This is a genomic window from Arthrobacter sp. B10-11, assembly GCF_033142195.1.
Lineage (GTDB): Bacteria > Actinomycetota > Actinomycetes > Actinomycetales > Micrococcaceae > Arthrobacter > Arthrobacter oryzae_C.
Map to the genome: position 1 here is coordinate 513182 of NZ_JAWMTH010000003.1, position 115343 is coordinate 628524.

Genomic DNA, 115343 nt, shown 5'->3' on the forward strand with positions numbered 1-115343 from the left:
AACGCCGGCCACAGCGGCCCTCGCTGCGGCCGGCGTTCCCTTCGTGTTGCATCCCTACACCCACGACCCCTCTGCCGCCAGCTATGGCACGGAAGCGGCCGAGTTGTTGGGGGTGGATCCTGCGAGGGTCTTCAAAACGCTCATGGTTGATGTTGACGGCAGGCTCGCGGTGGGGATAGTCCCGGTCCACGGAAACCTCGACCTGAAAGCAATCGCCGCTGCGCTGGGTGCCAAGAAGGCTGCCATGGCTGATCCGGCTACGGCGCAGCGGAGGACCGGGTATGTCCTCGGCGGCATTTCACCGCTGGGGCAGCGCCACCCCTCCCCCACCGTGCTGGACGACAGCGCCTTGGGCCAGGAGAGCATCCTGGTCTCCGGCGGCAGGCGGGGCCTCGATATCGAACTGGCCCCGGCCCACCTGGTCCGGCTCACCGGCGCCATCACCGCCCGCATCGGGACCGGCCCGAAAGCTACTCCGGAGCGTTAGCCGCAGGGCCGGAGGCACCGTGTTTCCGTGAGCGTGCGCCCGGCTTGAACCGTGGCGCCAGCTGCCGCCGCAGCCAGGCGGTGACCAGGGCCTCCCAGCGCGCCGGGTCCACGTTCCACTCCTTGGTGTGCCGGGCCCCCTGGAAGGTCTCGAAGGTGACCACCTCCGGGTTCTTCTCGGCGATGCTGGCCGAAGGCCCGTACGGCACGTATTCGTCGTCCACGCTATGCAGGATCAGGGTGGGAGTCCTGAGTTCCACGGCCCGGGAGACCCAGTCCATTGACTTCAGGTCAACGGGCGCCGCCAGCCCCGTCAGGCGCCGTCCCACGGGGTGGCCCATCATCAGCTGCCCGTAACGTCCCACAGCGGACGGGATGCGGTTAAGTTGGGCATGGTGGGCCAGCACGTTGACCCAGTCAACGACCGGCGCGTCAAGGACCATCGCGCGGATCAGGTTATGGTGCCGTGAGAGGTCCGCCGTCTGCAGGCAGATCGCGCCGCCCATGGACCAGCCGAATAACACGACGTCCTTGGCGCCGTTGGCGACGGCGTAACTGATGGCTGCTTCGACGTCGCGCCATTCAGTGGAGCCGAGGCCGTAGCGTCCGTCCGGCGCCGAGGGTGCCAGGCCGTCATTGCGGTAGGAAATCACCAGGCTGGTCATTCCGAGTTCCCGTGCCGGCCGCAGGGCGCGGAGGCATTCCTGCCGGCTCGCGCCGCGGCCGTGAACCATGATGGCCCAGACGTCGGAGCGGCCCGGGCTGCGCACCAGCCATGCCGGCGCGACGCCGCCCTCCACTTCGATGTCAACGTCCTCGGCCGGCAGCCCGATGGACGCCGCGTCCGGATGGGTGGCGCCGCTCCAGTAGCCGCGGCGGGCCTTGGCGAGATCGCCCGAATAGACGGCTTCCACCTCGCGCAGGACAGTGCGTTCCGCGGGTGAGTACGAAATGATCCTGCCGATCCGGGCGTGCCCGCGGCCGCCGTCGAAGAACAGCCCGTACGTGCCTTCGACGGTGGCGTCGTCGGTGGCGGCCAGGATGACCTGGACGCCGTCCGCGGCACGGATCACGGCCAGCACTTCCTGGTCTTCATCCCGGACCCGCACCGGTGTGATGACCCGGCGGGCGAAGTAGAGGGCGAGGGCCGACGATCCGGCGCCCAGCAGGCCCGCGGCGGCTCCTCCGGCGATGACGCCGCCAACAGCCCATTTCGCGCTGGAGGACATGCCGGCGTCGGCGGCGCCCTGGACCCTGTCCAAGGCACGGTTAAGTTTCAATGTGGTGGCCGGGCGCAGGCCCGGAAGGGATGCCATGGATCCATTCTTACTGCTGCCGGCCTCCGGACATACTCGGGCACGCCGCCGGGCGCGCCACCGGCGCCGGAGCGGCGGCAGGAGGGTCACCTGAACGCTCCGGTGACCGGGCGAAACCGGCCCGGCTGAAATTCGTGCGGGACGGTCGGCCCGGGACTAGGCTGGGGGCATGAGCGATCCAATCGTCATTCTGACAGAAGAGCCGCTGGGTGCGGACGACCGCGTAAACATCGAACGCCTGGTGGACGGGGGTGACGCGCCCCTCGTGGTGCTGGTTCCGGCCAACACGGAACGGCACCTGCTGGTGGACTTCCTTGAAAACCTGTCCCTCCTCGAGGTCGCCAAGGCCTTCCGTGAGCTGACGTCCCACGCTCCGGATCCTGCCTCCGAGCGCGCTGCCGCAGCCGAAACGCTTGCGGTGTCGCTCAACGCGCTGGCCGGGATCGGCGGCGGAGTAACGGGCGAGGTGGTGGACGGCGGCGCCGTGCAGGGCCTGGTGGCCAAGGTCAAGGAACTCGGCGCCGGCCAGGCGGTGGTCATCACCCGCCCCCACGCCATTGCCGACACCTTCCATACCGACTGGGCCAACAAGGCACAGGACCAGCTGGGGCTTCCGGTGCTGCACTTGTACGCCGGCTCGGGATTTATCGGGGACTCCTAGGCGTTGACGAAGCTATGAACATCTTTAGCAACAAGCCAAAAGTCGCGCCCGTCCACGCCCCGGAGGACGGGCCTGCCGGGGAGGCTGCCACCCCGCGGGTTGAAAAAACCGACGAGCAGTGGCGCCAGGAACTGACGCCCGAGGAGTACCGGGTACTCCGGCAGGCGGGGACCGAGCGGCCATACCCGGCGAATACTGGGATACCCACGCGGCGGGCGTGTACAAGTGCCGCGCCTGCGGTGCAGAACTGTTCACCAGCAAGGAAAAGTTTGATTCCCACTGCGGCTGGCCGTCGTTCTGGGCGCCGCTTGCCGACGGCACAGTCCGTTATATCCATGACCGCACCATGGGCATGGACCGGGTCGAGGTCCGCTGCGGAAGCTGCGACTCCCACCTCGGCCACGTGTTTGAAGGCGAAGGCTATGGCACCCCCACGGACCAGCGCTTCTGCATCAACTCCGTCTCCTTGACGCTGGTTCCAGCGGACAAGGCCGAGTAGCCTCCTCCTCTTCCAGCCGGGACTATGCCCGGGGATCTGCAGCGCAGCCCCGCCCCCGCTACGGCTGGGGCGGGTCGGCCCATCCAGTTGCACAAGTCTTTCTTATGCTCAGGCCGATTTTGCATTAGGAGATCTGTTTGCTTGCTACGCTCACGGTAGAAGCTCCAAGCAACCAGAAAGGCGATCGCCGACGATGACAACGACCGCTCTCACCGCCCCCGCCCAGCTCACCGGGAACCACCCGGAGTGGCTGCGGCTCAAGGCTGCCGCCACGGCCATCCAGGCCCTCCAGGCCCAGGATGGCTCGGTCCCCGCCGCCAGTGACCACGAGGCCGCCGCCGCGCATGTGCGCGCCATCTGCGACGCCGTGGAAGCACTGGCGCCGTCGTTCCCGCACGATGCCCGGTACCTCGAACTGCTGGTCAACGACTTCGGGCGCTGGGCCGCCGGCGGCTTCGGCGTACCTGATTTCCTGGACTCCCTGCTCGCCTTCCAGCCGCAGCAGCACCGCATCAACGGGCTGCAGCACCTGGTGGTCTTCCCCATGTACACCCAGAACGGCAGCAGCAACCGGCTGGTGGAGGCCGTCCTGATCGAGGTCATCTGGCCGGAATTCATTGCCGGCCTCGAAGAGGGCGAGTACTCCAACAAGCTCTTCGTGCCCATCCGCTTCCTCGATTTCACCCCCGGTTACAACACCAACTCGGCCGTCCTGTTCCCGGAAACCGTCGCGGTCCGGGAGACGCCGACGTTCACATGGGGCGCCATCTTCGCCGACCGGGAAGCCGCCCGCTTCCGCCGGGTCCTCGGAGCCGCGGCCGGGATCACCGGCCTGGAGCTCCCCGCTGAGGCCGCGGAGTTCCTGGAAAACCAGGAACTCACGCAGGAAACGTTTGTGATGTGGGACCTGATCCATGACCGCACCCACATGCGCGGGGACCTGCCCTTCGACCCCTTCATGATCAAACAGCGCATGCCGTACTTCCTGTACTCACTGGAGGAACTCCGCTGCGACCTGACCGCCTTCCGTGAATCCGTGAAGATCGAAAAGGACGAAGAGGCCGACCCCCAGGCACGCCGGCATGCCAAGCTGGTCCAGTACGCGGTCATCTTCGACCGCATCTTCCGCTTCGCCATCACCGGCAGCCGCGTCCGCAACTACGACGGCCTCGGCGGCCAGCTGCTCTTTGCCTGGATGCACCAGCACCGGGTCCTGCACTGGACCGACAGCAAGCTCAGCATTGACTGGGACGAAGCTGCCGACGTCGTGGTTGAACTCGGGGCGCGGATCGAGGAGCTCTACTGGCGCTCGATCGACCGGCCCAAGGCAGCCCACTGGCTGGCCGCGTACCAGCTGATCTCCGGCACCGTGACGCCCAACCCCGCGTCCGTCTGGGCCAAGGGTCCGGACGCGCTGCCGCTCGCGGGACCGCCGCGCGGCCTGACCGACCAGGTGCTCGACGACGAATTCCCGCTGTCCATGTTCTACGAGGCCCTCGAAAAGAAGATGCGGCCCGTCATCGAGTCCACGGCCGGAATCACGGGCTCGTCGGACTGCGGTGAAGACGGCACCGCCGGCGGCACTGCGGCCGGCACGGTCCGCACTGCCCTGAACGCCGGATGAGTGCCGGGCGCCCACTGAACGTGGTGGTCGCGGGCGGCAGCGGCCCGTCCGGGATCGCCACGGCCCGCGCGCTGCGCGAAGCCGGCCACAGGGTTTTCACGGTCGGCTCGGACAGTTCCCGGATCGCCGCCGCCGCCGCGGAAGCGGGCGACGGCGTCACTCCGCTCGTCTGCGACCTCGCCAGCCTCGCCGGCGTCCGGGAGCTGCATGCCGATATTGCCGGCACAGCCGGAAAAGTCGACGGCGTCATCCACCTGGTGGGTGGCTGGCGCGGCGCCAAAGGCATCACCGACCAGAGCGACGAGGACTGGGACTTCCTGGAACGGGGCGCCGTCACCACCCTGAGGAACGTGACGCGGGTGTTCTACGACGACCTGGCGGCGTCGGACGCCGGCCGTTTCGCCATGGTGACCTCCACCGCAGCCGAAACCCCGACGGCGGCCGGCGCAAGTTACGTGGCGGTGAAGGCGGCCGCTGAGGCTTGGACCCTGGCCGTTGCCGAAGGCTTCAGCCGGGAGTCGCACAGCGCTGCGGTCATCTTCGTGGTGAAAGGCCTCGTGGATGCCGCCATGCGGGAGCGCTCCCCCGGCCGCGGCTTCCCCGGCTTCACCGACGTTGCGGACCTGGCGGCTGCCGCCGTCGGACTTTTCACCACCCCCGCCACGGAACTGAACGGCCGGCGGCTGCTTCTTACCCGTTAATCGCGGACATCCCTAGACTGAAAGCGTGACCAAAGCGATGACAACCACAGTTGAAACTGCCCCTGCCGCCACCGCGGCCCGGCTCCACGACCCCGCCGTCCGGGGCTTTGCCTCCGACAACTATTCAGGCGTCCACCCGGAGGTCCTGGCGGCGCTGGCAGCGGCCAACGAGGGCCACCAGGTGTCCTACGGCGAAGATGATTACACTGCCCGCCTGCATGTGCTCATGGAGGAGCACTTTGGCCCCGGCATCGAATGCTTCCCCGTGTTCAACGGGACCGGGGCCAACGTCCTTTCGCTGCAGTCCCTGCTCCCGCGCTGGGGCGCGGTGATCTGCGCATCGACCGCGCACATCAACATGGATGAGAACGGCGCCCCGGAGCGGATCGGCGGCATCAAGCTGCTCCAGGTCCCCACCGCCGACGGCAAGCTCACGCCCGAACTGATCGACAAGGAAGCCTGGGGCTGGGGCGACGAGCACCGTGCCCAGCCGCTGGCCGTGTCCATCACCCAGACCACCGAACTCGGCACGTGCTACACCCCGGCCGAGGTGCGCGCCATCGCCGACCACGTCCATGCCAAAGGCATGAAACTCCACATGGACGGCGCCCGGCTGGCCAACGCCGCCGCCCACCTTGACGTGCCGCTCCGGACATTTACGCGCGACGCCGGCGTAGACATCCTCTCTTTCGGCGGCACCAAGAACGGGCTGTTGTTCGGCGAGGTGGTGGTGGCCCTGAACCCCGACGCCGCCCACGGCCTGGTGTACCTCCGCAAGATGAACATGCAGCTCGCCTCCAAGATGAGGTTCATGTCCGCGCAGTTCATTGCCTTGCTCGAGGGCGACCTGTGGCTGCGCTCGGCCAGGCACGCCAACGCGATGGCTTCCCGGTTGCGCGAGGCCGTTGAAGGGATCGACGGCGTGGAGCCCACGCAGAAGACGGAATCCAACGGAGTGTTCGCCATCCTGCCCGAAGGTGTTGCGGACCGGCTGAGGGAATCCTTCCGCTTCTATGACTGGAACGAAGCCGCCCGGGAAGTCCGCTGGATGTGCTCCTTTGACACGAGCGAAGAGGACGTGGATTCGTTCGTTGCAGCCATCAAGCGGGAGCTGGCGGCACGGTGAGCGGGCGCACGGGGCGGCGAGCCTGCCGGAATCGGCGCCATCCTTTGCGTAACCTGCGAATGTGAACGCACTCGCCCAGGTTCCCGCGGAGTTCCTTGCCGCATTGGGATCCCTCCGAAAAGCACGGTGCCGCAGTGAGCTGCACCTGGACGAGATCCCCGCGCCCTCACGGCTGGCGCCCTTCGCGGTGGCCCTGGGCGCGGAGGTCATCGGCCCCGTCCCTGGACCGGCCCCCGCCGCCGTGCACGGACCCGTTTCCGCCGCGCTGGTCCGGGCCTCCGGAACTGTTGACGACGACGCCGAGGAACTCGCCACGGGCCGGTTCATCCTGCTCTACGACCCTGACGGCTCGGCGGTGTGGGATGGGGAGTTCCGGATCGTCACCTACATCCGCGCCCAGCTTGAGGCGGAAATGGGCAACGATGAAATGCTGGGATCGGTTGCGTGGACCTGGCTCGTAGAGGCGCTGGAGAACCATAAAGCGCCCTATCGCGCAGCGGGCGGAACGGCCACCAGGATCCTGTCCGAGAGCTTCGGCACCCTCGCTGACCGGCCGGGTTCAATCGACATCGAACTGCGTGCGTCCTGGACGCCCGTGGGGCCGGATATCCGGTCCCACCTGGAGGCATGGTCGGACATGGTCTGCACCTTCGCCGGACTCCCTCCGTTGCCGGAGGGCGTCTCCGCGCTCCCCCGCAGGCGGCGCAACTGACCATGGCTGGCCACGGCGGGGCGCGCTCCAGCGCGATGTCGGTAAACTGAAGGCATCATGACCCCTCAAAATCCGGAACACACCACAGCCGGCGTCCCGGCTGCTGACATCACTCCCCACATCACGGTGGAAGGCTTCGACAGCCTGGTCCCCGAGGTCATTGACCTTGACGCTCCCCGTGACGGAGTGCCGCTAGTCATTGAAACCCCCGCAGGACTGGAACGCTGCGCCGCCGCCATAGCCGCCGGGACAGGCCCCGCCGGCGTGGACGCGGAACGCGCTTCGGGTTTCCGCTACGGGCAACGGGCCTTCCTGGTCCAGATCCGGCGCGAGGGCTCAGGAACATGGCTCATCGACCCGGAACCCTTCGGGGACCTGCAGATCATCAACGACGCCCTGGAAGGCGTCGAATGGATCCTGCACGCGGCCAGCCAGGACCTTCCCTGCCTGTCCGAGCTTGGCATGTGGCCGCACAAACTATTCGACACCGAACTGGCCGCGCGGCTGGCCGGGCTGCCGCGGGTGGGGCTGGCCGCCGTCATCGAGCAGCTGCTCGGATTCGGCCTCGCGAAGGAACACTCCGCCGCCGACTGGTCCACCCGCCCGCTGCCTGAACCCTGGCTCCGGTATGCGGCCCTGGACGTCGAGGTCCTCACCGAACTGCGCGAGGAACTCATCGAACTGCTCCAGACCGACGGAAAGCTCGAGTACGCCGAGCAGGAATTCGCTGCCATCCTGGCAGCCGGGCTCGCCCCGCCCCGCGTGGACCCGTGGCGCAAGACCTCCGGACTGCACCAGATCCGGGACCGCCGCCAGCTCGCCGCCGTCCGGGAACTGTGGCTGGAACGCGATTCCCTGGCCCGGAAGCGCGACGTCGCCCCCGGCCGGCTCATCCCCGACTCGTCCCTGGTGGCAGCCGCCAAGGCCATGCCCTCCACCGTTCCGCAACTGCTGGGCACCAAGGGATTCCACGGCCGGGCCGCGCAGCGCGAAGCCCCGCGCTGGCTGCGCTGCATCGCGACCGCCCGGACCATGGAGGAACTCCCGCCGCTGCACCTGCCCACCAACGCGCCTCCGCCGCCGCGCGTATGGGCGGACCGGGACCCGGCCGCTGCCGAACGGCTCGCGACAGCCAGGCCCCTGCTCCAGGACAAAGCAGACGAACTGAACCTTCCGGTCGAAAACCTCCTCACCCCCGATTTCCTCCGCCGGGTGGCATGGCGTCCGCCCGCGGAGCTCAGCGAAGAAGCGATCGGCGAAGAACTCAGCGAACTCGGCGCCCGGCCGTGGCAGATCGAGCTGACGGCGCCACTGATCACCGCGGCGTTCCTCAATCCGCAGCCGTTGCCTCCCAAGGAGCCGAAGGAGCCCAGGGCAACAACAGAGACTTAGGCTTCCCGACCTTCGCTGCCAGCCGGATCGCCAAGCCTGGCCCGGAGGGCACTCCGTGGCGGACCACAACAGTCCGCCAGGGACCTTGCCAGCTAAGTTACTCACGAGTAACATTGAGATCAATGCCGCCCGGATTGCCGCTGCCACTGGCGCGCGTCCGGCACCAATGTCTCGATGAGGAGTATCACGTGAGCCAGCCCCGCCACAGCGGAGAACACAGCAGCGGAAAACCCAGCAGCGGACGGAACAGGACCGTCCGCGACGTCGTTTTTGTGGACGGTGTCCGCACCCCGTTCGGCCGCGCAGGCGAGAAGGGCATCTACGCCGGAACACGCGCCGATGACCTCGTGGTCAAGTGCATCCGCGAACTGATGCGCCGCAACCCCTCGCTCCCCGCGGACCGCATTGACGAGGTGGCTGTTGCCGCCACCACCCAGACCGGCGACCAGGGCCTCACCATCGGCCGCACTGCCGCCCTGCTGGCCGGGCTGCCCCGCACCGTCCCGGGCTTCGCCGTGGACCGCATGTGCGCCGGCGCCATGACCGCCGTGACCACCACCGCCAGCGGCATTGCCTTCGGGGCCTACGACGTGGTCATCGCCGGCGGAGTGGAACACATGGGCAACCACCCGATGGGCGAGGGCGCCGATCCCAATCCCCGGTTCATGTCCGAACGGCTGGTGGACCCCGCGGCACTGAACATGGGAAACACCGCCGAGAACCTGCACGACCGGTTCCCGTCCATCACCAAGGACCGCACCGACGCCTACGCCGTGGCGTCCCAGGACAAGCTGGCAGCAGCCTACGGGAAGGGCCAGATCCAGCCGGACCTGGTGCCGGTGGCCACCATGAAGCCGGGTCAGGGCTGGACGCTCAACACCGTTGACGAACCGCCCCGCCCCGGCACTTCCCTCGAGGACCTCGCTGCGCTCCGCACACCCTTCCGGCCCCATGGCCGGGTAACCGCCGGCAACGCCGCAGGGCTGAACGACGGAGCGACGGCGGCCCTTCTCGCTTCGTCGGAGGCCGCCGCGGAACTTGGGCTGCCGGTGAAGATGCGCCTGGTCAGCTACGCCTTTGCCGGCGTGGAGCCCGAGGTCATGGGCATCGGCCCGGTCCCCGCAACGGAAAAGGCGCTGAAGAACGCCGGACTCGGCATCGAGGACATCGGGCTGTTCGAAATCAATGAGGCCTTCGCCGTCCAGGTGTTGAGCTTCCTGGACCACTTCGGCATTTCCGACGACGATCCCCGCGTCAACCGGTACGGCGGCGCCATTGCAGTCGGGCATCCGCTGGCCTCGTCCGGCGTACGGCTGATGAACCAGCTGGCCCGTCAGTTCCAGGAAGACCCGTCAGTACGGTACGGCATGACCACCATGTGCATCGGCCTGGGCATGGGGGCCACGGTCATCTGGGAAAACCCGCATCACTCGGAATACACAGGCTACAGCGGCGCCGTGTTCCCAACGGACAACTCCTCCGCCGAAACTGACACTGCCAGCACCAAAACTGAAGGAGCCGCAGCATGAGCGCCGCAGATTTCCGCAAGCTTGCCGATCTCTTCCCCGACGAGACGGTCACGCATTCGTACGTCCAGGACATCGCGCTGCCCGGAGCCGCAGGCAAGCCGAGCCCGGGTACCTTCGCGCTGATCACCCTGGACAACGGCCTGGATCACTCCAAGCCCACCACCCTGGGTCCGAACACCCTGGTGGAGCTGGGCACAGTCCTTGAGGGGCTCAAGGAGCGTGCCGCCCGCGGCGAGATCGTGGGCGTCGGCGTGACGGGCAAGCCCTACTTCCTGGTGGCGGGCGCGGACCTTTCCGCCGTCAAGTCCCTCAACAACCGGGACCACGGCCTCTGGATGGCGCAGCTCGGCCACGACGTGTACGCCACCCTGGCCAACCTGGGAGTGCCCAGCTTCGCGTTCATCAACGGCGTGGCCCTGGGCGGCGGCTTGGAGATCGCCCTGCAGTCCACGTACCGCACGGTTTCCAGCGGGGCCGGTGCACTGGCGCTTCCCGAAGCCTTCATCGGCCTTGTGCCCGGCTGGGGCGGCGTGTACATCCTGCCGCGGCTGATCGGACCCGAGAACGCCGTCAAGGTGATGATCGAGAATCCGCTCAGCAACAACCGGACGCTTACGGGTCCGCAGGCCTTCGGCCTGGGAATTGCCGACGCCATGTTTGAACCGGCCGACTTCGTGGAACAGTCCCTCGCGTGGGCCGCAAGCGTCATCTCCGGCGAGACGGCCCCGGAACGCCGCAACGCCGTCGACCCGGCGGACCCGGCGGTGGCCGAACGCTGGGCAGAGGCCGTAGCCGCCGGGCGGGCCTTCGTGGAGGCCAGGACGTCAAATGCCTCCCCCGCCCCGGCCAAGGTCCTGGACATCATGGAGGCCAACCGGACCATGACCCAGCCGGAGTCCGCGGCGCTCGAGTGCGGGACGCTGGCCGGCCTCATGCAGACCGACGAGTTCCGCTCCACGGTGTACGCGTTCCTGGACCTCGTGCAGAAGCGCTCCAAGCGTCCGGCAGGCGCACCGGACCGCAAGCTGGCCCGGCCGGTCACCAAGGTCGGCGTGGTCGGCGCCGGCCTGATGGCCAGCCAGCTGGCCTTGTTGTTCGCCCGGCAGCTCAAGGTGCCGGTTGTGATGACAGACATCGACCAGGCCCGCGTGGACAAGGGCGTGGCCTACGTCCACGCCGAAGTGGACAAGATGCTGGCGAAGAAACGGATCAGCGCCGACGCCGCCAACCGGACCAAGGCGCTGGTGACCGGCTCGGTTTCCAAGGACGTGTTTGCTGACGCGGACTTCGTCATCGAAGCCGTGTTCGAGGAGCTGAACGTCAAGAAGCAGGTGTTCGCCGAGGTGGAGGCGATCGTCTCCCCCGAATGCATCCTGGCCACGAACACGTCCTCGCTGTCCGTGACTGCCATGGCTGAGGACCTGGCACACCCCGAACGCCTGGTGGGCTTCCACTTCTTTAACCCGGTGGCCGTGATGCCGCTGCTGGAAATTGTCCGGGCACCGAGGACCGACGACGCCGTGCTGGCCACCGCGTTCGAGCTCGCCAGGGGTTTGAAGAAGACTGCGGTCCTGGTCAAGGATGCGGCCGCCTTTGTGGTCAACCGCATCCTGCTGCGCCTGATGGGCGAAGTGACCGCCGCGTTCGATGAGGGAACTCCGGCCGACGTGGCGGACAACGCGCTGCGGCCCATGGGACTGCCCATGACGCCGTTCACGCTCGGCGCGATGGTGGGGCTGCCCGTGGCGCAGCATGTCCAGGAATCCCTGCACGCCGCGTTCGGGGACCGGTTCACCGTTTCGCAAAACCTGCAGAAGCTGATCGATAACGGCATCAAGTCCCTCTGGGCTGTGCAGAACGGGACGCCGGAGAAGGGCCCTGACGGCAAGCCGTTCATTCCGGCGGACACCCTGGCGCTGCTCTCCTTTGGTACATCACCGTCCACGGCCGAGGAGGTGCTGCGCCGCACGCAGGACGCGCTGGCTGAGGAGATCGGGCTCATGCTGGACGAGGGCGTGGTGGCCGGACCGGAGGACATCGACCTGTGCATGATCCTCGGCGCCGGCTGGCCGATGTTCCTGGGCGGCATCACGCCGTACCTGGACCGCGTGGGAGCCTCCGAACGGGTCAACGGCAAGAAGTTCCTGGCACCGGGAGTAGCCTCCGCGGTGGTTCCCGCCTAGGTGTACTGGGCCATCAGGTTGGTGACACCCGGGTGATGGGTGTGGTTCCGATGCCGGTGTGGATTCGTTCAGTGTTGTAGTGCTGGAGCCAGGGCGCAAGTGCGGCTTGGCGGTGGTTGCTGCTGGTGAAGATCTGCCGGTAGGCCCATTCGGTTTGCAGGGTCCGGTTGAAGCGTTCGGCTTTGCCGTTGGTCCAGGGGCAGTGGGGCTTGATGAAGCGCTGGACTGCTCCGAGGTCCGTAACGGCCTGATGGAAAGCAGCGGAGTTGCGGTAGGCGAAGGCGTTGTCGGTGATGACGCGTTCGATCCGGTGGATGCCGTGGCGGGCGAAGTAGCTTGCGGCGCGGGTCAGGAACCCGGCCGCGGTGGCACCCTTCTCGTCGGGGAGGACTTCGGCGTAGCCGATGCGGCTATGGTCATCGATCGCGACGTGGACGTAGTCGTAGCCGATCCGGCGTCCCTTGACCTGCTCCGAGCGGCCGTGGGCACGCCAGCCGCCGCCATCCGGGATGCGTCCGAGTTTCTTGACGTCCAGATGGACCAGTTCCCCCGGCTGTGCCCGTTCATACCGGTTGAGCGTTGTCCTGGCTGCGCGGATCGGCGTGCCGGTCAGCGGATCGCAGTCCGCCAGCCGGGGAACACCATGGCGGTGCAGGATCCGGGACACCGTCCGGGACGGAACGCCCGTGAGTGCAGCGATCCGAAGGGGTCCGAACCTCACGGACCGCCGGGCGTCCAGGACGGCTTGTTCACGTTCGGAACTCGTCCGGGCCGGGGACGACTTCGGCCGGCTTGAGCGGTCCTCCAGACCGGACGCCCCGTCGGTGCGGAAACGTCTGATCCACCGGTACGCGGTCTGCCGGGAAACGCCCAGCTCCGCAGCGATATGGGCGATCGGGCGGCCTGCGGCCACGCGGTCAACGATCAGGCGTCTTCCATGAACTGTCAGACGGGCATTAACGTGGGACACGAGGACCTCCGAGCGCAAAGTGTGTGAACTAGACAGCTCCACTTAGCCCGGAGGTCCTCCTCGTTTTCAAGCCCTACATGTCAACAACGTCCCGGCTCAGTACACCTAGGGCCACACCCGGCCGCACCCTGCACGGGCGCACCCTGCCCGGCCGGAAACCGGCGCCGCCGCCTGCACCGTCAACCGGTGCGCGCGGCGGCGCTTCCGTTTCCTGGACCAGGTAGCGGTCAGCCTTCCCGGAGCATGCCGTCCCGCAGCTCGAGCACGCGGTGGGCCCTGGCCCGGGCGTAGGTGAGATCGTGGGTGACCATGACGACGGCGGCGCCCCGCTCCGCTGCGGCACCCATGGCGTCGTCCAGGCGTTCCAGGCCGTGGCGGTCCAGCCCCACGGTGGGTTCGTCCAGGGCGATGAGCTGCGGTTCGCGTGCCAGGACCGTGGCGAGGGCCAGGAGCCGCTGCAGCGACGCCGGAAGCTCCTGCGGATGCGTGTCCACCCGGTCTCCGAGACCGACCGCGTCCAGGGCCGCCCCCGCCCTCACGGCCGGGTCGGTCCCGAACCTCCGGTCCAGGCCGAATAGCACTTCGCGCAGGGCGGTCCGCTCGAAAAGCTGGTCCCGGGGGTGCTGGAAGAGCAGGCCCACCCTCTCAGCAATGCGTCCGGTGGGAACGCCGGCGATGTCAGCGCCGTGAATCCGGACGGACCCGCGATCCGGGCGGAGCAGGCCGTTGAAATGCCGGAGCAGGGTGGACTTGCCTGCCCCGTTCGGGCCGGTCACGGCCACGACCTCTCCCGCCCGCACCGTGAGGCTGAGGTCGCCAAACACCGCCGGCCCCGTCCTGCCGCGTCCGGCCGGATACCCGAAGCTGATCCGCTCCAGCTCCAGGACTGTTTCCGCAGCGGCAACTCCCGCCCGGCGTTGAAGGCCGGGACCACCGCCCGTCCGGGCGGGAAGCACGACGCCGGTGCGCAGCAGCACGGGGCTGCCCGCCAGTTCGGCGGGGGTGCCCCGTGCGGTGACCGTTCCGCCGTCGAGCACCAGCCAGCGGGTGGCCGAGAGGGTCAGCTCATCGGCGGCCTGGCTCAGGATAATGACCGCGGTGCCGGAGTCCAGGAGACGGTCGACCAGCGCCCGGACCGACGCGGCGCCGGCGGCATCCAGCGAGCCAAGCGGCTCATCGAGCACCAGCAGGCCGGGTCGCGTTATGGCGGAACAGGCCACGGTCAGGCGCCGCAGTTCACCGCCGGAGAGGGTGGCGGGGTCGCGTTCCAGCAGGGCCGTCAGGCCCGCCGCCTCGGCCGCATGCGCCACCTCCGTCCGCATCAAGTGCCGTTCCATGCCCCGGTTCTCCAGGCCGAACGCCAGTTCCTCGGCCACCGTCGACGCCACAGTGGACAGGAGCGACGCCGCATCCTGGGGAACGAAGCCCACATGCTCCGACCAGAGGGCGGGATTGATCCGGGGGTCGTCCGGAGCGCCACGGAACACAAGGGGTGCGCTGCCCTCCGGCGGCGCCCCGCCGGACGCAGCGGGCAGGTGCAGGCTGCCCGTGAACCTGCCGCTGTGCCCGCCGAACGACCATCCGGCCAGCAGCCTGCCGAGGGTGGACTTACCACTGCCGGAACCACCGAGCACTGCGGTCAGCGTGCCTGGCGCCGCGGCCACGTCGACGTCTTGGAGGGCAGCGGTGTCCTCCCCGTGGTAGGTGAAGGCCTCAATCCTGGCCTCCAGCACAGTTGCACTCCTCATGCAGGCAACCCTTCGGGCCACTGCCCCGAGATCCGCAGCGCCACAGCGGCTGCTGCAAGCAGCAGGGCAACGGCCCGGAATATGCGCTGGGCCGCACTGTCCGTCACGTCCCGGTAGCTGGTGCGGGTCCTGGCGCCGCTAAAGCCGCGGGAGTCCAGGGCCTGGGCCCGCTCACCGGCATCCTGGATGAGCGAGAGCACCAGCGGAAGCATCTGCAGCCGTGCGGCCGCCAGCCGTGCCAGCGGTCCGCCGCCGAGCACCAGTCCCCGGGATTCCTGGGCATGCCGGATCCGCGCCAGCCGGCCGGTGATGGCCGGGGCAAGGGTCAGGGTGGACGCCAGGACATAGCCGAACTGCGGAGGCACGCGCCGCGCTGACATGGCCGCCACCAGGTCCGGCACACGGACCGTGAACGAAAAGAGCAGGAAAACCAGGACGTAGGCGGCAGTCCGGGACCCCATGTCCAGCGCGAAACCAAGACCCTCCGCCGTGATCCTGGCCGCACCCCACTGTGCCAGGACCGTCCTGCCCTCGGGAAAGAACAGCCCGTGCATGATCAGCAGCGACAGCCAGAAGGGCGCCAGGATCACGGCGGCGGCCCGCACCATCCGTCCGGCCACCCCCGCCCGCACTGCCAGCACCGCGCACCCGAGCGCAACGGCGAAGGACACGGCCCAGCTGGACACCGCCGTCGTCACCGCCGCTGTGGCTACAGCCGCAGCCAGCGCGGTCAGGGGGTTCAGGGCGGACGGCATGTTCAGGCGGGCAGGCACGGAATCAGGCGTCCGGCGTTTCCTGCTTCTTGCCGGCGAGCACGTTGTAGCGCCGCACGAAGGCGAACTGCAGCGTGGTCCGGCGCGGCAGGGCGTAGACCAGCATGGCGACAATGGCGAAGACTATGGCCTTGTCCATGGGGTCCGAAATGAGTGCCTGCTTGGTGATGGCGGCCAGGAGGGTATCGCCCATGGCCCGGAAGGCCCCGACGATTGCGCCGGTACCGATGCCGGACGTGCCGCCGAAAACGAAGGCCGCAATCGGAGCGGAGACGACGCCGGCCAGGATGCCCGTGACGAAACCCGCCACCGGGGCCAGGTAGAAGCGGCGGAACAGTCCGGAACGCGCAGCCAGGCCCGCGAGGAAACCGATGAGGGCCGCCCCGGCTGCGAAGGGCAGCACCGTGGGGTTGATGAAGGACCAGACGACGCTGCTGAGGGCGCCCGTAGCCGCCCCGGCCGCCGGACCCGCAAGAACGGCGATGAGTACGGTGCCGATCGCGTCAAAGTAGAACGGCAGGCCGGTGGAACCCATGATCTGCCCGAGCGCGATATTCAGGACGAGGGCCACCGGAATCAGCACCAGCGTGGACGTGGGAAGGGTCGGCAGCACGCCGACGATCAGGAGGATGGCTCCCAGCAGGAACCCGCCCAGCGCCACCAGGGTGGAACCGCTCGCCAGCCCGTTGGTGATGTCGGCCGGCTGCGTGAGGACGAGGAAAACGAAAGTGGCTGCAATGGACACAGCGCCGAGGACTTCGAGCAGGCGACGGTTGCGGACCGCCGCCTGTCCAGGGGCGGCAAGGGTCCGGGATTGCTGTGACATGGCTGTTCCTTTTGGCTGTGGCTGCGGGCTGTGTTCGGCGGGACGCGTCCTGCCGGCTGTGTCCGGCGGGCTGTATTAAGCGGGACGCGGGTATCCGGATCGGCAAACACGCGCCTATGTCACCTCGGCGCAGCTACCATCTTAGGCCAGCCGGCCGGCCAGTGCCCCCACCGAACCGATCAGCTCATCGAAGCACTGTTCCGGGTTATTTGACGTGACGATACGGGCGTTTGGCGGCACGCCCCACAGCCCGCGGTAATCGGCCACGGTAGTGCCCATCAGCAGCGGGGACCGGGTTTCGACATCCACCGTTGCCAGTGCCGTGGCCACGTCGGTGCGCCCCACGGCCACGCAGGCAGCGAAGGCGTCGTGCACATGGGCCACGAAGCCCTGGTCGTGGAGCCGGTGGAATTCCATGTAGAAGCGGATGGCATCGGACAGGCACGCCACCAGCTTGTTGCCGGACTGGCTTCGGAGGCCCTCAGGCTGCTCCGGCAGCACACGTTCCGGCCCGGTGCCCGCCGCTTCGGCCAGCCGCTGCAGGTGTTCGGGCCGCATCTCAATCAGCTCGGTGGTCTCCAGCGCGCACACAACCGGCAGCTTGTCCTCCGGGAGGCCCCGGTAGGCGGCAAACACTTCCTTCGCTGCATGCGGGTCAACCGAGACGTTCCATTCCGCCGTCGGGGTGGTATTGCCCTGGTAGTAGAAACAGCCGCCCATGATCACCAGCCCCTTGAGCATGCGGGGCAGCTCCGGTTCCCGGCGAAGGGCGAGGGCGAAGTTGGTCAGCGGGCCGGTGACGAGGCCGGTGATCTCGCCTGGGTGCTTCCGCACCTCGTCCACCCATACATCCACGGCATGCCGCGCGGAGATCTGTTGCGCGGGCAGCGGCAGCCCGGCGTAGCCGATCCCCTGCGGCCCGTGGGTTTCCTCCGTGGTTACCAGGGGGATCTCCAGCGGCACCTCTGCTCCGACGGCCACCTCGATTCCCGGTTTACCGCACAGCTCCAGGAGGGCCAGGTTGTTCAGCGCAACCTGCCGCGCACCCACATTTCCGGCCGTGCAAGTGATGGCCTGCACCCGCACATCGGGGCGGGACAGGAGGTACACCAGGGCCAGGGCGTCGTCGATCCCGGTGTCAACGTCCATCAGGACCGAATCCATCAGAAGAGTGCCACCTTGGGCGTGCGGGGGAAGATCGCGTCCAGCTCGGCACGTTCGTCAGCACTGGGCACCCAGGCCGCAGCAGCGGCGTTTTCGCGGACCTGTTCGGGCCTGGTGGCGCCGGCAATCACGCTGCTGACGGACGGCTGGGCCGCCAGCCAGGAGAATGCCACCTGGATCTCGCTGAGGCCGCGCTCCGCGGCGAAGGCACTGAACTTGTCCAGCTGGTCCCAGTCGGCGTCGTTCACCAGGTTGGTCCGGGTGTGGCTGAGGCGCGAGCCCTCCGGCGCCTTGCCAGGCGCGTACTTGCCGGTCAGCAGGCCGTTGGCCAGCGGGAAGTACGGCAGCACGCCCAGGCCGTAGGCTTCGGCGGCGGGTGTGACTTCGAGCTCGGCGCGCCGGTCCAGCAGGTTGTAGTGGTTCTGGGTGGAGATAAAGCGCGCCCCTCCGCGGGCACGGGCTACGAATTCAGCCTCGGCAATCTGCCAGCCGAACCGGTTGGAGTGGCCGAGATAGCGGACCTTACCGCTGGTCACGAGATCATCCAGGGCGGCAAGGGTCTCGTCGATGGGGGTCAACGGATCCGGAGTGTGGAACTGGTAGAGGTCGATCCAGTCCGTCCCGAGCCGCCGCAGGGAGGCCTCGGCGGCCTGGACAATGTAGCGGCGTGATCCGCGGGCGCCGAAGTCGTTGCCGTTGGCTCCGCGCATGTCCATGCCGAACTTCGTGGCAACGATTGCATCCCCGCGCCGGCCGCCAAGGGCCCTGCCCAGCATGGTTTCGCTGAGTCCGGGCTCCCGCCCGTAGGTGTCCGCGACGTCAAAAAGCGTAATGCCCGCGTCCAGGGCGGCATGCACGACGGCGTCGGTCCCCTCCTGCGACTCCGTCACCGTGTTGGCCCGGCCGAGGTTGTTGCAGCCGAGTCCCACGACGGAGACGGTCAATCCGGAATTTCCCACACGGCGGTATTCAGTCATGAATTCAGCCTATAACGGCCGCGCCGACGGTCCGGACGCCGGCCTCCGGAGCGCCTGTCAGGTAGCGGGGAACTCGAGTCCGTGCTCGTCCATGGCATCCTCGAGCTGGGCCATGGTTTTGACGCCCATTCCGTGCAACTTCGAGAGTTCCCGCCTTCCGAACTGGACAACCTGTTCCAAGGTTTCCAGTCCTGCGTGGGCCATGGCCCGGCGGGCAGGCGCGCCGATTCCGTGGGGAATCGGGGTGTGGCCTGGTTGAACGGATTTACGCGTCATAGCGGATGCCTCCCAGAAAGTCGGTTGCCCCCTCTTAGAGGGTAAAGCCCGAAGCAGGTTTCGGCGAGTGCTTGAGCTTAAAGGCCTCCGGGTCCCCGAACGGCGCCGCAGCGATGCTGAGTTTGGTGAAGTCCAGGTCCTCGCCGCGGATGCAGACCTTGATGGCGTTGACGGCCTTGTTGACGTCCGGGCACAGGCAGAAGATGTTGAGCTTGGAGTTGCCAAATTCCGACCGTTCCACGGTGCCCAGCCCGCGCCAGGCAAGATGGCTGATGAGGGCGTCCTTGGCTTTTTCCTCCAGGTAGCGGTCGCGGTCCGTGCCGTCCTTGGTTTTCAGGGCGTACTGGGCCACCACCCAAAACTGTTCCTCGTCGGGAATCTCGGCATAGCCGTCCTCCGCGCACTGCACCGCGAAGGCGTCCATCAGGCCTTCGGCCGCCGCGGCGTCGGCGACGTCGGTTTCGTCCGTCTTGCTCTGGTGGCCCACTACGCCGTGATTCATCACGAACTGGCTGTAGTCCTCATCAAACCAGGCTTCCCGGAACAGCAGGACCCCTTCGTCGTCGCGTTTGTAGACCCTGATAATTCCGCTCATGCCCGTCCTCTCCTGAACCACTCGGCGTCTGTGCCGTCGAACGGTGCGTGCTGTGCCTTGACGGCCTGGTAAAGCTGTTCTGTTTCCTCGAGCATGCGGTCCACAAGGTCCCGCGGGTACTCCATGCTCGCTTGGTGTTCGGCGAATTCGTCTTCGTCGTCGATGTAGACTCCCCGGGCCACGGACCGGATCACGTCGAGGTCCATGTCGATCACGTGGAACTCAAAGGTGCCGGGCCTGATGCCGTTCCAGCCGTGGCCCACGGCGAGGTCCACATACACCCGGAAGTCTCCGGGGTAGGTGTCGTCGTAGAAGGTGGCCACGTAGTCGCCGTTCCGCGGCACGAGCAGGACGGCGTCGGACCTGGCATGAAAAGCCGCTCCGGGCCGTGAGATGAATGATCCCTCCGGCTGGAAGATCCACCAGCCGTGGCGGTCCTCGCCGAGGTAGCTGCCCGGCACCACCCAGTGGGCGCCGCCGTCCCATTTCCGGTTCCGCGCCACCACCAGGTCTCCCGGTTTGAGGCTCTCGGGAGGTGCGGCCTCGTGCGGAATCACAGTTTCGGCAGGCTGCCCGTAGTCGGGTGCTCCTGGCCGGGCAGGGGACGCGCGAAAGGCACCTTTGTCCCCAAAACCTGCGCAACGACGTCGTGCGTGATCTGGCGGGCCGTCAATCCGACTCGTTCCAGCACCTGCGCGCGCGTTCCGTGGTCCAGGAACTCGACGGGAAGGCCCACTTCGTTGAGGGCGGTGTCCACCCCCGCGGCACGCATTTCCTGCCGGATGCGGGAGCCCACACCGCCGGCGCGGACGCCGTCTTCGATGCAGATGACCAGCCTGTGGCGGGCAGCCAGCGCGATGATCGACTTCCGGACCGGCAGCAGCCAGCGGGGATCCACCACAGTGGAGCTTATGCCCTGCGCGCCGAGCCGGTTCGAGACGTCCAGTGCCAGTTCGGACATGGCGCCGACGCTCACGATCAGCACGTCGTTTTCGCTGGAGCCCGACGGGCGGCGGGCCAGGACATCCACGCCGTCGCTGAGCCGTTCGAGGGCTTCCACTTCGGCGCCCACGTTCCCCTTGGAATACCTGACTACGCTGGGGGCGTCCTTGATGGCCACGGCTTCGCGGAGTTCCTCCCGAAGCCTGGTGGCGTCGCGGGGGGCCGCGAGGTGGAGGCCCGGAACGATCTGCACCATGGCCATGTCCCACATGCCGTGATGGCTGGCGCCGTCGGGACCGGTAACACCGGCACGATCCAGCACAATGGTGACTCCTGCCTTGTGCAGGGCAACATCCATCAGCAGCTGATCGAAGGCGCGGTTCAGGAAGGTTGCGTAGACGGCCACCACGGGGTGGAGCCCGCCGAAGGCCATGCCGGCTGCCGAGGTCAGGGCGTGCTGCTCGGCAATCCCGACGTCGAAGACGCGGTCCGGGTGCCGCGCGGCGAACTTGTGCAGGCCAACAGGAATGAGCATGGCACCGGTGATCCCCACGATGTCCTTGCGCTCATCGGCAATCGCTGCGATTTCATCGGCGAAGACCGACGTCCAGGACTGGGCGCCGCCTGCCTCGGTGGGCTCCCCGGTTTCAGGATCGATGATGCCTACGGCGTGGAACTGGTCAGCCTCGTGGGCGCGGGCCGGCGCATAGCCGTGGCCCTTCTCGGTCATTGCATGCACAATCACCGGGCCTGCGTAGTTCTTTGCGGTGGAGAGGGCGTGCTCCATGGCCTGGAGGTTGTGGCCGTCCACGGGGCCGATGTACTTCATGCCGAGGTCCTCGAACATGCCCTGCGGCGCCCACCAGTCCTTGATGCCCTTCTTCATGGCGTGCAGGCTCCGGTAGGTGAACTGGCCCACGGGTCCGCCGTTTTGCAGCTTCCGCTTCCACCAGTCGAGGGTGCCCTCGTAGGCCGGGGCGGCCCGGAAGGAATCGATGGTGGGACGCAAGGACGCGAGGTAGTCGGCGAAGCCGCCCACCGTGGCCGCATAGGAACGGCCGTTGTCGTTGACGACGATGACCACGCGGCGCTTTTTGTCCGCGGCGATGTTGTTGATCGCTTCCCAGGCCATGCCGCCGGTCAGGGCGCCGTCGCCCACAACCGCGATCACGTAGCGGTCGCCGTCGCCGGTCAGCTGCCGGGCGCGGGAGATGCCGTCGGCCCAGGACAGTGATGAGGAGGCGTGGGAGCTTTCCACGATGTCGTGCTCGGATTCGGCCCGGTCCGGGTAGCCGGACATGCCGCCTTCCTGGCGGAGCGTGCTGAAGTCGTGGCGTCCGGTGAGGAGTTTGTGGACGTAGGACTGGTGCCCGGTGTCAAAAACAATGCTGTCCCGGGGAGAATCGAAAATGCGGTGTACGGCCATGGTCAGTTCCACCACGCCGAGGTTCGGTCCGAGGTGGCCACCCGTCTGCGACACGTTGCCGATCAGGAAACTCCTGACCTCCGCAGCCAGCTGGGACAGCTGTTCTTCGGTCAACTTGCTCAGGTCCTGCGGATTCCGGATGGTGTCCAAGATTCCCAACGGGGCCTCCTTCGGGTGGTAGACATGCCTTTTAACTCTAACGCCTCACAGGCGGTGCGGACGCAGGGACCGGCCTCCCGCAACGCAAAGCCCCGGCCCGTCAGTGACGGGCCGGGGCTTTCGCTGATGCCGGTATGGAACCCTGCCGTTAGTTGGCGGAGATCTGGCGCAGCACGTACTGCAGGATGCCGCCGTTGCGGTAGTAGTCCGCTTCGCCCGGGGTATCGATGCGGAGGACCGCATCGAAGGACTTGGCGGAGCCGTCTTCAGCCGTAGCGGTGACCTTGAGGGTCTTCGGGGTGGTGCCTTCGTTCAGGGCGGTCACGCCCTCAACCGCGAAGGTTTCCGTGCCGGTGAGGCCCAGGGTTGCGGCTGATTCGCCGGCCGGGTACTGCAGCGGCAGGACGCCCATGCCGATCAGGTTGGAGCGGTGGATGCGCTCGTAGCTTTCGGCCACGACTGCCTTGACGCCCAGGAGTGCGGTGCCCTTGGCTGCCCAGTCACGGGACGAGCCGGAGCCGTATTCCTTGCCCGCCAGGACCACCAGCGGGGTGCCGGCTGCCTGGTAGTTCTGGGCGGCGTCGTAAACATACGCCTGGGGTCCGTCCGCCTGGCTGAAGTCGCGGGTGAAGCCACCTTCGACGCCGTCGAGCAGCTGGTTCTTGATGCGGATGTTCGCGAACGTGCCGCGGATCATCACTTCGTGGTTGCCACGGCGCGAACCGTAGGAGTTGAAGTCCTTGCGTTCCACTCCGTTGGCCAGCAGGTACTGGCCGGCAGGCGTGTCCGACTTGAAGGAACCGGCCGGGGAGATGTGGTCGGTGGTGACGGAATCGCCGAGCTTGAGCAGCACGCGGGCACCGGTGATGTCCTTGACGGGCTCCGGCGTGGCCTTCATACCTTCGAAGTACGGGGGCTTCCGGACATACGTGGACTTCTCATCCCAGGCGAAGGTGTCGCCGGCCGGGGTGTCGAGGGCCTTCCAGCGGTCGTCGCCGTCGAAGACGCCCTCGTAGCCGCGGGCGAACATGTCCTTGTCGATCGAGGAATCAATGACCTGCTGGACCTCGACCGGGTTCGGCCAGATGTCCTTCAGGAAGACGTCGTTGCCGGCTTCGTCCTGTCCCAGGGCGTCGGTGTCGAAGTCGAAGTCCATGGTTCCGGCCAGGGCGTAGGCGATGACCAGCGGCGGCGAAGCCAGGTAGTTCATCTTGACGTCCGGGTTGATGCGGCCTTCGAAGTTCCGGTTGCCGGACAGCACGGCGGTGACGGAAAGGTCGTTGGCCTGGATGGCCTCGGAGATTTCGGCGTCCAGCGGGCCGGAGTTGCCGATGCAGGTGGCGCAGCCGTAGCCCACGATGTAGAAGCCGAGCTTCTCCAGGTACGGGGTGAGGCCGGACTTCTCGTAGTAGTCGGTGACTACCTTGGAGCCGGGGGCCACGGAGGTCTTGACCCACGGCTTCGCGGCCAGGCCCTTGTCCACGGCGTTGCGGGCCAGCAGTGCTGCGGCGAGCATCACGGACGGGTTGGACGTGTTGGTGCAGGACGTGATCGAGGCGATGGACACCGCTCCGTGGTCCAGCTCGAACTCGCGGCCGTCTTCGGTGACAACGTGCACCGGCGCGGACGGACGTCCCTCGGCACCGTTGGCGGCCGACTCAACGCGGGCCGTTTCCGTGGTGTGGGAGTCAGCGTGGGTGAAGGAGGGCGGGTCGGAGGCCGGGAAGGACTCTTCCAGGGACTCGTCCACGCTGCCGTCTTCGATGGTCACGTAGTTGTGGATGTCCTTGCGGAACTGCTCCTTGGCATCCGTGAGCTCGATGCGGTCCTGCGGACGCTTCGGGCCGGAGATGGAGGGAACAACCGTTGACAGGTCCAGCTCAAGGTACTCGGAGAACTTGATCTCCTTGGAAGGATCGTGCCAGAGGCCCTGTTCCTTCGCGTAGGACTCCACGAGGGCGACGTTCTCCTCCGAGCGGCCGGTGAGGCGCAGGTACTCGAGCGTGACGTCGTCGATCGGGAACATGGCGGCCGTGGAGCCGAACTCCGGGCTCATGTTGCCGATGGTCGCGCGGTTGGCCAGCGGCACAGCCGCGACGCCTTCGCCGTAGAACTCCACGAACTTGCCCACTACGCCGTGCTTGCGCAGCTGCTCGGTGATGGTCAGGACGACGTCGGTTGCGGTCGCGCCGGCCGGGATGGAACCCGTCAGCTTGAAGCCCACGACGCGCGGGATCAGCATTGACACGGGCTGGCCCAGCATTGCCGCCTCGGCTTCGATGCCGCCCACGCCCCAGCCCAGCACGCCCAGGCCGTTGACCATGGTGGTGTGCGAGTCGGTGCCCACGCAGGTATCCGGGTACGCACGCAGCGCACCGTCAACTTCGCGGGTCATCACGGTGCGCGCCAGGTACTCGATGTTGACCTGGTGCACGATGCCGGTGCCCGGCGGGACGACCTTGAAGTCGTCGAACGCGGTCTGGCCCCACCGCAGGAACTGGTACCGCTCGCCGTTGCGCTGGTACTCGATCTCCATGTTGCGCTCCAGTGCGCCGGAGTTGCCGAAGGCGTCGATCTGCACGGAGTGGTCAATCACCATTTCGGCAGGTGCCAGCGGGTTGACCCGCTTGGGGTCGCCGCCAAGTTCCTTGACTGCTTCACGCATGGTGGCAAGGTCCACAACGCAGGGCACGCCAGTGAAGTCCTGCATGATCACGCGCGCCGGCGTGAACTGGATTTCAGTGTCGGGCTCAGCGCCGGGGTCCCAGCCGGCCAGTGCTCGGACGTGATCGGCCGTGATGTTCGCGCCGTCCTCGGTCCTCAACAGGTTTTCAAGCAATACCTTGAGGCTGAACGGAAGGTTTTCTGCACCTTCAACGGAGTTCAACCGGAAAATTTCGTATTCGGTACCGGCTACATTAAGTTTGCCTTTTGAACCGAAGCTGTCCACAATGCTCATCGCAGGACTCCTCTCGCAACAGTTTCATCTTTGTCGCGCGGTAGACCGCTTGCTAGTTAGGTCATCCTAATTAGTACAAGGCCTTACAAAAGAGCATGGGGTCAGCCGGGAATTCGGCGCGCGACGTGGGACTACTACGCCCATCCTAGTCACATCAGCCCGGGGGCGTCAGCAAAGCCACTGTCTCCATGTGGTGGGTGTGCGGGTACAGATCAAACGCCCGCAGCCCTGCGAGCTGCCAGCCGCCCTCCCGGAAGTACCCCAGGTCCCGGGCGAACGACGCCGGATCGCAGGACACGTAGGCAATGGCCCGGGGACCTGCGGCCATCAGCTGGCTGACCACCGCCTTGCCCGCCCCTGCGCGTGGCGGATCAAGCACCACTGCATCGAAGTCGCGGGGTTTCTGGCGCAGGACGCGTTCCACCCGCCCCTGCACGATCTCCACCTGCGGCGCCCCGTGCAGGTTCTTCCGCGCATCGCGGCTGGTGCCCGGAGCACCTTCAACGGACAGTACGGAGCCGGTCACACCGACGGCGTCCGCGAGTGCGGCAGTGAACAGGCCGGCCCCGGCGTACAGGTCGGCCGCCACCGCGCCCGGCTCCAGGTATCCGCCGTCGTGCAGGAAATCCTTGACCGCCCCGACGAGGGTGTCCGGTGCGTCCCGGTGGATCTGCCAGAAGCCCTCCCCCGTGACCCGGTACTCGTGCCCGGCGGCCGACTCCTGGACCCACGTGCGGCCGCGCAGCTGCAGGACCTCGCCCTTGGCGGTGTCGAAGCTGGCCACCGAGACCTCGTCGGGCAGCTGGGCGAGGATCGCGCTGAGTCGCTTGGCCCGGGTGCCGGCGGCCGGAGCCAGCAGCACCAGCGGGCGCGATCCGTTGGCGGGGGCCGCCACCTCCACGCGGTCAATGCCCTGAAGATCGATGTCCCACAGCCTGAGCCCGTTGATGCCGGGAACAGCCAGCGGCATTTCGCGGATGGCAATGACGTGATCGGAGCGGTGCGCGTGCATGCCCAGCCTGCCGGCGGGCGTCACAGCGAAGCTGGCCCGGGTCCGCCAGCCCAGTCCGGCGTCGCTGCCGGCTTGGCTGCCTGAGTCGCTGCCTGAGTCCCTGCCTGTGGCACTGCCTCCCCCGACGGCTTCCACCCCGGTGACGCGTTCGACGCCGGCGAGCCGCTTCAGCTGTTCCGCCAGGACGTCAGCCTTGAGGCTTCGCTGGCGTTCCAGCGATATGTGGCCCAGTTCTGCACTGCCCACCGGAGGGTGTCCGTGGGACCACGCCCGCTGGGAATCCGCCAGGTGCCAGAAGTGGGGCACGCGGTCCGGCGACGCTTCGAGCACTTCCACCACGTCGGCACGCCAGAACTTTGATCCCTCGCCGGCGTCGGTCAGGCGGATCCGGACCTTCTCGCCGGGAATGGCGTGGCGGACAAACACCACGCGGCCTTCGTGGCGGGCTACACAGTGCCCGCCGTGGGCGATGGGCCCGACATCCACCACGAGCTCGGCGTCCGTGCGGGTCTGGGTCTCGGGGTTCATTGGATATCCTGCATTTTCTTGGCTTCTTCGGACGATTTGAGCTGCCATGGAACGCTGGCCACCATGACTCCCGGCTCGAAATGGAGACGGGTTTTAATACGCAGTGCGGTCTGGTTGTGGACCAGTTGTTCCCACCATTTGCCCACCACGTATTCGGGGATGTACACCACGATGAGGTCGCGGGGCGAGTCCCGCCGCATGTTCTTCACGTATTCCATGATGGGAGTCACGGTTTCCCGGTAGGGGCTGGCTAGGACGGTCAGCGGCACCGGAATTTCCAGTTTCTCCCAGTCGGCCAGGGTGTGCGCGGTTTCCTCGGAGTTGATGTCCACGGTGATGGCGTCCAGCCGCGAGGGCCTCGACGCACGGGCGTAGGCGAGTGCCCGCAGTACGGGCTTGCGGACATGGGATACCAGCAGCACGGCGTGCACCCGGGACGGAAGGGCGCGGGGCGAGGAGTCCTCGTCCACGGCCAGCTCCTTGGCCACGTTGTCGTAGTGCGCGTGGATGCTCCACATGATGAGGTAGAGCACGAACATCGCCAGCAGCGCGATCCAGGCACCCTGCTCGAACTTGGTGATCAGCACGATGGTCAGGACCAGCGCGGTCATGCCGAAGCCGATCATGTTGATGGTGCGTGACTTGAGCATCCGGAGGCGCACGGCCTTGTCCCGGGCAAGCTTCAGTTCACGTCCCCAGTGCCGCACCATTCCCAGCTGGCTGGCGGTGAAGGAAATGAAGACGCCGACGATGTACAGCTGGATGAGCTTGGTGACGTCGGCGTTGAACGACAGGATGAGCACCAGGGCGCCGGCCGCGAGGGCAAGTACACCGTTGCTGAAGGCCAGGCGGTCTCCGCGCGTGCGCAGCTGGCGCGGAAGGTAGCCGTCCTGGGCCAGGATGGACCCGAGGACCGGGAAGCCGTTGAACGCGGTGTTGGAGGCAAAAACCAGGATGACGCCGGTGGCTGCCACCACGATGTAGAACAGCAGGGAGCCGGGCCCGAAGATGGTTTGCGCGATCTGGCTGATGGCGGGGCTCTGGATGTAGTCCTCCGGCAGGGGCTGGCCGTTGACCAGGAATTCCGTGGCCGGATCCAGCACGATGTGCACTTTGGTGGCGTTGGCCAGGTAGATGATGCCGGCGAGCATGGCCGAGGCGATGACGCCCAGCAGGAGCAGGGTGGTGGCCGCGTTCTTGCTCTTGGGCTTCTGGAAGTTGGGGACGCCGTTGCTGATCGCTTCCACGCCGGTCAGGGCGGCGGCACCGGAGGAGAACGCACGGAGCAGCAGGAAGGCGCCAGCGAGCCCGACCAGCCCCTCGTCGAAACCGGGTGCGGGAACAATCGTGAAATTCGCCGAAGGGGCCTCGCCCAACTGCCCGGTGGCTGCCTGGAAGATGCCAACGGCGGTCATGCCGAGGATGGACGCCATGAAGATGTAGGTCGGGACGGCGAAAAGGCTTCCGGCCTCCTTGATGCCGCGAAGGTTCACCAGCGCCAGGATGACCACTCCCACGGTGGCTATCAGGGCCTGCTGGCCGTGGAGCGCGGGCACGGCGGCGGTGAGGTACGTTGCCGCCGAGGACATGGAGACGGCCACGGTGAGCACGTAGTCCACCAGCAGCGCCGATGCGACCGTCAGTCCCGCATGCTTGCCGAGGTTGACGTTGGCTATTTCGTAGTCGCCCCCGCCGGACGGGTAGGCGTGCACGTTCTGGCGGTAGGAGGCCACCACTGTGAGCAAGACCACCATGACGGCGAGCCCCACCCAGGGGGAAAACGCCACCGCACTCACACCCGCCAGTGCCAGGGTCAGGAGGATTTCATCGGGTGCATAGGCCACGGAGGACAGGGCGTCTGAGGCGAAGACCGGAAGCGCGATCCGCTTAGGCAACAGGGTGTGGGCCAGCCGGTCGTTCCGGAAGGGCCTCCCCACGAGCACCCGCTTCGCGGCATTCAATATAGTCAGCACTCCACAAAGCTAGTCTGATTCGGACGCGATGTCATGACGGTAGAGTCGTACGCAGCAACGGGGAAAAGACTGAGGAGGCACGGGTGGCGCACTTCGTGATCATGGGTTGTGGACGCGTGGGAGCAACGCTGGCACACACCCTCGAGGATGCGGGCCATTCGGTGGCCATCATCGACCAGGACGACCGTGCCTTCCGCAGGCTCCGCACCGGTTTTTCAGGCCGTAAGGTCACGGGAGTCGGGTTCGACCGGGAAACCTTGAAACAGGCCGGCGTCAGTGAGGCGTACGCCTTCGCCGCCGTGTCCAGCGGCGACAACTCCAACATCCTGGCCACCCGGGTTGCCCGCGAAACCTTCCACGTCCCCCACGTGGTGGCCAGGATCTATGACCCCGGCCGTGCCGAGATCTACCAGCGTCTGGGCATTCCCACGGTGGCCGCGGTGCGCTGGAGCGCGGATCAGGTGCTCCGCAGGATCCTGCCCGAGCAGCACCTCGCAGGTGACTTCCGTGAGCCGTCCGGCCGGCTGGTCCTGGCCGAAATCGACCTCGACCCTGCCTGGATCGGCCACTCCGTGGCTGCCATTGAGAAGGCGGCCGGAATCCGGGTCGCCTACCTGACCAGGTTCGGTGAGGGGATGCTGCCCGCCGCCACCACGTCCTACCAGGAGGGCGACACCGTCCATGCCATGCTGCGCGTGGACCGCAGCGCCGAGGTAGGCCACATTCTTGCCAAAGAACCCCCCAAGGAGCAGTAAGTGAAAGTCGTCATCGTCGGGGCAGGCAGCGTCGGTTCCTCGATTGCCCGTGAGCTCCTTGCCCACAAACACGAGATCCTGCTCATCGACCTGAAGCCGGAAGTGATTGGCCGCAGCGGGCTCCGGGGCGCGCACTGGCTGGTCGGCGACGCCTGCGAGCTGAGCACCCTTCAGGACGCCAAGCTCGAAGACGCGGAGGTGGTGGTTTCAGCCACGGGAGACGACAAGGTCAACCTCGTGGTTTCGCTGCTCGCGAAGACGGAGTTCGGCGTCGGCCGCACCGTGGGCCGGGTGAACAACCCCAAGAATGACTGGATGTTCAACGATTCCTGGGGGGTCGACGTCGCAGTCAACACCCCGCAGCTCATGACCGCCCTCGTCGAGGAAGCGGTGGAAATCGGCGACCTCGTCCGGCTGCTTACCCTGCAGACCGGCGTCTCGTCCCTGGTCGAGTTCACCGTGCCCCACGACTCGCACGTCATCGGGCTCACCGTGGGCGGCATTGACTGGCCTGAGGACTCCACACTGGTGGCGATCCTCCGGGACCAGGCCCCCATCACCCCCAGCCGGGACGACGTGCTTGACGGCGGTGACGAACTTTTTTTCGTCACGACGATTGCTGCCGAAGACGAGCTCAGGGCGCTGCTCTCCCCCGAGCAGCAGGTGGACCGGGACACAGAGTCGCACCCACCGCATGGCGGCGAGCGGCAGGACGACGAGCATGAGGGCCGGCAGCCGGAGCAGCAGACTCCCGAGGACGACGGCTTCGACGGCTGACGCCACCGGTACGGTGCCTACGGCTGCGGTGGACCACCGGGACGCAACGCAGCCGGACGGTCAACCGCGGGCACGGCAGGACGGGTGATCAGCCAGGCCACCCACACTCCCAGGATGTACAGCGGAGTACCCATGAGGAGCCGTGTGGTGGCGAGGGCGGCCAGGCCTTGCTCACCCATGAAGTACAGCGGCACCTGGACCAGCAGCCGCAGCGCCAGGACGCCCACGATCACCCACGTCCCCAGCCGGTAGGCCCTGACCCGGGCCGGGTCCTTCCGCCAGTCCACCCCCTCGTTCCTGATGAAGCCGAACAGCAGGCCGGCGACGGGCCAGCGGAGCGCTATGGACAGCACCATCCCGGCAATGTAGGCCGCATTGGTGAAGAACCCCGGGACGTAGAAGTCCTCCGCCTTGCCGGTGGTGTTCGCCAGCCACGCCGAAATTCCGACGCCGACGACCCCGGCCAGCGCCTGGGTCAGGGGCCGACGCTGGACCAGCCGCGCCACCGTGAAGGCGGCAGCCGCGGCCAGGGCACCCACCAGGGACAGGGTGAGGTCGCGGGTGATGGTGAAGGTCACGAGGAACACGAGTCCGGGGACGATGGTCTCCGCGATGCCCTGCACGCCGCCGGCACTCTTCAGCACATCGATGTTGCCGTTCTTCGACCGGTGCAGGCCGGCCTTCGCTGCGTAGCCTTCCGCGAGGTTGGCCACTGACGGCGTTTCCGGCGTGGGTTGTGCTTTGCGCGGTTCGGACGCGGCCGGTCCGGCAGCGGGATCCGGGTTCTCGGACGGCGTCATTCGTTCTCCTGGCGGGACAGTATTTCGTAGCGGGGATTGAACATGGTGGGAAGGCCGTCGCGCAGGGTCAGCATGCCCTGGAGCCTGAGCTCACAGCCCGGTTCCACGCCGGGAACCCGCCGCCGGCCGAGCCACACGACACGCAGCCGGTCGCGCCGGCCCGGTCCCCCGGGCCGCCGTGCCGACGCCGGTTCCGCGGCGGCCGGGGCAGGGCCGGGCTTCTTGCGCGGGAGGTCGTGGTCGGTGACGATGGCGGTGAAGGTGGCAACCTGGGTGGCCGGCACATAGGTCACAGACTCAATAAAGCCGCGGCACAGCACACGCCCGCGGTCCGGCAATCCACTGATGGAAAGTTCGGGCTGCGGATAGTCGCCGGCCGGATCAGCCAATCTGGGTGATCTCCGGTCCGCGCTCCGGCTGCTGGAATTCGGGGGCGCCCTGCTGCGGCGCCGGCGCGGAATCCTTCGGCAGGCGAAGCTGCAGCAGGTCACGCGGCGGCATCGGGCTTTCGCCCCGGACCACCACGATCTGGCGGAACAGGGATTCAAGGTTCGCTGCGGCGTCGCGGTCCAGGGCAGCCTCCCCGCCCAGGACGCCGCGGAGGAACCAGCGCGGACCGTCGACGCCGATGAAGCGGGCTACGCGGTAGCCGCCCGAGCCGTCGGCCGTTCCGGCCGGAAGTTTAGCCACCAGTTCGGTGCCGAAGACGCCGGGGATCTCTTCGACCTGGCCGCCCTGGCTTCCCACGGACTGCCCGATCTGTTCCCGGATCTCATCCCAGAGTCCTTCGGTGCGCGGCGCTGCGAAAGCCTGAAGCTGGAGGCTTGAACCCTCGAGGTCCATGGTGACGGCCACAACCCGCTGCGTGGCTTCCTCAATCTCGAGCCGCAGCTGGAGACCTTCACGGGGTGCGATCAGGAGCGCGCCGAGGTCCACGTAACCGTCGGTGCTGTCGATTTCCGAGACGTCGAACGGTCCGGTGGCTGCCCTGCCGGTCTTTTCCCCGGCAGCGGAGTCCGCAGTCTCCAGGGTTTCCCCGGGCTCTACTGCCTGGTCCTTCTTGGCCTTCTTGCCACGCCCAAAAACCATCGGGTTGTCTCCTTAGTTGTGATCTTGTCCGCCGTGCCGCCTGGGCCGCGGGGAATCCTGCAGCGCCGGCGGAGCCGGGCAGCGCCCGGGGGCTAGGCCTGCGGTGTCGCGAAACCACCGGTGGAACCAAAGCCACCCGTGGAACCGAATCCGCCGTCACCGCGGACCGAGTCGCTCAATTCCGCAACGGCCACGAACTGCGCGTACTCCACGCGCTGAATGACCATCTGTGCAATTCTATCGCCGCGCCGCAGTTCAATGGCTTTTTCCCGGTCCGTGTTCAGCAGGGTCACGGAGATCTCGCCGCGGTACCCGGCGTCGACCGTTCCCGGGGCATTGACGACGGTCAGCCCGTGCTTGGTGGCCAGCCCGGAACGCGGGTGGATAAGGGCGACATAGCCGTTCGGCAGAGCGATCGAGACTCCGGTGGGCACCAGCCGGCGTTCACCCGGCTCGAGGACGACGTCCTCGCGCGCACGGAGGTCTGCCCCGGCGTCGCCGGGGTGGGCGTAGGACGGGACCTCGAGGCCGGCGTCGAGCATCTTCAGCTGGACGGACAGGGTGGGCGATCCGTAGGCCGCGGCGCTGCCTTCCGGGGAGTTCGGCGGCAAAGTACTCACGGCTGCAGTTTCTTCAGTCACAGTCATTCACTCTAACGCCAGCGGCGCATCCGGGCCTAGCCGCCGCGGGAACCAGGCGGTGCCGGGCCAAGGTGAAATACCCCGGGAAAAGTGGAAAGCTGGGGCTATGCCGGAATCTAGTGCAGCTGTGCCTGCCCCCAACAGCACACCCCGCGGAACCACCGTTCTTTACCATGAGAAGCTCCACCCGAACCTGTGGATCTGGCTGGTGGCGGCAGGGCTCTCCGGCGCCGGCATCCTCGTTTTCGCCCCGATCAGCCTGGCGGCCGGCATCACGGCGGCGCTGGTGCTTTTCACCATCATTGCGGTGCTGCTGGTCCTGTCCACACCCTCCATCACGGTGACCACAGACACCCTCCAGGTGGGGCGGGCCACCATCGAGCGGCGCTACATCGGCACCGTGGCACAGTTCAGCGGCAAAGAGGCGACCGCGGAACGCGGCCCGCGCCTGAACGGCCTGGCCTACCTGTGCATCCGAGGCTGGGTGGACCCGGTGGTCAGGATCGAGATCACGGATCCGTCCGATCCCACGCCGTACTGGCTCACGTCCACGCGGCACCCGGCACGCCTGACCGCGGCCCTCACCGGCGCTTAGAAGCCCCGCGCCTTAGTAGAAGCCCCGCCCGGCTCCCGTAGCGCCGGTCAGCCTTCGCAGTCCTTGCAGAAAAGCAATCCGTTCTTTTCACGGGCGATCTGCGAGCGGTGACGGACGAGGAAGCAGGACGAGCAGGTGAATTCGTCAGCCTGGGCTGGCAGGACGCGGACCATGAGTTCCTCGCCGGACAGGTCGGCACCCGGGAGTTCATAGCCTTCGGCAAGGTCGGACTCGTCTTCATCCACCACTGCCGTGGGCTTGTCCGCGCGCCGGGTCTTCAGTTCCTCGATGGAATCTTCGTTTAAGTCTTCTGCAGATTTCCGCGGCGCATCGTAGTCTGTCGCCATTATGTGCTGGTCACACTCCGCTTTCTTCGGTTGAGTCACCGGATCCCCGGTTCACCGATGTCAACGCAGATCCGCCTGGTTTTGTGCCCGGCACGTGCCCGTTTTTGGCTTGCGGCGGCAGCGACGGCCTGAAAGTCCCGGAATATCGCGGCGCGCCCTCTGCCTTCCCCGGAATTGTGACTGCCGGGTGGCAGAGTTTCGAATGTCAGTAATGCCAGGGTGGAGGATTTGTATGCAGGATCTACGGCTTGTAGGCGTCCACGACGACGGGGAGCATCTCCTGTTGAGCGGCACCGGCGGCGAGATGTTCCAGCTGCCGATCGACGAAGCTCTCCGGCTCGCGGCCAGCCGCTCTCCGGCGAAAGTTGCCGCTAAAATCACGCCCGTCGCCATGTCCCCGCGGGACATCCAGGCGCGGATCAGAAGCGGGGCCACGGCCGCCGAAGTCTCCGAACTGTCCGGTATTCCCCTCGCCAAGGTCCAGCGCTATGAGGGACCCGTACTCGCGGAACGCGAATACGTGGCACAGCAGGCCCGCAAAATCGAAGTGGCATCCCCTGCACCGGGCCATGATGTCTACCGCTCCGCTTTCGGGGACAACCCGGCCACCCTGGGTGACATGGTGGCCCACCGGCTCAACGCCCACGGCATCGAGTCCTCATCGGTGGAATGGGACTCCTGGCGGCGCCCGGACGGCACTTGGACCGTCGTTGCCCGCTTTGAGACCAATCCCGGCGGCCATGCCAGCATCGGCGAGGAGCCGCCTGCCATGTGGACCTTCAGCCCGGCCCGGAAGTCTCTGCAGAACGCCAACCGCTGGGCTCAGCAGCTCAGCGAACTGGAACCGCTCGACGGTCCCATACCGGCCCGGCGCCTTTCGGCCGTTTCCGACCGCCCGTTTGACTTCGAGACAGACGCCGACGCAGCCGCCGCCCGGACCGCATCCGGCCAGCCCGGCAAGGATTCAGACGGGCTGCTGGACATGCTGCGGTCACGCCGCGGCCAGCGGCTGGGAGTCGACGAGGACGCCGATGACGCCCTGGCACTGCTGCTCACCAACGGAGTTCCGGCGGCCCACCCCCGCCCCTCCGAGGTGGTGGCCGAACCTGAACCCGATGACGGCGCAACGGGGGCCGGGAACGGCGAAGAAGACGCCGCACCGGCCGCCAAGGGGGACTCGTTCACCCGCAAGCGCGACGGCCGGGCATCCATGCTCTCGCGCCTGAGCCTCGCTCCCCGGCCCGCCGGTGATGAAGACCAGCGACTGAAACTTCACGACGGGGTCAGCACCGAGACCCGGGAAATCACCATTGTGGCGTCCCCGCTGCGCCCGGTTACCGAGCCGGATGACGCACCGCCGGAAGAGTCCGGCAGTACGACGGCGGCACTCGACGCCGTCCCGCAGCGCGATGCCTCTGCCAGCCCGGAACCGGCTCCCGCCAAGGACACGGCCCCCGTCCGGCAGTCCGGCTGGAACCGCGAGTCCGCTCCGAACGTCGGCCTGGATGAACTGCTGGGCGGAGGGAGTCCGCGCCGGAAGCGTGACGATGCTCCGGCGGCGTCAAGGAACGAACGGGAAACCGAGCAGCCCGAACGGCAGCCGTCCAAACCCAAGCGCTCCAGCGTCCCCAGTTGGGATGAAATAGTCTTCGGCCCCCGCGGCGACTGAGGCGCGGCCCAAAGCCCGAGTCGGCAGCAGTCTGAGTCAGCTTCTTATCCGCGCCGGGTTTCCCCGGAGCCGTGCCACAGGCAGGCGTCCACCTCGAACGGCAGCAGCTGGTCCTGCTGGGCCATCACGTTGGCGCCGTGGGCCGTGACCCGCCGCATGAAGTGCCGCCGGCACAACGTCTCGTAGCCCACCACGGGTTCGTGCTCCGCAGCGCCGGCGGATGACGCGTCCCCGGCCATGTCCACGTCGCCCACCACCACCTGCGCACCTTCGGTCACCATTACGCCGTCAATCGTGCGGGCATTGTGGGTGGCCCGGCGGCCGCACCAGCACAGCGCCTCCACCTGCAGGACCTGGACGCGGTCCGCGAGTTCGATGAGCCGCTGCGATCCCGGGAAGAGCCGGGTGCGGAAGTCCGCGGTAATGCCGAACGCAAAAACGTCCACGTCGATCTCGTCAACAATCCGGGCCAGCTGTTCCACCTGCAATGGCGAGTAGAACTGCGCTTCGTCACAGATGAGGTAGTCAACCCGCAGGCCGCGCGTGCGGCGTTCAATGACCTCATCCCAGAAATCCGTGCCGTCCAGGACTTCCACGCAGTCTGTCTCCAGTCCGAGCCGGCTGGAGATCCGTGCACCGCCGGCCCGGTCGTTGCGGCTGAAGCGGACACCGCCGCGTCCCCGGGCCCGGTGGTTATGGTCCATCTGCAGGGCGAGGGTGGATTTTCCGCAGTCCATGGTCCCGGAGAAGAACACGAGTTCAGCCACGCGCTCCCTTTCTGCCTTGAGCCTGGAAACATAGCAGCGGGACTTCCCGCTCCGCCTTGGTCAGGGACCCGTGCTGACCGACGAGCTCCAGCGCCGCCGGACGGACACGCCGTGTGTCGTAGAACGCCAGGGCGTCCCTGGCGGCCACCAGGACGTCCCCGATGCGCGGGCTGACCTCCGGCCTGACGTCGCCGAACAATCCGGCCGCCACGGCCTCGTCGCGGCTGAATGCCCAGATCCTGTCGCCGAACCGTTCCCGCCACGATCCAATCAGCCGGGTGCGGTCCTCTTCGCCGGCGTCGGGCTCAAGGTACAGGTGGACCATGCGGGGCTCCCCCGCCGTGTGCCGGACACCGGCGATCAAGGCAGGTTCCGCCGAGTAGTCGATCCGCTGCGATTCGGGGACGTCGAGCATGCCGTGATCCGCCGTCAGAAGGATCGTGGTCCCTGGCGGAAGGGTTGCGTTGAGCCGCCGTACCGTGGCGTCGAGCTCTTCCAGCTGGTGCTCCCAGTGGGCCGACTGGCAGCCGTAACGGTGGCCGGCCTTGTCCAGGTCGTTCACGTAGAAGTACATCAGCGAGCTTTCAGCGGCAAGCATGGCGTCCGCCGCAGCCGCCGTCCTGGCGTGCGGGGTGCCCGCGGCGATGAATCGTCCGCCCCGCAACGCGGCCTGCGTCATGGGCGAGTCGCCGAACTGCGGCAGGCTGATGGTGGTGACGTCAGTGTGGGCCGCTGCGCGTTCGAACACGGTGGGAAACGGCTGCCACTCTCGCGGGTCCACACCGGCATCCCAGTTGCCCAGCATGTTGACCACCTTGTCCTGCCGCGGATCGAGGACGTCGTAGCCCACCATTCCGTGCTGGCCGGCCGGGAGGCCCGTGCCGAAGCTGGCGAGGGAGGACGCGGTAGTGGAGGGAAAGGCCGAGTCGAGGGACACCGGCACCGCTCCCTGGCCCTGCTGCATCACAGACCGCAGGAACGGGGTATGGGCGGACTTTTGCTTCAGCAGGCTACGGCCCAGGCCATCGGCCAGGACTACGCACACCCGCCGTGCTGCCGGCAGGTTCAACCGGTTCTCAAAGCCCTCAATCCCGAGGCTTGCTGCGGCGCTGGTGAGCACTTCGGCGATGGAGCGTTGACCGTAGGCCGGGGCCGGGGGCATAAGCGATGGAGCCGGGGCACCCTCGGCGACGGCGACGGCGGACGGTTCAGATTTGTTCCCTGGCGCCATCTCAGCGCTGGTGCCCGCGGCTGAGCCGGTTTCCGAAAACACCGGTGCGGGGACGCGGCGGGGCAACCGGGCCGCTGTGCGTTACGGGCGCGGGCGAACCGGTGTTCACGGCGCGCAGCGCCCGGGCGAACAGCTTGGCGTCCTGGACGGCCTGCAGGCCGTCAGCTTCCGCACTGATGCGGAGCACGATGTCCTCCTGGGCGATGGTGCCGCTATACCCGTGGTCTGCCTCGCACTGCGGATCCCCACAGCTGGCCGGGCCCATGTCCAGCCGCTGGCCGCCGGACCAGGCGATGGAGAGGGTGAGTTCCCGGACGGGGTCCGAGGGCTTGTAGTTCTGCGGCTGGGCGTACATGTAGCTCAGCACCACGGAACGGATCTGTGCTACGGGCACGGACTCCGTGGAAATCTGGGCTACGATCTGTTCTCCGGCCTCGTCCAGCTGCTGGTCGTCCACGTGGGCGATCACCAGCATGTCGTCCGTCAGCACCAGGACGGTGATGTGCCGGCGCACCTCGGCGCGGTCGAAGTGGGTCTCAAGGTGCACCAGGTGCGCCATGCAGTCGCGGCCGTCCAGTGCGTCGTCCACAACGTCGGCTACCAGCCGGGGATAGAAACCTGCCTGCTGGAGGGCGCCTTCAAGGCTTTGGCCCTGGGCACCGTGGTCGTGCGCGCCGTGGCTGTGTGAGGCCTGGTGACCGGCTCGGGGTGCTTGTGGCTTCGACGTGGGAGGCTGGGGGCTCATTCCCCCATTTTCACAGATCGACTGAACACTTGCTAACTGTGAGCCCTGCCGCTAGCTCCGCATCGCCCGGCGCGCACTGTCGGTCCGCTGGGCGGCGTTCGCTATCCGGACATCGGCGGCCAGGATTGACACCCCGCGGGGGCCGGCCAGCACGGGGTTGAACTCGACCAGCGCGATCTCGGGGTGGTTGTCCTTCAGCCGGGTCAGCCGCGCGGCCAGGTCCTCCAGCGCCGCAACGTCCACCGCCGGCAATCCCTGGTAGCCGAACAGTTTCCGGGCTGCCCGCGGGGCCCGGATGAAGTCGTGGACATCGGCTCCGGACAGCGGCGGAACCCGGTGGGCCCAGTCCTCCAACAGGTTCACCGCGTCGCCGGCAAGGCCGAAGGAAATCACCGGACCCAGCAGGGGGTCCTCAATGGCCCGGAACGTGCAGGCCTGGCCCACCGGCGCCATGGTCTGGACCTCCATGGACGGCGAGCCGTAGGGTGCCAGGGCGCGGTGCATCTGGATGATGTTGAGCCGCAGGGAATCCGCGTCCTGGATGTCCAGCCGCACGCCGCCAAGGTCCAGCCGGTGGCGCAGCGCGGGGTCGGTGGTCTTGAGCACCACCGGCCAGCCCAGCCGTTCCGCTGCCGCGACGGCCTCGTCCGGCGTTTCGAAGCCAGCGGAGGGCACCACGTGGATGCCGTAGTGGGAGAGCAGCGTGGCAGCCTTGACCGGGTCGAGCTGCAGCAACTGCTCACCGGGGACGTCATGGAGCAGCTCCTCCAGCTCGGTCCTGACACTTTCCGCGTCACAGCCGGCAGGCTCCACGAACAGGCCCTTGTCGCGGTCCACCCATTGGGCGTACTTGACCACGGCGGCGAGCGCAGCGACGGCGGCGCCCGGGTTGGAGTAGCACGGCACCGATCCGCCTGCGGACTCATCCTCCACGGAATGGACCGCAGATTCGGCCCCCACCATGCCCTCGACATAGACGGACGGGTCCAGGATCCCGGTAAAGGCGGCGACCACCGGCTTTCCGGCCGCTGCCGAGCATTCCGCCAGGACGCCGGCAATTTTTTCCACGGTGAGGCCGCGTGCCGGCAGCAGCGCCACCACCACGGCATGGATGGTGTCAGCAGCGAGTATCCCGGCCAGGCTCTGGCGGAGGGCAGGCAGCGCCAGTGACATCCCGGCGTCGAGATCCACGTCGGTGACGATCCGTTCAACGCCGAGCCCGTTGGCGGCGGCGCTGTCCGCCACCACTTTGCCGAGCGCCCGGGAGTTGCTGAAAACGGCGATGTCCGCCCCGGCGGGCAGCGGCTGGCCGGCGACGATCTGTGCCACGTCCATGAGCTGCTCGATGGTTTCCACCCGGATCACGCCGGACTGGCGCATCATCGCGTCCAGGGCGCCCGGGGGCGCCTGCGTGGTCCGCACGGCATGCCCCGGGGGCAATTGCAGGCCCATGGAGTCCGATTTCGCCACAATGACGGGTTTGGTGCGGGCAAGCCGCCGCGCCAGCCGGGAAAACTTGCGCGGATTGCCGATGGATTCGAGGTAGAGCCCCACGGCGGCGGTGTCGGCGTCGTCTTCCCAGAACTGCATCATGTCGTTGCCGGAGACGTCTGCCCGGTTACCGGCGGAAAGGAAGGTGGAGATGCCCAGGCGGCGCCGGCTGGACGCCGCGTACAGAGCCACTCCGATGGCGGCGGACTGGCTGAACAGGCCCAGGCCGCCCCGGCGCGGCAGGCTCGGTGCCATGGACGCATTCAGGGACACGGCCGGGTTGGTGTTGACGATGCCCAGGGATGCCGGCCCGATCACGCGCATGCCGTTGGACCGTGCCTGGCGGACCAGTTCGCGCTGCCGCGCCAGTCCGCGATCGCCGTCGTCGGCGTACCCGGCTGTCGCCACCACAACGCCCTTCACGCCTGCGGCCGCGCAGTCCGCCACGACTTTGGGGACTTCCTCATAGGGGACGGCGATGATGGCCAGCCTGACGGGGTCCGGTACGTCGGAGAGCTTCCCGAACGACAGCATGCCCGCGAGTTCGAGCGCCTCGGGGTTAATCGCGTAGACCGGCCCGGTGAAGCCGCCCTCAATGATGTGCTCCAGCAGCTGGTAACCGACGGTGCCCCATTTGCGGCTGGCACCGATCACCGCCACCGACGACGGCGCCAGCAGTTCCTGGATGCTGCGCGCCTCCGCGCGGTGCTCACGGGATTCCATCACGGCGCGCGACTTTTCCGTCGGGTCGATGTTGAATTCCAGGCTCACCACGCCGTCGTCGAAATGCCTTCTGACGTCGTAGCCGGCGTCGGAGAAGACCATCAGCATCTTGCGGTTTTCCGGCAGCACTTCGGCACTGAATTTACGGATCCCGTTCTCGCGGGCGGCGGCCGCCAGGTGTTCCAGCAGGATCGACCCGATGCCGCGCCCCTGGTGGGCGTCGGCTATATTGAAGGCAACCTCGGCTTCTTCGGGATCGGCCAGTCGGTCGTAGCGGCCGATGCCCAGGATTTCGCCGCCGATGGTGATCACCAGCGCCACCCTGTCCTTGTAGTCCACTTCAGTGAAGCGCTTCAGCTCCTTGCTGGAGAGCCGCGCCTTGAAGGCGAAGAACCGCATGTAAATGGACTTCTGCGACTGGCCGGTGTGGAAAGCCTGCACGGCGTCGGAATCTGAGGGGTGGATGGGGCGCACATGAGCCGTCCCGCCGTCCCGCAGAACGACATCGGCTTCCCAATATTCCGGATATACGCCGTCCCCGGGCTGATCCACCATAGGGTTAGCCTAGCTAAAACTCGCCAGTAAACCGTTAAGGATCCACCAGCCCCATGGCCCGCCGCCAAAGTTCCGCCCCGGCAGGGGACGCCGTCCAGGACTACACCGAGAACATCGTTGACATCGACGTCACGTCGGAAATGGAAGGCTCGTTCCTCGAATACGCCTATTCGGTCATCTATTCACGGGCCCTCCCGGACGCCCGTGACGGCCTGAAGCCGGTACAGCGGCGCATTCTGTACATGATGAGCGAGATGGGCCTGCGCCCGGACCGCGGCCACGTGAAGAGCGCCCGTGTGGTGGGCGAGGTCATGGGCAAGCTGCACCCGCACGGCGATACCGCGATCTACGACGCCATGGTCCGCATGGCGCAGGACTTCTCGCTGCGGCTGCCGCTGATCGACGGCCACGGCAACTTCGGCTCGCTCGACGACGGCCCGGCGGCCCCGCGGTACACCGAGGCCCGCCTCGCGGCGGCAGCGCTCACCCTCACCGACCACCTCGACGAAGACGTGGTGGATTTCGTCCCCAACTACGACAACCAGCTCACCCAGCCGGACGTCCTCCCGGCGGCGTTCCCCAACCTCCTGGTCAACGGCGCCACCGGCATCGCCGTCGGCATGGCCACGAACATGGCCCCGCACAACCTGGTGGAAGTCATCTCCGCCGCCCGGCACCTGATCGCGAACCCGGAGGCCACCCTCGAGGACCTTATGCGGTTCGTTCCCGGCCCGGACCTGCCCACCGGCGGGCGGATCGTGGGCCTGGACGGCATCCGCGACGCCTACGCCACGGGCCGCGGCTCCTTCAAGACCCGCGCCAAAGTCGAAGTGGAGCAGCTCTCCGCCCGCCGCACCGGCCTGGTGGTCACCGAACTCCCGTACATGGTGGGCCCGGAGAAGGTGATCGAGAAGATCAAGGACGCCGTCAACGGCAAGAAGCTGACCGGCATCAGCGACATCGTGGACCTGACCGACCGCAAGCACGGACTGCGCCTGGTCATCGAACTGAAGAACGGCTTCAACCCGAACGCCGTCCTCCAGCAGCTCTACCGCTACTCGCCGATGGAAGATTCGTTCGGCATCAACAACGTGACGCTGGTGGACGGCCAGCCACAGACGCTGGGGCTGGTGCAGCTCCTCTCCGTCTACGTCGACCACCGCATCACCGTGGTGCGGCGGCGCACGGCCTTCCGGCTGGCAAAGAAGAAGGACCGCCTCCACCTGGTGGAGGGCCTCCTGATTGCCATCGTGGACATCGATGAGGTCATCCAGATCATCCGTTCCTCCGACGAGGTGGCCGCTGCCCGCGAACGGCTCATGTCCATCTACGACCTGACCGAAATCCAGGCTAACTACATCCTGGAACTCCGGCTCCGGCAGTTGACCAAGTATTCCCGGATCGAGCTCGAAAAGGAGCAGGACCAGCTCAAGCGTGAGATCGCGGACCTGGAAGCCATCCTCGGCTCGGAGCAGCTGCTGCGTGAACTGGTGTCCGACGAACTTGCTGAGATCGCCGAAAAGTACGGCACGCCGCGCCGCACTGTCCTGCTCGAATCCGAAGCGGTCTCCCCCACCGTCGCCGCGCTGGCCGCTGCACCGGGAGGCAAGGGAAAGGCTGCACCGCTCGCACTGGAGATCGCCGACGACCCCTGCTGGGCCATCCTCACCGCCAGCGGGCAGATCGCCCGGACCTCCAACCAGGAGCCGCTCGCCGAGTCCGGGCCGCGCTCAAAGCACGACGTCTTCCGGTCCGTGGTGAAAACCTCCGCGCGCGGCGAGATCGCCGCCGTCACCTCCCTGGGCCGGATGCTGCGCCTCCAGGTCATGGACATGCCCGTCCTGCCGCCGATGTCCGGGCTCCCCAACCTGACCGGCGGAGTGCCGGCCAAGGACTTCATCACGCTGCTGAAGGGCGAAGCGCTCGTTGCTTTCGTGCCGCTGGACTCGGTGCTGGCGATCGGCACGGCTCAGGGCATCGTGAAGCGCGTGCAGCCCGACTATCCCCTCAACCGCGAGGACTGGGAGATCATCACCCTCAAGGACAAGGACACCGTGGTGGGCGTTGAACCTGCCGGTGCGGACGACGTCGACCTCGTGTTCCTCACCCGGCAGGCACAGCTGCTGCGCTTCAGCGCGGCTAATGTCCGGCCGCAGGGACGCACCGCGGGAGGCATGGCCGGCATCAAGCTGGGCGCCGGGGACCAGGTGCTGTTCTTCGGAACCGTAGCCCCCGGCGACGGCGCCGCCGTCGTGGTGACCGTTTCCGGGACCGACGGCGCCCTGCCGGGTACCGCTCCGGGGGCCGGGAAAGTGACGGCGTTCGAGGAGTATCCGGCCAAGGGCCGGGCCACTGCCGGAGTGCGGGCCCACCGGTTCCTGAAGGGCGAAGACACGCTGCTCATCGCCTGGGCGGGCCACGGGCCGGCCAAGGCGTCCTCACTGGCAGGGGTGGCGCGTTCGCTGCCGCAGGAGCACGGCCGCCGGGACGGTTCGGGCATCCCGCTGTCGCAGGCGGTGGAAGCCATTGGGCCCAGCATGACCTGGGCCTAGACTACTGGCATGCCTATCATCCCCGACGAAAAGGACTGGACCTGGGTGCTGACCCGGGCCTGCCCTGAATGCGGTTTCGACGCCTCAACGGTCACCCCGGCCACGGTTCCCGGGACCGTGTCCAACATGCTTCCGCGCTGGCGGGCGGCGCTGCGGCGGCCGGAAGTTGCGGAACGCCCGAACGACGCCACGTGGTCCGTTCTGGAGTACGCATCGCACGTCCGGGACGTCTTCAGCCTTTTCGACCGCCGCCTGAACCTGATGCTGAGCCAGGACAATGCCCGGTTCGAGAACTGGGACCAGGACAGGACGGCGGTGGAGCAGGACTATGCCAACGCGGATCCCGCCGTGGTGAGTGCCGAACTGACGGCCGAGGGTGAGCAGGTGGCTGAGTCGTTTGCCGGCGTGCACGAGGACGAATGGGGCCGGAAGGGTTTGCGGAGCAACGGTTCGGAATTCACGGTGATGACCCTTGCGCAGTACTTCCTGCACGACGTCGTCCATCACCTGCACGACGTCGACGCCTGACAGGTGCGGCAAGCGACCGTTGGCTGCCGGGTCAGTTGCGACCCGCTAGCTCCTTGTCCCATGCCAGGCTCCTGTTGACGGCGGCGTAGCCCATCTTCTCGTAGAGGGCGAGAGCGCCGGTGGGGTTCTCCGAATCAACATCAAGCGAGGCGCGGTCCATTCCGGCCGCGGCGAAGCGGCGCATCGCATCGGCGAGCAGCGCCTGGGCGATGCCCCGGCCACGGTACTCGCGGCGCACGCCCAGCAGGTCCGTGTATCCCTCGCTGTAGCCCCGGGACACCGCACTGTCGGGGTCGTGGCTGGCCAGCTGGTAGCCTGCCACTATTCCGGAGCTGCGGTCCAGGACCACGGCGCTCAGGTCCGGCCTGGCCTGCGGATCATTGACGGTGAATCCCCAGGACTCCTCATCCCGCGGTTCGCTCCCCCAGTGGTCGCGGAAGGCGGCATTGTGGGCCAGCCGGACGTCCTCGCTGAGCTCCGGGCGCATGGTCACCAGGTCCAGCCCGTCGTCGAGCCGCACGGCGGGAAGCTGAACGCCGTCCAGTCGCCGGTGCATCTCGTTGAAGTACCGCACCACGTGGAATCCGGACGTGCGGAGCAGCCGTTGCTGGTGCTCGTGCTGCTGCTCCATGTGGATCCGCAGCCGAGGCACCGGGCGCTGGCGTTCCGGCCCGCTGTCTGTCGGCCCGCTGTCGTCGGTTTCGCTGTCTTCGGCGAAGCGCTGGACGGTCCGCTCGCTGAGCCATCCCAGCAGCGCGGTTCCTATCCCGCGGCGCTGCCAGGCGGGGTCGACGCAGCCGAAGCCGTAGGCCTTGTCACCGTCCTTGTTCTTCGTGATGCGGGCGTAGGCGCGGGGAACCGCACCGGCGTCCAGCACCAGGAGGGTGTTGTCTGCAGGATGGTTCTTTTTCGACTGCAGGATCTGTTCGAGGTCGGCGGCACGCTCGAACCACACGGGCTTTTCCGCCTCAGCCGTCCGGGCGATCAGTGCGGCCCAAGCCTCAGTGTCCGGCTCAGCGGCAGGGCGCCAGTCCAGGCCCGCGTCCGTGAGGGATTTCCGCCAGGATCCGGGCGTCGGAGCGTCGTCGTTCAGCATGGCAACAGGCTAGCTGCCGGCAACGCCCCGCGCCAGAACCGCTCCGGCTCCGGTTGCACTGGAAGACGGGTCCCCGAAACCGGCACCGTTGCCGGCATCCGCCGCGGCGCCCGCCGCCGCATCCAGGTCCAGGCGGCCGTCTGCCGGGTCAATGTCGTCGGGGTTGTGGGTCACCAGGACCACGGTCCGCCCGGCCAGCCCCTGGCGAAGGTCGGCCAGCATCTCCCGGCCTGCCTCGGCGTCGAGGTGTGCCGTGGGCTCATCCAGCAGGATCACGTCGGCCCCGGTCATGAGCGTCCTGGCCACCGCCAGCCGCTGGCGCTCCCCGCCGCTCAGGAACGCACCGCCGGGCCCGATCCGCGTCTCGGAGCCGTGCTCCAGCCGGCGCAGCAGCGGCTCCAGCCCCACGGCGGCCAGGGCGTCAGCCATTTCCTGTTCGGCGTCGCCGGCATTGCCTTCCGGGCGGCCGAGCAGGAGGTTGCCGCGGATGGTTGAATCGAAGAGGTGTGCTTCCTGCGGGCACCACGCGGCGCGCCCGCTGACGGCGATCCGGCCCGAATGCGGCGGCAGGAACCCGAGCATCACGGCCAGCAGGGTGGATTTGCCGGATCCGGACGCTCCCGTCACGGCCAGCCACCGACCGGGCACCGCCGTCGCGGAGACACCGGTGAAGACATCCGGTCCGGACGGCCAGGCTGCGGACAGGGCGTCGAGTTCCAGGCCGGCCAGCGCGCCGGCGCGGGGTGCGACGGGCTCCAGCCCGCCGCCCTGCCGTCCGCGAGTGTCTCCGGCGCGGGGGCCCGCCATGCCGTCATCCTGCGCGTCGGGGGCGTCCAGCACGCCGGCCTCGCTGATCCGGTCAAGGACCAGTCGGAGCGCCGGGTACTGGCGCACCGCCGTCGTCATGGCGGCGTAGGGGTCCACCAGCGCAAGCTGCAGCAGCACCACGACGGCGGCCGTGGCCGGTGCCACGGATCCGTCCATCACCTGCGGCCCGGCCAGCACCGCAGCGGCCAGCGCGGCGGCGCCGCAGGCCAGGACGGTCAGCGCCTGGCCCAGGCCTTCCGCCCACGCGGACCGCTGCGAGGCAACTGTCGCCTCCTTGTCGGCCTCGCCAATCGCGGACAAGACCGGCGCCGCAACACCGTTGGCATGCAGTTCGGCCCTGGCATCCAGCGCTGCGGCGACGTCACGGAGCACGCCGGAACGGAGCCGCTGCTCTGCCTGCGCGGACATCCTGTCCGCCAGCAGCGCTGCCGCCGGCGCGGCTGCCAGGGAAACGACAGCCGCGGCGATCACTGCGGGCAGGGCCACGGGCAGCAGAAGCGCAGTGGCCCCCACGGCGCAGGCGCCCACCGCTACTGCGGTGACGGGCGGCAGGACCACCCGGGGCAGCAGGTCACGGACCGTGTCGACGTCGTCAATCACCGTTCCCAGGACATTGCCGCCCTGCAGGAGCCGGCGCAGCGACAGGGCCCGGCGGCTCAGCGAATCCCACAGCCGGCCGCGCAGCCTGGTGAGCGAGGCGAAAACGGCGTCGTGCAGCAGGAGCCGCTCGGTGTAGCGCAGCACTGCCCTGCCGATGCCGAAGAACCGGACTCCCACAATGGCGGTGAGCAGGTAGAGAATGGGCGGCTGCTCGCTGGCCCGGATGATCAGCCAGCCGGAGAGCCCTGCCAGGGCCACGGCGAACAGCGCCGCAAGGACGCCCACCACGCCCGCTGAGCCGAATTTGACGACCTCCGGCCGCAGGAGCCTGAAAATCCGGGCGGGAGTGTTGCCGCCCGCTTGAGCCGGACCAGGGCTGCTGTCACCTGCGGCAGTGCTGGCTGCGGCGTCTTCTTCGGTTGCGTCTGCACTGGCTTTCGCGGGGGCGGCCAGGACCGCAGCTGCCCGGGCCGCTGTGGGGGTGGCGGCCTGTTCCGCCGCCGGACCCGCCGGCCCCGCATAGGCGCCTGCTGCCACGGCTACCACATGGTCCGCGAGTTCCCGGGTCAGCCGGTCGTGGGCCACGAGCAGGACGGTGGCCCGGCCGCGGAGCTTCAGGATGGATTCATTGACCACGTTGGCGGATTCACGGTCCAGATGGGCGGTGGGTTCATCCAGCAGCAGCAGCGTGGCGCCGGCCTCAATCCGGGCAAGCCCGCGCGCCAGGGCAACCCTGCGCAGCTCCCCCGGGCTGAGCTCGGCAGGATGCTTCCCGGCCAGGTGTCCGGCTCCGGCCGCCTCCAGGCAGCGCTGCGCCTTCCCGGCTGCAGCAGTGGCAGTGGCTGTGGCCGCTGCGCCGTTGGCAGCGCCGTCCGCCAGATACAGCTGCACCTCGGCCCGCACGCTCGTCGCCAGCATGACCGGATGCTGCGGCACCCACGCGACATCCGACGGCGAAAACCCGGCAATGGTTCCGCTCACCGTCGTCCCGCCGCCCGTTCCCACAATTCCGGCCAGGACACCAAGGATGGTGCTCTTGCCGGCCCCGCTGGCGCCGTCGAGGGCGGTGATCAGCCCGGCGGGCGCGTCGAAGCTGAGCGGTCCGACGGCGGGTGCCAGCCGTCCGCCGTACGCCACCATCAGGTTCCTGGCCGTCACTGCCGGAAGGTCCGCGCCGCCGTCGGACGCTTCCCCGCCCGGCAGGCTGCCGTCCTGCGGCCGCAACCGCTGGACTTCGGGGGCGTCCATCACCGCGGTGACCTCGGCCAGGGCGGCACGGCCGTCGTCGCTGGCGTGGTGGGCGGTGCCCAGCTCACGCAGCGGCAGGTAGCAGTCAGGCGCCAGGATCAGGGCAAGCAGGCCGGCCTCAAGTGCCATGTCCCCGTGCACCAGGCGCACGCCGATGAACACGGCCACCACGGCCACAGAGATCGTGGCGATGAGTTCCAGGGCCAGTGCGGAGAGGAAGGCCGTCCGGAGGGTGTCCATGGTGCGGGACCGGTACTGCTCCGAAATGTCCTCCAGCGCCTTCCGCTGGGCAGTGGCGCGGCCCAGGCCCACCAGCACCGGCAGCCCTTTGGCCAGTTCCAGCATGTGTCCCGACAACCGTGCGAGCGCTGATTGGGCAGCCCGGACGCGGTCTTCGGTGTAGCGGCCGATCAGCACCATGAACAGCGGCACCAGAGGCACGGTCAGCACGACGACTACCGCGCTGACCCAGTCGGCGAACAGGATCCTGGCGCCCAGCAGGAGCGGGATGGCGGCGCAGTTGACCAGTGCGGGCAGGAACTGGGTGTAGTAGCTGTCCAGGGCGTCAAGGCCCCGGGTGGCCAGGATGGCCAGGCCGCCGTCGGACGGACCTGCCGCCCGCGTGCCGTTCCGCAGGGCGCGGGCCAGCAGCGCCGCGCGCAGTTCCTCTTTGACCCCGAGTGCGGCCCGGCGCGAGGCCACGCCCTGGGCCCACACAGTCAGGGACCGGAGCGCAACACCGGCCAGCCCCCAGCCCAGCTGGTCGGCCCAGGCCGGACTTTGCGAGACCATCCCGGCCAGCATGGACGCCACTGCCTGTGCCATCAGGACCAGGGACAATGCCTTCAGGGCGGCGAGGAGGCCGAGCCAATAGAGCGCTAGCCGGTTTGCGGGGCCGGCCGGGAACTGCGGTCGCATGTGGTCCTAGTCTTTGGGGGCCAGCGCCCTGGCGGCGATGGCGGGCAGGAAACTGTGGGCTTCGGGGATGTGCGCGGCGCTGACCCGGCGACGGAACACCCAGTACGTCCAGGCCTGGTAAGCCAGCACCAGCGGCAGCCCCACGCAGGCGACGATGGTCATGAGGCCCAGCGTGTAGTCCGAGGATGAGGCGTTGGAGATGGTCAGGTTGAAGTCCGCGTTGAGGGTGGAGGGCAGCACCACCGGGAAGGCCGCCCCGAAGATCGAGGCACTTCCGAGGAGCAGGAACACACCGAGCGACAGGAACGCCTTTCCTTCCAGGCCGTTCCGGCCGAACTGCCAGGCGAACACCGCTGCCACGACGGCCGCGGCAACCGCGGCGACCGTCCAGGCCTCACCGCTGAGGAGCTGGACGCTGATGGCCCAGCCGGCGATGGGGAGCAGCAGCACCGGAAGGAGCCGGACAAACCAGTTGCGGGCCCGGTGCCGGACGTCGCCGTCGGTCTTCAGTGCCAGGAACGCCAGCGCGTGCAGCAGCGAGAAGCAGACGACGGCGAGGCCGCCCAGGACGGCGTAGCCGCTGAACCAGGCGAAGGGTCCGCCCTCGCGGTCACCGTTGGCGTTGAGCGGAAGCCCGGTGGTGGTCAGTGCCAGCGCTGCGCCGACGCCGAAGGCGGCCACGAGGGATCCTGCCGCAATGGCCCAGTCCCACAGCGCGCGCCAGCGGTCAGTGTCCACCTTGCCGCGGTATTCGAAGGCCACGGCACGGAAGATCAGCGCCACGAGGACCAGCAGCAAGGGAAGGTACAGGGCGGAGAACAGCGAGGCGTACCAGAGCGGGAAGGCTGCAAACGTGGCGCCGCCGGCGGTCAGCAGCCAGACCTCATTGCCGTCCCAGACAGGCCCGATCGTGTTGAGCAGGACCCGGCGTTCGGTGTTGTTGCGGGCGAAGAGCTTCATCAGCATGCCGACGCCAAGGTCGAATCCTTCGAGAAAGAGGTATCCCGTCCACAGCACCGCGATGGCGATGAACCAGATGGTGGGCAGCAGTTCCATTGTCGAATTTCCTCTGCGCTTAGTAGGCGAATGCCAGGACGTCGTCGGAGCCGCCGGGCTTGCCGGTACCGGGACCCGGTGTGGCATCCTCGTTCTCATCGACCGGGGCATGGGCGAGTTCGGGCATGGCGGACACCACACCGCCGCGGATGTACTTCACCAGCAGCTTCACCTCCACCACCAGCAGCACGGCGTACACGGCCGTCAGGACCACGAGGGAGGTCAGCAGTTCTCCGGCGGAAACACCGGGTGACACCGCGGCCGCGGTGAACATGAAGACCTGGTCGATGCCGCTGGGATCCGGGTTGGGTGCCACAACGAACGGCTGGCGGCCCATCTCGGTGAAGATCCAGCCGGCGGCGTTTGCGCCGAACGGGGCCATGATGCCGACGACGGCGAGCTGCATCAGCCCGCGGGACGCCGGAACGGTGCCCTTGCGGGTCAGCCAGAGGGCCACGAGTGCTGCGAGGGCTGCCAGGCCGCCGAAGCCGATCATCATCCGGAAGCCCCAGTAGGTCACTTCCATGACCGGGACATACTCGATTTCCTGCCCGGCGCGGTCACCGTAGATGGGGTTGTCCGGGAGGTTGGTTCCGTAGTCGGCCTTGTACTGGTCCAGCAGGCTGTTGACACCCTTCACTTCCGTGGTGAAGTCACCCTTGGCGAGGAAGGACAGGATCCCGGGCACTTCGATGAGCGCCACGATTTCGTCGCAGTTCTTGGAACCGAGGTTTCCGACGCTGAGGATGGAGAAGCCGGTGCCGTCGTGGCACGCGGCCTCGGCGGCAGCCATCTTCATGGGCTGCTGTTCGAACATGAGCTTGCCCTGGAGGTCACCGGTGAGGGCGGTTCCGGCGAAGGAAATCATGGCGACGACGGCGCCGATCCGCAGGGAGCGGATCCAGACCTTGTAGTCGGCCTTGTCCCGGCCGGGGATGTCCGCTTCGCCCGGGATCACCTTGCCGTCGGGGCCCACGGTGTCGATGCCGTCATGGCGGCGGCGCCACAGGTGGTACCAGGCGATGCCCAGCAGGAAGCCGCCTGCCACGGCCAGCGCGCCGAAGAGGGTATGGGGAACCGCGACGAGCGCGGTGTTGTTGGTGAAGACGGCCCACGCATCGGTCATCACCGGGCGGCCGTCGATCATCTCCACGCCCACCGGATGCTGCATCCAGCTGTTGGCCACGATGATGAAGTAGGCGGAGAAGACGGACCCGATCACGGCGATCCAGAGGCAGGCCAGGTGGACGCCGCGCTTGAGCTGCTTCCAGCCGAAGATCCACAGGCCCAGGAAGGTGGACTCGACGAAGAAGGCCAGGAGCGCCTCCAGGGCCAGCGGCGCCCCGAACACATCGCCGACAAAACGGCTGTATTCGCTCCACGCCATCCCGAACTGGAACTCCTGCACGATGCCGGTGGCCACGCCCATGATGAAGTTGATGAGGAACAGCTTCCCCCAGAACTTGGTCATGCGCAGGTATTCCGGCTTGCCGGTGCGGTACCAGACCGTCTGGATGACTGCCACGACGAGGCCCAGGCCGATGGTCAGCGGGACCATCATGAAGTGGTACACGGTGGTGATTCCGAATTGCCAGCGTGCGATTTCCAAAGCGTCCAAGGCAGTCCCTACTTTTGGCTAGGCTTTCATCAGTCCAAGTCTTCTACGCTTCGTAGAAAACTAACTTCTACAGAGTGTAGAACACTTTCGGCATGCAGTGTAACCAACAGTTCCACCGGCCTGAGCCGGTGGCAAGGGCGCGACGCGCCGATTGTTCTACCTCATGTAGAAAGAAAATCCAAAAAGAGGTAAATTTAGAACCTAAGTATTCGCAACCACGTTCCGCGACGGCCGCTCCGGCCCCGCGGATCGGACCTTTAAGAAGGATGTACGGAATGGCAAGTCTTGGTGAACTGGAACGGGCAGTGATGGATCTGCTCTGGGCAGGCCAGGAAGCGGCCACCGCCAACACCCTGAGGGACCTGCTGGCGCAGAGCACCCAGGCCCAGGGCGGCACCGCCGGCCATGAGGGCAAGGATCTCGCCGTGACCACCGTCCTGACCGTGCTCTCCCGCCTGGAGAAGAAGGGGCTCGTGGAACGCGAACGCGGCACCCGCCCCCACCGGTACCAGGCCGTGTCCAGCCGGGCGGACCACACCGCGGAACTCATGCACGAGGTCCTGGGCTCGGCGCCGGACCGTGAAGCCGTGCTCGCCCGGTTCATTGGTTCCGTCACCGAAAGTGAAGCCGAAACACTGCGCAAACTGCTTGGCCACATCTAGCAGCGCATGTTCTGGACCTCATATTTGCTGGCGGTCCTGGCGATAGTCCTGGCGTGGCCGGTGCCTATCCTTCTCTCGCGCGCGCAATGGCCGGCCCGGTCACCGTTCACCGCCATGCTGCTCTGGCAGGCAATCGCCCTCGCCGGCGGCCTGTCCATGATTGGCGCCATGCTGGTCTACGGCCTCGAACCGATCGGTGACAACCTCCTGGCCGGCCTGCGGGGACTGGCCGGCATGGTCCTCTTTAACGCCCCCACCACGGCGCTGGGCTTCTGGCATCTGTTCGCCCTGTCGGCGGCAGCCCTGCTGACGGCCCACCTCGTCTTTACGCTGCTGCTGACCTACTACCGGATCGAACGGCAGCGCCGGCGCCACCGCGAACTCCTGGCCCTCCTGGCGTCCCCCTCCACCGACGGCCCGGGAACCGTGGTCATCAGCCACGATTCCCCCGTGGCCTACTGCCTTCCCGGCGGCGCCCGGTCGGTCACGGTCCTGAGCGACGGCCTGATGGCAGCCCTGGAGCCCGCGGAACTGCGGGCGGTCCTCATTCATGAAAACGCCCACCTGAGCCAGCGCCACCACCTCCTCCTGTGGGCATTCGCGGCCTGGCGCCAGGCCCTCCCCTGGCTTCCCACCACCCGCCTCGCGCAGGAAGCCGTGAGCTCCCTGATCGAAATGCTCGCGGACGACGTCGCTTTGAAGACGGAAAGCAAAGCCACGCTGATCAAAGCCATCGCCATCGTTGCCAGCGGGCCGGCCGGCGCCCCCGGCAGCCAGTTGGACTTCAACGACGCCGGAATGCCGTCAGCAGCGGACGGAATTGTCGACGGCGGCCTCCAGGGTGCGTCCGGCGGCGCCGGTTCGGCCCGGACCACGGCTTCCCGGGTCAGCAGGCTGCTGTCCCCCAAGGAGCCGCTGCCGGCACCGCTGAGGGCGCTGGTCCTGGCGGCCTGCCTGCTGCTGCTGGCGGTCCCCACGGCCCTGCTGATTGTCCCCGGACTGCTCGGGTAGCTGAGCCCGGCCTGTCAGTATCCCACGGCTCGAGTGATCAGGCGTCGATCCGCTCCCGGTCCAAACTTGCAGCTCCGGCAATGATGAAGTCCTTGCGCGGGGCGACGTCGGAGCCCATCAGCAGGTCAAACGTTTCCTCGGCCTGCTTCGCGTTTTCGATCCCCACCTTGCGCAGCGTCCGGTGGCGGGGGTCCATGGTGGTCTCCGCCAGCTGTTCGGCGTCCATTTCACCGAGGCCCTTGTAGCGCTGGATGGGCTCTTTGTAACGCTTGCCTTCCTTGGCCAGCCGGGCCAGCAGGACATGGAGTTCGGCCTCGGAGTAGGTGTAGATCATCTCGTTGGCCTTCTGCCCGGCGTTGATCACCTCCACGCGGTGCAGCGGGGGCACCGCGGCGAACACCCGGCCCTCATCGATCATGGGCCGCATGTAGCGGAAGAAGAGCGTGAGCAGCAGGGTGCGGATGTGGGCCCCGTCCACGTCGGCGTCGGTCATGAGGATCACTTTTCCGTAGCGGGCGGCGGCGATATCGAAGCTCCGCCCGGACCCTGCGCCCACCACCTGGATGAGCGCCGCGCACTCGGCGTTGGAGAGCATGTCACCCACCGAAGCTTTCTGGACGTTCAGGATCTTGCCACGGATCGGCAGCAGCGCCTGGAAGTCCGAGGACCGGGCCAGCTTCGCAGTACCCAGCGCGGAGTCGCCCTCCACGATGAACAGTTCCGAGCGGGCCACGTCGTCGGTGCGGCAGTCCGCAAGTTTGGTGGGCATCGACGATGTCTCCAGCGCGTTCTTCCGGCGCTGGGTCTCCTTGTGGACCCGCGCCGAAATGCGGGACTTCATCTCGCTGACGATTTTTTCCAGGAGCAGCGCGGACTGCGCTTTGTCATTGCGGTTAGCGGAGGTCAGCTTCGCGTTGATTTCCTTTTCCACCACGCGGGCCACGATGGCCCGGACGGCGGACGTGCCCAGGATCTCCTTGGTCTGGCCCTCGAACTGCGGTTCCGCCAGCCGTACGGTCAGCACCGCGGTAAGCCCCGCGAAGATGTCGTCCTTTTCGATCTTGTCGTTGCCGGCCTTGAGCTTGCGGGCATTCGTTTCCACGGCCTTGCGGAAGGTCTTGACCAGTGCCTGCTCGAACCCGGACTGGTGGGTCCCGCCCTTGGGGGTGGAGATGATGTTGACGAAGCTGCGCACGGTGCTGTCGTAGCCGATTCCCCAGCGGAGGGCCACGTCCACTTCACAGTCGCGTTCCACTTCGGCCAGCTGGCTGTGGCCCCGCTCGTCCAGGACCGGTACGGTTTCCTTGAACTTGCCCGAGCCGTGCAGCCGCCAGGTGTCCGTGACAGCAGGATCTGCGGCGAGGAAGTCCACAAACTCGGAGATGCCGCCGTCGTGGTGGAAAACTTCCTCGTGGCCCGCCAGTTCGCCGGGAGTGCCGGGGAGCCGGCGCTGGTCGCGGACCGTCAGCTTGAGGCCCGGAATCAGGAAGGATGTCTGCCGTGCCCGGGCGGCCAGTTCCTCGTAGGAAAATTTGGCGTCCGGAGTGAAGATCTGGCGGTCAGCCCAGTACCGGATCCGGGTGCCGGTCACGCCGCGCTTGGCCTTGCCCACAACGTCCAGGACGGAGTCATTGACGAATGGTTCGAATGGCGCCGCCGGATCAGGCTTGGTCCCCGGATCCTTGAACCGTCCGGGTTCGCCCCTCCGGAAGGACATCCTGTACGTCTTGCCGCCGCGGTCCACTTCCACGTCCAGCCGGGAGGACAGCGCGTTGACCACGGACGCACCCACGCCGTGCAGACCGCCGGACGCTGTATAGGAGCCGCCACCGAACTTTCCGCCCGCGTGCAGTTTGGTGAAGACGACCTCGACGCCGGTCAGTCCGGTCTTGGGCTCAACGTCGATGGGGATGCCGCGTCCGTCGTCGTGGATCTCCACGGAGTTGTCCGCATGCAGGATGATCTGGATATCGTGGCCAAAGCCCGCCAGGGCCTCGTCGACTGAGTTGTCGATGATCTCCCAGAGGCAGTGCATCAGGCCGCGGGAGTCGGTGGAACCGATGTACATGCCCGGGCGCTTGCGGACGGCCTCGAGGCCTTCCAGTACAGACAGGTGCCGGGCAGTGTAATCAGAACTTGGTGCCACGGGTTGTGAACTCCTTCAGTGACGGGACAGCTAAGGCTTTTGACGCTCTTCCTAGGTTAGTCGGCCCGCGCAGGCACGCCCGCCAGCCACTCCATCATCGGCGCTGTCCGGCGGCAGCCGTTACGGAACGGTGATACGCGCACAGCGAAAGTGATCCATCCTTGTCATGGTTTTGCTACGAATGCTGGTTATATAGATATACAGATCTACTAAGGAGGCCGAAAATGACAACAGCAGTTGCGGACCGCACGCTCAACGCACTGGACCGGTGCGATCGTTGCGGAGCACAGGCGTACGTCCGGGTTGTTCTTGAGACCTCCGGCGGGGAGCTGCTCTTCTGCGGCCACCACGCGCGGGCAGTCGAAGCGACGCTCAAGCCGCTGAGCTCCGACTGGCACGACGAGACGGGCCGGCTTCACGAGAAGCCGCCGGTATCGGTGGACTAGCCAACTCTCTGATTGACACAGGGCCCCTCCATAACGGAGGGGCCCTGTTTGTTTGTCCGTTTCCACGCATGCGAGAGGCCCCGCAGACTGACAAGGTCAGTCTGCGGGGCCTTTCGCATGCGGTGCCTAGTCCAGGTAGTCGCGCAGGACCTGTGAACGTGACGGGTGCCGGAGCTTGGACATCGTCTTCGATTCGATCTGGCGGATACGCTCGCGCGTCACACCGTAGACCTTTCCGATTTCGTCTAAAGTCTTCGGCTGTCCGTCGGTGAGGCCGAAGCGCATGGCCACCACTCCGGCTTCGCGCTCGGAGAGTGTGTCCAGCACCGAGTGCAGCTGCTCCTGGAGCAAGGTGAAGCTGACAGCGTCGGCGGGGACAACGGCCTCGGAGTCCTCGATGAGGTCACCGAACTCGGAATCGCCGTCTTCGCCCAGGGGGGTGTGCAGCGAGATGGGCTCGCGGCCGTACTTCTGGACTTCAACAACCTTTTCGGGTGTCATGTCCAGTTCGAGGGCCAGCTCCTCCGGCGTGGGTTCACGCCCGAGGTCCTGCAGCATCTGGCGCTGCACACGGGCCAGCTTGTTGATGACTTCCACCATGTGCACGGGGATGCGGATGGTGCGGGCCTGGTCGGCCATGGCACGGGTGATGGCCTGGCGGATCCACCAGGTGGCATACGTGGAGAACTTGAAGCCCTTGGTGTAATCGAACTTCTCGACCGCACGGATCAGGCCCAGGTTGCCTTCCTGGATCAGGTCAAGGAACAGCATGCCGCGGCCGGTGTAGCGCTTGGCGAGCGACACAACGAGGCGGAGGTTCGCCTCCAGCAGGTGGTTCTTGGCGCGCTTGCCGTCGTGGATGACGAATTCGAGCTCGCGCTTGAGCTTCGGATCCATGGAGCCGTCGTCCGCCGCGATCTTCTCCTCGGCAAACAGGCCGGCCTCAATGCGCAGGGCAAGGTCAACTTCCTGCTCGGCATTCAGCAGCGCAACCTTGCCGATCTGCTTGAGGTAGTCCTTGACGGGGTCGGCCGTGGCACCGGCCGACATGACCTGCTGGACCGGAGCGTCGTCGTCGTCCGCGTCGGAGTAGACAAAGCCTGAGCCGGTGGCTGCGGCGCCTGTCTTGCTGGCGGCTTCCTCCTCGCTCAGCTCCGACGGATCCGGAGCGACGTCGTCCAGATCTTCATCCAGCTCAACGTCCTCTGTATCGTCGTCGGACTTGCCGGCAGCCTCGGCGGCGGCCTTGGCACCGGGCTTGGGTCCGCGCTTCTTGGGCTCGGGTTTTGCCGGGGCGCCGCCCTCGGCTGCCGCAGCCTTATTGGCTGCACGCGTGGCGGCACGCTTGGCGCTCGTCGCCGCCTTCTTCTCCTCAGGGGACAATTCGGCCTGGTCGGCGGGTTCCTTCTTCGCGGAAGACGGGGTCACAGAAAACCTTTCTAGCGGCGGTCTGTGGAATCACCATGCGGGCAACACCACTATGACCCTGTCAAGTCCGTGATTCACATCAGGTGCGATCGCGGCCGGCAGAGTCACTAAGTAGAACTGCCGGAGCTGCCGTAATGTTCCCGTTTCCGGGCACCACTACACGCACTTGATTCACGGACCCAACCGGGTCTCGGCATCCATTGTCTCACGATTTTCCCAATCGGCGCCTCAGTGCGGTCCGCGGACCCGAATGTTTCGGCCGCGCAGCTGCCTGCCGTCGTCGCCCCGCTCCACCGCTCGCCCCGGGGCCCGCCGCTAGGCCGCATCCGTTTCGAACTTCTGCCACGCCGACTCACGGCGCCCGGCCCACCCGCACAGCGTTCCCCGGCTGACCAGTTCCGACAGGAGTTCAGCGAGCCGGTATCCGGGGTGCTCGGCGGCGGCCCGTTCCAGCAGGGCGTGCGCAAACGAACCCCGGCCGCGGCACCACTCAATCCAGCCCCGTCCCGTCAGTGCTGCCGCTCCGCCTTCTCCCCCGCCCGCCGCACCGATCTGCTGCAGCACGCGATCCAGGGCCCTCATCCGGTCCCAGCGCGGCGATGGCGGCGCCAGCCCCAGCAGCACATCCCCGTACCCGGGAGCCGGGAATGTCCCATCGTCCGACCCATCTTCCGCCGGTCCAGCTGCCGACAAAGCGCCAGGAGGCGGTGACACCACCCGCAGGCCGGCGTCCGGCGCGAAGATCCCGAAGTCCTCGGCGCCCTGCTCCGCAGCCAGCCGTCCCGCCGCGCTCATCACCAGCACGGCATCCCGCCAATGGGGTATGCGCAGGGAGGCCCGGAGATACCCGGCCAGCTCGGCCGGCAGGTGCCCCTCCCCTGCCTCGGCGAGCACGCGCTTCCAGACGTCCAGAATTTTGGCGAACTGGGCGCGACTCCCGCGGAGCGAAGCAAATTCAGTGGCCCACTTTTGTTCCGACTCCAGCACGGAATCATCGGCCTCCGCCGCTGCGGGCAAGGCACCCCCCGCGGACGACGGATCCTCGCCCACGCTGCTCCCGCGGAACACCATCTCGGCGTTGAGCCGGCTGTCCCGGATCTCATCCACGGAGCGGCCGGGAAACGGACAACAGGCCGGATCGAAGCAGTAGGCGTTCCGCCAGAAGTCCTCGCCGACGAACCAGGCGTCGCGGACCGGGAGCCCGGATAATTCCAGTTCGACCTCCAGGGCTGTCAGCAGCCTCGCGAGTGTCCCCTCCAACGGCGCCCCTGCGGGGACGCCCTTGGGCCAACTACCCGACCCACCCACCCAACCGTCCTCGCTGAACAGCACCAGGAGGGCGCCGTCGGCGTCGTGGTCCGCTTCAAGGTAGTCCCTGACAGTGCGGGCAAACCGACGCAGCCCCGGATCCGAGTCAAGGTCCGGGAGATCGACGCGGAGCGTGGCACCCAGCCGCTTGCCCTGCATGGTCATGGCTACCAGGCTGTCGGCGGGCCAATAGCCAAGCGAGTGGGGAATGAAGCCCAGGATGTCCTCCGGGCCGGTGATGGTCAGTCGTTCCGGAGTCGGTCGTTCAGGGGCCGCTCGTTCTGGAGATGTCATGCATCCAGACTGGAGCGGCCGGCGCCCCGCGTTAAGAACCAACCCTTGCTATGTGGATATCCGGCACCGCTACTCCCCGCGGCGGCGCTCCAGGTTGCGGCGGCGCTGCTGCGCGAGGGCCGTGAGCAGTGGCGGCACCACGACGCCCTGGGCAGCCATCTGGCGCCGTACCTTCCGGCGGGTCGCGATGATCGCGGCAGCGCCTACTCCGATCAGCACAAACTGGACGCTCAGCGCGATCCGGAACGGGTCGAGGCCGTACAGCTCGCCCCGGGAAAAGCCGGTGGCGTGGAGGACGTCCAGCACTACGCCCACAAGGTAGATGGCAACGAGCGCCGCGATGAATCCGCCCACGTTGACGATTCCCGTAGCGGTTCCAATCCGGTGGGCCGGGTTGAAGGTGCGGGCAAAGTCGAAGCCGATCATGGATCCCGGCCCGCCGATGGCCAGCACCACAACGAGCCCGGCGAGCATCCACAGCGGCGAGCGGCCGGGCATAAGCAGGACGGCAGCCCAGGCAGCGGCCGTGGTGGCTGCAATCAGCAGGACCATTGTGGAGCGCCGGAGGGGGTGCCGGGAGACGAACCTGCCGATCAGCGGACCGGCGGCGATGGCGGCGGCAACGTAGACGGCCATCAGGCCGGAGACCGTAGCGGCGTCGAGGCCCTGGGCGGAAATCAGGAACGGATATCCCCAGGTCATGGCGAACACCGTGCCGCTGAACTGGATGGTGAAGTGGCTCCAGAGTCCCAGCCTTGTGCCGGGCTGCCGCCAGGCGCTGGAAAGTGAGATGCCGGTGGCCCTGAGTCCCTGGCCGGGTTCGGGACCGGCGTGGCCCGGCGGGTGGTCCTTCAGCACGGCCAGCACCAGGACAACGGCGAGCGCGGACATCGCCGCGAGGGTCAGGAAGGCGGGGGTCCAGCCGGCCGAATGGAGGATCAGTGCAAACGGGACCACGCTGAAGAGCTGCCCGAGCTGCCCGGACATTCCTGTCAGCTGGGTGATGAGCGGCACCCTGGCCGGAGCGAACCACAGCGGAATTAGCCGGATCACGGAAATAAAGGTCATCGCGTCCCCGGCGCCCACCAGCACCCGGCCGAGCACGCCGCCGGGAATGTTGTCCGCGAACGCCAACTGGAGCTGGCCGAGGCCCATGAGCACGGCTCCGCCGGCGATCATGGTCCGGGACCCCAGGCGGTCAACGAGTACCCCCACCGGGATCTGGAGCCCCGCATAGACCAGGAGCTGAAGCACCGTAAAGAAGGAGATCTCCGCTGCCGTGGCGTGGAAACGCTCGGTCGCTTCAAGGCCCACGACGCCAAAGGACGTGCGCTGGCTGACCGCAACAAGATACGCGAATATACCGACGGTCCAGATGAGCCAGGCGCGCGGTGCAGTCACGTCTCCATTATGCCCGTTGCCGGGATAAGTCCTATTTATTGACGGCGCTACTGGCCGGGCTCTTCCCGGGCGAGGTAGGCCTCCACCGCCGCGCCGAGCGCATCAGCGTTGGGCAGCTCATCGTTTTCATCCGCCAGCAGGGAACGGCGCACTGTACCCTCCGCTTTCTCGTCATAACGGGTCTCGAGGCGTGAAACCACCTGCTGCACTTCTTCCGAAGCCTCAAGCTGCTCTGCGATCTGGCGGCCGACTTCACGGCCGGACTCCCGGAGCCGGTCCGTCGGCAGCATCAGCGAGGCGGCCGCACCAAGATACTCGAGTCCTGCCACGGCCGCGTTGGGGTATTCCGCTTCGGCGAGGTAGTGCGGGACATGGATCACGTACCCGGCGATGTTGCGGCCGGCTTCGGTGAGGCGCAGTTCAAGGATGTGGCCCACCGCGGCGGGGACCTCCACCGTTGGCTTCCAGACTGAAATACCTTCAATGAGCTCCGGCCGGTTGCCGTGGACAGTGACGCCCACGGGCCTGGTGTGGGGAACGGGCATGGGGATCGAGTGGATCCATGTCACGAGGTTCACGTCGAGGTGCTCCACGATCCGGACGACGGCGCGGGCGAACCGCTCCCACTGGAGGTCGGGTTCGAAGCCGGCCAGGAACAGGAACGGCTTCCCCAGCCCGTCGACCAGCCGGTAAAGGGCAAGGGTGGGTGCCTGGTAGTCCTGGAGGTGGTCCTCCACAAACGTGACGTGCGGACGGCGCGAGCGGTAGTCCATCAGCTGGTCGGCGTCGAAGACTGCCACGACCTGCGAGTCCAGCGTGTCCAGCAGTTCGGCAGTAATCTGCTTGACCACATGGCCGGCGTCCGCGAAGCCCGTGAATCCCATCACGAGATTGAGCCCGCGGAGGGCCGGGTCGTCGAACAGCTCGGCGTTGCTCACGTAAAGAGCGTCGGGGTCCAGCAGGGAGCCGGAAATCCGTTCAAGCACGGCATGTTCCTTTCGAAGTGGCGGCGGAGGCGGGATCGGCAGCGCTATGGGCGGAGTGATCCGGGCAGATCCGCCGGATATGTCCTACAACGCACCGGCCGTGCGAAGCATTCCGGCACGGCTCCGCATCAGGGCAATGTGCTGCAGGTCTCATCAAATTCAGCGCCGCCGGTGCGGAGAGACTACGATCGGAACTGGCCCTACGGACGGCCTTGCAGACACCGGGTTGCGTCTCAAGCCGACGACGGCCCGTTCCCATGGCGGGGCGCCCAACATGCGCTTCCTGCCGAAAATCACAGAGAATTGAGGACTGATCCTCGTGGTCAAGAATACTGAAATCAAACTTAGCGTCATTGCGCGTGACGTTAAGAAGACACCGACGGACGCCCTGGTCGTTGGAGTCGCCCAGGGTCCGGACGGTCCGGTGCTGCTGGACAACCCGCTGTCGGCCAAGTCCGCCGAGGCCGTCGCGGAGTCCTTGAAGGTTCTTGGCCTCACCGGCGCGGCCGACCAGGTGCACAGGCTGCCGGGCCTTCCGGAAGCAGGCGCCTCCGTCCTGGTACTCGCCGGAGTGGGCAAGCCCGGCGCCGGACGCAAACTCACCGAAGAGGCGCTGCGGCGCGCCGCCGGCTCCGCCGTCCGCCAACTGGCCGGTCTCACCACCGTGACACTGGCGCTTCCGACGGCGTCCCTCGCCGACGTCGCGGCCATCGCCGAGGGCGCCGCCATGGGCTCGTACTCGTTCAGCGAGTACAAGTCAGCAGCCAACGGCCGCAAGGAGCCGGTCAAGAACGTGGTGATTTTCACGGATTTCGCCGCTGACAAGGACCTGCAGCCGGTCCTTAACCGTTCGGCCCTGATCGGTAAGGCCGTCAACGCCACCCGTTCCCTGGTCAACCAGCCGCCGAGCCATCTGTTCCCTGAGTCCTTTGCCGACGCCGCCAAGGAACTCTCCAAGGGCCTGCCGGTCAAGGTCACCGTCTGGGACGAGAAGCGCCTCGAGAAGGAGGGCTTCGGCGGGATCATGGGTGTCGGCAAGGGATCCACCAGGCAGCCGCGCCTGGTCAAGGTGGAGTACGCGCCGGCGAAGGCTACCGCCAAGATCGCGCTTGTGGGCAAGGGCATCACCTTCGACACCGGCGGCATCTCGATCAAGCCCGCCCTCGGCATGGGTGACATGAAGAGCGATATGGCGGGCGCCGCCGTCGTACTTAACACCGTGCTGGCGATCGCAGGCCTTGGCCTTCCCGTTAAGGCGACCGCGTGGCTGTGCATTGCCGAAAACATGCCTTCCGGCGCCGCGCAGCGCCCGGCGGACGTCCTGACCATGTTCGGCGGCAAAACCGTCGAGGTACTTAATACGGATGCCGAGGGCCGGCTGGTCATGGCCGACGGCATCGTGGCCGCCAGCCAGGAGTACCCGGACGCCATCATCGACGTCGCCACCCTCACGGGTGCACAGCTGATCGCGCTCGGCAACCGCACGGCCGGCGTCATGGGCTCGGACAGCGTGACCGGACCGCTCAAGTCCGCGGCGGACCGCGCCGGCGAGCTGGTGTGGCCGATGCCCCTGCCGGAAGAGCTCCGCGCGAGCATTGATTCCGAGGTTGCGGACCTGGCCAACATCGGCGAACGCCACGGCGGCATGATGACCGCTGCGGTGTTCCTGCGCGAGTTCGTCGGCAAGGGCAAGGACGGCGAGCAGATCCCGTGGGCCCACATCGACATCGCCGGCCCGTCCTTCAACAACGGCAGCCCCTACGGCTACACCCCCAAGCAGGGCACCGGCTGCACTGTCCGTACCCTGGTGGCCTACGTCGAAGACGTCCTGGCGGCCTCCGTTTAACCGGCTCCGCCTCACCGGCCCTCCGCAGGGCCGGTGAGGCGGTCCGCGGCTTTGTGGCGGGTCATGATCCCTCCGCCACAAAGCCGCGTGACACTGGACACAAGCGCTCCACAAACACCGTGACAAGGTGGAGCATGGATAAGTGGTTCGCTAAGGTGAACTGCGGTAGTCACAAATGCAAGAGAACCGGCCTGCTGGCATAATCACGGCAGAGCAAGTTCCAAGACCAGATGATGCGTACTCTCGTGTCATCGTTCACGCGAGGGAGCGTCTAAGTGGCCGATCAGGCAACTGCGCAAGAATTCGACATCCTGGTACTCGGCGGTGGCAGCGGCGGATACGCCACGGCCCTCCGCGCCGTTCAGCTTGGGCTCACTGTGGGCCTCGTGGAGAAGGGGAAGCTCGGCGGCACCTGCCTGCACAACGGCTGCATCCCCACCAAGGCGCTCCTGCACTCCGCGGAGCTCGCCGACCACGCCCGCGATTCCGCGAAGTACGGCGTCAACGTCACGCTGGACAGCATAGACATGTCCGCTGTCAATGCTTACAAAGACGGCATCATCGCCGGCAAGTTCAAGGGCCTCCAGGGCCTGATCAAGTCCAAGGGCATCACCGTCATTGAAGGTGAGGGCAAGCTGCAGGGCACCGACACCGTCGTCGTGAACGGCACTGCCTACAAGGGCAAGAACATTGTCCTCGCCACGGGTTCCTACTCCCGCACCCTGCCGGGCCTGGAAATCGGCGGCAAGGTCATCACCTCCGACGAAGCCCTCGTCATGGACACCATCCCCAAGAGCGCCATCATCCTGGGCGGCGGCGTGATCGGCGTCGAGTTCGCTTCAGTCTGGAAGTCCTTCGGCGTTGACGTCACCATCGTTGAAGGCCTGCCGTCCCTGGTCCCCAACGAGGACGCTGCGATCGTCAAGAACTTCGAGCGCGCCTTCAAGAAGCGCGGCATCAAGTTCTCCACCGGCGTCTTCTTCCAGGGCGTTGAGCAGAACAACGACGGCGTCAAGGTCACCCTGGTTGACGGCAAGACCTTCGAAGCCGACCTGCTCCTTGTGGCAGTAGGCCGCGGACCGGTCACCGCCAACCTCGGCTACGAAGAAGCCGGCATCACCATCGACCGCGGCTTCGTTATCACCAACGAACGCCTGCACACCGGCGTCGGCAATGTCTACGCCGTGGGCGACATCGTCCCCGGCGTCCAGCTGGCGCACCGCGGCTACCAGCAGGGCATTTTCGTGGCGGAGGAGATCGCGGGCCTGAAGCCGGTCATCGTTGAGGACGTCAACATCCCCAAGGTCACCTACTCCGAGCCTGAGATCGCCACTGTCGGCTACACCGAGAAGGCCGCCAAGGAAAAGTTCGGCGACGACCAGGTGGAAACCCAGGAGTACAACCTGGCCGGCAACGGCAAGAGCTCGATCCTCGGCACCGGCGGCATCGTCAAGCTGGTCCGGCAGAAGGACGGTCCCGTGGTGGGCGTCCACATGATCGGTTCCCGCATGGGCGAGCAGATCGGCGAAGCACAGCTGATCGTGAACTGGGAGGCCTACCCGGAGGACGTGGCACAGCTGCTGCACGCCCACCCCACCCAGAACGAGGCCCTCGGCGAGGCCCACCTTGCCCTCGCGGGCAAAGCCCTCCACGGCTAGAAATTCCGCCCGCACCACCGCAAGAACCCTGAGCTTAGTGCACCCGGCCCGATCCGCAGGGTGCACTAAGCTCGAACACGGCAGCAATCATCCGCACTAAAGATCAATAAGGAGAACGGGGACGACATGTCTGAATCCGTTAACTTGCCCGCCCTCGGTGAGAGTGTCACCGAAGGAACCGTCACCCGCTGGCTCAAGCAGGTAGGTGACCGGGTAGAGGTGGACGAGCCGCTGCTCGAGGTTTCCACCGACAAAGTAGACACCGAAATCCCCTCTCCGATTGCTGGCGTGATTGAGGAAATCCTCGTCGCCGAAGATGAGACCGCCGAAGTCGGCGCCCCGCTCGTCCGCATTGGTGACGGCTCCGGTTCCGCCGGCGCTTCCGAAGAAGCTGCTCCTGCCGAGGCTGCGCCCGCCGCAGAAGAAGCACCGGCCGAAGAAGCCCCCGCCGCCGAGGAAGCCCCCTCCACCGAGGCTGCCGCACCGGCTGAAGCCCCGGCTGCCGAGGCAGCCCCCGCCGCTTCCGGCGAAAGCCACGAAGTAACCCTTCCCGCCCTCGGCGAGTCCGTCACCGAAGGCACCGTCACCCGCTGGCTCAAGGCCGTCGGCGACTCCGTCGAGGTTGACGAACCCCTCCTCGAGGTATCCACCGACAAGGTGGACACCGAGATCCCGTCGCCGGTTGCCGGCACGCTGCAGGAAATCCGCGTCAACGAGGACGAGACCGCCGAAGTCGGATCCGTCCTTGCCGTGATCGGCTCCGGTGCTGCCGCCCCGGCCGCCGCACCGGCAGCACCGGCTCCCAAGCAGGAAGCGCCCGCAGCCGAGGCCCCCAAGCAGGAAGCTCCTGCTGCTGCACCCGCAGCCCCGGCAGCGGCCCCCGCCAAGGAAGAAGCACCGGCTGCTCCCAAGCAGGAAGCCCCGGCAGCAGAATCCGCAGCACCGGCCGAGTCAGGCTATGTCACTCCCCTGGTGCGCAAGCTCGCCAACCAGCAGGGCGTGGACATCTCCTCGCTGACCGGCACCGGTGTGGGTGGCCGCATCCGCAAGCAGGACGTGCTGGCCGCCGCTGAAGCCAAGGCCGCTCCCGCTGCTGCGGCACCGGCTCCGGCTGCATCCAAGCAGGAAACGCCTTCCGCAGCCGCCTCGTCACTGCGCGGCACCGTACAGAAGGCACCGCGCATCCGCCAGGTCATCGCCCGCCGCATGCGTGAGTCCCTGGACATCTCCACGCAGCTGACGCAGGTCCACGAAGTGGACATGACGAAGATCGCCAAGCTGCGCGTCAAGGCCAAGAACTCGTTCCAGGCCCAGAACGGTGTGAAGCTGACCTTCCTGCCGTTCATCGCCAAGGCAGTCGCCGAAGCGCTGAAGCAGCACCCGAAGGTGAACGCGGCCTACGACGAAGACAAGCAGGAAATCACCTACCACAATGCCGAGCACCTGGCCATCGCCGTGGACACGGACAAGGGCCTGCTGGTTCCGGTCATCTCCGACGCCGGCAGCCTGAACCTCGCCGGCCTCGCCGGCAAGATCGCAGATGTCGCAAGCCGCACCCGCGACGGCAAGATCGGCCCGGACGAGCTGTCCGGCGGAACGTTCAGCATCACCAACATCGGTTCTGTCGGCGCACTGTTCGACACCCCGATCATCAACCAGCCGCAGGTAGGCATCCTGGGCACCGGTGCGATCGTCAAGCGCCCTGTGGTGGTCACTGACGAAAACGGCGACGACTCGATCGCCATCCGCTCCATGATGTACCTCTCCCTGACGTACGACCACCGACTGGTGGATGGCGCCGACGCAGGACGCTTCCTGCAAACCCTCAAGGCCCGCCTTGAGGCCGGCGCCTTCGAGGCGGACCTGGGGCTCTAAGCTCCAGCAGGGCAACCAGCAGCACATACACGACGGCGGCGCAGGCACCGGTGGTTATCACCGGGAGGCCTGCGCCGCCGTCGTTGTTGCCTCGTTTGGTCACCAGACAGTTGTGGTTACCAAATCGTCGCACTCCCCGCCCGCGGGGCTTACTACGAAGCGTAGAATCCTCTGGCTAAACTGGGCGCATGGACATCGTTTACAACATCATGGTCTTCCTGCACATCGTCGGCGCCGCCATGATTGTCGGCATCTGGATCGGCAACATGAAAAAGCCCACGGTACATCCGCGCCAGTTCGACGGCGCGGCCCTGCAGCTCATCACGGGCATCGTGATGATGGGGCTCATCCCGGCGCTCGACATGGAGGCGAACTACTTCAAACTCGGCATCAAGTTCGCCATCGCGCTGGCCGTCGCGGTCCTCGCGTTCATGGGCCGCCGCAAATACAAGAAGGACGAGCCGATCAGCAAGGGCCTGGCGCACAGCGTTGGCGGCCTGGCGCTGCTGAACGTGGCCATCGCCACCCTCTGGCAGTAACGCAAAGCACGCTCACGACGACGGCGACGCACCCCGGGCGGGGGCGTCGCCGTCGTCGTTCCCGCGGGCAGTCCCCGCCGGGTCCGCCGGACAGTTGCTGTCAGTCACGCGCCACTCACACGTCAGTCACGGGCGATGCAGAACTCGTTCCCTTCGGGATCGTGCATCACGTCCCAGTGGAAGTCACCGATGTCATGCCCCTCCACGAACACGGCGCCCAGCGCTTCAGCATGGGCGCGGAGGCTGTCCGGGTCCGGGCCGTGCACATCAAGGTGCAGACGCCGCCGTCCCGGAGTGGCATCCGGGACCTCCTGGAAGGCAAGCTGCGGCGCTCCGGCAGAGGCAGGCTTCAGCCAGACGAACTGGTCGAAGCGCGCGGAAACGGTGGTTCCCAGCAAAGCAGCCCAGAACGCCGCAAGCTCTTCGGCGTTCCCGGCATTGACCATGATGGCGGCGATCCTCGCCTGCGGAGAAGTGCTGGCGGACCGGTCCCGGCGGCGTTGAGTTCCCATTGAGCCAGTGTAGACAGTCATAATCCTCTGACAGCGGACACCCCGTGCGCCGCGGCTCATGAATCCCTAGGATTGATGCGGAAGGTCCGGGCGGAAACCCGGACCGGATCGAATCTAAGCTGAGGAGTGGATATGGCAGCAACACGCACCGCGCACACCGTATGGAACGGCGGCCTGTTCGAGGGGTCCGGCAACACCACGCTGGACAGCTCCGGCCTGGGCACCTACGCCGTCACGTGGAAGGCCCGCACCGAACAGGCCGAAGGCAAGACCAGCCCCGAGGAACTGATTGCAGCAGCGCACTCGGCCTGCTTCTCCATGGCCTTCAGCAACATGCTGGCGCAGGCCGGCCACACTCCGGAAGAGGTCCACACCAAGGCGGACGTGACCTTCAAGCCGGGCACCGGCATCACGGGCAGCCACCTCACGGTGAACGCCAGGATCCCGGGCATCTCGGAAGAGGAATTCCAGAAGATCGCAGGGGAAGCCAAGGTCGGCTGCCCTGTCTCCGGCGCCCTGGCAAGCATCGACATCACCCTGGACGCCACGCTCGCGGCTTCCTAGTCCGGGCTGCCTGGGGACAGGCGCAGCGCGGCCGCTTCCGAGCGACGCCGCTCCGCCTGACGGCAAAGGCCCCGCTCCTGCCCTGGTTACCAGGGCGGGGGCGGGGCCTTCGTTTGTCCGGGGAACCGGCCGGGTCACTCCTTGCGGGTCAGTCCTTGCGGGCCGGCAGCGGTGCCGGGCGCAGCCGCCGGTAGCCCTCACGGAGCGGGGGCCGGTCCGTGGGGAGTTCCTGGATCATTTCCTTGAGGGCGCCGATGCCGTACTCGAGCTGGGGGTCCCGGCCGGCGGCGTAGGCGTGCGGCGGGAACGTCACTTCAATATCCGGCGTCACGCCATAGTTTTCGACACCCCAGCCCACGCCGCCGCTGAACCAGGTGGCGTAGCGCGGCTGCGTCACTCCGGTGCCGTCGGCAAGGGAGAAGCGGTTATCGATGCCCACCACGCCGCCCCAGGTCCGGGTGCCGATGACCGGCCCGATCCCGCGCAGCTTGGACACCTGCGTGATGATGTCACCGTCCGAACCGGCAAATTCGTCAGTCAGGATGACCACCGGGCCGCGGGGCGCGTGGTGGGGGTACGTCCGGGGCCGCTCCCCGCGCGGCATGCTCCAGCCCGTCACCTTGCGGCCAATAAGTTCGGCAACAAGCTGGGAGGTGTGCCCGCCCCGGTTGCGGCGGACGTCCACGATCAGTCCGTCCAGGGCGGTCTCCGTATCCAGGTCGCGGTGCAACTGGGCCCAGCCGTTGGCCAGCATGTCCGGAATGTGGAGGTAGCCGTACGTTCCGCCGGAAGCTTCACGCACTGTCCTGCGGTTGCCGGCAACCCACTCCTGGTACCGCAGGCGTTCCTCATCCTTGGCCGGCACCACGGCAATGCGGCGCTGCCTGCCTGCTGCCTCGCCGTGGGCGGCACCATTGCGCAAGGTAAGCTCCACGGCCTTCCCGGCGGCACCCACGAGCTGCATGGCGGGAGTCAGCGTTTCGGACAGTTCCACGCCGTCGATGGCCAGCAGGATGTCCCCTGCCTTGGCGTCCGCCCCCGGCCTGGTCAGCGGCGAGGTTGCGAGCGGGTCGGACGACTCCCCCGCCAGGATGCGGGTGATTTCCCAGCCCGCTGCGGTGAACGCCAGATCCGCACCCAGGCGGCCCTGCCCGTTGCTGCCGTTTTCGGTGACAGCGGCCGGACGGACATAGGCGTGGGACGTACCCAGTTCGCCGTGAAGCTCCCACAGCAGGTCCACCAGGTCGTCATGCGAGCCGAGCCTGTCCACCAGGGGACGGTAGCGGCGGTGCACGGATTCCCAGTCCTGCCCGGCCATGTCCTCGGTCCAGAAGAAGTCACGCTGAAGCCGCCACGCCTCGTCAAAAGCCTGTCCCCACACACTCAGCGGGTGCAGGAGCACACGGATCCGGCTGACGTCCACCTTCACCAGCTGGCCGGAATCTTCGTCGCCTCTGGCATCGGCCGGCGCCACGCGAATCTGCTTGTCGTGCAGGAAGACCACCTTCCTGCCGTCGCCGGAGACGCGGTAGCTGTCCAGCGCGTCCACTATGGTGGCCGTTTTGCGCTTGGCCATGTCAAAGCGCACCAGGCTGGGGGCGGCGTCCTTGTCGTCAGTGCTGGCCCGTCCGTCGCCGGTGACACCGGCCAGGGCATTGTCCAGCCAGAGCAAGGCGCCCGGGGTGGCTTCGAGTGCTGAGTAGTTTCCCTGCGGCACCGGTACTCCGATAACCCGATGGGCCAGCCCGTCAGCGTCCACGCGGACGGCCGGCACTGCGGCTCGCGCGGCATCCGATGCGTTGCCGTTTCCGGCGGCGTCCGTGACGGCTCCGTCAGAGCCGGCCGGTTCGTCGTACGGCATGTCGGCGAGATCCACCGACGGGCCAAACGGCGACGGCGTATCCGCAGCGAGGGCAACGAGGTACGGCTTGATCGGGCTCGGGAAGGACAAGTCAAAAGAGTGTCCGTCGTAGACCGGGTCAAAGCTCCGGTTCGACAGGAACGCGATGAACTTGCCGTCCGGCGTGAACGACGGCGAGGCGTCGCGGAAGCGGCCGTCCGTGACGTCCACGATCCGGAACTCAGGATCGTCCGCCTTGACAATCCGAAGCCGGCTGCGTGAGCCAAAGGAAGTGACCGGTTCGGACCAGCCAAGCCAGGCTGAGTCCGGGGACCAGCACAGCCCGTCGATCGTGCCCTCGCCGATGCTGGTCACCAGCTTGATAGTTCCAGTCCGGGTGTCGGCCAGGTAGACCTCGCCGAAGGACGTTCCGACGGCGATGGTGCGGCCGTCCGGGCTGGCCTCCATGGCACTCGTCCGCGTCGCCTTGGGGAAATCGATCTTGCGCAGCCGCGCGTTGCCAGCGCCGCCGGCCGTGATGGCCGCATCCTCCGGCGCACCGCCCGCTACGTCGCTTGCGGCGTCCGGGCCGTGTTCGGCGGCGCGGGTGATCCCCGAAGCCGGTACCGGCTTCGGAAGGGAGGCTCCCGACTCCTGCCCGGCGGCGGCCTGCCGGGACCGCGGGGCCGGCGCTGCCTGCGGGCCGGCCAGCTGCGGGGCGATGTCGCTGATGTAGAGGGCCTCCACGCCGTCGTGGTCGGCGACGTAGGCAATACGGCCTTCGCTCAGCGGCCGTGGCAGGCGGGCGCGAACGCCGGGTGTGGCCTCCACAATCCGTGACGGCCCGTCCTTGTGGCGGAGCCAGTGGATGGTGCCGTGCGCCTCCACAGCGCTGGAGGAGCCGCTGTGGTCCGGAACCACACAGCCAAGGTGGCGGGTGGTCTTCAGGAGTGCCGGCCTCCGCCCCTGGGAGGCCGATCCCAGCGAAATGTCGAGCTTTACCGGATCCGACGCCAGGTCGGGGACCAGCCAGAGTTCGCCGGCGGATTCGAACACCACACGCTTGCCGTCAGTGGCTGCGTGGCGCACATAGAAGTCTTCGTGATCGGTGTGGCGGCGCAGTCCCGTGCCGTTCGGAAGCACCGAATACAGGTTCCCGTAGCCCTCGTGGTCGGACAGGAAAGCGACCCGCCCGTCAACCCACATGGGATCCGCGAGGTTGCCGTCCAGTTCGGGGACCAGGCGTTCGAACTCCCCGTTCCCGTCGGCGTCGATCCAGAGCTTGCCGGCAGTACCGCCGCGGTACCTCTTCCACCAAGCGGGCTCGCGCGAGAGCACACTGGCCACGACGACCGGGCGTTCGTCGCCGTTCTCCGGGCCGAACGCCACGGACTCGACCGGCCCGAATTCCAGTTCCTCCGACCAGCCGCCCTCCAACGGAACACTGTAGGCGTGCGTGTGGCGGCTTTCGGCCTGCCGGAACGCACTGGTGACGAGTACGTTGCCCGCAGCGGTGAAGCCCTTGACCCGGGTGGACGCGTGGCCGAAATAGGTCAGCTGGCGGTAGCCTCCGCCGTCGACATCCGCGGTAACTACCTCAGGCGCCGTCCCCTGCACTACCGTCCACACCAGCCGCTTGCCATCGGGCGTGAAGCGGGGGTTCCTGGCCGGTAGCTGAAGGGAGGAAACCCGCCATGCGCGGCCTCCGTCCAGGGGCGCGATCCAGACGTCGTCCTCGGCCACGAAGGTGACCAGATCGCCGTGCAGATGCGGGAAACGAAAGTAGCTCGAAGAGGTCATCGTTAGATCATAGTCAAAGTCGGTGGGCCGGACGGGAGGTTCCGCCGCCGTGCCGGGCATGGTGAGATGGATCATGCGAATCATCATGGCTGGCGCGTCCGGCCTCATCGGGAGCCACATGTCCGCCCATCTTCGCTCGGGCGGCCACGACGTGATCCGCCTGGTGCGGCGGGCACCCGCAGGTGCCGGCGAACTACGCTGGGATCCGGCGACCGGGCAGCTTGATCCCGCCCATCTTGAGGGCGCGGACGCCGTGATTAACCTGGCGGGAGCCGGGATCGGAGACCGGCCGTGGACGCGGTCCCGCATCGACGAGCTGTTCCGCTCCCGGCTGGACCCCACCCGGACCCTGGCGGCTGCCATGGCGAAACTGGACCAGCCGCCGACGGTTTTCGTCAGCCAGTCAGGCTCCAATTATTACGGCGACCGCGGCGCCGCGGTGTTGAGCGAAAATTCGCCGAACGGTTCGGGCATCATGGCCCGGATCTGCCGGGAATGGGAAGCCGCCGCGCACGGGGCGCCCGCCGGCGTCCGTGTTGTGACTCCCCGGACGGGGGTGGTCCTGAGCAGGTCGGGAGGCGCACTGGGACGGCTGCTGCCGCTGCTTCGGCTCGGCGTCGGGGGGCCGCTGGGGAATGGCCGGCAGTGCTGGCCCTGGATCACGCTGCCGGATGTGTCCTCAGCCTTCAGCTTCCTGCTGACATCCCCCATGTCAGGCCCGGTCAACCTTTGCGCCCCCGAGAACGCGGACGTCAACGCCCTTATTGCCCGGCTCGCGGCTGCGCTGCACCGGCCGGCTCTCTTCCGGGTACCCGCGCCGGTGCTGCGGTTGGTCATGGGCAAGCTGGCCGACGAACTCCTGCTGGGCAGCCAGCGCATGGAGCCCGTGCGCCTGGCCGGGGCCGGATTCCAGTGGAAGCACCCCTCGCTGGAGCAGGGTGCCGTCTGGGCCACCGGCAAGGATTAGTAGCGGCTAGGCCGCCGGCAGGATCTCCTGGATCCGCCAGCGCCCGCCGGAACTGACCAGGACCAGACGCAGCCGCTGCTCCGGACCGGCCGGCTCCACCGCAACGACGTTGCCGCCGGCGTCCGTCTCCCGGTAGGCCGAGGTGCCTGCGGTGATTGCCACCACAGTCCGTGCATCCGAACCTCCCGGCTCTGCCTCCGCATGCGTAAGGGTGGTGCCGAAGCCTGCCAGAACATGGCCGGTTTCCCTAAGCCTTCCGCTGATCCTGGCGTCGGCGTCAGCGGCCGGGGAGTTCTCCAGATTGACCTCGTCAAGCAGCTCGAGTTCACCTGAGCTCAGCGCAGCGGACCGTATCCCTGCCAGTCCACGCACAGCCTCTTCGGGCTCTGGAGAGAGCGCCAGTTCCCGGACCTCGGCCGGAACAGACATGGCGGGTCCCGAAAGGACGTCCGTCACCGGTACCGATGGCGCAGAAACTGACCCGGACGCAGGCTCTTTCCGGATGTCCGGCTCCCGCCCCGCCAGGAACCAGGCCGAGGCGATCCCCGCGCAGGCGAGGGCCGCAACCGCGGCACCAATCCACCGGCGGTTGCGCCCTGCGTGCCGCCCTGGAGTACGGCGGACCCGCCGGCCCAGACCTCCCGGGCTGCCCAGGCGGCGGCGCCAGGCACGGACCTTCGCCGCCAGCTTGGCCGCCTTTCGGGCGTTTCGTGACGGCGGAACGTTGCGGCGCGTCAGCAGCTGGGGAAGCACCGTGGGGTGCACCGCACCGGACAGGTCCAGCGGGGCTGCGTCCGCACTGCGGTAAACAGCCGCTGCGAACTCCAGGGCGGAGGGCCGCTCCCGCCGGTCCTCTTTCAGGCCCGCCTCCAACGCCGCGGCGAGGGCAGCAGGCACGCCCGGAACCAGCAGTGACAACGGCGGACGGTCCGGGCCGCGGCCGGGCGCCTTCCCGGTCAGGCAGTACCACCCGATGGCAGCCGCCGAATAGACATCACGCTCAGGCTGGAGCCCTGCCCGCAGCGCGTCGACAGGTGCCGGGTCCATAAAGCCTTCGGTGCCCGCCGGCGAAGCATCCGCTGCATCGCCCACCATGCGCGAGACGCCCAAGTCCGCCAACAGGGGCTTGCCGTGCGCGGTGAACAGCACGTTGCCCGGCGACACATCCGAATGCATGAACCCCTTGCCGTGCAGATAGCCCAAAACCTGGGCGACGGGCGTCAGGACGGTCACCGTTTCGCCCACGCTCAACGACCCCCTGCAGCCGATCAGCTGGGCCAGGGATCCGCCGGCCGCATAGTCCATGACCACCCCGAGGCCGCCGCCCGCTGCTCCGCGGAGCCTGACCACATCGTGCGCCTTCACCAAGTGGTCGTGATCCAGCGCCGAGAGGATCCCCACTTCGCGGCGCACGGCGCGTTCGGTGTCCCCGCGCACCCGGGCAGGAACACCGGCGTCGGACCCCGACGGCGGAAGGTTCTCCACCGGGTCAAAGCACTTCAGCGCAAACTCCCGGAGGGTGGGCTCCTCAAGAACCAGCCAAACACTGGCGCTTCCCCCGCGGCCCAGTTCACGCCCCACCTCATAGCCGGGAACCTCCGGGGCCCCGCCGTTGTATCCGATTTTTTCCATACCCAAGGAATAGCGGAATCGGCAAATTTCCGCAGAAGTTATCCACAGGCACCGCAGTGAGAGGTTAAGCACAGAATCAGGCACGACGGCGGACGGGGTCTAAGCTGGATGCCATGACTCTTGAGTTTTCCACGCTGGGTCTTGCTCCGGATTTCGTTGATTACATGAAGGGCTGGGAGATCCAGCGCGAACTCCATGACAAAGTCGTCGCAGCTGAGGCACCCAGCACAGTCCTGCTCCTTGAGCATGCCGCCGTTTATACGGCCGGCAAGCTCACAGAAGACCACGAACGGCCGTTCGACGGAACCCCCGTCGTGGCCGTGGACCGCGGCGGCAAGCTGACCTGGCACGGGCCGGGCCAGCTGATTGCCTATCCCGTCCTCAAACTGAAGAACCGGTCCGGTATCCGCGATTACGTTGAACGGCTCGAAGCCGTCATGATCGCGGTCATGGCGGATTACGGCATCAATGCTGAGCGGATCAAGGGACGCGCCGGCGTCTGGATCAAGGCTGACAGCAACGGACCGGACCGCAAGATCGCCGCGATCGGCATCCGGGTCCTGGACGGGGTCACCATGCACGGCATCGCCATTAATTGCAGCAATGACCTTGGACCTTATGCCCAGATTATTGCCTGCGGCATCACGGACGCAGGCGTCACCACGATGTCCATCGAGGCCGGCAGGACCATCACACCCGCCGACATCGCGGACCGGGTCGTCGAGGAATTCCGCAAGCACGAAGAAGCACTCGTTTCAAACCCCGAAGGAGCTCTACTGTGACACTGGCACCAGAAGGCCGGAAGATGCTGCGTATCGAGCAGCGCAACGCGGCCACACCGGTGGAGCGTAAGCCGGAGTGGATCAAGGCCAAGGTCCAGATGGGCCCGGAGTTCGTCCAGCTCAAGAACCTGGTCAAGAAGGAAGGCCTCCACACCGTGTGTGAGGAGGCCGGCTGCCCGAACATCTTCGAGTGCTGGGAAGACAAGGAAGCCACGTTCCTGATCGGCGGCTCCGAATGCACCCGGCGCTGTGATTTCTGCCAGATCGATACCGGCAAACCCTCCCCGGTGGACATGTTCGAACCCACCAAGGTGGCCCGCTCGGTCCAGGCCATGCAGCTGCGCTACGCCACCGTCACCGGCGTGGCCCGCGACGACCTGGCCGATGAAGGTGTCTGGCTCTACGCCGAAACCGTCCGGAAGATCCACGAACTGAACCCGGGCACCGGCGTCGAACTGCTGATCCCGGACTTCTCCGGCAAACCCGAGCACATCGCCGCGATCTGCGACTCCAAACCCGAGGTCTTCGCGCACAACGTCGAGACCGTGCCGCGGATCTTCAAGCGCATCCGCCCGGCGTTCCGGTACGAGCGGTCCCTGGATGTCATCACGCAGGGCCGGAACCTGGGCATGGTCACCAAGTCCAACCTGATCCTGGGCATGGGCGAGACCCGCGAGGAAATCTCCGAGGCCCTGCGCGACCTGCACCAGGCCGGCTGCGACCTGATCACCATCACCCAGTACCTGCGCCCGTCCGAACGGCACCTGCCGGTGGACCGCTGGGTCAAGCCGCAGGAATTCGTGGACCTCGCCACCGAGGCCGAGGAAATCGGCTTCCTCGGCGTCATGTCCGGCCCGCTGGTGCGTTCCTCCTACCGTGCCGGCCGGCTCTGGGCCACCGCGATGCGCAAGAAGGGCTGGGAAATCCCGGCCGAACTCGCCCACATCGAGTCCTCCGGCAGCACCCGCCAGGAAGCCAGCTCCCTCATCGCAGCACAGCATTAGGACCTTTCGTAACAAATATGCCTGAGGGCCGGCACCGGAGCATTCCGGCGTCCGGCCCTCAGGCATAAATCACGTAGAATTAAGGCACTATGGCGAATTCCCCTGATTCCAGCAAACCGACTCCGGCAGCCTCTGACGCTCCGAAGCGTGGCCTCTTCTCTCGCAAGCCGAAGGAAGCCAAGGTCAAGAAGCCCAGCAGGCTGAAGCAGATCAACGAAGTCTTCCAGATGACGCGCCGCCACGACCCCATGGTGGTCTGGATGATGCTGCTTGCGTTCCTGGGAGTCGTAGCTGTCAGCTTCCTGGTGGGTTTTCTCCTCGAAAACTGGATCACGGGCCTGATTATCGGCATTCCCCTCGGCCTGCTGGCCGCCACCCTCATCCTTTCGCGCCGCGCTGAGCGCGCCGCCTTCGCCCAGATCGAGAACCAGCCCGGTGCCTCGGGCGCCGTCCTGGGCACGCTGAAGCGTGGATGGATCACCGAGGACCAGCCGGTTGCCGTCAACCCGCGCACCCAGGACGCCGTATTCCGCGCCATCGGCCGTCCCGGCGTCGTGCTTGTCAGTGAAGGCCCCACGCACCGTGTCCGGCCCCTCGTCGACGCGGAACGCAAGCGCCTGGCGCGTATCCTGCCCAACGTTACGGTTCACTGGATCGAGAGCGGCCGCGGCGAGGGCCAGGTTCCCATCAGCCAGGTCGCCAAGAAGATGAACAAGCTGGACAAGGAACTCACCAAGCTTGAGGTGAATGCTGTGTCGAAGCGCATTTCCTCGCTGGGTAACCGCCTCCCCATCCCCAAGGGAATCGATCCCTACAAGGCCCGGCCGGACCGCAAAGCAGCGCGCGGCCGCTAACAGCACAGTCAACGCCCCGGACACCGGCCACCTGGCCGGCAACCGGGGCGTTTGCTTTGGGCCATCTGTCCGGACCGCCCCGCCGCCGTAAGCACTGCCATCAGCACCGCCATGAGCACAGCCATTGTGAGAAATCGGAGAACCGTGAAACTGCCCTCGAAATCCGCCGTCATCCGCCTCTTCCGCGTCCTCGCCGTTGCCGAAGCCTTCAGCTGGGCCGCTCTCCTGACCGGAATGTACTTCAAATGGGTGGCAAGGACATCGGAGGTGGGCGTGGAGATTGCCGGCCCGATTCACGGGGCGTTGTTCATCGGCTACGGCCTAGCGGCACTGGCCCTGTGGCGGCTGCAGCGGTGGCCCTTCCGGGTGGCGTTCTTCGCAGGCATCTCCGCCGTATTCCCCTTCGCCACGGTCCTGTTCGAACGCTGGGCAGGCAACCGCGGCTACCTGACGCCGGCGCCAACTGCGCAGCGCACGCCCTTGGAGCACCAGAACTCAGGAGTCTAGGCCGGGTTCTTCCCGCGGCCCCTGTTACCTGCGGATAAGGATGGTGTTCATCGCCTTGTCGTGCAGGCCGCGGTGATCCGGATCAAAGATGACGGCCGGGATCACCAGGCACAGCAGCAGGGTGCGGACCAGGGCAGCCAGCGGGCCAGCCGGGGCGCCACCCAGGCGGACCACATGGATTCCCAGGAGGCGGTGGCCAACACTGTAGCCGAGGGTGGCGATGAGCAGGATCTGCTCCGCTGCAAATACCGCCAGCGTCGCCCAGGGGTCTCCGCCGAAGGCATAGTTGCTGATCAGGAGCGCGAGTCCCCAGTCGACGCAGATGGCAAGGATCCGCCGGCCCGCCCGCGCCATGGAACCGGGGCCCGCCTCGGGCAGGCCGAGACGCTCGCCCGGGTATTTGGAAATGCCGGACGTGTCCGGCCCGCTGAGCCAGGAACCGATGTCTTTACGATCAACCACGGCTTAAGCCTATCCGCTGCGCGGCTCCCGCGGTTCCCGCGGCGACGTTCACAGTATGGATGCGGATGGACCACAGTGTGGACACCGTATAGCGTTTACATATCAGGCGGTTACGTAACCTGCCGGAAACATAGCGGACACGGACGGGAAATCCCGTGTCCCTAGGGTGGTAACAGTTGCTAGCGAGCTGGGAGCGGGGACACTTTTGTGTTTTCGCACCGTCGGATTGCGCTGGACCACATGGCTTTCCAGCCAGTTATTACTTATGCGTAAGGAGCATAGATGTTCAAGACTGCGGACGAAGTCCTCAAGTTCATCAAGGACGAAGATATTAAATTCGTCGATATCCGCTTCACCGACCTTCCCGGCGTGCAGCAGCACTTCAACGTGCCGGCCAAGAGCGTTGATGCAGACTTCTTCATCAACGGCCAGCTCTTCGACGGTTCGTCCATCCGCGGTTTCCAGGGCATCGCCGAGTCCGACATGCAGCTCATCCCGGATGTCACCACGGCGTTCCTGGACACGTTCCGCATGGAAAAGACCCTCGCGCTGAACTTCTCCATCGTGAACCCCCGCACCGGTGACCCTTACCACCGCGACCCCCGCGGCGTAGCCGAGAAGGCTGAGGCCTACCTCGCTTCCACCGGCATCGCCGACACCGCGTTCTTCGCCCCCGAGGCCGAATTCTTCGTGTTCGACAACGTCCAGTACCAGTCCTCCCCGCAGGGCAGCTTCTACAAGATTGACTCCGAAGAAGCACACTGGAACACCGGCCGCGAAGAAGAAGGCGGAAACCTGGGCTACAAGACCCCCGTCAAGGGCGGTTACTTCCCGGTCTCCCCCACCGACAAGCAGGCCGACCTGCGTGACGCCATGTGTGTCGCCCTGGACGAGGCCGGCCTTGAGGTCGAGCGCAGCCACCACGAAGTCGGCTCCGCCGGCCAGGCTGAGATCAACTACAAGTTCACCACGCTGACCCACGCCGCTGACGACCTGCAGAAGTTCAAGTACGTCATCAAGAACACGGCTGACGCCTGGGGCAAGTCCGTGACCTTCATGCCGAAGCCCGTCTTCGGTGACAACGGCTCGGGCATGCACTGCCACCAGTCGCTGTGGACCGGCGGCGAGCCGCTGTTCTACGACGAAAAGGGCTACGCCGGCCTGTCCGACACCGCCCGCTGGTACATCGGCGGCCTGCTGAAGCACTCCTCCGCTGTGCTCGCCTTCACCAACCCGACGGTCAACTCCTACCGCCGCCTGGTCAAGGGCTTCGAAGCTCCGGTCAACATGGTGTACTCGCAGGGCAACCGCTCCGCCGGTATCCGCATCCCCATCACGGGTTCCAACCCGAAGGCCAAGCGCATCGAGTTCCGCGCTCCGGACCCCTCCTCCAACCCGTACCTGGCATTCGCTGCCCAGCTGATGGCCGGCATCGACGGCATCCGCAACCGCATCGAACCGCCGGCCCCCATCGACAAGGACCTCTACGAGCTCCCTGCCGAGGAAGCCAAGGACATCCCCAAGGCTCCGGGAACGCTCGAGGAAGCCCTGGAAGCACTGGCTGAGGACAACGAGTTCCTCCAGGCCGGCGGCGTGTTCACCCAGGACCTGATCGACACCTGGATCGAGTACAAGTACGAGAACGAGATCCGCCCGCTGTCCCTGCGCCCGAACCCGTACGAGTTCGAGCTCTACTACGGCGTCTAGCTAGATCACGCGGCTGGAGCGGGCATAGTCCGCACACAGTCCGCAAGAATTCGGCTACAGAAAAGGCCGGCTTCAGGTCACCACCTGAGGCCGGCCTTTCTTGTGTCTGGATTCACTTACCCGTGCTGCGCAGTCCGCAAAGTCAGCCGCTCCCCCAGTACGTGAGCGACGGCCGCCCGGGCTGACTCTTCCTTGTCCGGCCACATGTGCCCGTAGGTGTCCAGTGTCGTCTTAGCGGATGAGTGCCTGAGGCTCTTTTGAACTACCTTCACGTCAAGGCCTTGGGCAATCAGCAGGGACGCGAAGTAATGCCTCAGGTCATGGAACCTGAAGCCCTCCGGAAGGTCCTGGACCGTGGCCCGCGCTACCCGGAAATAGTGCTCGAGCCGATGAGGCGATATCGCCCGTCCCCATTCGTTGGTAACGAGCGTTTCGCTCCCCCAGCGTGTGTGATTCACGGACAGCTCAAGGCAGAGATTCTGAGGAATGGGGATAGGCGTCCTGGATTCCTTGGTTTTGAGTTCCACGCCCGGATACTGGATGGCTGGGGCGACGATGCCGCGCATAAAGTCCACGTCCGAAACTCTTAGCGCCACTGCTTCCGCAACCCGGAGCCCGGCGAACGCTGCCAGCAGGATGGCAGGCTGTAGGCCGTCCGGCATGGCGTCATGCAACGCCCATACCTGTTCCGTCGTGGCGACGTAGGGCCGCTGCTCCCCTGCCTTGGGCGCCGTACGCCGGCTCAATGGCGACTTAGGCAACAGGCCATCATGCACGGCGTCGCTGAAGAGCTGTCCCATCCGGGAATGCAGCGCGTAGATCGTGGAGTCCGCCAGACCCTCGTCACTGAGCTTCGCCGTCCACGCCTTGACCTCGGACGGCCGCACACTCTTCAGCGCACGATGTCCGAACGCCTCATTGATCCGCTTTAGATGCGTCTTCGCCTGGCGCACAGTGGAGGGCCGGTTGTTCTCGTATCCCTTCAGCCAGATCACAGACCACTCCTGCACAGTGGTAAGCGCGGTCTTTGGATCCACATAAGTGCCGGCCACGACTGAGGCCGTGACCTCGTCAATCCACCGCTGAGCGTCTATCTTCCGCGGGAAGTGCTTGGCATGCTCTTTGCCCGCGTCATCACGGTACCGGCCCCGCCAGCGCCCATCAGGCCTCTTCTGAATGCTCGCCATAGAGTCCCCCGTACAGGTCGCGTAACTTCGGTTTTTCGGCTGCCCAGAACTTATCTTCGGCCGCGGCTTCCCTCTCGTTGGCAGGCTCCATTACCAAGGTGTTGACGGACTCCTTGGCACTCCTTTCCTCCATGCGAGCTTGACGCGCCAATCGCTCGGGAGTGACGAGAAGCTGTGAGGCTACGAAGGATATTTCGTCCTCTGCAAGGTCGGCAAAATCGGCGTGCACAGCCAACACGTACTGAGCCTTCAGATATTTTCTAATCAGCGCGTACAACTCATCGGACAGCTTCTCTACTTCCCTGGCGGAGTCCATGTAGGAACGGAGCTCCCGGGGCATCCACAGCCTATGCATGTCTACCTCAAAGATGTCCGCAAGTGCGCCCACCTCATCTAGACGGATCGGGCGCTCCCCCTTTTCCGTTCTGGAAACTGTCATCTGGGTATATTTCGGCCACCCAGCCTCCACCATCTGCCGCGCTAGTTCCGATTGGGACCAGCCGCGTTCTTCTCGCAGCCGTATCAGCGATTCAACTACTCGCTTTTCAAGGTCTGGCGGACTGTCCCGCTCACTCTCTGTCATGACCAACACTCTTCCACAAAAAAGAGTTGCGGTCCATCAAAACTGTGGTACCGTCTTCATATCCTCACAAATGAGGATGTGCGCAACACTAGTGATGGAGATGAGATGGAAACGGTAAAGGCCATGAAGCTACTCACCCTGGATGAAGTGGCGGACATGCTGCGGAAGTCACCGGCCCAGGTTCGGTGGATGCGACACAACGGCACGGGCCCGCGTGCAGCTCGACTCGGTGGCCGCGTGATGTACCGGGAACAGGACGTCATTGACTGGGTAAACGCAGCATTCGACGCTGAGGCGTCCTAGTGAGCGCCCGCTACACGGAAGCGGACCTAGCCGCCGCGTGGGAGTCGGGCTACTGGCACGGAATGTCTCACGAAGGCCCGCGGAACGATGCAGCGGTATCCGCGAAGAATCCGCACCGCGCCCAGGGGATCACGCCAGCCAAGGCGTGCAAGGTGTCCCTGAAGACAGAAAAAGACCGTGACGCCTCGCCAAAGTCCGTCACGGCCAAAGAATCCAACCTCTAAGAAGGAGATCCCTGTGAACAAGACTACCAAGTACCCGGCCACCGTGCGAGAGCTCGGAGATATGGCCGAAAAGCTAGGCATGACGGCGTCGGAGCTGCTGGAGATGCTCAGCCCCATACCAATGCCGCCCACCGGCTACACCCTGGCGCCGAAATCCTCGCACCGCTGGATCGGGCCGGAAATCATCAACGGCCGCTGGATCCTCACGCCTGTCTGGGACGCCACCACGGACAGCCACTCGGTAGATATCTGGATGGCTGACCACGAGCCCCCGCATTACGCAGGCCTGACGCCAACTGAGGCCACGGACCTAGCCGCCGCGCTGCTTCAGGTCACACAGGCAGCCAGGGCAGAGGCAGAGTAGGCCGGCCACATGATCAGCGTAGCCACGTATCAGCGATGGGAGTTCCTGGGCTGGCTCGCCGCCAACGACCCGACGTATCTCCGAGAATTCGAGGCCATTGAGTGAATGAAGACTACGCCCAGCCGCCGGAGGACTACTGGACGGGGCGAGCGGAAGAGGATGCCACGCAGGCCGAAGTTAATGACGCCGCCGTTCGCAGGGTGTTCCCAACCCTCGATTGGGCGAAGCTGTGGGACGACGAGAGCGAACAGGAATGGATTGTAGAGCCCATCCTCCCGGCAAGGCGAATGGTCGCCTTGTACAGCCCGCCCAAGACCGGCAAGAGCCTCTTGATGCTTGAGATGGCCGCTGCCATCGCCGCACGCAAGCCAGTGCTCGGAGTGACGCCGACAAGGAAATACCGGACGCTTTACGTCGACTTTGAGAACGACCCGAAAGAGGACGTTGTGAAGCGACTCAAGGCCATGGGCTACGGGCCGACCGAGCTGGAAAACCTCTGCTACCTGTCATTCCCGAACATGGGATCACTCGACACCGAGCAAGGCGCCCTTGACTTGATGGCCGCCATCGACGCCTACAAATGCGAAGTAGCGGTTATCGACACCATCTCACGGGCCATCGAGGGCGAAGAGAACGAGAACAACACCTGGCTGCGCTTTTACCGGCACACCGGCTACAAGATCAAACAACAGGGCGTCTCCCTTATCCGACTCGACCACTCCGGCAAGGACGAAACCAAGGGCCAGCGTGGCGGTTCGGCCAAGGGCGGCGACGTGGATGCAGTGTGGCGGCTCTCCCAAGTCACCAAGGACACGACATACCGGCTTGATTGCGAGATGAACCGCATGCCCGTCGGTGAGAAGACTCTAGTTCTCCACCGGGTCACGTCGCCTTACCTGCATCACAGAGTAGACGGCGCCGGTCGCAAGGCCGCCTATGACGCGAAGATCGTACGGGTTATGGAGATCCTGGCCGAGGCGGGATTGGACCCCTCAGCGGGCCGCGCCAAAGCAGTTGAAGCACTCAAGGCCGTGGGTGAATCCGCAAGGACCGAGACGCTATCTGAAGCGCTCCGCAGGCGGAAGACCGGGTTTCAGGAAGGACTGCATCTTGCCTCCTGAACTGTTCCCCACCGACGGGAACAGGTCAACCTCAGACACCTGTTCCACCCAACCCGGGCCCATCGGGAACACCCACCGAAAATCCCCGCCAAACAAAGGAACAAACCTGTTCCACACCCTCGGGAACACCCGGGAACACCCAAATTTGCCCACCTGTTCCATTGTCCCCCTCCCTATAGGGGGGACAGGAACGGGGCCAGTGGGTCAGGAAGACCGAAAGGACCATAAATTGACCACTCCAACAATCACCGTTTGGGAGTCAGGGCCAAGCAAGCCCGAGGTTCACGCAGTCTGGAATCCACTACTCGGAAGCTATGACATTGCGATCATTCTGGATGGCGGTTACGGCTCTGAAGATGACGCCTGCAAAATGGCGAACTTCTGGTTACGGGACCTTCAGGAAGAGGGCGTCCCGGTTGCCGACGCAGTAGGTCCGGCATCAGCCCCGCCCCAGGACTACAAGCCCACCGTCTTCACCAAGCAGTTCGCCAAGCACGAGCTGCAGTGGCTTGTAGAGCAGTACATGGCCAAAGCAAAGGAAGCGCACCAGACCTCACGAGTTTGGATGAATCGAGCGCTTGAGGCCGAGAGCCGCCTCGCCATCTACGAACCGGGCGACGAGCCCGCCACCGACATCACCGAAACGGAGAAATAGACATGCCACAGCCAGGAATGCCAGGAATGAAGGGCGAGGATTGGATCGGTAGGGAGCTGGCCGATATCAAGCGCCAGATGCAGCAAGACCGCGCAGCAAATCCGTTCGGCCCCATGGGCATCCTGCCGCGCAAGGGTGGGATCGACGTGCAGGGGTTTGTGAACTCCCTCCGCCTGGACGGCACCAAAGGCGTAGCAATGGACGATGACGGCGTGTTCATCGTCTACGGCCCCGACGGTACAACGCCCGTCGCCAGGTTCGGGCCGCTCGAGTCAGCCCCCGGAGAATACGGCGTCGAAGTTCTCGTAGGCGCAACATGGGTACAGCTCGGAGCCCAGGCCGTCACGTGGGATCTAGTGGCGGGCAAGCCGGCAGACTTCGCATCTCTCGTGACCTCCGCCGTAGCCAACGCAACCGACGCCGTGAACGCCGAAGAAGCAGCCCACGCGCTCGACGCTGACGGCTCAGAATACGGCTGGACCAACAACGTCGCCGGCACGGAGTTCTACGCCCTATGGGTAGGCAATGACGGCGGATTCCACCTAGGCCGCAACGTTTCCTCCATCAAGTACAAGGAGAACGTCACAGACGCCACGCTGGCCCCGGAGGCCGTGTTGAACCTCCGCCCCGTCCGCTACGACCGGAAGCCCAGCGGCACCAATGGCGAGTTCCCCGGCGCCAAGGGCGAGTTCGGACTGATCGCTGAGGAAGTAGCCCAGCACGTCCCGGAAATCGTGACCAAGTTTCAAGGCGAAATCGACGGCGTCCGCTATGACCTCCTGGCCGTCGCGCTGCTGCCCGTACTCCAACGGCACGAGCAGATCATCAAGGAACAGGGCGAAGAAATCGCCCGACTCAAAAACCTTATGAGCATGAAAGGAAGCGTCTAAGTGTTCACCGCAAAATCCGAACGATACGCCGGCAATGTGAAGCAGGCCGCCAGCCTCACCGCCCGGCCCGCAGTCCAGTTCACACCGGAAGAAGTGGAGCAGCCCGCGATCGTGCTCCGCAGCTCAGGCCAGATTCACGGCGTGCTGCCCCTGGCCGAAGCACTCAGGCTCGCGAACGAGCTGGCCGACCTCATCGCCGAACTCCGCGAGCCCAAGGCATGAGCGATCAGAGCGAGTTCCTCCGCAAACTCTTCGCAAACCCGGAAGAGGAACGCATCACCCTAGCCACTCCCACCACTCCGCCGGCACCGGACAAGGACACCGAATCTGCCGCCCGCACCTTCGCCCGCGAACTCTTCGCCCGCAGCTCCGAAGACTAAACCCACACCACCGAAAGGCATCACCATGACAAGCGCTCAAATCTCCCAGATCCGCAGCACGTTCAAGAAAATCGACGCCGCGTTCCCCAAACCCGTCGCCCAAGCCATCGCCAACCTCGACACCCTCGCCACCGCAGGCAACTCACTGCCGATACCGTCAAGTGAAAAGCTCTACGACGCCGCAGCGGACGCCGTCCTGTCAGGCGGTGACATGCTCGAAGACAGCAATGTCATCAGGATCATCACAGCCCAGATTCTCGGCGGCAACACCGGCGGGTCGCTGAGCTACGGACTAAGCCAAGCAGGCGCCCGGCGCATCGCCGCGGCACTCACTGAGCACGCAGACGCCGTGCTTGCCATCCTCAAAGACAAGACCGACACCGCAGGCGAGATCCTCGCCAGCTCCCACGAAGTTATCGGGGACCTGGACCTCAGCGAAAGTGAGCGGATTCTAGGCCTTGGCCCGGATGCAGCGATGGCATGGGCCGCAGCAAAGGTCAGCGCCCAGACCGTCAGGGAATGCAGTCAGGCTTGGTTCTCCCTCGCGGACCTCACCGGATTCACCAGCTCCAGCCTCGCCCCCTCGCTGCGCATCGCAGACCTGGACCTCGCCACCTTTGAGAAGGTAGGCCGCGCCGCTGCACCGTGGGACATCGTGAGGGCCGGCGGCACCATCGACCTTGCCACCCGCACCACAGCCAAGGAACGCAGCACAGGTTACTCCGCCGCCTTGCAGGAACGCCAGGACCACAACGACGGCGCATTCCTCAGGGAATACCGCCGCACACACAGCATCAACGGCTAAGCACCGCTAAACCGCTGCGGGCCGGTCACCAAGGCTAGCCCGCAGCGCACCCCCCACAGCCAGAAAGGAGCGACAGGATGACGGCACCACGACAGGCACCCAGGGCACCGGCCCCCCCCTCCCCCCTCCCTTCGCACCCTCCGGCAGTAGCGGTACATACACGCGCCGCTGGATGCATCGGCCTGTCTAAAGGCCACCAGATAGGCGTACACGGCCGCTGTCAGGCCGCCAGGTCATCTACGACCCCCGCAGCGCTGACCCTCGCAACTTCCCCTAGATTCCACGGATTATCCGTAACAACGCTTTGAAAGGAAAGGCACCATGGAACACAAAACGCCGTCAGGTTTGAAGGCCGGCGGCCGCAAGCTGTGGCGCTCCGTGACCTCAGATTATGAGCTTGGAGAGCACGAATTGAGCATTTTATTGGAAGCTTCACGCACTGTGGACGCCCTGGACGAGCTGGAAAGGATCGTTAGGGAGGAAGGCGTGACCAATGTCAGCCCGCAAGGCGTGAGGGCTCACCCGGCGCTTGTGGAGGCCCGGCAGCAGCGCGTGACCCTGGCGAAACTCGTTGCTTCTCTCCGGATCCCTATTGAAGAGGACGAGGCCGCCCCCGCCCGCACGCCGCAGCAGCGCGTCGGAGTCCGCGCAGTTTCGAGCATCCGGTGAGGCGCCGCCCTAAGCCGCAGCTAGACGCCGCCGGCAACGTCCTGGCCCTGCCTGCCAAACTCGCTCAGTTCAACATAGGCGAGTGGCCGGGGACTTCCGATCACCACCGCTGGGAACACTGGTGGGACGCCCGGCTGACTTGGGCAATCGAAAACGACGTGACAGACGAAATACTCGACGCGCACGGCGCCGAGGCATCACAGCCCAGACTCACCAGCGAAGACCTCGCAAGACTCATCTAACCGGAAGGCAAACCCATCATGGCTGAAGAAACCAAGACCATCGAAAAACTGACCATCGCCGCCAAGGGTGCATTGCTTGAAGCGATCACCAGTGCAGCGGACGGAGAGCGCCGCGCCGCCCTCCTGGAGACATTGGCGCAGGCCTACGCCGCGGTAGCAAGCAACGGGCCACTCAAGGGCGAGCTGGCCGAGTAAACAGGCATGGCGTCAAGCTCACGGCGGGCTGCAACAATGCAAGTGCCGAAGTATGGCCGGGGAGTGGTGTCTACGTTCCGCGATGATCCGGCCAGCGCCAGCCGCCACAAATGGGCGTGGCACTAAACAGAAAAGGAATGCCTTTCTTCCACCACAGCCAGGCGGCAAACAGGAACGGCCCCGAATCTCTTAGGAGGTCCGGGGCCGTTTTTGTATCGAGTGGGAAACAGCACAGGCGTACTAGATAAAATGCTCTCCATTGAGGGTGTGAGCACGCCGCCGCCCGACCCGCCGCGTCAGCTCCCGGCGCGAGCAGCTTTCGCGGCAGCCCGCGCCTTCTTGAGGTCGCGGCTCCGCTCCTGCCTGACGACAATGCGTGCCAGCTCCTCATCACTGACTACTTGCCAGGACTGTGACCCGCTGTGCCATTGCAGGTTGGGATACTTTAGCTTGCCGAACTCCTTGAGCACCTCTTTGCTGATAGCCCAATTACCGTTGTCATTTTGATATGACCACTCTGCGCCAAAGTCCTTGCGGATTTTTGCGACCAACTGGCTTTGGTAGGCATGGCGCGGAGAAGCAGCCTCAATCTGCGTCAGAAGCCAGTTGGCAACGGTGGAAGCATCGACAATTTCATCATCTTTCCCCAAAGTCTCATTCATGTCTGCATAGTAACTGACTGACCGCAGCCGGCCTCGATTCGCGCCCGTCCACCATGTCAGCCCCTCAGCCTAGTGTTTGCCCGTGGTGAAGGTGGACTTGGAAGCGGTAGGCCGCATGCTGACGGCCGCACGATATATTGACGGCATGCCCACATTCACCCTCGCCGGCGTCGAGTACGACTATCTGGCGCCGAAGCTTGAGGGCGCACCGGAAGACGCGCACTCCTGGGAGTACGGCGAATGGCCCAAGGTTGAGGCAGGCGTACCGCTCACCGCGGGCGGAACCGTCCACGTCTACGGCGAAGCTTCACGTTGGGGCCACGATCACGTCATCGTGTCCTGGCGCGATGACGACGGGCACACTCAGTGGGCTTGGATCCCGGCTGCCAACGTTCGCCGCGTCACAGCCTCAGAGTGGGACATCATCGAGTATCGCCGTTGCCCGCCGGAGCTCCGCGCCGTCAGGTGGGGGAGGCGCCTACCGGGATTCCTGCCCGAGTAGCCGAGCGGTTGACAGCCCTCAGTCCGCAGAAAGTCCGCAAGAGGTCCGCAACAGGCCCAAATCAGGCAATCAAGACCAACCATGAAAACCGCGGAATCTAGCGGGATTCGAGGCCATCCAGCACCAGCCCATCACGCCTGTTTAGTTCGAGCTCTACTACGGCGTCTAGTCAGACCCCGCGACTGAGCTGCGCTTAGTCCACTAAAAAGTCCGCATGTGCTGCCCCGGCAGCACATGCGGACTTTTTTGTGGTGCGGAACAGCCCTTCCGCGCCGCGCGGGATCAGGCCACGCAGCCGCCATTGGCTGCATGGTAGCTGTCCAGGCGGTAGATGAACGCTGCCATCTGCTCGCGGGTCACGGAGTTGGCGGGCCGGTAGGTACCGTCGGCCCAGCCCGTGGAGATACCAGCGGATTTCATCCACGAAATCTCCCGGTAAAAGCCGCTCGCGGGTGTCATGTCGATGAATGGAGAGACCGCCGGTGCGGCGACGTCTGCGGCGGCTATCCGGCAGAGCTTCCCCGAGTACCTGTTGAGGAAGGCTGACATCGCTTCCCGCGTGATCGACTCATACGGCCGGTACGTGCCGTCCGCCCAGCCCGTGGACAGGCCGGTGGAGTTCATCCAGGAAATCTGATGATAGAAACCGTGCCAGGTCGGGACATCGCTGAACGGTGACACGGCCGGCGGAGTGTAGAGGGGGCTGCCCGCAAGCCGGTACAGGAATGCGGCCATGGCCTCACGGGACATCGTTGTAAACGGCCGGTAGGTGCCGTCCGCCCACCCGGTGGACAGTCCGCTGTAATACATCCAGTCGATCTCGTTGAAGAATGCGGACTGATAGGAGTCGATGAACGGGGACGTGCTGACAGTGACCCCCGCTGCGGTGCTGGTGACGTAGTCGACAGTCACCCTCGTCCCCGTGTAGGTGGTGAAGGTCTGGCCGGCCTGCCAGGTCTGGTTCGAGGCGTAGTAGCCGCTGAAAGGGAGGGTGGAGGGCATCAGTATCAGCGAACTGGCGGCGGTGGCGCCTCCTGACTGGACGATCTTCACGCCCCGGTTGCCGTTGACGGCCGTGGACGTGTCGTAGCCTACGGGCAGGCGCAACTCCAGGTAGTAGACCTCTTTGCTCTTCGGGTCGGTGAATTTGACCGCACGGTTGGCATCGCTTCCTGCCCAGGCTTTCAGGGTGTACTGCTTGGTACCTGAGGCCAGCCCGGCATTGAAGATCTCGTCGCCGCGGCCGAATCCCCCGCGGTCCCAGAAGCTCGAACTGATCGCCGGAATGCTGTACTGCGCGGCGCCCATCAGGTCGGTGGTGTCGCCGTATTCACGGATGCTGCAGGACGAGTCCGCGAATCCCCCCGTGATGGCGGGGCCGACGTCGGCGATGCCGCTGCCGCATTGCAGGCTGTCGGCGTGCATAAGGCCCAGAACATGCCCGAACTCGTGCGCGACCACGTTGTTGGTGAACTTGCTGGGCTGGGGCATCAGGATACGTCCGCTCGTGCCATCGCTGCTGGCCCCGAAGCCCAGGGCGCCCCAGGAGAGGGTGGGAACCGGTATGAAGATGACCAGGGCGGTGTACGGGCTGCTGACCCAGCCCAGTTCGCGGGTGACGGTGTTGGTGATGGTGTAGTAGTCCTGGCTTGACGTTGCCGAGGATTTGAAACCCGTCCGAACGGAGGCCACCGACATGGACAGCCTGTTGTTGGACATCGCCTTCCAGTAGTTGCTGGAAGCCGTAATTCCGTTCTTGGCCGCCTCCAGGGAAATGGCGCTGGTCTCCGTGCTGCTCTTGTCCGCCAGTTGCACCGTCACCAGGGCCACCTTGATATCGCCGGTCCTAGTGAGGGATTCGGTGGCGAATTCCTGGCCCTTCGGGAGTTGGGCTACGCCCGCCTCCGAAGCGTGGGCCGCGTGGGGGGTACCGTCCACCTGCTCCACAGGGATGGTGTCGGGCGCAGGAGCCGTGGCGGCCATGGCGGGTGAAGCCGGCTGGTAGGCCAGCGCGGCTGACGAGAGAAACAACGCGGCGAAAAGGGCAGCGGATCGCTGAAGGAGAGGCATGGCGGCTTTCGTGATGAAGGGCTGGAGAGACCTGGGAGACCGCCCTGCAGGGGGTTCCCACTTCCGGTGCCGTCCGTGCCGTTGCCGAAATCCCGGAATCGATCTGGCATCGCCGGCCCGCCGAAGCAGGCCGGATTCACGGACCCTTGGAGGCTAGGTGCCGGCGCCCCGCATCTTGGCGAACCGGATCTTGGGAAGAAGTGAAGCGCTGCCGGCGCAGATAGTGCCGGGCAGGCTGTGTGTCACTGAGGCCCTGACACAGCGGTGCGGTTCAGTCCGCGCGGACGGGTCGGTAAGAGGCGTCGCTCCGCCTTGTATCGCGTGTGACATTCACCGGCCCCCCGTTATCACAGATGCACTCAGGATGCACTAAAGATACATCTGTCACTCCAGTCACAGCAACCCCAAAGGGCACAGCCGTCCAACCGCCTGGAGCGGCGCCCTGTTCCGCAGCCGGCGGCGGGTCCGGGCCTAGAAGGAGCGGTACATCGTCCGCTGCGGGCCGGCATCCCCGCCCAGGTACTGCCCGCGGTCCGTGAAACCCGCCCTCCGGTAGGCGGCAATGCCTGCTGGATTGCGTTCGTTGACGGAAAGTACGACGCCGGCCTCTCCCCCGCCCAGCCGGGCCGTCAGTTTCGCCGCCTCGCGGACGGCAGCAGCAGCGGCCTGGGTGCCCAGGCCCCGGCCTTGGTGCGTGCGGTCGATGAGGAAGCCCCGCAGCAGCCACACCGAGCCGTCGTCAGCCCAGCCGGCCAGGGAAGCCGCGTCGCGCTGCAGTGTCAGCACGCCAACTACTTTTCCTCCCGAGTCCACCACATAGGGGACGCGTGAATCCTCTTCAAGCGCCACGAGCATCATGCGCAGCGGATCGCCGGCGAAATCCTGCTGGCCTTCGGCAAGTTCCAAATCCGCAACCTCGCCGAGCTTGATGGCCCGTGCGTCATCATCAAGGCTCTTCAGGGCAATGAGCCACACGGAATCAGGCATGGATTGAGCCTACCCACAAACCACGACGCCGGCCGTCACCTCTCGGTGACAGCCGGCGTCGCGTTCCATCTAGGGGGCCTGCGCATCGGCCGGCGGTCCGGCCGGGTCCATCCAGAAGACTTCCCACAGGTGGCCGTCCGGGTCCTGGAAGCTGTGGTTGTACATGAAGCCGTAGTCCTGGACTTCCTGCGCGGGAGCGCCGCCTGCAGCCAGGGCCTTGCGGACCGCTTCGTCCACGGCTTCCCGGCTGTCCACGGAGAAGGCAACGATGGCCTCGGCCGCGTTGCCCGTGTCCGCTATGCCCTTGGAGATAAACGTTTTGAAGTAGCTTTCCACCAGCAGCATGACGTACGCGCCGTCATTAATGATCATGCAGGTGGCATTCTCGTCGGTGAAATCCGGGTTGAAGGAAAAGCCGAGCGCGGTGAAAAACTCGACCGACCTGTTGAGGTCCTTGACGGGTAGGTTCAGAAAGAGTTGGGAGGCCATGCGCTCAAACTAGCATCGGGCCCCGCTGCGTGTCAGCCCCCGGGTGAATCTGCGCAGCATGCCTCGGACCGGGTTACTGGCCGTAAAAAACGCGTTCGAACACCGCGCGGGCGCGCCTGCTGAGCCGCAGGTAATCTTCTTCGAGGGCTGCCGCGTTGCCTGGTTTGTAGCCGCACCAGCGGGCCACGGCTTCCAGGTCCCTGCGTGAAGACGGCAGGAGGTCGGACGCCCGGCCTGTCCAGATGACGTTGGCCGACCTGATGCGGCTGGCCAGCCGCCAGGCGCTGAGCAGGAGCTCCGCCTCATCCTGCCCCAGCAGGCCCAGGGAGGCAGCGGCTTCCAGGGCCGGAACGGTTGACGTGGTCCGCAGCTCCGGATGCTTGCCCGCGTGCTGCAGCTGCAGCAGCTGAACGAGCCATTCGACGTCGCTCAGGCCGCCGCGGCCCAGTTTAAGGTGCCGTGCGGGATCTGCGCCACGGGGCAGCCGCTCTGCTTCAACCCTGGCCTTGACCCTGCGGATTTCCCGCACGTCCTTGTCCGACAGCTCCGAAGGATAGCGAAGGGGGTCGATCAGCTCGACGAAATCGGCGGCAAGGTCGTCATCCCCTGCGACGGGCAGCGCCCGAAGCAACGCCTGGGCTTCCCAGACCAGGGACCAACGCCTGTAGTACTCGGCGTAGGAATCCAGGGAACGGACCATGGCGCCGCTCTTGCCTTCCGGCCGCAGGTCGGCGTCCACCATCAGCACCCGCTCGGCCAGGATGGCCGGCTTCAGCGGCTGGGTCAGCAGGTTCGAAATGTGGCCCACGATCTGGGCTGCCTGGTTCTGCGCCTCTTCCTCGGGAACCCCCGGCAGGCCGCGGTGCACATACATGACGTCCGCATCCGAGCCGTAGCCGATTTCACGCCCGCCCTGCCGTCCCATGGCCACCACCAGGACCCTGGTCTTCAGCGGACCGGACGCAGCGACGATTCCTTCGGCGACCCGGAGTGCGCCCAGTACGGCTGCACGGTCCGTGTCCGCGAGGGCAGCGCCCACCTGGTCCTGGTCCAGGAGTCCGGCGCTGTCCGCGATGGCGATCCTGAGGATCTCCCGGCGCCGGATCAGCCGGATGAGCCGCATGGCACTTTCCGGGTCCTCGTGCCGTGACATTTTTGAGGTGATTTCCAGCCACTGGGCCTCGAATCCCAGCGGTACCAGGTCCTTGTCGGTCCCCAGCCACGCCACCGATTCCGGAGACACCTCAAGCAGGTCGGCGATCAGGCGCGAGTTGGAAAGTACATGGCACAGCCGTTCGGCGGCTGCGGTCGAATCCCGCAGCATGCCCAGGTACCAGTGCGTGGTTCCCAGCGCCTCACTGACGCGGCGGAAACCCAGCAGCCCGGCGTCGGGATCGACTCCGTCGGCCAGCCACCCCAGCAGGATGGGCAGCAGCTGGCGCTGCAGCGCGGCGCGCCGGCTGACTCCGGCGGTGAGCGCCTCGATATGGCGCATGGCACCCCGCGGATCCAGGTACCCCAGGGCGGCCAGGCGGCCCTGGGCCGCCTCCGGCGTCAGCCGCGCGTCTTCGCTGCTCAGCTTGGCGGCGGTGTTCAGCAGCGGCCGGTAGAAAATGCGCTCGTGCAGTTCGCGGACGGAGCGTTTGGTCTTCTGCCAGGCAGCAAGGAGGGCATCGGGGTGCGGGCGTTCACGCGCGAACGGGCCCAGCACGGCCTTGGCGAGGGCACGCAGGGCCTCTTCCCGCACCGGCATCAGATGGGTACGACGCAGCTGGAAGAGCTGGATCCGGTGTTCCAGCAGGCGAAGGTAACGGTAGGCGTGGTCGAATTCGGCGGCGTCCGTGCGCCCGATGTAGCCCCCGGCGGAGAGCGCGGCGATGGCCGAGGTGGTGTCCCGGTGACGGAGGGACTCGTCGGCCTTTCCGTGCACCAGCTGCAGCAATTGCACGGTGAACTCGACGTCCCGCAGGCCGCCGCGGCCCAGTTTGATCTGGCGCTGTTCCTCGTCCGCGGGAATGTTGTCCGTGACCCGGCGGCGCATTGCCTGCACGGATTCCACGAATCCTTCCCGGTTCGCCGAACCCCAAATGAGCGGCAGGACGGCGGCCTCGTAGCGGGCGCCCAGCTCGGCGTCGCCGGCGATGGTGCGCGCTTTCAGGAGGGCCTGGAATTCCCAGCTTTCAGCCCAGCGGGCGTAGTAGCTCTGGTGCGAGGCCAGCGTCCGCACCAGCGGTCCCGACTTTCCCTCGGGCCGGAGGTTGGCATCCACCTCCCATAGGCCGGGTTCCCGGCCGATGGACATGATGGCCCGGGAGATCCCCGTGGCAAGGGCGGTCCCGATGGTGTTTGCACGGGCGTCGTCCAGGCCGTCCGCTTCAATGACGTAGATGACGTCGACGTCGGAGATGTAGTTAAGTTCGCGGGCACCGCATTTCCCCATCCCGATAACGGCCAGGCCGACGTCGGCGATTTCCGCCTGGTCGAACTGTTCGCCGGCTTCAGCCCTGGACACCGCCAAGGCAGCCTCGATGGCTGCGCCCGCAAGGTCCGCCAGCTCGGCACCGGCAGCGGGCATGAAATCCAGGGGGTCGGCGGCGCACAGGTCCTTGACCGCCAGGTCCACCACACCCCGGCGGTACGCGGTGCGAAGCGCCACATAGGCCTCGGCCCCGGACAGCCCGGCCACAGGTCTGCGGGCCTTCGGGTCAGCCTGCACGGACCGCAGCAGCCGCGACCTCAGTTCGCCCGCGTCTGCCGCCACGGGCTCCGGGCTCGCCACGACATCGAACGCGTCCAGGTGCTCCGGGTGGCGGATCAGGAATTCGCCCAGGGCTTCCGAGGCCCCCAGGACCCGGTAGAGCGGCTCGCTCGTGTCAATGTCCGCGGCGGCAAGTTTCCGAAGGTCGGGGTGCTTTTCGATCAGGCGAACCAGCGACTGCAACGCGGTGTCGGGATTGGCGGCCAGGTGGAAGCCTGCGAAGAGGGCCTTCTGGTCGATCCCCTCCAGCTCCCGGGCAGCGAGGAACCGCTCCCCCTTTTCCAGGTCATTGAAACCGGCGGAGATCAAGCGACGGGCAAGGCTCACCGGAGCCGCCTACAGGATGCCGAGGTTGCGCTGCAGCTCGTAGGGCGTCACCTGGAGACGGTAGTCCTGCCATTCGGCGCGCTTGTTCCGCAGGAAGTACTCGAAGACCTGCTCGCCGAGGATCTGCGGCATGAGTTCGGATTCCTCCATGGCCCTGATCGCATCGTGCAGGCTGGCGGGCAGCGGATCGTGGCCCATGGCACGGCGTTCGGCCGAGCTCAGCGACCAGATGTCGTCCTCGGCGGCGGCAGGAATGTCATAGCCCTCTTCGATGCCCTTAAGCCCGGCGCCGAGCAGGACGGCGTAGGCCAGGTAGGGGTTGGCCGCGGAGTCGATGCCGCGGTACTCGATGCGGGCGGACTGGCCCTTACCCGGCTTGTACAGCGGAACGCGCACCAGCGCGGAGCGGTTGTTGTGTCCCCAGCTCAGGTAGCTGGGCGCTTCGCCGCCGCCCCAGAGCCGCTTGTACGAGTTCACGAACTGGTTGGTCACGGCGGTGAACTCGGGGGCGTGCTTAAGGATGCCAGCGATGAACTGCTTGGCGGTCTTTGACAGCTGGAATTCCGCCCCGGCTTCGTAAAAGGCGTTGGTGTCGCCTTCGAACAGCGAGAAGTGCGTGTGCATGCCCGATCCCGGGTGGGCGGTGAACGGTTTGGGCATGAAGGTGGCGTAGGTGCCCTGCTGGAGGGCGACTTCCTTGATGACCGTGCGGAACGTCATGATGTTGTCCGCAGTCTGCAGGGCGTCCGCGTAACGGAGATCGATCTCGTTCTGGCCGGGGCCGGCTTCGTGGTGGCTGAACTCGACGGAAATTCCCACGGATTCGAGCATGGTGACGGCGGTGCGCCGGAAGTCCTGCGCGACGCCGCCCGGGACGTGGTCGAAGTAGCCGCCCTCGTCCACGGGGACGGGTGAACCGTCCGGGCCGGGCTCCTGGGACTTCAGCAGGTAGAACTCGATCTCGGGATGCGTGTAGCAGGTAAAGCCCATGTCCGCGGCCTTCGCCAGGGTGCGCTTGAGGACGTTGCGCGGATCCGCCGCGGAGGGCTCGCCGTCGGGGGTCAGGATGTCGCAGTACATGCGGGAGGTCTGTTCGGTTTCCCCGCGCCACGGCAGGATCTGGAACGTGGAGGGGTCCGGCTGTGCCAGCATGTCGGATTCGAACACGCGGGCCAGCCCCTCGATCGCGGAGCCGTCGAAGCCCAGGCCCTCTTCGAAAGCACCCTCGACCTCGGCAGGGGCAAGCGCAACCGACTTGAGTGAACCCACGACATCCGTGAACCACAGACGCACGAACCGTACGTCGCGTTCTTCGATCGTCCGCAGGACAAACTCTTGCTGGCGGTCCATGATGGCCTCTTCTCCGGATCAACGTTTTTGATGCCCCGGGTCCGTATTTTTTGCGGCCGGCGGCAGCTCAAGATTCACTTTACTAAGCATTCCCGCTGAATGTTGGAGCCGGAGGTCCGCGTAACACACCGTTAACATGTATGCCTGCCCATGACGCCGGGCAGGGGGCTCCGTGCAGAGCCCCGGGGACGCCGATTTGTGACGCGATTCACCGGCAGGGGCACGCCGTCCGGTAGCTAGGACTTGCAGTATCGCACTACGCTCTAGCCATGGCCACAAGCAACAATTCTGATTCCAGCATGTCCACTGAAGTACCTGCTCCCTACGGCAACGGGCCCGCCGGGGCCGCAGCAGCGGCGGCAGGCGCTGCAACGCCGTCGGACACTGCGAGGAAGCCTGTGGCACGAATCCGGACCCACCACCTGCAGCAGGCCAAGGCCAACGGCGAACACTTTGCCATGCTCACGGCCTACGAGCAGTACACCGCCGAGATCTTCGACGAAGCCGGCATCGAGGTGCTCCTGGTGGGCGACTCCGCGTCCAACAACGTTTTCGGAAACGAAACCAGCCTCCCGGTGACCGTGGAGGAATTGCTGCCGCTGTGCCGCGCCGTTGCCCGCTCGGCCAAGCGGGCCCTGGTGGTCGCAGACCTTCCGTTCGGCAGCTATGAGGTGTCAGCCGAGCAGGCCGTGGCCACCGGCGTCCGCTTCCTGAAGGAAGGCCTTGCCCATGCCGTGAAAATTGAAGGCGGGAAGTTCTACGCCGAAACCGTCCGGGCCATGGTCCAGGCCGGCATTCCGGTCATGGCCCACATCGGCTTCACTCCCCAGAGCGAGCACTCGTTGGGCGGCTACCGGGTCCAGGGCCGCGGCGATGACGCACAGCGGCTGATCGACGACGCCGTGGCCCTCGCCGACGCCGGAGCCTTCAGCGTCCTGATGGAAATGGTTCCTGCCGCCACCGCAGCAGCCGTCGATGCTGCGATTGCCGTTCCGACAGTCGGCATCGGTGCCGGCAACGTGACGACCGGCCAGGTCCTGGTCTGGCAGGACATGGCCGGACTTCGCGGCGGAAAAATGGCCAAATTCGTCAAGCAGTATGCTGATCTGCGCACGTCGCTGAGCAACGCCGCCAAGGCCTATGGCGACGACGTGCGGACGGGACAGTTCCCCGGCCCCGAGCACTCGTTCTAACCAGGCACCGGGCCGGGACTCCCCCTACGCTTCGGCCCGCTTAGGCTTCGGCCTGTGCGGCGCCGTCGCCGACCTTGATGGCGGACACTTCAAACTCCAGGGTGATCTTGTCCGACACGAGCACGCCGCCGGAGTCCAGCGCCGTATTCCATTTGAGCCCGAAATCCTGGCGGTTGATGCGACGGGAACCTTCGAAGCCGGCCCGGAGGTTCCCCATCGGATCCCGTTCGACGCCCATGAAGTCGATCGGGATCGAAATCTCCTTGGTGATACCCCGAATGGTCACGTCGCCGCTAACAATGAAGTGGCCCTCGTCAACCTGGTCCACCCTGTTGCCCACGAACGTAATCTCCGGGAACCGGGGAGCGTCAAAGAAATCGTTGGTCCGCAGGTGCTGATCGCGGTCAGCATTGCGGGTGTCGATGCTCGCGACCTTGAGGGTCAGCTCAACCCTTGAGCGGTCCGGCTTCTCTGCGTCAACCGTAATCGAGCCGTCGAGCTCGTTGAAAGCTCCGCGAACCTTGGTGACCATGGCGTGGCGGGTCGAAAAGCCGATGCGCGTATGCGTCGGGTCGAACCGCCACTCTCCTGTGTATTCTGGCTTGATTTCGGCCATGACTCTCCTCCTCGCGGTACCGGCCGGTCCGGTACTCGGATGTGTACTAACTCTGGCAGACGGAAGTCCCCGCTGGAGCGGCCATGCACCCGGAACCCGGCGACCGCAGTGTCGGCGCCGTAAAACGCGTCAGTCCTCGTCGCCCTTTTCCCATGATTCGTTGCGTGCCTTGACCTTTTCCAGCGCATGCTCGGCTTCGGCGCGCGTCTTGTATGGCCCGATCAGCTGCGTCCAATCGGACATGGCGTCCTCTTCCACCTCGTGGGTCTTGACGTTATACCAGTACTCGGTCATCGCTGCTCCTCGCATCCTGCGGGCTTCCCGCCGCTGAAAGTGATCCACGTAACGTAGCGCTTCATCGGGTGCCGATCCGGCTGTCCGTTACATGGGCTTCTATGCCTGCTTATATGATCAATCTATGCCTTCTCTTGCTTCGACTGCACCCACCGGCACACTTGTCCCCGGAACGGTGAGCCCGCAGCTGCCCGTGCCGGCGTCAATTCCCCGCCCCGAGTATGTGGGCAAGCCCGGTCCGGAGAAGTTCACCGGCTCGGAGGTGAAATCCGCCGAGACCATTGAGAAGATCAGGATCGCCAGCCGGATCGCGGCCCGGGCCATCGTGGAGGTCGGCAAGCACATCGAACCCGGCGTCACTACGGACCAGCTCGACAGGATCGGCCACGAATTCCTGCTGGACCACCATGCTTATCCGTCGACCCTGGGGTACCGGGGCTTTCCCAAGTCCCTGTGCTCATCTCTCAACGAGGTCATCTGCCACGGAATACCGGACAGCACCGTGGTGCAGGACGGCGACATCCTGAACATCGACATCACGGCCTTCATCGGCGGCGTGCACGGCGACACGAACTTCACTTTCCTGGTCGGAGACGTGGACGAGGAATCCCGGCTCCTTGTGGAGCGCACCAAGGAGTCCCTCAACCGCGCCATCAAGGCCGTGGCCCCCGGACGGGAAATCAACGTCATCGGCCGCGCCATCCAGTCCTACGCCAAGCGTTTCGGCTACGGCGTCGTCCGGGACTTCACCGGCCACGGCGTCGGCGAAGCCTTCCACACCGGCCTGATCATCCCGCATTATGACGCCGCTCCCGCCTACAACACAGCGATGGAAACGGGCATGGTGTTCACCATTGAGCCGATGCTGACGCTGGGTACGGTTGAGTGGGACATGTGGGCCGATGAGTGGACCGTGGTGACGCGGGACCGCAAGCGCACGGCCCAGTTCGAGCACACCCTGCTCGTCACCGAGTCCGGCGCCGAGATCCTCACCCTTCCCTGATCTTCCGCCGGCCCCGCCGGTTTCTTATCTGCTCCGCCCATTGCCCGACACCAGCCACGAACGGAATCACATTGGCCAAGAAGGACGACAAGTCAACCAAGAACGCCCCGCTGATCGGAATTGACATCGGCGGCACCGGAATCAAGGGCGGCATAGTCGACCTCAAGAAGGGCAAGCTTGTTGGCGACCGCTTCCGCGTCCCCACACCGCAGCCGGCCACTCCGGAGTCAGTTGCCGAAACGGTGGCCGCGGTGGTGGAGGAGCTCAACGCGCGGCCGGACGCCCCTGCCGTGGATTCCCCCATCGGTGTGACCTTCCCGGGCATCATCCAGCATGGGGTGGTGCACTCTGCCGCCAACGTCGACAAGTCCTGGCTCAACACGGACATTGATGCCCTTCTGACGAAGCGCCTCGGACGCCCAGTGGAGGTCATCAACGACGCCGACGCTGCCGGCCTGGCCGAAGCCCGTTATGGCGCCGGTGAGGGCGTTTCCGGCACTGTGCTCGTGATTACGCTCGGGACGGGTATCGGCTCGGCCTTCATCTTCAACGGCAAGCTGGTCCCGAACGCCGAACTCGGACACCTTGAAATTGACGGTTTTGACGCCGAAAGCAAGGCTTCGGCCGTGGCCCGCGAGCGGGACGGCCTGAGCTGGACCGAATACAGCGTGCTCCTCCAGCGCTACTTCTCCCACGTTGAGTTCCTCTTCTCCCCCGAACTTTTCATCGTGGGCGGCGGCATCTCCAAGCGCGCCGATGAGTACCTGCCTCACATGAAGCTCCGCACGAAGATTGTCCCTGCGGAACTCAAGAACGACGCCGGGATTGTGGGTGCCGCCATCGAGGTCGCACTGACTCACAAACTGGCCAAATAGGCGGCACCACGCCGAATCCATGTTTGGCCGGGCCTCCCGGGGCCCGGCCATGCGCTTGCCGGGCTTTGGTGCCGGTGGTGGCTTCGGCTTCCCCTCCGCTGCCACCACCGGAGTCTAGAGCGGGCTCTTCTCGGAGCCCGCGCCCTTGGCAGCCTTGGCTTCGACGTCCGCTTCATGCCGAAGGATAGCGATCGCTGCTTCGAAATCCTCCAGGGATTCAAAGGCCTGGTACACACTCGCGAAGCGGAGATAGGCAACTTCGTCGAGTTTCTGGAGCGGGCTGAGGATGGCCAGGCCCACCTCGTGGGCGTCGATCTCCGCAGCGCCGGATGCGCGGATTGTCTCCTCGACTTCCTGAGCCAGCAGTGCGAGGTCGTCTTCAGTCACGGGCCGGCCCTGGCAGGCTTTCCGCACGCCGTTGATCACCTTGCTGCGGCTGAAGGGCTCGCCGACGCCGGAGCGCTTGATCACCGTGAGGCTGGTGGTTTCCACGGTGGTGAAGCGGCGTCCGCATTCCGGACACTGCCGACGGCGGCGGATGGCTGAGCCGTCGTCGGCCATCCGGCTGTCCACCACGCGGGAATCAGGGTTGCGGCAAAACGGACAATACACGTTGCTTCCTTCCCTGGCGGGGTTGAACCGGCCGGCTGAATTGAATGTGCCGGGCCATATTCTTCCAAGCCCAGTTTACGACTACATATAGCTGAATAACAATTCTGTAATTACTACATGTAGTGGTTAGCCGTTGCCGGCGAACCGCGCCGTCACGGCCTCGCCGTGGGCCGGCAGGTCCTCCGCTCCGGCGAGGCTGACAATGTGGCCGCTGACCCGTTCCAGGGCCGGCTTGCTGTAATTGACCACCTGGATGGCACGGAGGAACGTGGTGACGTTCAGGCCCGACGAGAAGGCTGCCGTACCGCTCGTCGGCAGCACGTGGTTGGATCCCGCGCAATAATCTCCCAGGCTGACAGGGCTGTAGTCGCCCACAAAGATCGCTCCCGCGTTGCGGATGCGGGCAGCGACGGCCGGGGCATCCGCCGTCATGATCTCCAGGTGCTCTGCCGCGTAGGCATCACAGGCCGCGATCCCCTGTTCCAGGTCATCCACGAGCACCACTCCGGACTGCGGACCGGACAGGGCTTCCCGCACCCGCCCAGCGTGCTTGGTCGAACCCGCCTGCACGTCAAGTTCGGCCCGGACGGCCGCGGCAAGGTCCTCTGAATCGGTGATGAGGACCGATGCCGCTTTGGGGTCGTGCTCGGCCTGGCTGATGAGGTCGGCCGCCACCAGTGACGGACGGGCGCTGCCGTCCGCGAGGATGGCGATCTCGGTGGTGCCGGCCTCGGAGTCGATGCCCACAACGCCCTTGACCAGCCGTTTGGCCGTGGCTACGAAGATGTTTCCGGGCCCGGTCACCACGTCCACAGGATCCAGGGCTGCGTCCGGATCCTCCGCGGGAACACCATAGGCGAAGGCTGCGATGGCCTGGGCACCTCCGATGGCGTACACCTCGTCAATGCCCAGCAGGGCCGCGGCGGCCAGGATGGTGGGGTGCGGGAGTCCCCCGAAGTCTTTCTGCGGAGGAGACGCCAGTGCGATGGATGCAACGCCGGCGGCCAGCGCCGGGACGACGTTCATGATCACCGAGGACGGATAGACCGCCAGCCCGCCGGGGACATAGAGGCCCACGCGGCCTACCGGCACCCAGTTCTGGCTCACCACAGCGCCTTCGCCCAACTCGACGTCGATGTTTGCCGGCCGCTGCCTGTCAGCAAACCTGCGGGCGCGGCTGATGGATTCCTCCAGGGCCGCCCGTACCGCCGGGTCCAGGTTCTCCAGTGCTGCGCGCAGCGCAGCAGCGGGCACCCGCGGGTGTTCCTGCTCCACGCCGTCGAACGTCCTGGCGAGGTCGCTGAGCGCAGCGAAGCCCCGCGAGCGGACCGCCGTGATGATGTCCGCAACCTTCTGCTCGGCGTCGGCCATGGTCTGGTGCCGGGCACGGGGAACGGCCGCACGGAGCCCGGCCAGGGAGAGCCGCTGGCCGCGCAGGTCAACGGTGCGGTAGCTGATGGCCGGGGTGGCGGTCTGGGCGGGGCTGTCCGGTGAAATGGTCACCCGACCATTTTACGTGCCCGCCGGAGCCCCTCGTTCCGTGTTAAGCACAGCCGAAGTTGAGCACAGCCGAGCAACGGCTCGGCTTAGCTGTCCTGCTCGGGCGGCTTGCCCAGGAGGCTGATCAGGTTCGCCACAAAGACTGCAATGGCAACGGCTGCGGGCCAGATAGCCAGGACAGCGAAGGCCCGCAGCGAGAACGCAATGCTGGCATTCGCGGCTGTGTCTTCGTCTGGTCCCCACCATTGCCCCGCCAGCACCCCGCTCTGCCAGGCGATCAGGGCGCCAAGCGCCCCGCCGACCACCGCGGAGAGCACTGTGCCGGGCATCGGGGCACCGGTTCGTTTTCCGTTGAGGAGGAATCCGGTCACGCAGCCTGCCAGCAGGAACAAGCCCGCCAGCACGAGGTCCCGGGGAAGCCAGCCTTCGGCATTCGTGCCGCTGGCCAGGGAGGGGTTGCCGGAGAGAAGGTTCAGGCCGCCGGGTGCCAGCAGCCACCACAACAGTCCCACCGGAATCCCGGCCGCAGCTATGGCCGCCGGAAGGCGCCACGACCCGCTGTCACCGCGGTAAAGTTCACCATAGGCGGGCGGGTTGCCGGCACCCCCGGGATGCTGCGGGTTCGGCGGGACCGGGCCGGTGCCGGATGGCTGTGTCATGAAACAAACATTAACAAATGTTCACCGCGGTTAAACACAGGACGCGGCGTGTAACCAAGTCCCGGACGGCACCGGCAGGCCCCTACGCTGGCATGCAGGATTCAACCGGAATTAGTTTTAGCAGGGAGTTAGATCATAGTGACCTCAGACAACGCAGCCTTCGAAGGCACGTTCAAGGAGATGTTCCGCCGGCATGCGGCCGGTGTGGCGATTATCACCGTGAACTACAACGGCGTTCCGTACGGATTCACGGCTACTTCCGTGGCATCGCTATCTGCGCAGCCGCCACGCTTTACCTTCAACATGGCCCGCACCTCCAGTTCGTGGCCGGCCATTGCCAACACGACGCACATCGGCGTCCACATGCTGGGGCTTGAAAACCAGGAACTAGCCGACCGGTTCGCGCGGACCAAGAACCGTTTCGAGGGTGACCACTGGGAACTCGGACCCCACGACGTACCCGTCCTCAAGGACGTCGCGGGCTGGCTCATCGGTAAAATCCAGATGCGCCTGTCCTTTGAGAACAACGCGGTGGTTGTGGTGGAGGTTGTGGAAGGGCAGGTGGGCGAGGACGGCTCGCCGCTGCTCTACCATTCGGGCGCCTACAGCCAGCCCGTGCCCCTCGACTACGAGATCTAAGGCCTCACCAGGGCAGGGGTGCGGACGATCCCAGATCGAAGTACCTCGGACTGGTCCCGCGGCTCCCGGTGAGCTCCCGCAGCAGCTCCCTGGCCGCGGTTGCGGGCTCCTTCGACGCAGCGGCCCGCCCCATTCCGGTAGTGAGCGAGCCGGGATGGACGGACCAGGCATCCAGTTCCGCGCCGAATTCCTCATGCAGGCTCAGCGTCAGCATGTTCAGCGCCGCCTTGCTCAGCCGGTATCCGTAGCTCGTCCCGAAACCGGCGAATTCGCCGCCCGCCTGCAGCGTGGCCGAGCCCAGCCTGGACGACACGTTCACCACCACGGGCCTTCGGCCGGACTCCCCCGCCCGGTGCAGCCCGGGCAGGCATGCCCGGGTCACCCGGACGGCACCCACGACGTTGTTGTCGAGGAGCTGCACCAGGGCATTGGCATCAACTTCCCGCAGTGTCTTCTGGCTGCTGCCGATTGCGGCATTATTGACGACGACGTCGATGGTTGCCCCGGCGAGGACCCCCGCCACGTCGTCCGGGCAGGGATGCCCGATGTCCCATTCCAGGAACCGTACGCTGCCGTGCCCGGTGCCCCTGGCGGCGGCCGAGGTGCCCGGCCGGACAATGCCGTAGACCGTCCAACCGTCCGCCGCCATTGCCTCGGCAAGGGCGGCGCCGAAGCCCCGGCCGACACCGGAGACGACCGCGGTGCCCGGGGCCCGTGTCACTGGCTGGCCAGGCAATTAGCTGTCCAGGCAGGTCGGTCCGAGAAGCACCTTCAGGTCGCCGAAGAGTGACGGACTCGGGTTGACCCTCAAGTGGACCGGGAGCGCCATCACTTCCACCCGGGTGTCGCCCTGCAGGTGCAGCCTGACTTCCGAGTTGCCCCGGTGCGTCCTCAGCACGTCTCCCAGTTCGGTCACCACCGCCTCCGTGGCCTTGTGCGTCTGCATGGTGATCACCAGAGGCCCGTTCAGGCCCTCGCTGAGGTCCGGGACGGACAGCTCCATGCAGTTCAGGGTGACGGCGCCGTCGTCGCGCCGTTGCAGCCGGCCCTTGACCACCACGATCAGGTCCTCGGCCAGCACCGAAGCGATGGGGCCGTAGACCTGGCCAAAGAACATGACCTCCATCGAACCGCCCAGATCCTCGATCTCCGCGCGGGCATAGGCGTTCCCGCTGGCTTTCGCGATCCGGCGGCTGAGCGAAGTGATCATGCCCGCAATGGTGATGATGGCGCCGTCGTGCGGGCCGTCTTCCGCGATGATCGACGTAATCGACTGGTCGGCGTGCTGGCTGAGCAGCCCTTCGAGGCCCTGCAGCGGGTGGTCCGAGACGTACAGGCCCAGCATGTCGCGTTCAAAGGACAGCTTGTCCTTCTTCTCCCACTCCGGGAGGTCGGGAATGTCGATGCTCAGGGACGCCTCGGATTCGGCTTCGTCGAACCCGGCAAAGAGGTCGAACTGGCCGATCGCCTCATTGCGCTTCAGCGTGATCACGGAGTCAATGGCTTCTTCGTGGATCATGGCCAGTGCGCGCCGGTGGTGGCCCAGGGAGTCGAAGGCGCCGGCCTTGATCAGCGATTCAATGGTGCGCTTGTTGCACACGACGGCGGGTACCTTTACGAGGTAGTCCTTGAAGGACGTGTAGGCGCCTTCCTTCTCGCGCGCCGTCACCATGGCTTCAACGGCGTTGACGCCGACGTTGCGGATGGCGCCCATGCCGAAGCGGATGTCGTTGCCCACAGGCGTGAAGTTGAGCGCTGACTCGTTGACGTCCGGCGGCAGCACCGTGATGCCCATGCGCCGGCATTCGTTCAGGTAGATCGCCGATTTGTCCTTGTCATCGCCCACCGAGGTGAGGAGGGCGGCCATGTACTCCGGCGCGTAGTGCGCCTTGAGGTACGCGGTCCAGTACGAGATCACGCCGTAAGCGGCCGAGTGCGCCTTGTTGAAGGCATAGTCCGAGAACGGGAGCAGGATGTCCCAGAGGGTCTTCACGGCCTCCATGGAATAGCCGTTGTCCTGCATGCCCTGGGAGAACCCGGCGAACTGCTTGTCCAGCTCCGATTTCTTCTTCTTGCCCATGGCGCGGCGCAGGATGTCGGCTTGGCCAAGGGAATAGCCGGCGAGCTTCTGCGCCACGGCCATGACCTGCTCCTGGTAGACGATCAGGCCATAGGTTCCGCCGAGGATTTCGGCGAGCGGTTCCTTGAGCTCCGGGTGGATCGGAATGACTTCCTGGATCCCGTTCTTGCGCAGGGCGTAGTCGGTATGGGCGTTGGCACCCATCGGTCCGGGACGGTAGAGGGCCAGCACCGCGGAAATGTCTTCGAAGTTGTCCGGCTTCATGAGCTTCAGGAGGGAGCGCATGGGTCCGCCGTCGAGCTGGAACACGCCCAGGGTGTCACCCCGGGCCAGCAGCTCGTAGGACGGCGCGTCGTCGAGTTCCAGGGTTTCGAGATCAAGGTCGATGCCGCGGTTCATCTTGATGTTTTCCAGGGCATCCGAAATGATCGTCAGGTTTCGCAGGCCGAGGAAGTCCATCTTGATCAGGCCGAGGCCTTCGGATGTCGGATAGTCGAACTGCGTAATGACCTGGCCGTCCTGGAAGCGGCGCATGATCGGAATCACGTCGATGATGGGGTCCGAAGACATGATGACACCGGCGGCGTGCACGCCCCATTGCCGCTTCAGGCCTTCGATGCCCAGTGCCGTTTCGAAGACCTTGGCAGCTTCGGGATCGGTACTGATCAGCTGGCGGAAGTCGCCTGCTTCGCTGTAGCGCTTGGCTTCCTTGTTCTGGATGTCGGCCAGCGGGATGTCCTTGGCCATCACGGCCGGCGGCAGCGCCTTGGTCAGCGTCTCGCCCATGCTGAAGGGGTAGCCCAGCACGCGCGAGGAGTCCTTGAGGGCCTGCTTGGTCTTGATGGTGCCGTAGGTGACGATCATCGCCACGCGTTCGTCGCCGTATTTCCGCGTGACATAGTCGATCACTTCGGAGCGGCGCCGGTCATCGAAGTCGACGTCGAAGTCAGGCATGGAGACGCGGTCCGGGTTAAGGAAGCGCTCGAAGATCAGGCCGTGGTGCAGCGGATCCAGGTCGGTGATGCGCATGGCGTAGGCAACCATGGAGCCTGCACCGGAACCACGTCCGGGACCCACCCGGATGCCGTTGTTCTTGGCCCAGTTGATGAAGTCGGCCACCACGAGGAAGTAGCCCGGGAAACCCATGGACGTGATGACGTCCAGCTCATAGTCGGCCTGCTTGCGGACCTTGTCCGGGATGCCCTGGGGATACCGGTAGTGGAGTCCCTTGTCGACTTCCTTGACCAGCCAGGACGTTTCATCCTCGCCCTCCGGGCAGGGGAACCGCGGCATGTAGTTGGCGCCGGTGTTGAACGACACTTCGCAGCGCTCGGCGATCAGGAGCGTGTTGTCGCAGGCCTCCGGGTGGTCGCGGAACAGCTCACGCATCTCCTGCGGGGACTTCAGGTAGTAGCCGCTGCCGGAGAAGGCGAAGCGGGAACCGCCGTTGTCATAGGTCGGCTCCAGGAGGGTGGAGCCCGACTGGATGGCCAGCAGGGCCTCGTGGGCCTTCGCGTCGTGCTCGTGCGTGTAGTGCAGGTCGTTGGTGGCCACCAGCGGAAGGTTCAGGTCCTTGGCCAGGCGCAGCAGGTCGCCGGTGACCCGCCGCTCGATGTCCAGGCCGTGGTCCATCAGCTCGCAGAAGTAGTTCTCCGCGCCGAAGATGTCACGGAACTCGGCTGCAGCCTCGAGCGCTTCACGGTACTGACCGAGCCGCAGGCGGGTCTGGACCTCCCCGGACGGGCAGCCCGTGGTGGCGATCAGCCCTTCCGAGTACGTGTTCAGCAGCTCACGGTCCAGCCGGGGCCATTTGCCGAAGACCGAGTCCAGCGAGGCGATCGACGAGGCCCGGAACAGGTTCCGCATGCCTACGTTGTTGTAGCTCAGCAGCGTCATGTGGGTGTAGGAACCACCGCCGGAGACGTCGTCCTTGCGCTGGTTCTCCTCGCCCCAGCGGACCCTGCTCTTGTCACCGCGGGCCGTCCCGGGAGTCACATAGGCTTCGACGCCGATGATCGGCTTGATGCCCTTGTCCGTGGCCTTGCGCCAGAAATCGAAGGCACCAAAAAGGTAGCCGTGGTCCGTCGTAGCCAGGGCAGGCATGCCCAGGCGTTCGGTTTCGTCGAACAACTCCCCCAGGCGGGCCGCCCCATCCAGCATGGAGTATTCGGTATGGGTGTGCAGGTGGACGAACGAGTCATTGCTGGAAGTCACCGGACCATTCTAGTGCGGGCCGCGGCAGTTCCGGCTCAGGCGTCCCCGGAGGCCAGGACTTCGAGGGCGTAGGCAAGGTCCTGCGGGTAGTCGCTGGTGACCGTCACGCGCTCCCCCGTCCGGGGATTGTCGAACCCCAGTTGCCGGGCGTGGAGCCACTGCCGGGTCAGGCCGAGGGTTGCGGCCAGTCGCGGATCGGCTCCGTAGGTCAGGTCGCCCGCGCAGGGGTGGCGCAGGGCGGAGAAGTGGACGCGGATCTGGTGTGTCCGGCCGGTTTCCAGGTGCACTTCAACCAGCGACGCCTTGCCGAACGCTTCCAGCACTTCGTAGTGGGTCACGGACTCTCGGCCGTCTTCGAGGACTGCGAATCGCCAGTCATGGCCGGGGTGACGGCCGATGGGGGCATCGATCGTGCCCGCGAGGGGATCCGGCAGGCCCTGGACCACCGCGTGGTACACCTTGTCCACCGTGCGCTCCTTGAAGGCCCGCTTGAGGGCCGTATAGGCACGCTCCGACTTGGCCACCACCATGGCCCCGGACGTTCCGACGTCGAGCCGGTGCACGATGCCCGCCCGTTCCGGAGCCCCCGACGTCGAAATCCGGTACCCCAGCCCGGCGAGTCCCCCGACCACGGTGGGACCGACCCATCCGGGTGACGGGTGCGCGGCCACACCCACCGGCTTGTCGATGACCACGAAGTCCTCGTCGTCCAGCAGTACTTTCAGGCCTTCCACAACTTCCTCCACGACTTCCAGGGGGTCCCGCCGTTCCGGGACAACAACCTCCAGCACGATGCCTGAGGTCAGTTTCAGGGACTTGCCCACGGCTTTTCCCCCGGAGCTGACGTTGCCTTCGGCAATCAGCGTGGCCGCCTGTGAGCGGGATATGCCCATCAGTCTGGCAAGTCCCGCGTCGACTCGGGTCCCGGCGAGTTCCTCGGGGACGGTGAGTTTCTCAGGCATCCTTGTCCTCCGCCGGTTTCTGGAGCCGTGAACCGTCCAGGGTAATCCCCCGGAGCGTCAGCAGGCAGATGATCACGACAGCGGAGACGACCGCGGAATCGGCGATGTTGAAAATGGCGAAATTGGGTAGCTGGATGAAGTCCACCACATGGCCCATGGCGAACGACGGTTCGCGGAACAACCGGTCTGTGAGGTTGCCCAGGGCGCCCCCCAGAAGCAGGCCAAGGGCCAGTGCCCACCATGCCGAACCAAGTTTGCGCAGCTGGAAAAGGATGGCGATCGAGACTGCCGCCATGATGATGGTGAAGACCCAGGTCACGTTCTCGCCAATGGAGAACGCAGCCCCGGAGTTGCGGATGTAGTACCAGTGCAGCAGCGGCGGCAGCACCGGGATGCGTTCCCCCTCCACCATGGTGCTCGTGACCCACAGCTTGGTGAGCTGGTCGAAGACGTAGGCAAAAACAGCGAAGCCGGCGAAGAGCGTCAGCAGGACCGCCTTCCGGGGCCGGGCGTGCGTCGTTGCTGGCTGCGCTGCGGCAGGTGCTGTTTCGTCAGTCATAAAGCTTTCATTCAGGAGCCAGTCCCGGGGACTGGAAGGAAGGTGCTCTAGCCTGCCGCTGGCCGCGCCGGTGGCAGTTAATGGCAAAAGCCGGCGGCCGAGGAGTCCTCAGCCACCGGCTTTCAGAATACGTGCTAAACGGCGGGGCTGCCGTCGCTGATCTCGGGCGCTGCCACGGAACCGCGGGCGTCCAGGTCACGGAGCTGGCCTTCGATGTAGGCCTTCAGGCGTGAACGGTAGTCGCGCTCGAAGCCGCGCAGCTGCTCAACCTTGCGCTCCAGGACGGAGCGCTGCTGCTCCAGGGCGCCGAGGATCTTGCGGGACTTCTCCTGTGCATCGTTGACGAGGCTGCTGGCTTCGATCTGCGCTTCGGCGATGATCTTGTCCTTCTGCTGCTGGCCGTCGGCGACGTGCTTGTCGTGCATCTGCTGGGCCATGGCCAGCAGGCCGGCGGCGGACTCCGCCGTCGCGTTGGCCGCGGCAGGGGCAGCGGGGGCAGGTACTGCTGCGAGTGCCGTTGCCGGCTCCGGCGCCTTCTTCTTGGCTTCAGCGGCCGCCTTGGCCTCGGCTTCCGCCTTGGCACGGGAGTCGTCCTTCTCGGCCTTGACCGGAGCGGGGACCTTTTCCACCACCGGCGCCGCTGCTGCGGAGCTGGCGGGCGTGCCTGAGCCGCTCTCGGCAAGCTTCTTGCGAAGCTCGTCGTTCTCTTGGTTCAGGCGGCGCAGTTCGACGACGATTTCGTCCAGGAAGTCGTCAACTTCGTCCTGGTCGTAGCCTTCGCGGAACTTGGTCGGCTGAAAGCGCTTGTTGACAACGTCTTCTGGCGTCAAAGCCATCTGGTCACCTCGTTGGTCTAGTTAGTCAGTAGGCCTTCCGGCCGTCAAAACTACGGTACCTAAATATGGTCTGGTTCCTCTAATTCAACACTGAGGTGTCAAACCGGAGTTTCTTCGCGATGCTGTGGTTGGCGGTTTCCCGCCTGGTACAGCGCCGCAAGCTGTAATGAAAATTACGCGAAAGACCTCACGATTGCCATAGCCACGCTGATAGCGATGAACAACAGCAAAAAACCAAGATCAAGCGAAATCCCGCCCAGCCGCAAAGGCGGAATGAGGCGCCTCAGCACTTTCAACGGCGGATCTGTGACGGAGTAGACAGTGTGGGCCGCCACCAGGGCGGCTCCCCGCGGCCTCCATTCCCGCGCAAACATCTGCACCCAGTCGAAGACCAAACGGATGATCAATGCCACAAATACGAATAATAAAGCGATATAGACAAGTCCGAAAACAATTCCCATGAGTTAACTCATATCTCCATGTTCATTCCGGATACCGCAGTGTCCTGTTGCCGTTCTTATCTATTTCAGCACGGATGCCAGACAGGTGTCCCCGTCTGGCATCCGTTCGCTTGCGGAGCTAGCTCTGGTTGAAGAAGCTGGCCTGTGTTTCGCTGACCTTCTTGTCGTCGCCGATGACCTCGACGTACGACGGCGAGAGCAGGAACACCTTGTTGGTGACCCGCTCGATGCTGCCGCGGAGGCCAAAGACCAGGCCCGCCGAGAAATCGACCAGGCGCTTGGCGTCGGCCTCGCCCATGTCCGTGACGTTCATGATGACAGGAATGCCGTCACGGAAGCTTTCACCGATCAGCTTGGCGTCATTGTAGGACCGCGGGTGGATCGTGGTGATCTGGCGGAGTCCGGTGGTCTCTTCGCGGCTCGAGGCCGCGCGCTTGATAGGTGTCACAGGTGCGCGATATTCCTCTTCGGCGGCGTGTGGAGTGGGTGTTTCCCGGACGACCTCGCGGACGGGCGCCGGCGCCCGGCGTTCCTCGCGGTCATGCTCCATTGAATCGTCCTCGTCCTTGTGCGGTGTGTGGTGCTCAGACTCGTAGTGTTCATCGCCATCGGCGAGCCCAAGATAGATCATTGTCTTGCGCAGAGCGCCAGCCATGGTCGACTCCTAATCGTGTCCGTAAGCGGGCCGCTGAGTTGACTTGACAGCATTGGAATCCCCGCCATTCTCTTCCAATACTTTGACGCTACCGCAACGCAGGACGCGAACCCAATATATCGGAGCCTATTCTCAGGTGTGTCGCCCCCGCCCTGACAGCGGACTCCAGGTCCTGGCTCATGCCCGCGGAAATCCCCGAAGCTGCGGGGTGGTCCTTGAGTAGCCGGGCGGAAATTTCGGCCAGTTTGCCGAAGGCCGCATCAGGATCCGAACCCAGTGGCGCCACCGCCATCAGGCCGGCGAGCACCAGCCCCGGCGACCCCGCCACCTGGTCCGCCAGCGCGGGAACCTCCAGCCGGGCCGCACCGCCGCGGTGGCTTCCGGCGTCCTCGTCCAGGCTTACCTGGATAAAGCACTCCAGCGGGCCCCTGCCGGTCCTCTCCTGCTCAGCGGCCACGGATTTGGCGAGGGCTGCTGCCAGCTGCGGCCGGTCCACGGAATGAACAGCATGGGCGTAGCGCACCACGGACTTTGCCTTGTTGCTCTGCAACTGCCCCACAAAATGCCACCGAAGCCGGAGTTCTTTCAGGCTTGCTGCCTTTTCAGATGCTTCCTGGTCCCGGTTCTCCGCAACATCGGTAACACCAAGGGCCGCCAGCCGGCGCACGTCGTCGGCAGGGTGGAACTTGGTGACCACGATCAGCTCCGGCGGGTTGGCCTGGCGGCCCGCGGCTTCGGTCGCGGCCTCAATCCTCCGCCGGACCGCGGCAAGGCGCTCCCCGATTTGCATCAGGCGGGGGTCATCTGCGGCCGTCACGTCCAAGGGCTCACTCACCGGTCCACACCAGCCCGGCAAACCTGCCCGTGTCCGGGTCGCCGCGGTATGAGAAGAGCCTGTCAGTTTCAAGGGTGCAGGGTCCGGAATACTCCACGGCAACCCCGTTGCCTTCAAGCTGGCTGCGTGCACCGGCCGGAAGATCCAGGCCGGGAGTGCCCCGCGACGTCGTGCACCAGGTCGCAGGTACGGCCGCCGCCACATCCGCCCTCATTTCCTCGGGCACCTCGTAGCAGGATCCGCAGATCGACGGGCCGATCCAGGCCCGGATGTCTTCCGCGCCCTCGGCCCGCATCCGCGCCACGGTCGCGGGGATGACGCCGCCGGCCACGCCCGGGCGACCCGCATGGGCTACAGCCAGGACCGGCCGTCCTGCTTCTGTCTGCCCGGCAAGGACGACGGGCACGCAGTCCGCCACCATCACGGCAAGCGGACGCCCGGAGGACACCATCGCGTCAGCGGTGGGACCCCCTGCGCCAGCGCTGCCCGCCGTGGCGACCGCCACGTCGCCGATGGGGGTATCGCCGATATAAGCCACAGCATTGCCGTGGACCTGGTTCATGTACTGGAATCCTCCTGCCCCCAGGCCTGCTTCAGCCTCCAGGAGTCCCCGCCGAAGATGCACTTCGGCCGGGTCATCCCCTACGTGCAGGGCAAGGTTTCCGGCCCGGGCGTCAGTGAATGCCACCCAGACGCCGGGCCGGACTTCGGTTCGCCACCAAAACAATCAAAACACCGCTAACTGACGAGCTGACAAATCGTCCTGCCGGCCCTACTTCAGGAAGTCGGGAACATCCAGGTCGTCCGAGCGGCTGCCGGACAGGTCCGGCTCCACAACGGAGGGAAGGTCGACGTCGAAACCCGAGTCCGCGGGGACGGCAGAGGGGCGCTGCTGTCCCCAGTTGCTCAGGCCGGAGGCGCCGATGCCGGCGTGGACCGGCTGGACGTGCTGGGCCGGCGCCTGCGCGGGGGCGGGAGCCGAGGTAGGCGCTGCCGGGCGCTGGGGCGCTGACTGGGGCTGGGACTGGTCCATGGACGGCGACGTGGCTTTGACGTCGTCGAAGCCTGCGGCGATGACCGTTACGCGGGCCTCATCGCCGAGGGCGTCGTCGATGACGGCACCGAAGATGATGTTGGCTTCCGGGTGGGCCACTTCCTGGACCAGGCGCGCAGCTTCATTGATCTCGAAGAGGCCCAGGTCCGAGCCGCCCTGGATGGACAGCAGGACGCCGTGGGCGCCGTCGATCGATGCTTCCAGGAGGGGCGACGCAATGGCGAGTTCGGCCGCCTTGACGGCGCGGTCCTCGCCACGTGCCGAACCGATGCCCATGAGCGCCGACCCCGCACCCTGCATGACCGACTTGACGTCTGCGAAGTCGAGGTTGATCAGGCCGGGAGTGGTGATCAGGTCGGTGATGCCCTGGACACCGGACAACAGGACCTGGTCGGCGGAGCGGAATGCATCCAGCACGGAGACGTTGCGGTCGCTGATGGACAGCAGCCGGTCGTTGGGAATGACGATGAGCGTATCGACTTCGTCGCGGAGGGCGTCGATGCCTGCCTCGGCGGAACCTGCACGGCGGCGGCCCTCGAAAGTGAACGGGCGGGTGACCACACCGATGGTGAGCGCGCCGAGCGAACGTGCGATGCGGGCCACGACAGGGGCGCCGCCGGTTCCGGTGCCGCCGCCTTCGCCGGCGGTCACGAAGACCATGTCGGCGCCGCGCAGGACCTCCTCGATTTCGTCGGCGTGGTCCTCGGCGGCCTGCTTGCCGACCTCAGGATTCGCGCCGGCGCCGAGGCCACGCGTCAACTCGCGGCCAACGTCAAGTTTGACGTCGGCGTCGCTCATGAGCAGAGCCTGGGCATCGGTGTTGATTGCGATGAATTCGACACCGCGGAGACCGACTTCGATCATGCGGTTGACTGCGTTCACGCCACCGCCGCCAATGCCGACGACCTTGATGACGGCCAAGTAATTCTGCGGAGCTGCCACGTTACGTGTCCCTTGTTCGTGTCCTATTGCGAAAACTGATGGAGTCTTGCTTGAAGCGTCAAACCTTAACCTTCGACTTGAAGGTTATAGTTATGTCAAGTAACTCATGTTGTGACGCTATTTCCTATGCCTGAGACATTCAATGACCTGCTCCGCGTGTCGTGGGAATACCCGCTAAATACAGCAGGAACCCGCTTTCACTACGGAAACCGGCCCGGTGCATCGGCAGGGTTGGTCAGTGTTTGCCCCGGTGCCTCCCGGCGCTTTCCCGGGTGCTCGACCACTATCGTGTCACGGGATGCCGGGGAACGCTGACATCGTAGACCCGGACCGGGTTCTTGGGATCGGCGGGCGCTTTGAGCAAGGCCGCGAGCACCCTGGCTTTGAGCTCCTTCTCCCCCGCATTGCCCCAGACGATCGTCTGTCCGTCGACCAGTTTGAGTTCGACGGCGTCCACGGACTTCGCCGAGGCATCGGACAGCCGGGCGAGTACGTCGGCCGGAAGGGCGGCCAGCACCGCGGTGATGGCCTTGAACAGGTCCTTGCCGATCACACCCGCCCCGCCGTCGATCACGGGCAGCTGGACGCTTCCGGGGTCCTGGGTGGTGCCCAGCTGCACCCCGTCAACGTCAACCAGCTGGAAGGCGTCCCCCTGTTTCACCAGCGCCACCGGGGTGCGTTCATGGATGTGCACCACCAGCACTGACGGCGGCCGCGCCTCCGTGGTCACGTCCTTGACCTGGACGAGCGGCTGCAGCAGCTGTTTCACCTCGTCGTCGTTCACCTGCGGCAGCGGCTTGCCGTGCAGCGGCTCCAGCGCAGCCTTGACCTGTTCAGGCGTCAGCATTTTGGTGCCGTCCACGGAGACTGTCCGGACGGCGAACACCGGCGAATAGACGGCGGCCGCCAGCAGGCCGGCCACCAGCGCCGCAATGATGCTCACGGCCAGGATGAGGTTCCGCCGGACACGCTTGCCTTTGGGCTCAGGGAAGGACAGTACATTGGCGGCAGGGCGCTCGGGCGTGGCTGCGCGGTCGGCTGCGGGTGCGTCCTTGGAAGCGGAAATCACGTCCGCGTGGCCGTTGCCGGGTTCGGCCTTTCCCTTGGGGGCGGACCTGCCGGTCTTGTATGTCGGCCGGCGCGTGCTAGCCACCCGGCGCCTCCGCCAGCAGTG

Annotated in this window: 106 protein-coding genes and 1 pseudogene (2 of these 107 running past the window's edge); 46 read left to right on the forward strand and 61 right to left on the reverse strand. The window is 66.1% G+C overall.

Translation table 11 applies throughout. The features are described from left to right. Positions 1-487: the 3' portion of a Cys-tRNA(Pro) deacylase gene (ybaK, locus tag RW112_RS12280; RefSeq protein WP_317782000.1), read on the forward strand. The gene continues 26 nt to the left of window position 1, outside the view; the window shows 487 of its 513 coding nt (coding positions 27-513); the start codon falls outside the window, past its left edge; it ends in the stop codon at positions 485-487. Here the strand turns inward: ybaK and RW112_RS12285 are convergent. Continuing rightward, the gene (locus RW112_RS12285; protein WP_317782193.1) at positions 471-1715 is read right to left on the reverse strand and encodes an alpha/beta hydrolase family protein; all 1245 of its coding nucleotides are present in this window, start codon (positions 1713-1715) and stop codon (positions 471-473) included. The genes ybaK and RW112_RS12285 overlap by 17 nt on opposite strands. A gap of 256 nt (positions 1716-1971) precedes the next feature. Between RW112_RS12285 and RW112_RS12290 the strand changes: the two genes are divergently transcribed. The 9 genes and pseudogenes from RW112_RS12290 (at position 1972) to RW112_RS12330 (ending at position 12229) form a co-directional block, all read left to right on the forward strand. Next, positions 1972-2463, forward strand: coding sequence for a hypothetical protein (locus RW112_RS12290; protein ID WP_317782002.1), 492 nt, complete (start codon positions 1972-1974; stop codon positions 2461-2463). Between the two features lie 14 nt (positions 2464-2477). Continuing rightward, positions 2478-2962: pseudogene (gene msrB / locus RW112_RS12295) on the forward strand (peptide-methionine (R)-S-oxide reductase MsrB). Between the two features lie 193 nt (positions 2963-3155). Beyond that, complete coding sequence (locus tag RW112_RS12300; protein ID WP_317782003.1) at positions 3156-4586, forward strand: DUF6421 family protein; 1431 nt, start codon at positions 3156-3158, stop codon at positions 4584-4586. Next, on the forward strand, positions 4583-5287 hold the full coding sequence (locus RW112_RS12305; RefSeq protein ID WP_317782004.1) for an SDR family oxidoreductase: 705 nt from the start codon (positions 4583-4585) through the stop codon (positions 5285-5287). The genes RW112_RS12300 and RW112_RS12305 overlap by 4 nt, the downstream gene beginning before the upstream one ends. Before the next feature lie 37 nt (positions 5288-5324). Next, a complete protein-coding gene (locus tag RW112_RS12310) occupies positions 5325-6413 on the forward strand; it encodes a low specificity L-threonine aldolase (protein ID WP_317782194.1) in 1089 nt (362 codons plus the stop codon). A gap of 61 nt (positions 6414-6474) precedes the next feature. Continuing rightward, positions 6475-7125, forward strand: coding sequence for a DUF3000 domain-containing protein (locus RW112_RS12315; protein ID WP_317782006.1), 651 nt, complete (start codon positions 6475-6477; stop codon positions 7123-7125). 57 nt (positions 7126-7182) lie between these two features. After that, entirely contained in the window at positions 7183-8517 is a 1335-nt protein-coding gene (locus RW112_RS12320; RefSeq protein ID WP_317782007.1) for an HRDC domain-containing protein, read from the forward strand. 188 nt (positions 8518-8705) lie between these two features. Then, on the forward strand, positions 8706-10046 hold the full coding sequence (locus RW112_RS12325; RefSeq protein WP_411709896.1) for a thiolase family protein: 1341 nt from the start codon (positions 8706-8708) through the stop codon (positions 10044-10046). Next, positions 10043-12229, forward strand: coding sequence for a 3-hydroxyacyl-CoA dehydrogenase NAD-binding domain-containing protein (locus RW112_RS12330; protein WP_317782008.1), 2187 nt, complete (start codon positions 10043-10045; stop codon positions 12227-12229). The genes RW112_RS12325 and RW112_RS12330 overlap by 4 nt, the downstream gene beginning before the upstream one ends. Positions 12230-12242: 13 nt before the next feature. Here RW112_RS12330 and RW112_RS12335 read toward each other — a convergent pair whose 3' ends face one another. The 13 genes from RW112_RS12335 to RW112_RS12395 all read right to left on the reverse strand — a co-directional run bounded on the left by RW112_RS12335 (position 12243) and on the right by RW112_RS12395 (position 28557). Beyond that, positions 12243-13199, reverse strand: a complete 957-nt coding sequence (locus RW112_RS12335; RefSeq protein WP_317782010.1) for an IS481 family transposase — start codon at positions 13197-13199, stop codon at positions 12243-12245. 227 nt (positions 13200-13426) lie between these two features. Beyond that, complete coding sequence (locus RW112_RS12340; protein ID WP_317782012.1) at positions 13427-14947, reverse strand: ABC transporter ATP-binding protein; 1521 nt, start codon at positions 14945-14947, stop codon at positions 13427-13429. Continuing rightward, complete coding sequence (locus RW112_RS12345) at positions 14944-15720, reverse strand: energy-coupling factor transporter transmembrane component T (RefSeq protein WP_317782014.1); 777 nt, start codon at positions 15718-15720, stop codon at positions 14944-14946. Before RW112_RS12345 ends, RW112_RS12340 begins: the two co-directional genes overlap by 4 nt. A 4-nt stretch (positions 15721-15724) precedes the next feature. Continuing rightward, on the reverse strand, positions 15725-16546 hold the full coding sequence (locus RW112_RS12350) for an ECF transporter S component (RefSeq protein WP_317782016.1): 822 nt from the start codon (positions 16544-16546) through the stop codon (positions 15725-15727). Between the two features lie 141 nt (positions 16547-16687). After that, a complete protein-coding gene (locus tag RW112_RS12355) occupies positions 16688-17710 on the reverse strand; it encodes a nucleoside hydrolase (protein ID WP_317782018.1) in 1023 nt (340 codons plus the stop codon). Next, on the reverse strand, positions 17710-18687 hold the full coding sequence (locus RW112_RS12360; protein ID WP_317782020.1) for an aldo/keto reductase: 978 nt from the start codon (positions 18685-18687) through the stop codon (positions 17710-17712). The genes RW112_RS12355 and RW112_RS12360 overlap by 1 nt, the downstream gene beginning before the upstream one ends. A 57-nt stretch (positions 18688-18744) precedes the next feature. Then, positions 18745-18963 (reverse strand): hypothetical protein, encoded by a 219-nt coding sequence (locus RW112_RS12365; protein ID WP_305940579.1) that lies wholly within the window; start codon positions 18961-18963, stop codon positions 18745-18747. A 34-nt stretch (positions 18964-18997) separates the two neighbouring features. Beyond that, positions 18998-19558 (reverse strand): hypothetical protein, encoded by a 561-nt coding sequence (locus RW112_RS12370; RefSeq protein WP_317782021.1) that lies wholly within the window; start codon positions 19556-19558, stop codon positions 18998-19000. Continuing rightward, complete coding sequence (locus tag RW112_RS12375; RefSeq protein ID WP_317782023.1) at positions 19555-20115, reverse strand: DUF402 domain-containing protein; 561 nt, start codon at positions 20113-20115, stop codon at positions 19555-19557. The genes RW112_RS12370 and RW112_RS12375 overlap by 4 nt, the downstream gene beginning before the upstream one ends. Continuing rightward, positions 20112-22085: a 1-deoxy-D-xylulose-5-phosphate synthase gene (dxs, locus tag RW112_RS12380; RefSeq protein ID WP_317782025.1), complete on the reverse strand. Its 1974-nt coding sequence runs from the start codon at positions 22083-22085 to the stop codon at positions 20112-20114. The genes RW112_RS12375 and dxs overlap by 4 nt, the downstream gene beginning before the upstream one ends. Before the next feature lie 148 nt (positions 22086-22233). Beyond that, positions 22234-25044: an aconitate hydratase AcnA gene (acnA, locus tag RW112_RS12385; RefSeq protein ID WP_317782026.1), complete on the reverse strand. Its 2811-nt coding sequence runs from the start codon at positions 25042-25044 to the stop codon at positions 22234-22236. A gap of 154 nt (positions 25045-25198) precedes the next feature. Further along, positions 25199-26584 (reverse strand): class I SAM-dependent RNA methyltransferase, encoded by a 1386-nt coding sequence (locus RW112_RS12390; protein WP_317782027.1) that lies wholly within the window; start codon positions 26582-26584, stop codon positions 25199-25201. Then, positions 26581-28557 (reverse strand): APC family permease, encoded by a 1977-nt coding sequence (locus RW112_RS12395; RefSeq protein WP_317782028.1) that lies wholly within the window; start codon positions 28555-28557, stop codon positions 26581-26583. Before RW112_RS12395 ends, RW112_RS12390 begins: the two co-directional genes overlap by 4 nt. Before the next feature lie 83 nt (positions 28558-28640). Between RW112_RS12395 and RW112_RS12400 the strand changes: the two genes are divergently transcribed. Both RW112_RS12400 and RW112_RS12405 read left to right on the forward strand, forming a co-directional pair. Next, complete coding sequence (locus RW112_RS12400) at positions 28641-29312, forward strand: TrkA family potassium uptake protein (protein ID WP_317782029.1); 672 nt, start codon at positions 28641-28643, stop codon at positions 29310-29312. Continuing rightward, positions 29313-30089, forward strand: coding sequence for a TrkA family potassium uptake protein (locus tag RW112_RS12405; protein ID WP_317782031.1), 777 nt, complete (start codon positions 29313-29315; stop codon positions 30087-30089). A gap of 17 nt (positions 30090-30106) precedes the next feature. Here RW112_RS12405 and RW112_RS12410 read toward each other — a convergent pair whose 3' ends face one another. From RW112_RS12410 to dut, 4 genes are all read right to left on the reverse strand, one after another. Then, entirely contained in the window at positions 30107-30889 is a 783-nt protein-coding gene (locus RW112_RS12410; RefSeq protein WP_317782033.1) for a DUF3159 domain-containing protein, read from the reverse strand. After that, the gene (locus tag RW112_RS12415; protein ID WP_317782034.1) at positions 30886-31278 is read right to left on the reverse strand and encodes a hypothetical protein; all 393 of its coding nucleotides are present in this window, start codon (positions 31276-31278) and stop codon (positions 30886-30888) included. The genes RW112_RS12410 and RW112_RS12415 overlap by 4 nt, the downstream gene beginning before the upstream one ends. Beyond that, positions 31271-31978, reverse strand: coding sequence for a DUF3710 domain-containing protein (locus RW112_RS12420; protein WP_305940568.1), 708 nt, complete (start codon positions 31976-31978; stop codon positions 31271-31273). The genes RW112_RS12415 and RW112_RS12420 overlap by 8 nt, the downstream gene beginning before the upstream one ends. Before the next feature lie 92 nt (positions 31979-32070). Next, positions 32071-32619, reverse strand: coding sequence for a dUTP diphosphatase (dut, locus tag RW112_RS12425; protein ID WP_317782036.1), 549 nt, complete (start codon positions 32617-32619; stop codon positions 32071-32073). A gap of 106 nt (positions 32620-32725) precedes the next feature. Between dut and RW112_RS12430 the strand changes: the two genes are divergently transcribed. Beyond that, positions 32726-33214: a DUF3093 domain-containing protein gene (locus RW112_RS12430; protein ID WP_317782037.1), complete on the forward strand. Its 489-nt coding sequence runs from the start codon at positions 32726-32728 to the stop codon at positions 33212-33214. Positions 33215-33261: 47 nt separating this feature from the next. Here the strand turns inward: RW112_RS12430 and RW112_RS12435 are convergent, their stop codons facing one another. Then, positions 33262-33561, reverse strand: coding sequence for a DUF4193 domain-containing protein (locus RW112_RS12435; RefSeq protein ID WP_305940565.1), 300 nt, complete (start codon positions 33559-33561; stop codon positions 33262-33264). Positions 33562-33793: 232 nt separating this feature from the next. Here RW112_RS12435 and sepH point away from each other — a divergent pair, with 232 nt between their 5' ends. After that, complete coding sequence (gene sepH, locus RW112_RS12440; RefSeq protein ID WP_317782038.1) at positions 33794-35230, forward strand: septation protein SepH; 1437 nt, start codon at positions 33794-33796, stop codon at positions 35228-35230. A 44-nt stretch (positions 35231-35274) separates the two neighbouring features. On the opposite strand, the gene RW112_RS12445 is transcribed toward sepH, so the two are convergent. The 4 genes from RW112_RS12445 to RW112_RS12460 form a co-directional block, all read right to left on the reverse strand. Continuing rightward, positions 35275-35997: a thymidine kinase gene (locus RW112_RS12445; protein WP_305940563.1), complete on the reverse strand. Its 723-nt coding sequence runs from the start codon at positions 35995-35997 to the stop codon at positions 35275-35277. After that, positions 35990-37159, reverse strand: a complete 1170-nt coding sequence (locus RW112_RS12450) for an alkaline phosphatase family protein (protein WP_317782196.1) — start codon at positions 37157-37159, stop codon at positions 35990-35992. Before RW112_RS12450 ends, RW112_RS12445 begins: the two co-directional genes overlap by 8 nt. Before the next feature lie 70 nt (positions 37160-37229). Continuing rightward, positions 37230-37973: a DUF5998 family protein gene (locus RW112_RS12455; protein ID WP_317782039.1), complete on the reverse strand. Its 744-nt coding sequence runs from the start codon at positions 37971-37973 to the stop codon at positions 37230-37232. Between the two features lie 51 nt (positions 37974-38024). Next, positions 38025-40742 (reverse strand): GNAT family N-acetyltransferase, encoded by a 2718-nt coding sequence (locus RW112_RS12460; protein ID WP_317782040.1) that lies wholly within the window; start codon positions 40740-40742, stop codon positions 38025-38027. Positions 40743-40795: 53 nt separating this feature from the next. Between RW112_RS12460 and RW112_RS12465 the strand changes: the two genes are divergently transcribed. Together RW112_RS12465 and RW112_RS12470 are read left to right on the forward strand one after the other, a co-directional pair. Continuing rightward, entirely contained in the window at positions 40796-43294 is a 2499-nt protein-coding gene (locus RW112_RS12465; RefSeq protein ID WP_317782042.1) for a DNA topoisomerase IV subunit A, read from the forward strand. 9 nt (positions 43295-43303) lie between these two features. Continuing rightward, positions 43304-43822 (forward strand): DinB family protein, encoded by a 519-nt coding sequence (locus RW112_RS12470; RefSeq protein WP_317782044.1) that lies wholly within the window; start codon positions 43304-43306, stop codon positions 43820-43822. Between the two features lie 31 nt (positions 43823-43853). On the opposite strand, the gene RW112_RS12475 is transcribed toward RW112_RS12470, so the two are convergent. From RW112_RS12475 to RW112_RS12490, 4 genes are read right to left on the reverse strand one after another with little or no spacing between them, the layout of a single operon-like run. Further along, on the reverse strand, positions 43854-44918 hold the full coding sequence (locus RW112_RS12475) for a GNAT family N-acetyltransferase (protein WP_317782046.1): 1065 nt from the start codon (positions 44916-44918) through the stop codon (positions 43854-43856). A gap of 9 nt (positions 44919-44927) precedes the next feature. Beyond that, positions 44928-48512, reverse strand: coding sequence for a thiol reductant ABC exporter subunit CydD (gene cydD, locus RW112_RS12480; protein ID WP_317782048.1), 3585 nt, complete (start codon positions 48510-48512; stop codon positions 44928-44930). Positions 48513-48518: 6 nt separating this feature from the next. Then, the gene (gene cydB, locus RW112_RS12485; protein ID WP_305940555.1) at positions 48519-49568 is read right to left on the reverse strand and encodes a cytochrome d ubiquinol oxidase subunit II; all 1050 of its coding nucleotides are present in this window, start codon (positions 49566-49568) and stop codon (positions 48519-48521) included. A 19-nt stretch (positions 49569-49587) separates the two neighbouring features. After that, entirely contained in the window at positions 49588-51186 is a 1599-nt protein-coding gene (locus RW112_RS12490; RefSeq protein ID WP_317782050.1) for a cytochrome ubiquinol oxidase subunit I, read from the reverse strand. Between the two features lie 275 nt (positions 51187-51461). Between RW112_RS12490 and RW112_RS12495 the strand changes: the two genes are divergently transcribed. Then, entirely contained in the window at positions 51462-51848 is a 387-nt protein-coding gene (locus RW112_RS12495) for a BlaI/MecI/CopY family transcriptional regulator (protein ID WP_011691481.1), read from the forward strand. A gap of 6 nt (positions 51849-51854) precedes the next feature. Beyond that, entirely contained in the window at positions 51855-52859 is a 1005-nt protein-coding gene (locus RW112_RS12500; protein WP_317782052.1) for a M56 family metallopeptidase, read from the forward strand. Between the two features lie 37 nt (positions 52860-52896). On the opposite strand, the gene RW112_RS12505 is transcribed toward RW112_RS12500, so the two are convergent. After that, positions 52897-55005, reverse strand: a complete 2109-nt coding sequence (locus RW112_RS12505) for a DNA topoisomerase IV subunit B (protein WP_317782054.1) — start codon at positions 55003-55005, stop codon at positions 52897-52899. A gap of 224 nt (positions 55006-55229) precedes the next feature. Here RW112_RS12505 and RW112_RS12510 point away from each other — a divergent pair, with 224 nt between their 5' ends. Further along, positions 55230-55451, forward strand: coding sequence for a hypothetical protein (locus RW112_RS12510; protein ID WP_305940551.1), 222 nt, complete (start codon positions 55230-55232; stop codon positions 55449-55451). Positions 55452-55577: 126 nt separating this feature from the next. Here RW112_RS12510 and RW112_RS12515 read toward each other — a convergent pair whose 3' ends face one another. The 4 genes from RW112_RS12515 to RW112_RS12530 form a co-directional block, all read right to left on the reverse strand. Next, entirely contained in the window at positions 55578-56879 is a 1302-nt protein-coding gene (locus RW112_RS12515; RefSeq protein WP_317782056.1) for an RNA polymerase sigma factor, read from the reverse strand. A 315-nt stretch (positions 56880-57194) separates the two neighbouring features. Further along, positions 57195-58481, reverse strand: a complete 1287-nt coding sequence (locus RW112_RS12520; protein ID WP_317782058.1) for a DUF4192 family protein — start codon at positions 58479-58481, stop codon at positions 57195-57197. A gap of 69 nt (positions 58482-58550) precedes the next feature. Next, positions 58551-59882 carry an MFS transporter gene (locus tag RW112_RS12525; RefSeq protein ID WP_317782059.1) on the reverse strand — a complete coding sequence of 444 codons (1332 nt, stop codon included), beginning with the start codon at positions 59880-59882 and terminating at the stop codon, positions 58551-58553. Between the two features lie 47 nt (positions 59883-59929). After that, positions 59930-60868, reverse strand: coding sequence for a proteasome assembly chaperone family protein (locus tag RW112_RS12530; protein ID WP_305940547.1), 939 nt, complete (start codon positions 60866-60868; stop codon positions 59930-59932). Between the two features lie 319 nt (positions 60869-61187). Between RW112_RS12530 and RW112_RS12535 the strand changes: the two genes are divergently transcribed. The 4 genes from RW112_RS12535 to RW112_RS12550 all read left to right on the forward strand — a co-directional run bounded on the left by RW112_RS12535 (position 61188) and on the right by RW112_RS12550 (position 66786). Continuing rightward, positions 61188-62714 carry a leucyl aminopeptidase gene (locus RW112_RS12535; protein ID WP_317782060.1) on the forward strand — a complete coding sequence of 509 codons (1527 nt, stop codon included), beginning with the start codon at positions 61188-61190 and terminating at the stop codon, positions 62712-62714. A gap of 275 nt (positions 62715-62989) precedes the next feature. Further along, complete coding sequence (gene lpdA, locus RW112_RS12540) at positions 62990-64372, forward strand: dihydrolipoyl dehydrogenase (RefSeq protein WP_317782062.1); 1383 nt, start codon at positions 62990-62992, stop codon at positions 64370-64372. Positions 64373-64498: 126 nt separating this feature from the next. Next, entirely contained in the window at positions 64499-66247 is a 1749-nt protein-coding gene (gene sucB / locus RW112_RS12545; protein ID WP_317782064.1) for a 2-oxoglutarate dehydrogenase, E2 component, dihydrolipoamide succinyltransferase, read from the forward strand. Positions 66248-66435: 188 nt separating this feature from the next. Continuing rightward, the gene (locus tag RW112_RS12550; RefSeq protein WP_305940543.1) at positions 66436-66786 is read left to right on the forward strand and encodes a hypothetical protein; all 351 of its coding nucleotides are present in this window, start codon (positions 66436-66438) and stop codon (positions 66784-66786) included. A 122-nt stretch (positions 66787-66908) separates the two neighbouring features. Here the strand turns inward: RW112_RS12550 and RW112_RS12555 are convergent, their stop codons facing one another. Further along, positions 66909-67298 carry a VOC family protein gene (locus RW112_RS12555; RefSeq protein ID WP_317782066.1) on the reverse strand — a complete coding sequence of 130 codons (390 nt, stop codon included), beginning with the start codon at positions 67296-67298 and terminating at the stop codon, positions 66909-66911. Between the two features lie 132 nt (positions 67299-67430). Between RW112_RS12555 and RW112_RS12560 the strand changes: the two genes are divergently transcribed. Beyond that, positions 67431-67862 (forward strand): OsmC family protein, encoded by a 432-nt coding sequence (locus RW112_RS12560; RefSeq protein WP_317782068.1) that lies wholly within the window; start codon positions 67431-67433, stop codon positions 67860-67862. A 148-nt stretch (positions 67863-68010) separates the two neighbouring features. Here RW112_RS12560 and RW112_RS12565 read toward each other — a convergent pair whose 3' ends face one another. Continuing rightward, positions 68011-71502 carry a S41 family peptidase gene (locus RW112_RS12565; RefSeq protein WP_317782070.1) on the reverse strand — a complete coding sequence of 1164 codons (3492 nt, stop codon included), beginning with the start codon at positions 71500-71502 and terminating at the stop codon, positions 68011-68013. Positions 71503-71575: 73 nt separating this feature from the next. Between RW112_RS12565 and RW112_RS12570 the strand changes: the two genes are divergently transcribed. Beyond that, on the forward strand, positions 71576-72469 hold the full coding sequence (locus RW112_RS12570; protein ID WP_317782072.1) for a TIGR01777 family oxidoreductase: 894 nt from the start codon (positions 71576-71578) through the stop codon (positions 72467-72469). A 6-nt stretch (positions 72470-72475) separates the two neighbouring features. Here the strand turns inward: RW112_RS12570 and RW112_RS12575 are convergent, their stop codons facing one another. Then, complete coding sequence (locus RW112_RS12575) at positions 72476-74101, reverse strand: protein kinase domain-containing protein (RefSeq protein ID WP_317782074.1); 1626 nt, start codon at positions 74099-74101, stop codon at positions 72476-72478. A 104-nt stretch (positions 74102-74205) separates the two neighbouring features. Here RW112_RS12575 and lipB point away from each other — a divergent pair, with 104 nt between their 5' ends. From lipB to RW112_RS12595, 4 genes are all read left to right on the forward strand, one after another. After that, positions 74206-74883 (forward strand): lipoyl(octanoyl) transferase LipB, encoded by a 678-nt coding sequence (lipB, locus tag RW112_RS12580; protein WP_317782197.1) that lies wholly within the window; start codon positions 74206-74208, stop codon positions 74881-74883. Beyond that, on the forward strand, positions 74880-75887 hold the full coding sequence (gene lipA, locus RW112_RS12585) for a lipoyl synthase (protein WP_317782076.1): 1008 nt from the start codon (positions 74880-74882) through the stop codon (positions 75885-75887). The genes lipB and lipA overlap by 4 nt, the downstream gene beginning before the upstream one ends. Positions 75888-75976: 89 nt before the next feature. After that, positions 75977-76741, forward strand: coding sequence for a DUF4191 domain-containing protein (locus RW112_RS12590; protein ID WP_317782077.1), 765 nt, complete (start codon positions 75977-75979; stop codon positions 76739-76741). A gap of 144 nt (positions 76742-76885) precedes the next feature. After that, positions 76886-77248, forward strand: coding sequence for a DUF3817 domain-containing protein (locus RW112_RS12595; protein WP_411709897.1), 363 nt, complete (start codon positions 76886-76888; stop codon positions 77246-77248). 24 nt (positions 77249-77272) lie between these two features. On the opposite strand, the gene RW112_RS12600 is transcribed toward RW112_RS12595, so the two are convergent. After that, a complete protein-coding gene (locus RW112_RS12600) occupies positions 77273-77710 on the reverse strand; it encodes an RDD family protein (RefSeq protein ID WP_317782078.1) in 438 nt (145 codons plus the stop codon). Between the two features lie 282 nt (positions 77711-77992). On the opposite strand from RW112_RS12600, the gene glnA (RW112_RS12605) reads away from it, so the two are divergent. Then, positions 77993-79417 carry a type I glutamate--ammonia ligase gene (gene glnA / locus RW112_RS12605; RefSeq protein WP_305940532.1) on the forward strand — a complete coding sequence of 475 codons (1425 nt, stop codon included), beginning with the start codon at positions 77993-77995 and terminating at the stop codon, positions 79415-79417. Between the two features lie 116 nt (positions 79418-79533). On the opposite strand, the gene RW112_RS12610 is transcribed toward glnA (RW112_RS12605), so the two are convergent. Continuing rightward, positions 79534-80412, reverse strand: coding sequence for a tyrosine-type recombinase/integrase (locus RW112_RS12610; RefSeq protein WP_411709898.1), 879 nt, complete (start codon positions 80410-80412; stop codon positions 79534-79536). Positions 80413-80578: 166 nt separating this feature from the next. Next, positions 80579-81187 (reverse strand): helix-turn-helix transcriptional regulator, encoded by a 609-nt coding sequence (locus RW112_RS12615; RefSeq protein WP_317782080.1) that lies wholly within the window; start codon positions 81185-81187, stop codon positions 80579-80581. Between the two features lie 105 nt (positions 81188-81292). On the opposite strand from RW112_RS12615, the gene RW112_RS12620 reads away from it, so the two are divergent. The 11 genes from RW112_RS12620 to RW112_RS12670 all read left to right on the forward strand — a co-directional run bounded on the left by RW112_RS12620 (position 81293) and on the right by RW112_RS12670 (position 87035). Further along, positions 81293-81490: a helix-turn-helix domain-containing protein gene (locus RW112_RS12620; RefSeq protein ID WP_317782082.1), complete on the forward strand. Its 198-nt coding sequence runs from the start codon at positions 81293-81295 to the stop codon at positions 81488-81490. Beyond that, a complete protein-coding gene (locus RW112_RS12625; protein WP_317782084.1) occupies positions 81490-81714 on the forward strand; it encodes a hypothetical protein in 225 nt (74 codons plus the stop codon). Before RW112_RS12620 ends, RW112_RS12625 begins: the two co-directional genes overlap by 1 nt. Positions 81715-81727: 13 nt before the next feature. Beyond that, positions 81728-82078: a hypothetical protein gene (locus RW112_RS12630; protein ID WP_317782086.1), complete on the forward strand. Its 351-nt coding sequence runs from the start codon at positions 81728-81730 to the stop codon at positions 82076-82078. A gap of 101 nt (positions 82079-82179) precedes the next feature. Beyond that, positions 82180-83199: an AAA family ATPase gene (locus RW112_RS12635; protein WP_317782087.1), complete on the forward strand. Its 1020-nt coding sequence runs from the start codon at positions 82180-82182 to the stop codon at positions 83197-83199. Positions 83200-83428: 229 nt separating this feature from the next. Then, positions 83429-83854, forward strand: coding sequence for a hypothetical protein (locus RW112_RS12640; RefSeq protein ID WP_317782089.1), 426 nt, complete (start codon positions 83429-83431; stop codon positions 83852-83854). A gap of 26 nt (positions 83855-83880) precedes the next feature. Beyond that, on the forward strand, positions 83881-84744 hold the full coding sequence (locus RW112_RS12645) for a tail fiber domain-containing protein (protein ID WP_317782091.1): 864 nt from the start codon (positions 83881-83883) through the stop codon (positions 84742-84744). Beyond that, on the forward strand, positions 84745-84966 hold the full coding sequence (locus tag RW112_RS12650) for a hypothetical protein (RefSeq protein ID WP_317782093.1): 222 nt from the start codon (positions 84745-84747) through the stop codon (positions 84964-84966). Beyond that, positions 84963-85124, forward strand: coding sequence for a hypothetical protein (locus tag RW112_RS12655; RefSeq protein ID WP_317782095.1), 162 nt, complete (start codon positions 84963-84965; stop codon positions 85122-85124). Before RW112_RS12650 ends, RW112_RS12655 begins: the two co-directional genes overlap by 4 nt. A gap of 25 nt (positions 85125-85149) precedes the next feature. Next, a complete protein-coding gene (locus RW112_RS12660) occupies positions 85150-85929 on the forward strand; it encodes a hypothetical protein (protein WP_317782097.1) in 780 nt (259 codons plus the stop codon). Between the two features lie 321 nt (positions 85930-86250). Beyond that, positions 86251-86598 carry a terminase gene (locus tag RW112_RS12665; protein ID WP_317782098.1) on the forward strand — a complete coding sequence of 116 codons (348 nt, stop codon included), beginning with the start codon at positions 86251-86253 and terminating at the stop codon, positions 86596-86598. A 260-nt stretch (positions 86599-86858) separates the two neighbouring features. Beyond that, positions 86859-87035, forward strand: a complete 177-nt coding sequence (locus tag RW112_RS12670; protein WP_317782100.1) for a hypothetical protein — start codon at positions 86859-86861, stop codon at positions 87033-87035. Between the two features lie 296 nt (positions 87036-87331). Here RW112_RS12670 and RW112_RS12675 read toward each other — a convergent pair whose 3' ends face one another. Beyond that, entirely contained in the window at positions 87332-87697 is a 366-nt protein-coding gene (locus tag RW112_RS12675; RefSeq protein WP_317782102.1) for a DUF6953 family protein, read from the reverse strand. Positions 87698-87842: 145 nt separating this feature from the next. Here RW112_RS12675 and RW112_RS12680 point away from each other — a divergent pair, with 145 nt between their 5' ends. Beyond that, positions 87843-88199 carry a hypothetical protein gene (locus RW112_RS12680; RefSeq protein ID WP_317782104.1) on the forward strand — a complete coding sequence of 119 codons (357 nt, stop codon included), beginning with the start codon at positions 87843-87845 and terminating at the stop codon, positions 88197-88199. Positions 88200-88481: 282 nt separating this feature from the next. On the opposite strand, the gene RW112_RS12685 is transcribed toward RW112_RS12680, so the two are convergent. The 5 genes from RW112_RS12685 to glnA (RW112_RS12705) form a co-directional block, all read right to left on the reverse strand. Next, entirely contained in the window at positions 88482-90269 is a 1788-nt protein-coding gene (locus tag RW112_RS12685) for an S-layer homology domain-containing protein (RefSeq protein ID WP_317782106.1), read from the reverse strand. Between the two features lie 471 nt (positions 90270-90740). Beyond that, positions 90741-91256 (reverse strand): GNAT family N-acetyltransferase, encoded by a 516-nt coding sequence (locus tag RW112_RS12690; RefSeq protein WP_317782107.1) that lies wholly within the window; start codon positions 91254-91256, stop codon positions 90741-90743. Positions 91257-91325: 69 nt separating this feature from the next. Next, a complete protein-coding gene (locus RW112_RS12695; RefSeq protein ID WP_317782108.1) occupies positions 91326-91745 on the reverse strand; it encodes a VOC family protein in 420 nt (139 codons plus the stop codon). A 73-nt stretch (positions 91746-91818) separates the two neighbouring features. Then, entirely contained in the window at positions 91819-94830 is a 3012-nt protein-coding gene (locus RW112_RS12700) for a bifunctional [glutamine synthetase] adenylyltransferase/[glutamine synthetase]-adenylyl-L-tyrosine phosphorylase (protein WP_317782109.1), read from the reverse strand. Between the two features lie 9 nt (positions 94831-94839). Then, on the reverse strand, positions 94840-96180 hold the full coding sequence (glnA, locus tag RW112_RS12705) for a type I glutamate--ammonia ligase (protein ID WP_305940527.1): 1341 nt from the start codon (positions 96178-96180) through the stop codon (positions 94840-94842). Between the two features lie 269 nt (positions 96181-96449). Here glnA (RW112_RS12705) and panB point away from each other — a divergent pair, with 269 nt between their 5' ends. Beyond that, on the forward strand, positions 96450-97373 hold the full coding sequence (panB, locus tag RW112_RS12710) for a 3-methyl-2-oxobutanoate hydroxymethyltransferase (RefSeq protein ID WP_317782110.1): 924 nt from the start codon (positions 96450-96452) through the stop codon (positions 97371-97373). 40 nt (positions 97374-97413) lie between these two features. Here panB and RW112_RS12715 read toward each other — a convergent pair whose 3' ends face one another. Together RW112_RS12715 and RW112_RS12720 are read right to left on the reverse strand one after the other, a co-directional pair. Next, positions 97414-97989, reverse strand: a complete 576-nt coding sequence (locus tag RW112_RS12715; RefSeq protein WP_317782112.1) for a YceI family protein — start codon at positions 97987-97989, stop codon at positions 97414-97416. Between the two features lie 129 nt (positions 97990-98118). Further along, the gene (locus RW112_RS12720; protein WP_144406352.1) at positions 98119-98283 is read right to left on the reverse strand and encodes an SPOR domain-containing protein; all 165 of its coding nucleotides are present in this window, start codon (positions 98281-98283) and stop codon (positions 98119-98121) included. 124 nt (positions 98284-98407) lie between these two features. On the opposite strand from RW112_RS12720, the gene map reads away from it, so the two are divergent. Next, positions 98408-99286: a type I methionyl aminopeptidase gene (gene map / locus RW112_RS12725; protein WP_317782115.1), complete on the forward strand. Its 879-nt coding sequence runs from the start codon at positions 98408-98410 to the stop codon at positions 99284-99286. 71 nt (positions 99287-99357) lie between these two features. Next, positions 99358-100161 (forward strand): polyphosphate--glucose phosphotransferase, encoded by an 804-nt coding sequence (ppgK, locus tag RW112_RS12730; RefSeq protein WP_317782117.1) that lies wholly within the window; start codon positions 99358-99360, stop codon positions 100159-100161. A 114-nt stretch (positions 100162-100275) separates the two neighbouring features. Here ppgK and nrdR read toward each other — a convergent pair whose 3' ends face one another. From nrdR to RW112_RS12745, 3 genes are all read right to left on the reverse strand, one after another. Beyond that, the gene (gene nrdR, locus RW112_RS12735; RefSeq protein ID WP_317782119.1) at positions 100276-100773 is read right to left on the reverse strand and encodes a transcriptional regulator NrdR; all 498 of its coding nucleotides are present in this window, start codon (positions 100771-100773) and stop codon (positions 100276-100278) included. Between the two features lie 126 nt (positions 100774-100899). Then, positions 100900-102276, reverse strand: coding sequence for a histidinol dehydrogenase (hisD, locus tag RW112_RS12740; protein ID WP_317782120.1), 1377 nt, complete (start codon positions 102274-102276; stop codon positions 100900-100902). Positions 102277-102359: 83 nt separating this feature from the next. Beyond that, the gene (locus tag RW112_RS12745) at positions 102360-102932 is read right to left on the reverse strand and encodes a hypothetical protein (RefSeq protein WP_317782122.1); all 573 of its coding nucleotides are present in this window, start codon (positions 102930-102932) and stop codon (positions 102360-102362) included. A 180-nt stretch (positions 102933-103112) separates the two neighbouring features. Between RW112_RS12745 and RW112_RS12750 the strand changes: the two genes are divergently transcribed. Beyond that, positions 103113-103571 (forward strand): flavin reductase family protein, encoded by a 459-nt coding sequence (locus RW112_RS12750; RefSeq protein ID WP_371745984.1) that lies wholly within the window; start codon positions 103113-103115, stop codon positions 103569-103571. 4 nt (positions 103572-103575) lie between these two features. On the opposite strand, the gene RW112_RS12755 is transcribed toward RW112_RS12750, so the two are convergent. The 12 genes from RW112_RS12755 to murC form a co-directional block, all read right to left on the reverse strand. After that, positions 103576-104292 (reverse strand): SDR family NAD(P)-dependent oxidoreductase, encoded by a 717-nt coding sequence (locus RW112_RS12755; protein WP_317782124.1) that lies wholly within the window; start codon positions 104290-104292, stop codon positions 103576-103578. A 15-nt stretch (positions 104293-104307) separates the two neighbouring features. Continuing rightward, complete coding sequence (gene dnaE / locus RW112_RS12760) at positions 104308-107865, reverse strand: DNA polymerase III subunit alpha (protein ID WP_317782125.1); 3558 nt, start codon at positions 107863-107865, stop codon at positions 104308-104310. Positions 107866-107900: 35 nt separating this feature from the next. Further along, entirely contained in the window at positions 107901-108827 is a 927-nt protein-coding gene (locus tag RW112_RS12765; RefSeq protein WP_317782126.1) for an RluA family pseudouridine synthase, read from the reverse strand. Further along, complete coding sequence (lspA, locus tag RW112_RS12770) at positions 108820-109386, reverse strand: signal peptidase II (RefSeq protein WP_305940515.1); 567 nt, start codon at positions 109384-109386, stop codon at positions 108820-108822. Before lspA ends, RW112_RS12765 begins: the two co-directional genes overlap by 8 nt. A gap of 134 nt (positions 109387-109520) precedes the next feature. Beyond that, entirely contained in the window at positions 109521-110222 is a 702-nt protein-coding gene (locus RW112_RS12775) for a DivIVA domain-containing protein (protein ID WP_305940514.1), read from the reverse strand. A 173-nt stretch (positions 110223-110395) separates the two neighbouring features. Then, positions 110396-110683, reverse strand: a complete 288-nt coding sequence (locus tag RW112_RS12780) for a YggT family protein (protein WP_305940513.1) — start codon at positions 110681-110683, stop codon at positions 110396-110398. A gap of 118 nt (positions 110684-110801) precedes the next feature. Continuing rightward, positions 110802-111338 carry a cell division protein SepF gene (locus tag RW112_RS12785; protein ID WP_305940512.1) on the reverse strand — a complete coding sequence of 179 codons (537 nt, stop codon included), beginning with the start codon at positions 111336-111338 and terminating at the stop codon, positions 110802-110804. A gap of 88 nt (positions 111339-111426) precedes the next feature. After that, complete coding sequence (locus tag RW112_RS12790) at positions 111427-112128, reverse strand: YggS family pyridoxal phosphate-dependent enzyme (RefSeq protein WP_317782200.1); 702 nt, start codon at positions 112126-112128, stop codon at positions 111427-111429. 37 nt (positions 112129-112165) lie between these two features. Further along, the gene (locus RW112_RS12795; RefSeq protein WP_317782127.1) at positions 112166-112900 is read right to left on the reverse strand and encodes a polyphenol oxidase family protein; all 735 of its coding nucleotides are present in this window, start codon (positions 112898-112900) and stop codon (positions 112166-112168) included. Positions 112901-112945: 45 nt separating this feature from the next. Then, positions 112946-114169 (reverse strand): cell division protein FtsZ, encoded by a 1224-nt coding sequence (ftsZ, locus tag RW112_RS12800; RefSeq protein ID WP_317782128.1) that lies wholly within the window; start codon positions 114167-114169, stop codon positions 112946-112948. A gap of 283 nt (positions 114170-114452) precedes the next feature. Further along, positions 114453-115322: an FtsQ-type POTRA domain-containing protein gene (locus tag RW112_RS12805; protein WP_317782129.1), complete on the reverse strand. Its 870-nt coding sequence runs from the start codon at positions 115320-115322 to the stop codon at positions 114453-114455. After that, positions 115315-115343, reverse strand: partial view of a UDP-N-acetylmuramate--L-alanine ligase gene (murC, locus tag RW112_RS12810; RefSeq protein ID WP_317782130.1) — the 3' portion only. The gene runs 1375 nt beyond the window's last position; 29 of the gene's 1404 nt are visible here — the last part of the coding sequence; its start codon lies beyond the right edge, outside the window; its stop codon occupies positions 115315-115317. Before murC ends, RW112_RS12805 begins: the two co-directional genes overlap by 8 nt.

Coding starts and splice junctions, on each gene's coding strand:
- RW112_RS12285 (WP_317782193.1), bottom strand. CDS start 1,715: ATGTCCTCCAGCGCGAAATGGGCTGTTGGCGGCGTCATCGCCGGAGGA.
- RW112_RS12290 (WP_317782002.1), top strand. CDS start 1,972: ATGAGCGATCCAATCGTCATTCTGACAGAAGAGCCGCTGGGTGCGGAC.
- RW112_RS12300 (WP_317782003.1), top strand. CDS start 3,156: ATGACAACGACCGCTCTCACCGCCCCCGCCCAGCTCACCGGGAACCAC.
- RW112_RS12305 (WP_317782004.1), top strand. CDS start 4,583: ATGAGTGCCGGGCGCCCACTGAACGTGGTGGTCGCGGGCGGCAGCGGC.
- RW112_RS12310 (WP_317782194.1), top strand. CDS start 5,325: ATGACAACCACAGTTGAAACTGCCCCTGCCGCCACCGCGGCCCGGCTC.
- RW112_RS12320 (WP_317782007.1), top strand. CDS start 7,183: ATGACCCCTCAAAATCCGGAACACACCACAGCCGGCGTCCCGGCTGCT.
- RW112_RS12330 (WP_317782008.1), top strand. CDS start 10,043: ATGAGCGCCGCAGATTTCCGCAAGCTTGCCGATCTCTTCCCCGACGAG.
- RW112_RS12340 (WP_317782012.1), bottom strand. CDS start 14,947: ATGAGGAGTGCAACTGTGCTGGAGGCCAGGATTGAGGCCTTCACCTAC.
- RW112_RS12350 (WP_317782016.1), bottom strand. CDS start 16,546: ATGTCACAGCAATCCCGGACCCTTGCCGCCCCTGGACAGGCGGCGGTC.
- RW112_RS12355 (WP_317782018.1), bottom strand. CDS start 17,710: ATGGATTCGGTCCTGATGGACGTTGACACCGGGATCGACGACGCCCTG.
- RW112_RS12360 (WP_317782020.1), bottom strand. CDS start 18,687: ATGACTGAATACCGCCGTGTGGGAAATTCCGGATTGACCGTCTCCGTC.
- RW112_RS12365 (WP_305940579.1), bottom strand. CDS start 18,963: ATGACGCGTAAATCCGTTCAACCAGGCCACACCCCGATTCCCCACGGA.
- RW112_RS12370 (WP_317782021.1), bottom strand. CDS start 19,558: ATGAGCGGAATTATCAGGGTCTACAAACGCGACGACGAAGGGGTCCTG.
- acnA (WP_317782026.1), bottom strand. CDS start 25,044: ATGAGCATTGTGGACAGCTTCGGTTCAAAAGGCAAACTTAATGTAGCC.
- RW112_RS12390 (WP_317782027.1), bottom strand. CDS start 26,584: ATGAACCCCGAGACCCAGACCCGCACGGACGCCGAGCTCGTGGTGGAT.
- RW112_RS12410 (WP_317782033.1), bottom strand. CDS start 30,889: ATGACGCCGTCCGAGAACCCGGATCCCGCTGCCGGACCGGCCGCGTCC.
- RW112_RS12420 (WP_305940568.1), bottom strand. CDS start 31,978: ATGGTTTTTGGGCGTGGCAAGAAGGCCAAGAAGGACCAGGCAGTAGAG.
- RW112_RS12430 (WP_317782037.1), top strand. CDS start 32,726: ATGCCGGAATCTAGTGCAGCTGTGCCTGCCCCCAACAGCACACCCCGC.
- RW112_RS12435 (WP_305940565.1), bottom strand. CDS start 33,561: ATGGCGACAGACTACGATGCGCCGCGGAAATCTGCAGAAGACTTAAAC.
- sepH (WP_317782038.1), top strand. CDS start 33,794: ATGCAGGATCTACGGCTTGTAGGCGTCCACGACGACGGGGAGCATCTC.
- RW112_RS12450 (WP_317782196.1), bottom strand. CDS start 37,159: ATGCCCCCGGCCCCGGCCTACGGTCAACGCTCCATCGCCGAAGTGCTC.
- RW112_RS12455 (WP_317782039.1), bottom strand. CDS start 37,973: ATGAGCCCCCAGCCTCCCACGTCGAAGCCACAAGCACCCCGAGCCGGT.
- RW112_RS12460 (WP_317782040.1), bottom strand. CDS start 40,742: ATGGTGGATCAGCCCGGGGACGGCGTATATCCGGAATATTGGGAAGCC.
- RW112_RS12465 (WP_317782042.1), top strand. CDS start 40,796: ATGGCCCGCCGCCAAAGTTCCGCCCCGGCAGGGGACGCCGTCCAGGAC.
- RW112_RS12470 (WP_317782044.1), top strand. CDS start 43,304: ATGCCTATCATCCCCGACGAAAAGGACTGGACCTGGGTGCTGACCCGG.
- RW112_RS12475 (WP_317782046.1), bottom strand. CDS start 44,918: ATGCTGAACGACGACGCTCCGACGCCCGGATCCTGGCGGAAATCCCTC.
- cydD (WP_317782048.1), bottom strand. CDS start 48,512: ATGCGACCGCAGTTCCCGGCCGGCCCCGCAAACCGGCTAGCGCTCTAT.
- cydB (WP_305940555.1), bottom strand. CDS start 49,568: ATGGAACTGCTGCCCACCATCTGGTTCATCGCCATCGCGGTGCTGTGG.
- RW112_RS12495 (WP_011691481.1), top strand. CDS start 51,462: ATGGCAAGTCTTGGTGAACTGGAACGGGCAGTGATGGATCTGCTCTGG.
- RW112_RS12500 (WP_317782052.1), top strand. CDS start 51,855: ATGTTCTGGACCTCATATTTGCTGGCGGTCCTGGCGATAGTCCTGGCG.
- RW112_RS12510 (WP_305940551.1), top strand. CDS start 55,230: ATGACAACAGCAGTTGCGGACCGCACGCTCAACGCACTGGACCGGTGC.
- RW112_RS12520 (WP_317782058.1), bottom strand. CDS start 58,481: ATGACATCTCCAGAACGAGCGGCCCCTGAACGACCGACTCCGGAACGA.
- sucB (WP_317782064.1), top strand. CDS start 64,499: ATGTCTGAATCCGTTAACTTGCCCGCCCTCGGTGAGAGTGTCACCGAA.
- RW112_RS12550 (WP_305940543.1), top strand. CDS start 66,436: ATGGACATCGTTTACAACATCATGGTCTTCCTGCACATCGTCGGCGCC.
- RW112_RS12555 (WP_317782066.1), bottom strand. CDS start 67,298: ATGGGAACTCAACGCCGCCGGGACCGGTCCGCCAGCACTTCTCCGCAG.
- RW112_RS12560 (WP_317782068.1), top strand. CDS start 67,431: ATGGCAGCAACACGCACCGCGCACACCGTATGGAACGGCGGCCTGTTC.
- RW112_RS12565 (WP_317782070.1), bottom strand. CDS start 71,502: ATGACCTCTTCGAGCTACTTTCGTTTCCCGCATCTGCACGGCGATCTG.
- RW112_RS12570 (WP_317782072.1), top strand. CDS start 71,576: ATGCGAATCATCATGGCTGGCGCGTCCGGCCTCATCGGGAGCCACATG.
- RW112_RS12575 (WP_317782074.1), bottom strand. CDS start 74,101: ATGGAAAAAATCGGATACAACGGCGGGGCCCCGGAGGTTCCCGGCTAT.
- RW112_RS12590 (WP_317782077.1), top strand. CDS start 75,977: ATGGCGAATTCCCCTGATTCCAGCAAACCGACTCCGGCAGCCTCTGAC.
- glnA (WP_305940532.1), top strand. CDS start 77,993: ATGTTCAAGACTGCGGACGAAGTCCTCAAGTTCATCAAGGACGAAGAT.
- RW112_RS12615 (WP_317782080.1), bottom strand. CDS start 81,187: ATGACAGAGAGTGAGCGGGACAGTCCGCCAGACCTTGAAAAGCGAGTA.
- RW112_RS12620 (WP_317782082.1), top strand. CDS start 81,293: ATGGAAACGGTAAAGGCCATGAAGCTACTCACCCTGGATGAAGTGGCG.
- RW112_RS12645 (WP_317782091.1), top strand. CDS start 83,881: ATGAAGGGCGAGGATTGGATCGGTAGGGAGCTGGCCGATATCAAGCGC.
- RW112_RS12655 (WP_317782095.1), top strand. CDS start 84,963: ATGAGCGATCAGAGCGAGTTCCTCCGCAAACTCTTCGCAAACCCGGAA.
- RW112_RS12660 (WP_317782097.1), top strand. CDS start 85,150: ATGACAAGCGCTCAAATCTCCCAGATCCGCAGCACGTTCAAGAAAATC.
- RW112_RS12665 (WP_317782098.1), top strand. CDS start 86,251: ATGGAACACAAAACGCCGTCAGGTTTGAAGGCCGGCGGCCGCAAGCTG.
- RW112_RS12670 (WP_317782100.1), top strand. CDS start 86,859: ATGGCTGAAGAAACCAAGACCATCGAAAAACTGACCATCGCCGCCAAG.
- RW112_RS12675 (WP_317782102.1), bottom strand. CDS start 87,697: ATGAATGAGACTTTGGGGAAAGATGATGAAATTGTCGATGCTTCCACC.
- RW112_RS12680 (WP_317782104.1), top strand. CDS start 87,843: ATGCCCACATTCACCCTCGCCGGCGTCGAGTACGACTATCTGGCGCCG.
- RW112_RS12685 (WP_317782106.1), bottom strand. CDS start 90,269: ATGCCTCTCCTTCAGCGATCCGCTGCCCTTTTCGCCGCGTTGTTTCTC.
- RW112_RS12690 (WP_317782107.1), bottom strand. CDS start 91,256: ATGCCTGATTCCGTGTGGCTCATTGCCCTGAAGAGCCTTGATGATGAC.
- RW112_RS12695 (WP_317782108.1), bottom strand. CDS start 91,745: ATGGCCTCCCAACTCTTTCTGAACCTACCCGTCAAGGACCTCAACAGG.
- glnA (WP_305940527.1), bottom strand. CDS start 96,180: ATGGACCGCCAGCAAGAGTTTGTCCTGCGGACGATCGAAGAACGCGAC.
- panB (WP_317782110.1), top strand. CDS start 96,450: ATGGCCACAAGCAACAATTCTGATTCCAGCATGTCCACTGAAGTACCT.
- RW112_RS12715 (WP_317782112.1), bottom strand. CDS start 97,989: ATGGCCGAAATCAAGCCAGAATACACAGGAGAGTGGCGGTTCGACCCG.
- RW112_RS12720 (WP_144406352.1), bottom strand. CDS start 98,283: ATGACCGAGTACTGGTATAACGTCAAGACCCACGAGGTGGAAGAGGAC.
- map (WP_317782115.1), top strand. CDS start 98,408: ATGCCTTCTCTTGCTTCGACTGCACCCACCGGCACACTTGTCCCCGGA.
- RW112_RS12745 (WP_317782122.1), bottom strand. CDS start 102,932: ATGACACAGCCATCCGGCACCGGCCCGGTCCCGCCGAACCCGCAGCAT.
- RW112_RS12750 (WP_371745984.1), top strand. CDS start 103,113: ATGTTCCGCCGGCATGCGGCCGGTGTGGCGATTATCACCGTGAACTAC.
- RW112_RS12765 (WP_317782126.1), bottom strand. CDS start 108,827: ATGCCTGAGAAACTCACCGTCCCCGAGGAACTCGCCGGGACCCGAGTC.
- lspA (WP_305940515.1), bottom strand. CDS start 109,386: ATGACTGACGAAACAGCACCTGCCGCAGCGCAGCCAGCAACGACGCAC.
- RW112_RS12775 (WP_305940514.1), bottom strand. CDS start 110,222: ATGGCTTTGACGCCAGAAGACGTTGTCAACAAGCGCTTTCAGCCGACC.
- RW112_RS12780 (WP_305940513.1), bottom strand. CDS start 110,683: ATGGGAATTGTTTTCGGACTTGTCTATATCGCTTTATTATTCGTATTT.
- RW112_RS12785 (WP_305940512.1), bottom strand. CDS start 111,338: ATGGCTGGCGCTCTGCGCAAGACAATGATCTATCTTGGGCTCGCCGAT.
- RW112_RS12790 (WP_317782200.1), bottom strand. CDS start 112,128: ATGCAAATCGGGGAGCGCCTTGCCGCGGTCCGGCGGAGGATTGAGGCC.